Annotated in this window: 107 protein-coding genes, 1 pseudogene and 2 riboswitches (2 of these 110 cut by a window edge); of the genes and pseudogenes, 10 read left to right on the top strand and 98 right to left on the bottom strand. The window is 35.3% G+C overall.

Going from position 1 to position 115,343, the window contains the following annotated elements; all coding sequences use genetic code 11:
- Nucleotides 1-234, top strand: the 3' portion of a protein-coding gene (locus ACVWNY_RS06510; protein ID WP_218325289.1) for a DUF3923 family protein. Its footprint begins 3 nt before the window's first position; 234 of the gene's 237 nt are visible here — the last part of the coding sequence; the start codon falls outside the window, past its left edge; the stop codon is at nucleotides 232-234.
- 284 nt (nucleotides 235-518) lie between these two features.
- On the opposite strand, the gene ACVWNY_RS06505 is transcribed toward ACVWNY_RS06510, so the two are convergent.
- The 7 genes from ACVWNY_RS06505 to pbp4 form a co-directional block, all read right to left on the bottom strand.
- Nucleotides 519-1,070, bottom strand: coding sequence for a restriction endonuclease (locus ACVWNY_RS06505; protein ID WP_454071175.1), 552 nt, complete (start codon nucleotides 1,068-1,070; stop codon nucleotides 519-521).
- A 381-nt stretch (nucleotides 1,071-1,451) separates the two neighbouring features.
- Complete coding sequence (gene asnB / locus ACVWNY_RS06500; RefSeq protein WP_218325291.1) at nucleotides 1,452-3,332, bottom strand: asparagine synthase (glutamine-hydrolyzing); 1,881 nt, start codon at nucleotides 3,330-3,332, stop codon at nucleotides 1,452-1,454.
- A gap of 175 nt (nucleotides 3,333-3,507) precedes the next feature.
- On the bottom strand, nucleotides 3,508-4,695 hold the full coding sequence (locus ACVWNY_RS06495) for a hypothetical protein (protein WP_246601404.1): 1,188 nt from the start codon (nucleotides 4,693-4,695) through the stop codon (nucleotides 3,508-3,510).
- Nucleotide 4,696: 1 nt separating this feature from the next.
- On the bottom strand, nucleotides 4,697-5,536 hold the full coding sequence (locus tag ACVWNY_RS06490) for a hypothetical protein (RefSeq protein ID WP_246601405.1): 840 nt from the start codon (nucleotides 5,534-5,536) through the stop codon (nucleotides 4,697-4,699).
- Nucleotides 5,537-5,618: 82 nt separating this feature from the next.
- Nucleotides 5,619-6,662 (bottom strand): DUF1002 domain-containing protein, encoded by a 1,044-nt coding sequence (locus ACVWNY_RS06485; RefSeq protein ID WP_218325293.1) that lies wholly within the window; start codon nucleotides 6,660-6,662, stop codon nucleotides 5,619-5,621.
- A 199-nt stretch (nucleotides 6,663-6,861) separates the two neighbouring features.
- Nucleotides 6,862-7,044: a hypothetical protein gene (locus tag ACVWNY_RS06480; protein WP_218325294.1), complete on the bottom strand. Its 183-nt coding sequence runs from the start codon at nucleotides 7,042-7,044 to the stop codon at nucleotides 6,862-6,864.
- A 54-nt stretch (nucleotides 7,045-7,098) separates the two neighbouring features.
- Complete coding sequence (gene pbp4 / locus ACVWNY_RS06475) at nucleotides 7,099-9,099, bottom strand: penicillin-binding protein PBP4(5) (protein WP_218325295.1); 2,001 nt, start codon at nucleotides 9,097-9,099, stop codon at nucleotides 7,099-7,101.
- A gap of 64 nt (nucleotides 9,100-9,163) precedes the next feature.
- On the opposite strand from pbp4, the gene ACVWNY_RS06470 reads away from it, so the two are divergent.
- Nucleotides 9,164-9,706: a guanylate kinase gene (locus ACVWNY_RS06470; RefSeq protein WP_218325296.1), complete on the top strand. Its 543-nt coding sequence runs from the start codon at nucleotides 9,164-9,166 to the stop codon at nucleotides 9,704-9,706.
- On the opposite strand, the gene ACVWNY_RS06465 is transcribed toward ACVWNY_RS06470, so the two are convergent.
- The 6 genes from ACVWNY_RS06465 to ACVWNY_RS06440 form a co-directional block, all read right to left on the bottom strand.
- Entirely contained in the window at nucleotides 9,698-10,345 is a 648-nt protein-coding gene (locus ACVWNY_RS06465) for a GNAT family N-acetyltransferase (protein WP_218325297.1), read from the bottom strand. The genes ACVWNY_RS06470 and ACVWNY_RS06465 overlap by 9 nt on opposite strands.
- Nucleotides 10,329-11,243, bottom strand: a complete 915-nt coding sequence (locus tag ACVWNY_RS06460) for a sce7725 family protein (protein WP_454071842.1) — start codon at nucleotides 11,241-11,243, stop codon at nucleotides 10,329-10,331. The genes ACVWNY_RS06465 and ACVWNY_RS06460 overlap by 17 nt, the downstream gene beginning before the upstream one ends.
- 5 nt (nucleotides 11,244-11,248) lie before the next feature.
- Nucleotides 11,249-11,938, bottom strand: a complete 690-nt coding sequence (locus ACVWNY_RS06455; RefSeq protein ID WP_218325299.1) for a hypothetical protein — start codon at nucleotides 11,936-11,938, stop codon at nucleotides 11,249-11,251.
- A gap of 74 nt (nucleotides 11,939-12,012) precedes the next feature.
- Nucleotides 12,013-13,335, bottom strand: coding sequence for a dihydrolipoyl dehydrogenase family protein (locus tag ACVWNY_RS06450; RefSeq protein ID WP_218325300.1), 1,323 nt, complete (start codon nucleotides 13,333-13,335; stop codon nucleotides 12,013-12,015).
- Nucleotides 13,332-14,288 (bottom strand): ABC transporter ATP-binding protein, encoded by a 957-nt coding sequence (locus tag ACVWNY_RS06445; protein ID WP_218325301.1) that lies wholly within the window; start codon nucleotides 14,286-14,288, stop codon nucleotides 13,332-13,334. The genes ACVWNY_RS06450 and ACVWNY_RS06445 overlap by 4 nt, the downstream gene beginning before the upstream one ends.
- Nucleotides 14,289-15,824, bottom strand: coding sequence for an ABC transporter permease/substrate-binding protein (locus ACVWNY_RS06440; protein WP_218325302.1), 1,536 nt, complete (start codon nucleotides 15,822-15,824; stop codon nucleotides 14,289-14,291).
- A gap of 115 nt (nucleotides 15,825-15,939) precedes the next feature.
- Between ACVWNY_RS06440 and ACVWNY_RS06435 the strand changes: the two genes are divergently transcribed.
- Nucleotides 15,940-16,482 (top strand): hypothetical protein, encoded by a 543-nt coding sequence (locus ACVWNY_RS06435; protein WP_218325303.1) that lies wholly within the window; start codon nucleotides 15,940-15,942, stop codon nucleotides 16,480-16,482.
- Nucleotides 16,483-16,605: 123 nt separating this feature from the next.
- Here ACVWNY_RS06435 and ACVWNY_RS06430 read toward each other — a convergent pair whose 3' ends face one another.
- Together ACVWNY_RS06430 and ACVWNY_RS06425 are read right to left on the bottom strand one after the other, a co-directional pair.
- Complete coding sequence (locus ACVWNY_RS06430) at nucleotides 16,606-16,947, bottom strand: metal-sulfur cluster assembly factor (protein WP_218325304.1); 342 nt, start codon at nucleotides 16,945-16,947, stop codon at nucleotides 16,606-16,608.
- Between the two features lie 95 nt (nucleotides 16,948-17,042).
- Nucleotides 17,043-17,936, bottom strand: a complete 894-nt coding sequence (locus ACVWNY_RS06425) for a YitT family protein (RefSeq protein ID WP_218325305.1) — start codon at nucleotides 17,934-17,936, stop codon at nucleotides 17,043-17,045.
- Nucleotides 17,937-18,076: 140 nt separating this feature from the next.
- Between ACVWNY_RS06425 and ACVWNY_RS06420 the strand changes: the two genes are divergently transcribed.
- Nucleotides 18,077-18,568 carry a YajQ family cyclic di-GMP-binding protein gene (locus ACVWNY_RS06420; protein WP_218325306.1) on the top strand — a complete coding sequence of 164 codons (492 nt, stop codon included), beginning with the start codon at nucleotides 18,077-18,079 and terminating at the stop codon, nucleotides 18,566-18,568.
- Here ACVWNY_RS06420 and ACVWNY_RS06415 read toward each other — a convergent pair.
- Both ACVWNY_RS06415 and ACVWNY_RS06410 read right to left on the bottom strand, forming a co-directional pair.
- Nucleotides 18,555-20,927: an ATP-dependent DNA helicase gene (locus ACVWNY_RS06415; protein WP_218325307.1), complete on the bottom strand. Its 2,373-nt coding sequence runs from the start codon at nucleotides 20,925-20,927 to the stop codon at nucleotides 18,555-18,557. The two genes, ACVWNY_RS06420 and ACVWNY_RS06415, sit on opposite strands and share 14 nt — an antisense overlap.
- Nucleotides 20,928-20,982: 55 nt before the next feature.
- Nucleotides 20,983-21,309 (bottom strand): phage holin family protein, encoded by a 327-nt coding sequence (locus ACVWNY_RS06410; protein ID WP_218325308.1) that lies wholly within the window; start codon nucleotides 21,307-21,309, stop codon nucleotides 20,983-20,985.
- Nucleotides 21,310-21,441: 132 nt separating this feature from the next.
- Here ACVWNY_RS06410 and ACVWNY_RS06405 point away from each other — a divergent pair, with 132 nt between their 5' ends.
- The 5 genes from ACVWNY_RS06405 (at nucleotide 21,442) to rpsT (ending at nucleotide 26,171) form a co-directional block, all read left to right on the top strand.
- Complete coding sequence (locus ACVWNY_RS06405) at nucleotides 21,442-22,062, top strand: MBL fold metallo-hydrolase (protein WP_218325309.1); 621 nt, start codon at nucleotides 21,442-21,444, stop codon at nucleotides 22,060-22,062.
- A gap of 21 nt (nucleotides 22,063-22,083) precedes the next feature.
- Nucleotides 22,084-22,785 (top strand): histidine phosphatase family protein, encoded by a 702-nt coding sequence (locus ACVWNY_RS06400; RefSeq protein ID WP_218325310.1) that lies wholly within the window; start codon nucleotides 22,084-22,086, stop codon nucleotides 22,783-22,785.
- Nucleotides 22,786-22,924: 139 nt separating this feature from the next.
- Nucleotides 22,925-23,758 carry an undecaprenyl-diphosphate phosphatase gene (locus ACVWNY_RS06395; protein ID WP_218325311.1) on the top strand — a complete coding sequence of 278 codons (834 nt, stop codon included), beginning with the start codon at nucleotides 22,925-22,927 and terminating at the stop codon, nucleotides 23,756-23,758.
- A gap of 144 nt (nucleotides 23,759-23,902) precedes the next feature.
- Nucleotides 23,903-25,792 (top strand): heavy metal translocating P-type ATPase, encoded by a 1,890-nt coding sequence (locus ACVWNY_RS06390; RefSeq protein ID WP_218325312.1) that lies wholly within the window; start codon nucleotides 23,903-23,905, stop codon nucleotides 25,790-25,792.
- Between the two features lie 124 nt (nucleotides 25,793-25,916).
- Entirely contained in the window at nucleotides 25,917-26,171 is a 255-nt protein-coding gene (gene rpsT / locus ACVWNY_RS06385) for a 30S ribosomal protein S20 (protein WP_218325313.1), read from the top strand.
- A gap of 27 nt (nucleotides 26,172-26,198) precedes the next feature.
- On the opposite strand, the gene holA is transcribed toward rpsT, so the two are convergent.
- From holA to purC, 35 genes are all read right to left on the bottom strand, one after another.
- Nucleotides 26,199-27,236 (bottom strand): DNA polymerase III subunit delta, encoded by a 1,038-nt coding sequence (gene holA / locus ACVWNY_RS06380; RefSeq protein WP_454071841.1) that lies wholly within the window; start codon nucleotides 27,234-27,236, stop codon nucleotides 26,199-26,201.
- Nucleotides 27,237-27,263: 27 nt separating this feature from the next.
- Entirely contained in the window at nucleotides 27,264-29,492 is a 2,229-nt protein-coding gene (locus ACVWNY_RS06375; RefSeq protein ID WP_454071840.1) for a DNA internalization-related competence protein ComEC/Rec2, read from the bottom strand.
- Nucleotides 29,489-29,980, bottom strand: coding sequence for a ComE operon protein 2 (locus tag ACVWNY_RS06370; protein ID WP_218325316.1), 492 nt, complete (start codon nucleotides 29,978-29,980; stop codon nucleotides 29,489-29,491). Before ACVWNY_RS06370 ends, ACVWNY_RS06375 begins: the two co-directional genes overlap by 4 nt.
- A gap of 15 nt (nucleotides 29,981-29,995) precedes the next feature.
- Nucleotides 29,996-30,613 carry a helix-hairpin-helix domain-containing protein gene (locus ACVWNY_RS06365; RefSeq protein ID WP_454071839.1) on the bottom strand — a complete coding sequence of 206 codons (618 nt, stop codon included), beginning with the start codon at nucleotides 30,611-30,613 and terminating at the stop codon, nucleotides 29,996-29,998.
- Nucleotides 30,614-30,685: 72 nt separating this feature from the next.
- Nucleotides 30,686-31,729, bottom strand: coding sequence for a SepM family pheromone-processing serine protease (locus ACVWNY_RS06360; RefSeq protein WP_218325317.1), 1,044 nt, complete (start codon nucleotides 31,727-31,729; stop codon nucleotides 30,686-30,688).
- Entirely contained in the window at nucleotides 31,719-32,213 is a 495-nt protein-coding gene (gene coaD, locus ACVWNY_RS06355; protein WP_218325318.1) for a pantetheine-phosphate adenylyltransferase, read from the bottom strand. Before coaD ends, ACVWNY_RS06360 begins: the two co-directional genes overlap by 11 nt.
- A 1-nt stretch (nucleotide 32,214) precedes the next feature.
- Entirely contained in the window at nucleotides 32,215-32,769 is a 555-nt protein-coding gene (gene rsmD, locus ACVWNY_RS06350) for a 16S rRNA (guanine(966)-N(2))-methyltransferase RsmD (protein WP_218325454.1), read from the bottom strand.
- Between the two features lie 71 nt (nucleotides 32,770-32,840).
- Nucleotides 32,841-33,182, bottom strand: a complete 342-nt coding sequence (locus ACVWNY_RS06345; protein WP_218325319.1) for a YlbG family protein — start codon at nucleotides 33,180-33,182, stop codon at nucleotides 32,841-32,843.
- Nucleotides 33,175-33,600, bottom strand: coding sequence for a YlbF/YmcA family competence regulator (locus ACVWNY_RS06340; RefSeq protein ID WP_218325320.1), 426 nt, complete (start codon nucleotides 33,598-33,600; stop codon nucleotides 33,175-33,177). The genes ACVWNY_RS06345 and ACVWNY_RS06340 overlap by 8 nt, the downstream gene beginning before the upstream one ends.
- 1 nt (nucleotide 33,601) lies before the next feature.
- A complete protein-coding gene (locus ACVWNY_RS06335; protein WP_454071838.1) occupies nucleotides 33,602-34,702 on the bottom strand; it encodes a CAP-associated domain-containing protein in 1,101 nt (366 codons plus the stop codon).
- Between the two features lie 12 nt (nucleotides 34,703-34,714).
- Entirely contained in the window at nucleotides 34,715-38,140 is a 3,426-nt protein-coding gene (locus ACVWNY_RS06330; protein ID WP_218325322.1) for a pyruvate carboxylase, read from the bottom strand.
- A gap of 11 nt (nucleotides 38,141-38,151) precedes the next feature.
- Entirely contained in the window at nucleotides 38,152-39,333 is a 1,182-nt protein-coding gene (locus ACVWNY_RS06325) for an FtsW/RodA/SpoVE family cell cycle protein (protein ID WP_218325323.1), read from the bottom strand.
- 3 nt (nucleotides 39,334-39,336) lie between these two features.
- On the bottom strand, nucleotides 39,337-39,642 hold the full coding sequence (locus tag ACVWNY_RS06320; protein ID WP_218325324.1) for a DUF1507 family protein: 306 nt from the start codon (nucleotides 39,640-39,642) through the stop codon (nucleotides 39,337-39,339).
- A gap of 274 nt (nucleotides 39,643-39,916) precedes the next feature.
- Nucleotides 39,917-42,067, bottom strand: a complete 2,151-nt coding sequence (locus tag ACVWNY_RS06315) for a 5'-nucleotidase C-terminal domain-containing protein (protein ID WP_218325325.1) — start codon at nucleotides 42,065-42,067, stop codon at nucleotides 39,917-39,919.
- A 165-nt stretch (nucleotides 42,068-42,232) separates the two neighbouring features.
- Nucleotides 42,233-44,077, bottom strand: a complete 1,845-nt coding sequence (typA, locus tag ACVWNY_RS06310; protein ID WP_218325326.1) for a translational GTPase TypA — start codon at nucleotides 44,075-44,077, stop codon at nucleotides 42,233-42,235.
- 118 nt (nucleotides 44,078-44,195) lie between these two features.
- Entirely contained in the window at nucleotides 44,196-44,954 is a 759-nt protein-coding gene (locus tag ACVWNY_RS06305) for an inositol monophosphatase family protein (RefSeq protein WP_218325327.1), read from the bottom strand.
- Nucleotides 44,955-44,967: 13 nt separating this feature from the next.
- Nucleotides 44,968-45,237 (bottom strand): UPF0223 family protein, encoded by a 270-nt coding sequence (locus ACVWNY_RS06300; RefSeq protein ID WP_218325328.1) that lies wholly within the window; start codon nucleotides 45,235-45,237, stop codon nucleotides 44,968-44,970.
- 82 nt (nucleotides 45,238-45,319) lie between these two features.
- Nucleotides 45,320-46,726 (bottom strand): dihydrolipoyl dehydrogenase, encoded by a 1,407-nt coding sequence (gene lpdA / locus ACVWNY_RS06295; protein ID WP_218325329.1) that lies wholly within the window; start codon nucleotides 46,724-46,726, stop codon nucleotides 45,320-45,322.
- A 7-nt stretch (nucleotides 46,727-46,733) separates the two neighbouring features.
- Complete coding sequence (locus ACVWNY_RS06290) at nucleotides 46,734-48,383, bottom strand: dihydrolipoyllysine-residue acetyltransferase (RefSeq protein WP_454071837.1); 1,650 nt, start codon at nucleotides 48,381-48,383, stop codon at nucleotides 46,734-46,736.
- A 19-nt stretch (nucleotides 48,384-48,402) separates the two neighbouring features.
- The gene (locus tag ACVWNY_RS06285) at nucleotides 48,403-49,380 is read right to left on the bottom strand and encodes an alpha-ketoacid dehydrogenase subunit beta (protein WP_218325331.1); all 978 of its coding nucleotides are present in this window, start codon (nucleotides 49,378-49,380) and stop codon (nucleotides 48,403-48,405) included.
- Between the two features lie 2 nt (nucleotides 49,381-49,382).
- Nucleotides 49,383-50,492, bottom strand: coding sequence for a pyruvate dehydrogenase (acetyl-transferring) E1 component subunit alpha (gene pdhA, locus ACVWNY_RS06280; RefSeq protein ID WP_218325332.1), 1,110 nt, complete (start codon nucleotides 50,490-50,492; stop codon nucleotides 49,383-49,385).
- Nucleotides 50,493-50,867: 375 nt separating this feature from the next.
- Nucleotides 50,868-53,474, bottom strand: coding sequence for a magnesium-translocating P-type ATPase (gene mgtA / locus ACVWNY_RS06275; protein WP_218325455.1), 2,607 nt, complete (start codon nucleotides 53,472-53,474; stop codon nucleotides 50,868-50,870).
- A gap of 125 nt (nucleotides 53,475-53,599) precedes the next feature.
- A riboswitch (M-box (ykoK) riboswitch) is annotated at nucleotides 53,600-53,766 on the bottom strand.
- Nucleotides 53,767-53,821: 55 nt separating this feature from the next.
- The gene (locus ACVWNY_RS06270) at nucleotides 53,822-54,550 is read right to left on the bottom strand and encodes a nitroreductase family protein (RefSeq protein WP_218325333.1); all 729 of its coding nucleotides are present in this window, start codon (nucleotides 54,548-54,550) and stop codon (nucleotides 53,822-53,824) included.
- A gap of 11 nt (nucleotides 54,551-54,561) precedes the next feature.
- Nucleotides 54,562-55,983 (bottom strand): aminotransferase-like domain-containing protein, encoded by a 1,422-nt coding sequence (locus ACVWNY_RS06265; protein ID WP_218325334.1) that lies wholly within the window; start codon nucleotides 55,981-55,983, stop codon nucleotides 54,562-54,564.
- Nucleotides 55,984-56,092: 109 nt separating this feature from the next.
- A complete protein-coding gene (guaC, locus tag ACVWNY_RS06260; RefSeq protein ID WP_218325335.1) occupies nucleotides 56,093-57,070 on the bottom strand; it encodes a GMP reductase in 978 nt (325 codons plus the stop codon).
- Nucleotides 57,071-57,197: 127 nt separating this feature from the next.
- Nucleotides 57,198-57,629, bottom strand: a complete 432-nt coding sequence (locus ACVWNY_RS06255; RefSeq protein WP_218325336.1) for a DUF3788 family protein — start codon at nucleotides 57,627-57,629, stop codon at nucleotides 57,198-57,200.
- Nucleotides 57,630-57,993: 364 nt separating this feature from the next.
- A complete protein-coding gene (purD, locus tag ACVWNY_RS06250; RefSeq protein ID WP_454071836.1) occupies nucleotides 57,994-59,247 on the bottom strand; it encodes a phosphoribosylamine--glycine ligase in 1,254 nt (417 codons plus the stop codon).
- 11 nt (nucleotides 59,248-59,258) lie between these two features.
- A complete protein-coding gene (gene purH, locus ACVWNY_RS06245) occupies nucleotides 59,259-60,791 on the bottom strand; it encodes a bifunctional phosphoribosylaminoimidazolecarboxamide formyltransferase/IMP cyclohydrolase (RefSeq protein ID WP_454071835.1) in 1,533 nt (510 codons plus the stop codon).
- The gene (gene purN, locus ACVWNY_RS06240; RefSeq protein WP_454071834.1) at nucleotides 60,772-61,359 is read right to left on the bottom strand and encodes a phosphoribosylglycinamide formyltransferase; all 588 of its coding nucleotides are present in this window, start codon (nucleotides 61,357-61,359) and stop codon (nucleotides 60,772-60,774) included. Before purN ends, purH begins: the two co-directional genes overlap by 20 nt.
- The gene (gene purM / locus ACVWNY_RS06235; RefSeq protein ID WP_218325340.1) at nucleotides 61,360-62,403 is read right to left on the bottom strand and encodes a phosphoribosylformylglycinamidine cyclo-ligase; all 1,044 of its coding nucleotides are present in this window, start codon (nucleotides 62,401-62,403) and stop codon (nucleotides 61,360-61,362) included. It lies immediately after the preceding gene.
- Between the two features lie 12 nt (nucleotides 62,404-62,415).
- On the bottom strand, nucleotides 62,416-63,855 hold the full coding sequence (gene purF / locus ACVWNY_RS06230; RefSeq protein WP_454071833.1) for an amidophosphoribosyltransferase: 1,440 nt from the start codon (nucleotides 63,853-63,855) through the stop codon (nucleotides 62,416-62,418).
- The gene (gene purL / locus ACVWNY_RS06225) at nucleotides 63,840-66,056 is read right to left on the bottom strand and encodes a phosphoribosylformylglycinamidine synthase subunit PurL (RefSeq protein ID WP_218325342.1); all 2,217 of its coding nucleotides are present in this window, start codon (nucleotides 66,054-66,056) and stop codon (nucleotides 63,840-63,842) included. Before purL ends, purF begins: the two co-directional genes overlap by 16 nt.
- Nucleotides 66,056-66,736, bottom strand: coding sequence for a phosphoribosylformylglycinamidine synthase subunit PurQ (gene purQ, locus ACVWNY_RS06220; RefSeq protein ID WP_454071832.1), 681 nt, complete (start codon nucleotides 66,734-66,736; stop codon nucleotides 66,056-66,058). Before purQ ends, purL begins: the two co-directional genes overlap by 1 nt.
- A complete protein-coding gene (gene purS / locus ACVWNY_RS06215) occupies nucleotides 66,737-66,991 on the bottom strand; it encodes a phosphoribosylformylglycinamidine synthase subunit PurS (RefSeq protein ID WP_438720082.1) in 255 nt (84 codons plus the stop codon).
- A gap of 5 nt (nucleotides 66,992-66,996) precedes the next feature.
- Nucleotides 66,997-67,707, bottom strand: a complete 711-nt coding sequence (gene purC, locus ACVWNY_RS06210; RefSeq protein WP_454071831.1) for a phosphoribosylaminoimidazolesuccinocarboxamide synthase — start codon at nucleotides 67,705-67,707, stop codon at nucleotides 66,997-66,999.
- A gap of 245 nt (nucleotides 67,708-67,952) precedes the next feature.
- Here purC and ACVWNY_RS06205 point away from each other — a divergent pair, with 245 nt between their 5' ends.
- A complete protein-coding gene (locus ACVWNY_RS06205; RefSeq protein ID WP_218325345.1) occupies nucleotides 67,953-68,309 on the top strand; it encodes a hypothetical protein in 357 nt (118 codons plus the stop codon).
- A gap of 130 nt (nucleotides 68,310-68,439) precedes the next feature.
- Here the strand turns inward: ACVWNY_RS06205 and ACVWNY_RS06200 are convergent.
- The 46 genes and pseudogenes from ACVWNY_RS06200 to pcrA form a co-directional block, all read right to left on the bottom strand.
- Nucleotides 68,440-69,861: pseudogene (locus tag ACVWNY_RS06200) on the bottom strand (alanine/glycine:cation symporter family protein); the annotation flags it as partial.
- A gap of 124 nt (nucleotides 69,862-69,985) precedes the next feature.
- The gene (gene purB / locus ACVWNY_RS06195) at nucleotides 69,986-71,281 is read right to left on the bottom strand and encodes an adenylosuccinate lyase (RefSeq protein WP_454071830.1); all 1,296 of its coding nucleotides are present in this window, start codon (nucleotides 71,279-71,281) and stop codon (nucleotides 69,986-69,988) included.
- A 13-nt stretch (nucleotides 71,282-71,294) separates the two neighbouring features.
- Complete coding sequence (purK, locus tag ACVWNY_RS06190) at nucleotides 71,295-72,416, bottom strand: 5-(carboxyamino)imidazole ribonucleotide synthase (protein WP_454071829.1); 1,122 nt, start codon at nucleotides 72,414-72,416, stop codon at nucleotides 71,295-71,297.
- Nucleotides 72,409-72,897 carry a 5-(carboxyamino)imidazole ribonucleotide mutase gene (purE, locus tag ACVWNY_RS06185; protein WP_454071828.1) on the bottom strand — a complete coding sequence of 163 codons (489 nt, stop codon included), beginning with the start codon at nucleotides 72,895-72,897 and terminating at the stop codon, nucleotides 72,409-72,411. Before purE ends, purK begins: the two co-directional genes overlap by 8 nt.
- Nucleotides 72,898-73,052: 155 nt before the next feature.
- Entirely contained in the window at nucleotides 73,053-73,634 is a 582-nt protein-coding gene (locus ACVWNY_RS06180) for a xanthine phosphoribosyltransferase (RefSeq protein WP_218325456.1), read from the bottom strand.
- Nucleotides 73,635-73,784: 150 nt separating this feature from the next.
- On the bottom strand, nucleotides 73,785-74,939 hold the full coding sequence (gene grdD, locus ACVWNY_RS06175) for a glycine/sarcosine/betaine reductase complex component C subunit alpha (RefSeq protein ID WP_454071827.1): 1,155 nt from the start codon (nucleotides 74,937-74,939) through the stop codon (nucleotides 73,785-73,787).
- A 10-nt stretch (nucleotides 74,940-74,949) separates the two neighbouring features.
- Nucleotides 74,950-76,488 carry a glycine/sarcosine/betaine reductase complex component C subunit beta gene (gene grdC / locus ACVWNY_RS06170; protein ID WP_454071826.1) on the bottom strand — a complete coding sequence of 513 codons (1,539 nt, stop codon included), beginning with the start codon at nucleotides 76,486-76,488 and terminating at the stop codon, nucleotides 74,950-74,952.
- Between the two features lie 18 nt (nucleotides 76,489-76,506).
- Nucleotides 76,507-76,827 carry a thioredoxin TrxA gene (gene trxA / locus ACVWNY_RS06165; RefSeq protein ID WP_218325352.1) on the bottom strand — a complete coding sequence of 107 codons (321 nt, stop codon included), beginning with the start codon at nucleotides 76,825-76,827 and terminating at the stop codon, nucleotides 76,507-76,509.
- 1 nt (nucleotide 76,828) lies between these two features.
- Nucleotides 76,829-77,794 carry an NAD(P)/FAD-dependent oxidoreductase gene (locus tag ACVWNY_RS06160; protein WP_218325353.1) on the bottom strand — a complete coding sequence of 322 codons (966 nt, stop codon included), beginning with the start codon at nucleotides 77,792-77,794 and terminating at the stop codon, nucleotides 76,829-76,831.
- Nucleotides 77,795-77,876: 82 nt separating this feature from the next.
- Nucleotides 77,877-79,181 (bottom strand): glycine reductase complex selenoprotein B, encoded by a 1,305-nt coding sequence (gene grdB / locus ACVWNY_RS06155; protein WP_246601407.1) that lies wholly within the window; start codon nucleotides 79,179-79,181, stop codon nucleotides 77,877-77,879.
- Between the two features lie 35 nt (nucleotides 79,182-79,216).
- On the bottom strand, nucleotides 79,217-79,690 hold the full coding sequence (gene grdA, locus ACVWNY_RS06150; protein WP_246601408.1) for a glycine/sarcosine/betaine reductase complex selenoprotein A: 474 nt from the start codon (nucleotides 79,688-79,690) through the stop codon (nucleotides 79,217-79,219).
- A 29-nt stretch (nucleotides 79,691-79,719) separates the two neighbouring features.
- Nucleotides 79,720-81,006, bottom strand: coding sequence for a glycine/sarcosine/betaine reductase component B subunit (locus tag ACVWNY_RS06145; RefSeq protein ID WP_218325358.1), 1,287 nt, complete (start codon nucleotides 81,004-81,006; stop codon nucleotides 79,720-79,722).
- Between the two features lie 48 nt (nucleotides 81,007-81,054).
- A complete protein-coding gene (locus ACVWNY_RS06140) occupies nucleotides 81,055-81,438 on the bottom strand; it encodes a GrdX family protein (protein WP_218325359.1) in 384 nt (127 codons plus the stop codon).
- A 221-nt stretch (nucleotides 81,439-81,659) separates the two neighbouring features.
- Nucleotides 81,660-81,763: riboswitch (glycine riboswitch) on the bottom strand.
- Nucleotides 81,764-81,945: 182 nt separating this feature from the next.
- Nucleotides 81,946-84,552: an ATP-dependent chaperone ClpB gene (clpB, locus tag ACVWNY_RS06135; RefSeq protein ID WP_454071825.1), complete on the bottom strand. Its 2,607-nt coding sequence runs from the start codon at nucleotides 84,550-84,552 to the stop codon at nucleotides 81,946-81,948.
- Between the two features lie 363 nt (nucleotides 84,553-84,915).
- The gene (locus ACVWNY_RS06130) at nucleotides 84,916-85,089 is read right to left on the bottom strand and encodes a hypothetical protein (RefSeq protein WP_218325361.1); all 174 of its coding nucleotides are present in this window, start codon (nucleotides 85,087-85,089) and stop codon (nucleotides 84,916-84,918) included.
- 123 nt (nucleotides 85,090-85,212) lie between these two features.
- Nucleotides 85,213-86,253: a lysylphosphatidylglycerol synthase transmembrane domain-containing protein gene (locus ACVWNY_RS06125; RefSeq protein ID WP_218325362.1), complete on the bottom strand. Its 1,041-nt coding sequence runs from the start codon at nucleotides 86,251-86,253 to the stop codon at nucleotides 85,213-85,215.
- Between the two features lie 127 nt (nucleotides 86,254-86,380).
- Nucleotides 86,381-87,610, bottom strand: a complete 1,230-nt coding sequence (gene pepT / locus ACVWNY_RS06120) for a peptidase T (protein WP_218325363.1) — start codon at nucleotides 87,608-87,610, stop codon at nucleotides 86,381-86,383.
- Between the two features lie 28 nt (nucleotides 87,611-87,638).
- A complete protein-coding gene (locus ACVWNY_RS06115; RefSeq protein ID WP_454071824.1) occupies nucleotides 87,639-88,754 on the bottom strand; it encodes a Nif3-like dinuclear metal center hexameric protein in 1,116 nt (371 codons plus the stop codon).
- A complete protein-coding gene (locus tag ACVWNY_RS06110) occupies nucleotides 88,741-89,442 on the bottom strand; it encodes a tRNA (adenine(22)-N(1))-methyltransferase (protein WP_218325365.1) in 702 nt (233 codons plus the stop codon). The genes ACVWNY_RS06115 and ACVWNY_RS06110 overlap by 14 nt, the downstream gene beginning before the upstream one ends.
- A gap of 116 nt (nucleotides 89,443-89,558) precedes the next feature.
- Nucleotides 89,559-90,485 carry a primosomal protein DnaI gene (gene dnaI, locus ACVWNY_RS06105; protein WP_218325366.1) on the bottom strand — a complete coding sequence of 309 codons (927 nt, stop codon included), beginning with the start codon at nucleotides 90,483-90,485 and terminating at the stop codon, nucleotides 89,559-89,561.
- A complete protein-coding gene (locus tag ACVWNY_RS06100) occupies nucleotides 90,485-91,783 on the bottom strand; it encodes a DnaD domain protein (RefSeq protein ID WP_454071823.1) in 1,299 nt (432 codons plus the stop codon). Before ACVWNY_RS06100 ends, dnaI begins: the two co-directional genes overlap by 1 nt.
- 11 nt (nucleotides 91,784-91,794) lie before the next feature.
- Nucleotides 91,795-92,271 carry a transcriptional regulator NrdR gene (gene nrdR / locus ACVWNY_RS06095; protein WP_218325368.1) on the bottom strand — a complete coding sequence of 159 codons (477 nt, stop codon included), beginning with the start codon at nucleotides 92,269-92,271 and terminating at the stop codon, nucleotides 91,795-91,797.
- A gap of 90 nt (nucleotides 92,272-92,361) precedes the next feature.
- Nucleotides 92,362-92,961, bottom strand: a complete 600-nt coding sequence (coaE, locus tag ACVWNY_RS06090) for a dephospho-CoA kinase (protein ID WP_218325369.1) — start codon at nucleotides 92,959-92,961, stop codon at nucleotides 92,362-92,364.
- Nucleotides 92,958-93,797: a DNA-formamidopyrimidine glycosylase gene (mutM, locus tag ACVWNY_RS06085; RefSeq protein WP_454071822.1), complete on the bottom strand. Its 840-nt coding sequence runs from the start codon at nucleotides 93,795-93,797 to the stop codon at nucleotides 92,958-92,960. The genes coaE and mutM overlap by 4 nt, the downstream gene beginning before the upstream one ends.
- 181 nt (nucleotides 93,798-93,978) lie before the next feature.
- Nucleotides 93,979-96,621 carry a DNA polymerase I gene (polA, locus tag ACVWNY_RS06080; RefSeq protein ID WP_218325371.1) on the bottom strand — a complete coding sequence of 881 codons (2,643 nt, stop codon included), beginning with the start codon at nucleotides 96,619-96,621 and terminating at the stop codon, nucleotides 93,979-93,981.
- 101 nt (nucleotides 96,622-96,722) lie between these two features.
- On the bottom strand, nucleotides 96,723-97,406 hold the full coding sequence (locus tag ACVWNY_RS06075; protein ID WP_218325372.1) for a Bax inhibitor-1/YccA family protein: 684 nt from the start codon (nucleotides 97,404-97,406) through the stop codon (nucleotides 96,723-96,725).
- A complete protein-coding gene (locus tag ACVWNY_RS06070; RefSeq protein WP_218325457.1) occupies nucleotides 97,399-97,854 on the bottom strand; it encodes a MaoC family dehydratase in 456 nt (151 codons plus the stop codon). Before ACVWNY_RS06070 ends, ACVWNY_RS06075 begins: the two co-directional genes overlap by 8 nt.
- A 160-nt stretch (nucleotides 97,855-98,014) precedes the next feature.
- Nucleotides 98,015-99,349, bottom strand: coding sequence for a UDP-N-acetylmuramate--L-alanine ligase (gene murC / locus ACVWNY_RS06065; protein ID WP_218325373.1), 1,335 nt, complete (start codon nucleotides 99,347-99,349; stop codon nucleotides 98,015-98,017).
- A gap of 82 nt (nucleotides 99,350-99,431) precedes the next feature.
- Nucleotides 99,432-99,869 carry a SprT family protein gene (locus ACVWNY_RS06060; RefSeq protein WP_218325374.1) on the bottom strand — a complete coding sequence of 146 codons (438 nt, stop codon included), beginning with the start codon at nucleotides 99,867-99,869 and terminating at the stop codon, nucleotides 99,432-99,434.
- Nucleotides 99,859-102,039 carry a Tex family protein gene (locus ACVWNY_RS06055; protein ID WP_218325375.1) on the bottom strand — a complete coding sequence of 727 codons (2,181 nt, stop codon included), beginning with the start codon at nucleotides 102,037-102,039 and terminating at the stop codon, nucleotides 99,859-99,861. Before ACVWNY_RS06055 ends, ACVWNY_RS06060 begins: the two co-directional genes overlap by 11 nt.
- A 45-nt stretch (nucleotides 102,040-102,084) precedes the next feature.
- Nucleotides 102,085-102,984: a DMT family transporter gene (locus ACVWNY_RS06050; RefSeq protein ID WP_454071821.1), complete on the bottom strand. Its 900-nt coding sequence runs from the start codon at nucleotides 102,982-102,984 to the stop codon at nucleotides 102,085-102,087.
- Between the two features lie 62 nt (nucleotides 102,985-103,046).
- On the bottom strand, nucleotides 103,047-103,790 hold the full coding sequence (locus ACVWNY_RS06045; RefSeq protein WP_218325377.1) for a metallophosphoesterase family protein: 744 nt from the start codon (nucleotides 103,788-103,790) through the stop codon (nucleotides 103,047-103,049).
- Nucleotides 103,787-104,158: a VOC family protein gene (locus tag ACVWNY_RS06040; protein WP_218325378.1), complete on the bottom strand. Its 372-nt coding sequence runs from the start codon at nucleotides 104,156-104,158 to the stop codon at nucleotides 103,787-103,789. The genes ACVWNY_RS06045 and ACVWNY_RS06040 overlap by 4 nt, the downstream gene beginning before the upstream one ends.
- Before the next feature lie 91 nt (nucleotides 104,159-104,249).
- Nucleotides 104,250-104,633, bottom strand: a complete 384-nt coding sequence (locus tag ACVWNY_RS06035) for a DUF1149 family protein (RefSeq protein WP_218325379.1) — start codon at nucleotides 104,631-104,633, stop codon at nucleotides 104,250-104,252.
- Nucleotides 104,634-104,667: 34 nt separating this feature from the next.
- Nucleotides 104,668-105,273, bottom strand: a complete 606-nt coding sequence (locus ACVWNY_RS06030) for an HAD-IA family hydrolase (RefSeq protein ID WP_218325380.1) — start codon at nucleotides 105,271-105,273, stop codon at nucleotides 104,668-104,670.
- 17 nt (nucleotides 105,274-105,290) lie between these two features.
- Complete coding sequence (locus ACVWNY_RS06025) at nucleotides 105,291-105,959, bottom strand: 2,3-bisphosphoglycerate-dependent phosphoglycerate mutase (RefSeq protein ID WP_218325381.1); 669 nt, start codon at nucleotides 105,957-105,959, stop codon at nucleotides 105,291-105,293.
- Nucleotides 105,960-105,972: 13 nt separating this feature from the next.
- Nucleotides 105,973-106,371 (bottom strand): hypothetical protein, encoded by a 399-nt coding sequence (locus ACVWNY_RS06020; protein ID WP_218325382.1) that lies wholly within the window; start codon nucleotides 106,369-106,371, stop codon nucleotides 105,973-105,975.
- Nucleotides 106,372-106,505: 134 nt separating this feature from the next.
- Nucleotides 106,506-106,634 (bottom strand): hypothetical protein, encoded by a 129-nt coding sequence (locus ACVWNY_RS06015; RefSeq protein WP_281419010.1) that lies wholly within the window; start codon nucleotides 106,632-106,634, stop codon nucleotides 106,506-106,508.
- Between the two features lie 110 nt (nucleotides 106,635-106,744).
- Entirely contained in the window at nucleotides 106,745-107,209 is a 465-nt protein-coding gene (locus ACVWNY_RS06010; RefSeq protein WP_218325383.1) for a hypothetical protein, read from the bottom strand.
- A gap of 172 nt (nucleotides 107,210-107,381) precedes the next feature.
- On the bottom strand, nucleotides 107,382-108,743 hold the full coding sequence (rlmD, locus tag ACVWNY_RS06005; RefSeq protein WP_343214710.1) for a 23S rRNA (uracil(1939)-C(5))-methyltransferase RlmD: 1,362 nt from the start codon (nucleotides 108,741-108,743) through the stop codon (nucleotides 107,382-107,384).
- A gap of 98 nt (nucleotides 108,744-108,841) precedes the next feature.
- Nucleotides 108,842-109,870 carry a diacylglycerol kinase gene (locus ACVWNY_RS06000; protein WP_218325384.1) on the bottom strand — a complete coding sequence of 343 codons (1,029 nt, stop codon included), beginning with the start codon at nucleotides 109,868-109,870 and terminating at the stop codon, nucleotides 108,842-108,844.
- Nucleotides 109,871-109,883: 13 nt separating this feature from the next.
- Nucleotides 109,884-111,314 (bottom strand): Asp-tRNA(Asn)/Glu-tRNA(Gln) amidotransferase subunit GatB, encoded by a 1,431-nt coding sequence (gene gatB, locus ACVWNY_RS05995; protein WP_218325385.1) that lies wholly within the window; start codon nucleotides 111,312-111,314, stop codon nucleotides 109,884-109,886.
- Nucleotides 111,314-112,783 carry an Asp-tRNA(Asn)/Glu-tRNA(Gln) amidotransferase subunit GatA gene (gene gatA / locus ACVWNY_RS05990; RefSeq protein ID WP_218325386.1) on the bottom strand — a complete coding sequence of 490 codons (1,470 nt, stop codon included), beginning with the start codon at nucleotides 112,781-112,783 and terminating at the stop codon, nucleotides 111,314-111,316. Before gatA ends, gatB begins: the two co-directional genes overlap by 1 nt.
- Entirely contained in the window at nucleotides 112,783-113,088 is a 306-nt protein-coding gene (gene gatC, locus ACVWNY_RS05985; protein WP_218325387.1) for an Asp-tRNA(Asn)/Glu-tRNA(Gln) amidotransferase subunit GatC, read from the bottom strand. Before gatC ends, gatA begins: the two co-directional genes overlap by 1 nt.
- Before the next feature lie 159 nt (nucleotides 113,089-113,247).
- Nucleotides 113,248-115,272, bottom strand: coding sequence for an NAD-dependent DNA ligase LigA (gene ligA / locus ACVWNY_RS05980; RefSeq protein ID WP_218325388.1), 2,025 nt, complete (start codon nucleotides 115,270-115,272; stop codon nucleotides 113,248-113,250).
- Nucleotides 115,273-115,320: 48 nt separating this feature from the next.
- A protein-coding gene (gene pcrA, locus ACVWNY_RS05975; protein ID WP_218325389.1) for a DNA helicase PcrA crosses the window boundary here: on the bottom strand, nucleotides 115,321-115,343 show its 3' portion. It continues 2,212 nt past the right edge of the window; the window shows 23 of its 2,235 coding nt (coding positions 2,213-2,235); its start codon lies off the right edge, out of view; it ends in the stop codon at nucleotides 115,321-115,323.

The raw sequence follows: 115,343 nt of genomic DNA, 5'->3' as shown, positions 1-115,343 counted from the left end.
AAAATTTGGTGGTGTTTAAATGTTGTTTGGTTGCTACTATTTGGATATGGTGCTTATTGGTTTTTGACCCAAAAAAATGACTGGACAGGGACGCCACAGACATTGGAAAGCCGAATTTTATCAATTATCGCCTTAGTTGTTGTTTTCTTAGTTATATTATTAATTCAATTGATTATTGGTTTTTTTATTGCAAAGCATAAAAACAAAAAAGGACAGCAAACAAATCAAGTTTAAGCAAAGTCATCAATTAATCTGATGACTTTTTTATATGGAACAAAACTAGCTTTTTCAGAAGGGCACGTTGGATAAACGACCTGAAGGGGTCCAGCTACGAACGGAGTTCTGGTATTAGAAACAAGATTCCGGATTCCGTCGTGTCTAATTGAGGCGTCGCAGCAGGCCTAATAACGATCCTAGAGTGTAAAAAAAGGTATTATGTAGCAATTAAATGCCAAGTTCAAATTTTTATAAAAAATCATAAATTATCCAGTATGATAAAGATACACGGCAAATATTTTTTACTTAGCTGCAGACTGTTCTAATGAGACTTTTTCTATCATTCTAGTTATTGTGTTTCTATCCCAAAGTTCAACGTTAATTCTTTTTGCTAATTCTTGTGCAGGTTTTGTAAAATAATTGTTAGTTATAACCACGGCAATATCCAATGAATAATATCCAATTCCAGCATGAACTTCCTGAATTGCTTTATTACCAACTTTTTTCTTCCAGCGCTTGCATTGAAATCCATATTTAATCCCATTTTTTGTAGCTATGATGTCAATTCCTTGGTCATATTTAGGTGTTAATTTTATGTTTTGAAACTCGTTTTTCTTTAAAAGATAAGAAATGTATTCTTCAAAATCATAGCCGGTCATTACGTCAATTGACTCTAATTGAGCGCGAGAAAAACGTTTTTTCTTACTAATTATAGGGTAAAAAGTTGTAAAAAGAGCAACTAGAATTATTATAATTGCCAGATAGAAAATATATGGTGATAATGTGCCTAAATGAAAATATAAGACAATAAGCGCAATTCCCAAAATAATCCCTGAAAAAGAGTCTGATTTCATAAAAAAATCCTTTCTTTCTTGTTAAATTAGGGACAGTATATCATATTTTAAATAGTTATTAATGATAATAATAGGAATATTTTTTTGTTCTTACTTTTGATTCTTCAAGGCGTTTTAGAGTAAGCTTCGGATAGAAAGATTTTTATAAAGGTGAAATAGTTAGTAATTAGATTATTAACTAGATTCATAGATTATTAAAGTCTGGCTGGATATTGCTGATTTACCAGATAAGTTTTAAATATAGCTTTGTATAATGTATATTATGTAAACTAAGTAGTAAAAAAGCGAATATCTTTTTATAAAGTGCAACAAATTATTGCCATTTTTTTTAATCATTTAAAAAAAAGCCTCAGATTTATTCGTTATCTGAGGCTTTCTAAACTATGCTATTTGTTCAACAACTGGTTTTTCTCCATCATTTATGAAGTAAACTTGATACCAAGTTAAAAAGGTATAAATCGTCCAAATTTTACGACGTTCATTATTTTTTTCTTTATAATTGTCATCTAATAGTTGAATGATTTTGTCTTGATCGAAAAATTCTTTTACAAAATCTTGTTGGAAAACGTCTCGTACAAGTTTGTAGTATTTTTCTTCACGTAACCAATCTTTAATTGGTACTGGGAAACCTAATTTTTCACGATTATACCACTCTTCGGGTAAATGACGTGCGGCCGCTTGACGGAAAGCAAATTTAGTATTTTCCGGTGTAATTAAATATTTTGTTGGCACGTTTTGAGCGACTTTCATCATTTCTTTGTCTAACAACGGAACGCGTACTTCTAAGGAATTTGCCATAGCTAGTTTATCAGCTTTAAGCAATATATCCTTTGGCATCCATTGATGTAAATCTAAGTATTGCATTTTCTTCACTTCTGATAAGTCTTGTGCTTTAGCGTAAACTGGCGCCACAATTTCTTGAACAGATTTGCTGTCTTGATATTTTGTTTGTAAATAATCATCTGCTTCACTTTCTTCAAAAACACGTGCTTGGCCAATGAAAAATTCTTCCGCCGGAGCTAAATTTGTATATAAATGTAGCGCACCTTTAAAAGTTTTTCCCTTCAAGCTTCTTGCGATCGAATAACGCATTTTCTTAGGTAATTTTTTCAATCCTTCAGCAACAACTTTCACTGTTTTAGAACGAGTATTTACACCATAAGCTTGATAACCAGCAAATAGCTCATCTGCCCCTTCCCCGCTTAACGCAACTCGTACGTCACGACTTGCTAATTCAGTTAGAAAATAAAGTGGAACACATGACGGATTTGAATCCGGTTCATCTAAATGATATTGAATTAATGGGAAATATTCAAAAGCTTCTTCCCCAGTGACAACTCGAGAAACATTTTTTAAATCAATTAAATCAGTTAATTTTTTAGCTTCAACTGATTCATTATAGGTTTTGTCACCAAAGCCAATTGAATACGAATGTTCAGGTCTTAAAACGGCTGTTACATAACTTGAGTCAACACCTGAAGATAAGAAAGATCCGACTTCTACATCAGCAATTCGATGTGCCTCAACTGATTCGACGACGGTTTTATCGATTAAGTCAATTGTTTCTTCAAGGTTCATATTGCTTTCACCTTCAGAGACATCCCAGTATTCTTGAATATCTAATTTACCATCTTTGTAAGTAAAATAATGACCTTCTTTAATGCGATAAACATTTTTGAAGAAAGTTTCATCTAAGGCAGAGTATTGGAAAGTTAAATATGGTTTTAAGGCTTCTTCATTTAATTCTTTCACAAAATTTGGATGCTTCAAAAAGCTTTTAATTTCTGACCCGTACATGAAAGTACCATTCATTTCTGTATAATAAAGCGGCTTAATACCAAAATGATCTCTTGCACCAAATAATTCTTGTTTTTCAGTATCCCAGATGACAAAAGCAAACATCCCGCGGATAATTTGTAATAGATCTACACCATATTCTTCATATCCATGTAACAACACTTCTGTATCGCTATGGGTTGTAAAAATGTGCCCTTTTTTTATTAAGTCTTCACGAATACTTTGGTAATTATATATTTCACCATTAAAAGTAATGATTTTTGTTTTATCTTCATTATAGATTGGTTGAGTTCCACCTTCTAAGTCAATAATACTTAGTCGTCTGAAACCTAGCGCCACGCCTTTATCAATAAATTGTCCAGAGCTATTAGGGCCTCGATGAACAATCGTATCCATCATTGCTTTGATGTTTTTTTCTTTATCCGTAACTGCGCTGCGGTCTACAAAGCCGACAATCCCACACATATCTTAAAACCCTCTTCCAATTTTTTTTCACAGTACTTAAAATACACTATTTGGATCACAAATGAAATACTTTTGTGTCAACTCAGGTATTATACCATAGGAGTTTTAAACTTTTTAAAAGGTTTGACTAAAATAAATGACAAAAGCAGCGGACTTATCATCCACTGCTTTCCTCTTATTGAGTCATTGCTAAATCAACTAAATATTGATACGTACCAAAGAACTCAATTAATGATTTATTTGTGTAACCAGAATTGATTTTAAGCGTTGCAGCATCCTCTTCTACTTGTTGCTTAATGGTTACAGTCTGTTCGTTTTCTAGAGCAACTAGGTATTCATCCTCAGCTAATTTTTGGAAATCGTGTCTTTCGTTATTCATAGCAGTTATAAAAATATCATCCAATACTTCTTCTGAAATAGTATGAGGTAACTGGTAGTCTAAGTTTAACGGTTTGCTATTGTCTAACAAATTATCTTCAATTTCAAAGCCTAATTGTTTCATGTTTGCTAAGACTGTATTGATTTCAAAGCTGAAGAACGAAATTTGACCACTTGTAAAAATATGATGACTAAAGCAGCCTGTTAAGATTTCCAAAACGGCCTCGTCAGAAACGATCACTTTTTGATTACCAGGGAAAACATCCATCAGTGGAATGTATTGATTCAATAAACGATCATCACTTCTTGGTAAAATTAGTTCAAATGAAATCATTTCATTATCGATCAATTGATAGCTTAACTCAAAATGCTTGGTTTCCCAAACAGAATATTGATGATCAGACAAACGCAAATCATGTTTTTCTAACGGTTTTAACAATTCATACGTGAAATATTCCAACAATGCATCTTCAGCAATTGCAGAAATTGGTAAGGTTTTAATAATGAAAACTTGATTGAAGAAGCTCATTAGTTCGTTGAAATCTGATTCCATCAATTGTTTGCGGAATTTTAAATCAGCTAATTCTCTTTCAGCTTCATCAATTAAGCTCAGCAGATCTCCATAAGTCGTTTGTCTAAGATCTTGATAGGTTGGCAATGAATATGTCTGCTCTTTTGGAATTTCTTCTAATTCAGTTGTTTCTTCCTCTTCAATTAACTCAAGATCTTCATTAATTTCGGCTAGTTCTTCTGGTTCTTCTATTTCGTTCACTTCTTCGGCTTCAATTACTTCCTCAGACAGTGTTTCAGTAACGTTTGCTTCATCTAATTCAGGTGTCTCTAGTGCGTCAGCTTCAGCATTTTTTTGCTCAAAATCAGCTTCTCGTTCTTCAGCCGCTTGTAAAACATCAACTGGAATGGTCACACGATCTTCTTCAACTAGTGAATCATAAATTTTATTGAATCTATTTTTTTCTTCGCTCATTCTATTCGCCTCCAATCTTCAAAAAGTTTTGATTGAATGTTTGGAGCTGTTCTTCCATGTTTTTGACATCATTAAAATATTTTTTGATTAGACGTAACTCTTTGATGGCAATCGCTTGTTCCAGCATTAGAGCTTTAATTTGCTGATTTAATTCGTTGGTTGGATTGACCGAATGGTTTTCATTGGTCAAATATGGCTGCCATTTTTTTATTTCCGCTTGCAGGTCGTCATATTTATCATCTAAATCAAGTAAATCCTCTTCGATCTTTTTGCGATTACGGAAGGTTTTACTGGCTTCCAGCTCTTCTTTTTCATCATTAATTTGATCAATTAAATTCTCTAATTTTTTTATTTCAGTCGTTGCAAGAATTTTTTTAGCTTCAAAATCATCTTCTTTATTTTGGAGACGTTTGATTTCATTCTCATAAAAACCAGTTTCAACTTGTTCCCACTGCTGTTTAATTTCAGGTAAAACAGTAATTTCTGGTTGCGTCGCATCAATTTCAATGACTGTTCGGTCATGGTAGTAGGAGCTGATTTGGTAATCCATTAGGACTGGTGATACTTTTTTTCGTAGAATCATAAAAGGAAAAGTCTTAATGAATTCACGATCAATTTTACTGGTCAAGAAATTGTCAATTTCATGGTTTGCATTACTTGATTGTTGGATTGATACAGGTAACTCTTGCCAATAGATTTGATACACAGCACCCATGTCTTCTTCATCCATCGCTTTTTCTAGTCGTTGAATTTTCGACATTAATCCGCCTAAAACATCTGAAGCTGATTCCTTTACGGTATCAAAAGAACTGTCGGGTTGTAAATTATCATTTTGAGTCAATGTTGACCCTCCTAACTTCTTCATTTGTTTAATAGTATCATTTTTTCAGCGAATTGGTTATTGAAAACGCCAATAATTTTGATTAATTTGTTAAGTTAGTAAAGAAATTCTTAATCGTATTCCATAAATTAGTGAAAAATCCTTGATTATCTTCAATTGTACCCTTTAATTGATCACCAAAACTACCTAATTTATCAGTGATTTTATTAAGATTATCTTTGAAATCACTACTGATTTTATCCAACTGCGCAATTGATTCTGCGTCTAGCACACCATCAGTGGTTTGATATCTTTCCGCTAATGAAACAAGTTTATCAATGTCAGCTTGTGATATATATTGGGTTAAATTATTATTTTGAATAGCATTATTTACAATTGTAGTAATTTGAGTAGTCGAAGCATTCGACCCATTTTGCTCTTTTAAATCAGCTAATTCTTGTTTAATTTCAACTAATGTTTGATTTAATTGAGATTTGTATGCTTCATCAGCTTGTTCTTGTTCACTACTTGATAAAGTAGAGTCATTTGAACTATTGGCACTATCGATAATATTTTGTGAAACATCAGAAGTTGTATCTAATTCATCTTGTGCAAGTTGTGCTCGATTAGTATCAATGGTCTCACCATTTGCTTCAAAAGCTTTATAAACACCTGTCAAAGCACTTTCTCCGGTTACTTTCACAACACTAGCAACTTTGACTGAAGCATCAGTAATCCCAGCGGTTACAAGCGGATTTTTATATTGATCTGCTGAAATTTGAGTAATGTTTGCTGGTGTTAAGATATCAACCGTAATCCCTGAGCCACTATCGGTACGATTTACGACAACAGAGCTGAGCATCACGCTATCATCTCCACTACCAGAGCCTAAATACTTAATTAAATCAGCACCAGTTGCTGTTTGTTGATTCACTTCACTTGAGGTAATGCCTAACACATTCATTGTTTCTGTTAGTTGACTATTGCTGAGGCCAGCACCTGCTACAAAAGTTGGTTTACCCCAGCGTTCATCAATAACCGTGCCATTATTTGTAGTAGAAGCTTCTACTTTTTGATTAGTGGCAATAATACCTGCTCCTAAGGACATAGTTAAACTTGCTAAAAGAATATATTTATGAAATTTCAATTTATGTTTCCTCCTAAATATTGATAATTCTATTTTACATGAAGCCAATTACCTGTATAGCTAGATCGACTTTCTTTAAGTAATTATTTAGCAAGATTAGGTTTATTTAAGAAAATTTTCAAACTAAAGTCGGATGTTTTTTCTTTAAAAATAAAAAAACCATTTTAGCTTCTGTTTCCTCACTAAAATGGTCTCATATTTATTTTTCCTTTGTAAGAAAGTGAATGACACCTTCATCGTCACGGGTTAAAAATGTCGTTTCTTTTAAATAGGAAAATTGCAATTCTTGAATGGTCTTGTCAGTAATCATTTTTTCATATCCTGCAAAAATTTCCCGAATATATTTTTTATAAGTTTGTTTTTTTCTCTGTCTCTTGTTCATCTTGCACCATCCTTCAGATGTTATAGTATCAATCTTAACGCTTATGCTCAAGTATTATTGATAATTTTCTGAAAGATAGGTTAATAAATCTCCTGATCTACCTACTGCACTATCCCCATCTTGAGCATTCTCCAAGAAATTCAAAACAGAGTACGCTTGATTACTGGTATCGAAAGCGTATAAGAAACTATTTTCTTGTCCTTTTGTATCTTGTTCGGTTTTAATTTCAGCAGTCCCTGTCTTAGCGGCAATTGGTAAACCTAAGCTATTCAATATATACGCTGTTCCATTAGGATCAGTCACAACAGCCTGCATATCAGTTGTAACTGTTGTTGCCGAACTTTCTTTAATAGCAGCTTTTTTAGTCTTTGTCTCTTTTGAAGCTAATAGTTTTGGATATACAAGTGTTCCCTTATTAGGAAGTACAGAATAAGTTGTGATTTGTTGAATTGGGTTTAATAACAATTGTCCTTGTCCATATCCAGTATCTGCTAATAAAATGTCTGAAGAAAATGTACCGTCATTAGAAATTTGTGCTGGATTCATAGAAATAGGCAAATCTAATTTTTCGCCAAAAATAAATTTATCCAAACCTGCTAAAAAGGTTTTGCTACCCATTTTTAATGTTTGTTGGGCCATATAAATATTATCTGAATAAACCAATGCCGTCTCTAAATCAACTGGTGAAACTTCACTAACTCTGGTAATTTGATAACCGCCCCAAGTACTATCTCCTTGCCATTTTAAACCATCAATCGCTATTTCTTCACTGGGATTCAGTGTACCCGCATCTAAACCGATTGAAGCAGTAATTGTTTTAAAGGTTGAACCTGGCGCATAACCAGTTGAAAATCGGTTTGAAAATGGTAAGTTGGCATCGTTATTATAGGCATCATAATCAGTTTGGCTGATCCCATTTGTCATTAAGTTGGGATCGAAACTCGGTGAGCTAGCTAGAACTAACAATTCACCTGACTTTGGTGCCATTGCGACACTTGATCCAGGTTGCCCACCTAATGATTGATAGGCTACTTGCTGTGCCTGACTGTCAATTGTTAATTTAATATTTTTCCCATCTTTTTTATTCACCTTTTGTAAAACTTTTTTCTGATCACCGTTTTTATCGTTAATTACTAAAGTACCACCATCAGTTCCTCGCAATTGTTTATCATAGGATAGTTCTAAACCGGCACGGCCAATCACAGAACCTGATACCAAAGCATTATTTTTTTCGATATCTTCTGCTGTTGCTTTACCCACGTAACCAGTTAATTGTGCTGCAGCCTCACCTAGTGGATAATTTCGCCCCGTTGCCTCCTGATAATCCAATTCTTCTGGTAAATCTTCAGGAAGGCTGTTAACAGTTGCCAATGGGACGAAAGAATCATCCTCTACCCAACCTTGATCCAATGCAGTATTGATTTCATCCGTGGTCAAACCAGTATAGGTAGCAATTTCTTCAATGGCTGTATTTTTCCCACTGCCTGAACCTAATTTAACCGGGGTCACACCTAATCTGTATACTGTTCCATTGGCAGCAATTGGAGCATCATTACGATCTAAAATCTCACCACGAACAGCCGGATCATTTTGGTAACTGACGGTATCTTTACCTGACATCGTCGGAAAAATTAGATCTGGTTTCCAATTGATTTTTTTATTTTGATCAGAAAAAGTACCACTGTAATTATTCTTTAGACTTCCTAATCCAGTACTAAAACTTAATTCATAGGAAAAGTCGTCACCTTTGATTTTTATGTCTGAAATTTTTACATTGTTTGCACCAATTCCTGTAAAAACAGCTTGGTATTTTTCATTCACTGCTTTTTTCGAATAGTTTTTCTGCGTTTTAGCATCGATTGTAATGTAATTAGAAAGCTGGTCGTAATTTTGGTTTTTTAATGCCTTAGTAAAGGCAGTGATGGTCTCTTCACCAGTCTTTTTTGCCGTTCTAGCTTGGAAAGTAGTATAACCTAGAAAGCCAGCAGCACCGATAGCGATGGCAGCCAATCCTATTATCATGATTTTTTTATTGTTTTTTTCATTTTTTTTCATTTTTAAATTCCTTCCTAGCAAATACTCACATCTTTCATTATACTAAAAGAAAGGAAGTGAAGGAATGCATTATTGCTATTTATTTATGGGACCTAGTGGCTCAGGAAAAACTACTTTAGCCGAAAAAAGTTTTTCCTCTCAACAAAAGATCGTGTCTTATACCACCAGAATACCACGTTCTTCCGAAAAAGATGGTTTAGATTATCATTTTGTTTCAAAAAAACAGTTCAAGCAGATGGTTATTGACGACCAATTTGCCGAATTTGATGTTTATGATGAAAACTATTATGGTATTGCCTTAACCAGCATAAAAAAAGCCCTGGAGATTTCAGATTGCTATGATCCGATTACTCCATTAGGCTTTTTAAATCTATATAAAAATTTTGGTCAACAAATGGTTCCAGTCTGGATCCATATTTCCAAAGAAACTTTAGCTCAACGCTTAGCTCATCGAGCAAGTCCAGCTGAAATTAAAAGAAGAATTGCTTTATATGAAAAAGATTTGGCTTATTTACCTGAACTTAAAAAAATCGAAACATTAATTGAAATTGACGGCGAACAATCCGTTGCTGACATGGTGGCACAATTTAGAAAAGCTTTAAATTAATTGAAAAGCTTTTCTTTCACCATTGATAAAATCAAATTCAATCATGCCTTGATAAGTAAAACCAACTTTATCAATTAAATGAAGCATTGGTCCGTTTGTAGGATAAGTATCAATTCGAATATCTTGATAGCCCAATGATTGGGCTTTTTTTATTGCTTCTTCTAATAATTTTTGCCCTAAACCCAGGCCTCGATAATTTGAACTAACTGCAACACGATGGATAGCAATATAAGTATCAGTGCCCAGGTCTTTCCAAGCACCATCAATTGCTTCATAGGCCGAATCTTTTTCAGCTATTAAGGCGCACAGACCTACGGCTTCATGATTCAAAGAGAGTACATAACTAACATCATTTTTTATATCATTTTGAATTGTTTCTTCAGTAGGTGCTTGATTATTTTGCCATTGTGGTGAACCTTGCTCTTTTAAATATGCTGTTGCATCTTGAATCAATAACATAATTGCCGGAACATCCGTTGGAACAGTCTTACGAAATAGTATTTCATCGGATTTTTTTTGTCCTTGTTCTGCCTCCACCATCATAATTTCGTCAGCAGCTTCTTGACCTAAAATGTTTCCCAGCGCTTCTCCCATTTGTTTTGCCTGTCTTAAAATAAAATCTTCATCCTTGTATCCCATATTTTTTCCATCCCTTCAAATAATGGTTTCCTTCATTTAAATAGGCACCTAATAACTCCAAATGATGCGCTAAGGACCATTTTTTTATTGTTCCCAATCCTGGAAACTTTTTAGTTTTTAAATAATTAATTAATTCGGTCATACCTAAAGTCAGCAGTAACTGATCTTGATTTCGATCATACCATTCCAACATTTTTTCAGCAGCTTCAAAAAATTTTAAAGCTTGATCTTTGGTACTATCATTAGTATCAGAGACAAAATGCTTCACCCGTAAATTTAAATAGGCATCAAAATAAGTAATATGAATGGCGATTGCTCGACTTGGTCCGCCCTTATCAAAATATCTACTGCTTTCAATCGTATAATCACTGAAGCCAGCAAACCCATCCGTCTGATAATACAGATGTTGATCGCTAAAGAAATCATCGTCATGATTTCCATAGGTTTCAATTTTTTTTCTAGCAATAAAGGCATCATCTAAAATAATTTTTTTCTGAAAAGGCAAGATCCGAAACCGTCCTTGATTCGGCAATAATGCGAACTGATTAGAATTCAACAGATTTTGATCTCGAGTAGATTGTTCATTGAAAATCGCTAAGCTTGTTTGATCTAGTTTTTGATTAGTTATAATTTCTGCTGAGTAAATGCTGGTATCTGCTTTTAATTGCCACGGATGTTGCTTTGCTTCAAAAAATTTAAAACGGCCAACTTGCGGGTTTTCAATGATATATAATTGTAGTTTTTCCTTTTGAAATAATTCGATAGTTTTTTTTAAGGTGGCAGAGTCTCTAACTGGTTCGATAATTGGAATAATTTTTTTAGACCAGCGTTGTTCTTTAACTAAAGTAGACAACGCTAACAGGTCAAACTGTTTTCCCCTGAAATAAGGGTAGTACATTTTTCTCACTCCAATCTTTCTGTTGGACGTCGTTTAACTTTTCTCTGGCTTTTTAAAAATTGATAATCTTGTTCTAGAGCCGTCAGTTCTTCTTCTAAACTTTTAATACGCGCGTTTTCAACATCTGAAAAAAAGCGATCGTGGAAGTTTTCTGAGTGTAAATGATCCTTTTCTTGTCCACGCTTTTTCAACTCTTTATATAAAGCTTCAGTTGGGAAAAAACTGGTTCCATAAGACATTTGTTTCGCTTTGCGAACTTCCCGAAATAATGAAAACATAAAACGTTCTAGCAATAAATCTTCTGGCACTTTTAAAGACTGCTTTTGTGGTTTTTTGGCTAAGATAAAAGTACCCGGAGCCATCTGTTCCTCTTGAAATTGATCATAGCGACGATAAACCAACACGCCAATCTCTGCAGGAATTAACCCTTGAACTTTTTCATAAAGCTCAGTTGGTAAGACAAAATAATTATAATCTCCTACGAAAGAAAGCTTTGCAGCTGACATAAAGTCCGCTTTACTTACCTTTAATTCATAGCAACGCCATTCCATTTTGTTTTCTTTAAAAAAACAAGCTAAAGTGTCTACAATACCATGTTCTTCCGGCATGGTAACTTCTTCTACGACAATCCCACCTAATTCCATACAATAAAAATAAAGTGATTTTTCCATTTCTAATGTTAAGTCTGTTTTCATTTTTTCTCCTGATACGTATTTGTTTTAAAACCTTAGCATAAAATCGATAAAAAAAACAGAGGTTCCCCTCTGTTTTAAATAAGATATTCTAAATCCGATGCTGGTGTGGGATAGCCAAAAATAAAATTACTAACTTCTTCTTTAGAAATTTTATTTTCTAGCACAAAATAAAGATCATTGATAACTTCATCTGCCAAAGACGACAATAGACTGATTTTTACAATCTTATCAGAGGAATCATAAACAACCTTTGCTTTCGCACCCTTTTCATTTATTCGGCGATAAGTGTACCAGTCACTTAAATCAATTGTTTGGCTATGGTATTCATTAGCATTATCCATTAACTCTTTTTGACTTAAACCAATTGTTGCCAAGCGTTTATCACCGAATACAATGGTTGGAATCAAAGGATAGTTAATTGGTTTTTGATTGCCATTCATGGCAGATACAGCATAATTTGCTTCAAAACCAGAAACTGGTGTTAATTTAGGTTGTTTTTTGGCAATGACGTCACCAACCGCATAAATATGAGGAAGATTCGTTTGTAAATATTGATTCACAACTATTCCTTGTTTTGTATATTGTAAACCAATTTTATCTAAGTTTAACGCTTCGATATTCGGAATTCGACCAGTTGCACCAAAAACTACATCAGTGACCATCTCAAAATCTTCGCCCGATAATTTGAAATGTGGATTGATACTTTCGATTTTCTTAATATCAACATTAAAATGAAACTGAATGCCTTCTTCAGTCAAATGTTGTACTAAATCAGCGACTAAATCAGGATCAAATTCTTTTAACGGTTGATCATTGTGATGAATGATATGAACTTCACTACCAGCTGCATTCGCAATTGTTGCTAATTCAATCGCAATGTAACCAGCACCTAGGAAAACCATTTTCTCTGGTAAATGACTCATTTCTAGAAAGTCACGACTTGATTGCAAATAATCTTGTCCTTCTACTGAAAGCAAACGAGAACGTTGTCCGGTAGCTATTAAAAATTGTTCAGCTGTTAAGATCTCTCCACCGACCATTAATTCATGAGGTCCAGAAAACTCTGCCTGACCCTCAAAATAATCAATGCCAGCATCAGCAAAACCAGCTACTGTGTTTTTGGGAACAAAGTCTGTATAGTCTTTTTTGTGTTGCATTAGATCTTCCCAATTAATTGTTGGAACTGTTTCTAAACCTTTTTCGATTAGATTTTTTACTTTATATTTTGCTTCAACAGCGCTCATTAAGATTTTTTTTGGGTCGCAACCATAGTTAGGACAAGTCCCGCCCCATAATTCTGATTCAATGACAGCAACTTTCTTACCACTTTCCTGAAGACCATAGGCTGCTGCACCACCTGCTGGACCGCTACCGATAACTATTGCATCATATTTCATTTTTTATCCTCCCGACTTAAATAGCAAAACATTGATTGTCTAGTAATTTTACCAAAAGAACCGGTTTTTAAGCGAATAAAAAGCAAGTCTTGTTTCGCTAAAACTTCGTAAGCTTCATTAAGAGTCGTATCTAATGAATAAATGGTTTGATTTTCTGGTACAGTTGTTTGTTCATAATTATCAGTACTTACCAAGTCTGCTAATGTTTTTACATTATTTTCATCTTGAGTTTCGTCAAAAAATTCTAAAACAAACTCATCGGCTGGGTTATTTTGAATTTCTTCAGGTGTCGCGCATTGAATCACTTTTCCATCTCTCATCACAGCGATACGATCACCTAACTTCATGGCTTCCTTCATATTGTGGGTCACAAAGACAATCGTGTTATTCAGCTTTTCATGCAATTCCAAGACCAAATCCTGTAAACTATTTCTAGAAATCGGATCTAGGGCACTGAATGGTTCATCCATTAAAATCAAGTCTGGTTCAGCCGCCAAGGCGCGAATAATCCCAATTCGCTGACCTTGTCCACCAGATAATTCTGCTGGCATACGATCACGATAAGTCTCTGGATCTAAATCTACCTCAGACATTAACTCGTTGACTCTGCGACTACGGGCATCCTTGGTCCAGCCTAGCATTTCAGGAATTACTTCGATATTTTCTTTTACAGTCATAGTTGGAAATAACGCAATTTGTTGTAAAACATAACCAATTTGAAAACGTAGTTTTTGAATGTTATATTCTTTAATTCGCTTGTTTTTGAAATATACATCACCATCGGTTGGTTCAACCAAACCATTAATCATTTTTAACGAAGTGGTTTTTCCGCTACCAGAAGGGCCGACTAAAACAAATATTTCTCCTTGATTGATTTTCAAATTAATATCATTTAAGACTTTTCCCTCATCAAACTGTTTGCTAACATCTTTAAATTCAATCATTGTTTCCATCTACTTGTCCCCCTTAATGATTTTTTCTTTAACTAAAAAGTCATGAGCGACATCTGCTGGATCTTTTTTCTCAACATTCACTTGATAGTTCATATCCACCATCTGATCTTCAGTAATTTTTCCTGCTAACTTATTCAAGGCTTTAACAACTTCAGGATGATCTTTGGCAAAGCTTTCTTTCAATAATGCAGCTCCTTGATAATAAGGGAATAAATGTTGGTCATCCTCTAAAGGAACCAAATCATATTGTTTAATCTCACTATCGGTTGAATAAGCATCAACTATATCAACATCACCATTATTAATTGCTTGATAACGTAAGGCCGGTTCCATGCTTTGCACTGAGTTAAAGTTTACATTGTATTTTTCTTGAATCCCTCGATAACCATCTTGCCGATCGATAAACTCTAAGGTAAAACCTGCTTTTAAAGTACCTTCATAATTTCTCAAATCAGAAATTGTTTTAATTCCTAATTCATCTGCTTGAGATTTACGCATCGCTAAAGCATAAGTATTTTGATAAGCCATCGGTTTTAATAATTCCATCTTAAATTGGTTCTGCAACAATTTATTGGCTTCTTGATACGTGCCATTTTCATCTAAGTCAGTTGGACTATTTTCTGGTACTTTAACCAAACTTTCCAAGACGGTACCAGTAAATTCAGGATAAATATCGATTTGATTATTTTCTAATGCACTGAATAAAAAACTAGTCTTGCCAAAGTTAGTCTTCAATTCGACATTTACATCTGAATCATTATCTTCAATCACATCTTTATACATGTTAATTAAAATATCTGGTTCTGAGCCAAGTTTCCCAGCAATTGTGATGGTTTCTTGACTGCTACCGGTATTTTGAGCAACAAAAATACCACCAATCCCCAAAATAAGAATCACAAATGTAATCAAGCTGGTTTTCATTGAACGGTTTTGTAAGAAACGGATCAGTCCGCTAAAGATAATCGCTAATAAAGCAGCGCTCACTGCACCAATCAAAGTTAGTGTTGGATCGTTACGGTCAATTCCAAGCAAAATAAATGTCCCTAAACCACCAGCCCCGATTAACGCTGCCAGTGTTGCTGTTCCAATAATTAAAACCAAAGCAGTACGAATACCAGAAATGATAACTGGCATAGCAATCGGTAATTCTACCTTAAATAATTTTCGCATACGACTCATTCCAAAAGCATCCGCTGCTTCTTCTAAGGAAGGATCAATTTCTGACAAGCCAATATAAGTATTTTGAAAAATTGGTAATAGAGCATAAACCACCAGAGCAATCAATGCTGGAACAGTTCCTATTCCTACAAAAGGAATCAATAATCCCAACAAAGCTAATGACGGAATCGTCTGTAAAATACTGGTAATTTGTAATGCTACTTCTGCAATTTTTTTATGTTGACTTAATAAAATTGCCAATGGAATTGCGATAATAATAGCAATCATCAAGGCACTTAATGATATTGCCAAGTGTTCAAAAATCGCGCTTAGTAGTTCCCCTTTTCGTTCGCTAAACGTTTGTATCAATTCATTCATTTATAATAATCCTCTCACTTCTGATTTCATTTCAGTATAACCGAAGTTTTTTTTAGCACAAAGAATTTAACTTTTTGACTATTCAAAGTATACTTAGAAAAATGGAGGAATTAATATGACTGAAAAAGAGCTTACTTTTGAAAAAAACCATAAAATTTACAAATATTCCCACTCTCATTACTACAATTGGTACAAAGCTTTAACCCTGAATTTGCTTGAGAGTGAAAACTTTACTGCTTTTTTTGTAAAATTAAAAACCCACGATAAAGTCGCAGTTGAAACAGTTAAAAATGACTTGCTTAAAATGAGTCAGCTCAGTTTTACTGAACAATTAGATGATCTTGATACTTTTATTTTGTTGACTTTCGCTTGGGCACAAGGCTTTAATACTGAGCAACTATCTTCTACCCAAAGGCTGCATCATTTCTTAACAAACTACACTATTCAAAAAAACGATTTAATTGGTATTAATCAAATGAATGCTGATTTAAATCAAGCTTTGCTGCAGCATTTCCCTAAAGTCAGACAACAAGATTTAAAACTTATTTATCGACTATTATCTTTACAAAACAGTTCAGACCCTGAAATTGCCAGTGAACTAACCAAACTTAATCAAAGAGCCGCAGACCGCACCAGGAAACTACTTTCTTTAATCTAACTTTCAGCTTTTTTTGATCTAAACAAATTTTGATTGGTTAAATTTTGATTGGTTAAATTTTGATACAAAAAAACTCTCACCCATATTTCTTTGAGTGAGAGTTGCTTTTTTTTAATAAAAATATTAACGAATTCCTAGAGCAATTCGTGCATAACGAGACATTTTGTCAGTGGTCCAGGCTGGATACCAAACAAGTTTTACTTCCACATTAGATACTTCAGGAATCTCATGTAAAGCTGCTTGAATTGAGTCTGTTAAAATATCTGCCAACGGACAACCCATCGTAGTTAAAGTCATTTTAATTACGGTGTTTCCGTCTTGTGCAAAGTCAACATCATAAATTAAACCAAGATTCACAATATCAATACCTAATTCTGGATCGATGACAGATTCTAAAGCTGTCAAGATTCGTTCTTTAATCTCTTCCATTTCTTCAGCTGTGCGATACTCTTTGTTTTCTTCCATGTTATGTCCACTCCCTTTCGAAGTTTCGTTATTATTTTACTTCATATAAAGTGTTTTGTAAATGAGAATTAAAGCAATTCTTTCTCAATTAGCACTTACTTATTAGATTTTGCTTGTTTTTGTTGTTCTTGGCTCCAGAAGCTACCAACGACTGATTCGGTGGCAACGATATTTGTAAATGATTTTGGATCAACTTCAGCAACAATTTGTTTTAAAGCGTAAAGCTCGTAACGAGTCACAACAATCATGATTACATCAAGGGGTGTGTCACTGAATCCACCTTTAGCAGTCATGGCGCTCATTCCCCGTACCAAATTTTCACTTAAAGCCATTCGCATTTCTTTGCCATGAGCAGTAGAAATGAAAGCAGTCATTTTTTGATGGCTAGTATGGATAGCATCTACGACTGTACTCATAGTAAAAATAGTAATAATTGTATATAAAGCACTTTCCCAATTAAAGAAGAAACCGGCAACTACTACGATGACACCATTTAAAGCCATCATATAATTCCCAACGGTTCGCCCTGTAGTTTTTGATAAAAGCAATGAAACAATATCTAAACCACCAGTTGTAAAGCCAAGTTTCAATGAAAAGCCAGCCCCTACTCCGAGTAGTACGCCACCAGTAATCGCATTCATAAGTACGTTATGAGTAATTTCACCGACAGGAACCAACGTCGTAAAAACCGACATAGAAATAACATTTGCGAAACTCAAAATCATGGCAGATTTTCCAAGCTTAATAAAACCTAAGATAAAAACTGGAACATTCAGTAGAAAAATTAAAATCCCTGTATCAACTGAAACGCCAAATATTTGTTGGAAAAAGGCGCCAATAATCTGAGCAATCCCTGTCATTCCAGCAGAAAAAACATTTGCCGGAATCAAAAAATAATTCAAACCAACTGCGCCAGACAAACCAGTTAATAAGATTACAACCACCTTTTTAGTCAAATCATTCGTGGTGTAATTAATCACTTTTTGCAAAACAATCCCTCCTATGTATATTATCCATTATTTATTTAATCTATTATTCAATAAAATAGCAATATTTTTTAAGACTTATGGGAGAAAGATTATGGCTTTCTTATCGTTTTTTGATAAACTAAAGAAAAAGGAGGGAAATTATGGCGAAAGATGCAAGTTTTGACATTGTTTCAGAGGTAAACAAAGAAGAAGTCAAAAACGGGATTCAAATTGCTTTAAAAGAATTGAATAATCGTTTTGACTTCAAGGGTGATAATTTTGATATTCAGTTAGAAGGAAATCAACTGGTTGTTAGCGGTCCGGATGATTACAAGATTGAACAAATTAAAGATGTATTATTTAGCAAATTAATTAAACGCGGTGTTCCTTTAAAGAACCTTCATTTTGGTCAATCAGAGCATGCTCTTGGCAGTACGGCTCGACAAAAAGCTGATTTAATTAGTGGCATTGACCGTGATGTGGCCAAAAAAATTAATACAGCCATCAAAAATAGTAAGATTAAAGTTAAGTCTCAAGTGCAAGAAGACCAATTACGGGTAACCGGCAAAAATCGTGATGACTTGCAACAAGTTATTGCATTAGTAAAAGATTTAGATTTACCAATTGATGTGCAATTTACTAATTATCGCTAGCTGATGTATCAGCTAGCTTTTTTTGCCAAAATTTCTCTACTTCTATAGATATTTCCGTTGTTCGATGAATAATCTTGCGGTCATACCAGCTTGGTGGTAATAACTTTTGGTAGCTAGCTTGATTGAAACGCTGGTCTAATAATAAAATAACTCCACGGTCATTCATTTGTCTAATTACCCGACCCGCTGCTTGAATAACTTTATTGATTCCCGGTAGTTGATAAGCATAACTAAATCCTTGATTGTTTTTCTCATCAAAATAATCTTTTATCAAATTTTGCTCATGGTTAATCTGAGGCAATCCTACTCCAACAACAACAACGCCGATGAGTTTATCACCAGTTAAATCAATTCCTTCTGAAAATATTCCTCCTAAAACAGCAAAAGCAACCAGGGTCTCTTTATTATTCCCATCAAAGTTTGCTAAAAACTGTTCCCGCTCTGATTCGCTCATCTGACTTGCTTGAATTAAGGAGTTATATTCTGGGAATGTTCGTTTAAACTCCTCAGCCACTTCATCTAAATATTGAAATGACGGGAAAAAGACCAAATAGTTACCTTTTTTTACTTTTACTAATGCCTCGATCGATTTTACAACTTCTGGCAAACTTTGTTGTCTTTTCTGATAAGTTGTTTGGATATTGTTATGAACTAATAATAATCTATTTTCATTTGGGAATGGATTTGGCAATCGATAAGTTAAGCTTTCCGTATTTTCAGATAGCACTTCCTGATAATATGGTAAAGGAGAGAAACTAGCTGAAAATAAAACAGTACTTCCGACAAGATTCATTGATTGTTGTAAAAATAGAGACGGATCAATACAGTAGATTTTAACAATTAAATCATATTGCTTTTTCTCAACAGTAGTTTCATAGTGATCATCATAAAATTCACTTAGTCGTGTAAAGCGTAAAATATCAAAATATAGATTCAACATTTTCTCTTGATTATCATCTTCTGGATGCTCAGCGAGCCATTCCTTCATTAGGTCTTGTAATGAGTATAAACGATTGACTAAACTTTCAGCGGCGGCTTTTTGATGATGGTAATTTGTGTTCTTTTCTTCGAGAACTTTATGAATTAGTTCAAACTCATTGTCTACTTGATTGAATGCTTTACGTAGTTTTCTAAAGGATTTTTTTGTAGCTTGACCCACTGTATAGATTTTTTCTCTAGAAATTTCAGCAGAATACATTTCCTTGGAACGGTTTACCAAGTTATGGGCTTCATCAACCAGTACAATATTGTTTGGGTTTTCTTCTTCGAAAAATCGTTGCAAATGAACAACTGGATCAAATAAATAATTGTAATCACCAATGACCACGTCACAAAATAAACTAACATCTAAAGATAGTTCAAAGGGACATAATTGATGTTTTTTTGCATATTGCTCAATTACTGGTCGCGTAAACTGATCTTCTTCTTGCAACATATCCCATAATCCATCGTTGACGCGATCATAGTATCCAGCGGCAAATGGGCAGTGCTCGGGCGTACAGTTACGCTCTGATAAAAAACAAATTTTATCTTTTGCTGTCAATGTAACACTTTTTACCCGTCCATTTTTTTTCGCTAATTTATCAATTGTTTCCTCTGCAACTGTCCGTGTAATAGTCTTGGCAGTTAAGTAAAAAATTCTTTCTCCGACGCCTTCTCCCAACGCTTTAAAAGCGGGAAAAAGAGTCGAGAGTGTCTTGCCTGTACCTGTTGGCGCTTCAACAAATAGTTGCTGTTGATGATAGATTGTTTTATAGACCGCTGCAGCTAATTCTCTTTGACCAGTACGATATTGTGGAAAAGGAAAAGGCAATTCCTTTAATGATTGATTTCTGATTTGATGCCAATTAGTTTCAAAAACTAACCAACCTTCATAGCGACTCATTAAGTCTGAAAAGAAACTGACAAGCTCATCGAAAGAATATTTTCTAGTAGTAGTAGTTATTTTCTTTTCAATGGTTTGAAAATAACGAACTTGGACATTGATTTCTGACAGTTCTTGACTTTCAGCATATATATAAGCGTAAACCATGCCTTGATAAAAGAATAAATTTACTAATCCTTCAGTTAAATCTTCAAAGGGAGTTTCAGAAGTTTTTATTTCATCGATTGTTATGCCTGTTTCTGAGGTGATAATTCCATCGGCTCGACCTTCAACTTGAATGGTTTCATCAGCTAATGTCAATTGCTTTTTTAACCAAACCTCTTTTTCATAACCAGTACCAGCCTGCTTTTGTAGTGAGCGATGAATTTTAGCACCTTCTTGAGCAGTATGTTGACTATTTTTCCCTTCATCAATACTACCCGTACGCATTATAAACTCAACTAATTTTCGAACAGCAATCTTTTTAACTGTCATCCACTCACCTCTTTCACAAGTGCCACAATAAGCGAATTTCATTTATTCGTCAAGTTCATTTCTTCTTTAATTGTTCTAGTAATTTCTTAAACTGATCAATCTGAATACCCATTTTTTGATAGTTTTCCAAAATTGATACAACCTCCATCCACAAAAAACTTAAGTAGAAAGTATAAAGCAATGCTTGCCCTGCGTGAAAGGGAATAATTTTAGCTACAGGCCACAAAAATAAAAGTAACATTAAGCTAGCAATTTTTCTCAAAATACCATTGATTCCGACTTTTGATGAAATAGATTTAGTGATTCTTGCACTAATTATTCCTGTTAATAAATCTAAAACCATCGCAATTGAAATTAAAGATAAGATTTCTAATTCTTTCATTTCTTTCACCTCCCCTTATATCCTTTAACTTTAATAACGAAAGTTTTTAATGAAAAGTTCAATTGAACTAATGCTTTTTCTATTTTTTTAAATTTAAGGTATAATATAGTGGAATTGTTTGGAGGGAATCATATGCAGATTGAAGCAATAACTAATCAAGTTGCGGGAGAAAATACTTACTTTATTTATAATAAAGAAAATCTATTAATTATTGATCCAGGATCAGATGTGGAAAAAATTATTGACGCTATTCAGCGAATCAATCGAAAACCTGTGGCAATTTTGCTAACACACACTCATTATGATCATATTGTGGGCTTGGAATTGATTCGAAAAAAATATGAAATACCAGTTTATGTGAGTCCATTAGAACAAGAATGGTTAACTAATCCTCAGCACAATGGCTCTTTAAATAATCCTTTCGTGCCGGATATTTATGCCAAACCAGCGGAATTCGAATTTGAATTAAGGGATTATGAATTAGGCGGAATGACATTTTCGGTTGTGGCAACACCAGGTCATTCGATTGGCAGTTTAAGTTTTGTTTTTGAAGACTTTGTGGTTGTTGGGGACGCCTTATTTAAGGGAAGTATCGGGAGAACTGATTTATATAGTGGTGATTTAGGACAATTACTGGCAAGTATCACAGAAAATTTATTTAGTTTGCCACGAGAATTACCTGCTTATCCAGGCCATGGCGAAGCAACAACGATTGGTCATGAAATCGATACAAATCCGTTTTTTAATAATTAAAACTATTTTGGAGGTTTTTAAATGAAAGAGACAAATTTATATTTGGTACGTCACGGAAAGACAATGTTCAACACATTAGCAAGAGTTCAGGGATGGTGTGATACGCCTTTGACTAAACCGGGTCGTGAAGGAATTACTGCTGTTGGTTTAGGTTTAAGAGATACAGCGTTTGAAGAAGCTTATTCAAGTGATTCAGGTAGAGCAATTGAAACAGCTCGCTTAATTTTAAGAGAACATCCCCACCAAGATGTAATCCCATATAAAACAGATCCACGTGTACGGGAATGGTGTTTTGGCTCTTTAGAGGGCGGTTACGACGCAGAAATGTGGGGAGTTCTTCCACGCGTTCTGAATTTCAAAACTGAAGATGAATTATTCTCAACAGATGTCACTTTTGAAGAGATTGCTAATGCAATTGTTGGCGCAGATACTGCAAACTGGGCTGAACCGTATGAAGTTTTAAAAAATCGTGTATGGCAAGGTTTTGAAGATATGGCGAAGTATCGTGAAGAACGTGGCGGCGGAAATGTCTTAGTAGTCTCTCATGGATTAACAATTGCTTTTATGTTAAGTCTAATTGATGACAAGCAACCTGTTCGAGCGAACTTAGAAAATGGTAGTATCAATCGTCTACGTTATGAAGATGGAAAATTTTCAATTCGTTCAATTAATGATATCTCTTATCAGGAACGTGGTCGTTTAATTATGGCCGAAGAAAAATAAATATTTATGGACTGGGAAGAATAAAAAATCTCCCCAGTTTTTTTATTCTTAAAAAAAGCTTAGCCTTTTTAAGATAGTCAAATATTTTTCTAAAAGGTATACTAGTGATTGTTATGAATTTGAAGGGATGGATTTTTTAATGTTTGTTGCAAATATAATTAAAGCAATTATTTTAGGTATTATTGAAGGAATCACGGAATGGCTACCAATTTCTTCAACTGGACATTTAATTTTAGCTGATGAATTTATTAAGATGAATGTGTCATCGGCTTTTACCGAAATGTTCAACGTAGTGATTCAATTAGGTGCAATCCTTGCCGTTGTTCATCTTTTTTTCGCAAAGCTGAATCCTTTTTCAAGTACGAAAAACTCAGTTGAAAAACGTGATACTTGGACTCTTTGGACAAAAGTTATCATCGCTTGTTTCCCGGCTGCGATTATCGGCTTACCTTTAGATGATTGGTTAGATGCACATTTCCATAAATTTTTACCGGTTGCTATTATGTTGATTGTCTATGGTGTTGCCTTCATTGTTGTTGAAAAAAGAAATAAAACCAAAACTCCAAGATGGACAACTTTAAATGATTTTACTTATCAAGCGGCTCTTATTGTTGGTATGTTTCAAGTCTTGTCTTTAATCCCTGGGACTTCTCGCTCTGGAGCCACAATTTTAGGAGCTATTTTAATTGGCGCGTCTCGTTACGTTGCAACTGAGTTTTCTTTCTTCTTGGGAATTCCAGTAATGTTTGGTGCCAGTGGATTGAAAATTGTTAAATTTCTAGCTAACGGTAATTCGTTTGATGCTCAACAAATAATTATTCTATTAATCGGGATGATTACCGCGTATGTTGTCTCGATCATTGCCATTAAATTCTTATTGGATTATATTAAGAAAAATGATTTTACAGTTTTTGGCTGGTATCGGATTGTCTTAGGTATTATCTTAATTGCTTATTGGATTATTGCTATGTAATTATAATTATTATAAAAAGACTCTTGCGAGAGTCTTTTTATTTTGCTCTTTTCTAAATGATAATCACTTTCATTCTCAATTACGCGATTTAATTATCAATTAGTTTTTTTCTATGCTATCATGATTATGAAAGGAGGAATTGTGATGAGTAAAGAAGAAAGACAAGCTTTTCTCTCAACAATTTTCTGTTTGGGATTCTTGATTTTTGGTAGAGTGATAATGTATTTTAGCTTATCCTACGCACCGCTCCTATTTATTTTAGCTATTATTAGTGGCGGTTGGAAACAAACATACGAAGGCATAAAGGAATTAATCCAAGACAAAACATTAAACGTGGATTTATTAATGGCTTTAGCAGCAATCGGTGCATGTATTATTGGTAATTGGTTTGAAGGGGCGATGTTGACTTTCATCTTCTGTTTGAGTGGTGCTTTAGAAGAATATGCAACCAATAAAAGCACGAAAGAAATCACTGCTTTAATGAATTTAAGTCCAACAACTGCTTTAAAAGTTTTAGCGGATGGAACAAATCAAGAAATTGGGGTTGAAGATTTAAAAATTGCAGATACTGTCTTTGTACCAAAAGGCAGCAATATCCCAATTGACGGAATAGTTTTAGATCAAGCCAGTACAATTGATGAATCTAGCATCACAGGTGAATCTGTCCCAGTGGAAAAAAATGTTGGTGATGATATCTTTGGTGGGACGATTAATACAGGTAATGCTTTCAAAATGACGGTTACTAAAAGTGCGGAAGATACTTTATTTGCGCAAATCATTAAACTAGTTGAAAATGCGCAAAATGAGAAAGGCGAAACTGCCAGTTTTATCGATAAAATTGAAAATGTTTATGTCAAGATTGTATTGTTAGCTGTTCCACTATTTATTGCCTTTACTCACTTTGGCTTGAATTGGGCCTTTAATGAAAGCTTTTATCGCGGAATGGTTTTATTAGTTGTCGCCTCCCCTTGCGCTCTGGTAGCATCAGCAACACCGGCAACTTTAGCAGCTATTTCAAATGGTGCAAAGAAAGGTATTTTGTTTAAATCTGGTAAAGATCTTGAAAAATTAGCAGAGTTAAAGGCGATTGCCTTTGATAAAACTGGTACTTTAACTAGAGGAAAACCTCGTGTAACAAATTTCAAAGTATTCGATGCTGATCCTTTGATTCCAGCAATCTTATTTTCGATGGAGCATGCGTCTAGTCATCCTTTAGCCAATGCGATTACTCAGTTTTTCCATGAAGAAAATATGTTGGAATTAACCGTCGAAGAAAAAGCAGGTTTTGGACTAGAAAGTTTTTACCAACAACATCATTGGATTTTAGGTAAAACAGGAATGTCAACAACTCATGATGACTTAGCTGAAACTTGGCGATCTCAAGGAAAGACAGTTATTTTTCTGTCACGAGATGAAGAAGTAGTTGCTTTACTAGGACTACTAGACTTACCTAAAGCAAATGCTAGTGAAGTCATTCAGTACTTTAAAGATAATCAAGTTCATACAGCTATGTTTACAGGAGATAATGAAGGAGCTGCCCACACTGTTGCAAAATCAGTCGGAATTGACGAATACAGAGCCAATTGTTTACCGGCTGAAAAAACGAAATTAATTACTACAGAGAAAGAAAAATATGGTGTTAATGCTATGGTTGGCGACGGAATAAATGATGCACCGGCTTTAGCAACTGCAACAATTGGTGTGGCTATGGGCGAAGGTACTGATGTTGCGATGGATGTATCCGATATGGTGCTTATGAAAAATGATTTAAGTAAACTAAGTTATGCTCATCGTCTTGCTAAAAAGATGCGTCGCATTATTAAACAAAACATTGTATTTTCCTTATTAGTTATTGCCATTTTAATCGCTAGTAATTTTCTACAATTTCTAAATTTACCTTTAGGAGTTATTGGGCACGAAGGTAGTACAATTTTAGTCATTTTTAATGGGTTACGATTACTCATTCCTTTAAAAGAAGACTTGCTAAACAATCAGATGGATTGCAGTGATTGTCCATTGCAGCATTTAGAATAATAATTGTGTTAAGGAAAAAAACTTGTCACGAATTCATTGCATTGGATTGCGCCTTTATGTATAATGAGTAATGTTGAATTGTACGGACTTTCCGTATAAGATCTGAAATCGGAGGTGAAAATCCATGCCAAACATTGAATCTGCAATTAAACGTGTTCGCACAAACGAAGCTGCAAATATCAGAAATGCTTCTCAAGCTAGCTCAATGCGTACAGCTGTTAAGAAATTCGAAGAAGCTGTAGCTGCCGGTGCTGATAACGCAAATGAATTATACCAAGCTGCTGTTAAAGCAATTGATATGGCTGAATCAAAAGGTTTGATTCACAAAAATAAAGCTGCTCGTGACAAATCACGTCTTGCTAAAAAATTAGCGAAATAATAAAAACCGATCGCAGGATCGGTTTTTTTATTTGGCTAATTTTATTTTTTCTGCCGTTTTTAAAACAAATAATTGAAAACTTAATTCTTTGTCGGCTTGCCCACTCTTGACTAAGAAATCATTCTCGACAAGTTGATCAAATAAATCAATCAGTAATTTCTCAGAAATTCCTTTAACTTGTTGCATTGCCATCTTTACCCGATAAGGATGGACACTCAGTGTTTCTGCAATGTTAGCTTGTTGATAGCCTATTTTCATCAAAATCTTGGTCTGTAGCAATAGTCGTATTTGACTGATTAAAATCGCGTTTAATCGAATTGTTTCTTCTCCTTGAAGGAGTAAATCTTGATATATTTGAATCGTTTTTCCAGAATTACCTTTCAACAATTCCTCTGTTATTTCAAACACATTATGCTCCAGTGTTTTAGGCACAAGATTACGAACTTCAGCAATCGTAATTCCAACCGATGGATCAGCTGCTAGAATCAATTTTTCCAGTTCATTCATGATTTTTGATAAGTCAAAATCAGTCAGGCGCAATAACAAGTCAAAAGCCTCGGCTGAGATCGTAACATTCTCTTTTTTTAAATATTGTTGCACATAACTTTTCAAAGGGGCTTCAGCTAAGGGTGCAACTTCAATTGTTTCGGCAGCTTTTTTTAATGCTTTAGTTATTTTTTTACGGGCATCCAATTTTTCATAATTGGCCCAAAAAACTAGGACAGTTGATTCCAATGGCCTTTTTAAATAAGTAATCATTTCCTCAATCGCGGCTTCCTGGTCAGCTATTTTCTTTTCACCAGTCAAAAAGCTGGGGTTCTCAACAAAAACTAAGCGATAATCTCCAAAAAAAGGCAGACTCTCTGCTTCCGCCACGACACTAGCAAGATTCCCTTCACTACTATCGAAATTCATAAAATTTAATTCTTCTAAATTGTCCCTTTTCATCCGTGTGAAAAAAGCGTTGCGAATCACTTGTTGTAAATAACCCTCTGTTCCAAGAATAAGATAGACAGGTTTTAAGGGATCATTAGTGATTTCTTTTAATGCTTGTTGTACGTTCATAAACTCCTCCTGTCTGTTATGCTATCACTAATTTACCGGAAAATCTATCAAGCATTTTCGTTTTAAATCAGAAAATTGATACCATTGATAATAAATCATTCCCTGTTGATCCGTTCTTAAGATTATTTGCTGATAATCAGCCAAAGTTTTTAACACTTCACCTGTCGGATGTCCATAACGATTATTCTGCCCTACTGAAATAATCGCTTCTTGACTTTTTAATTGTGCTAAAAAAGCTGGTGACGTAGAAGAATTGCTACCGTGATGGCCAATTTTTAAGACATCTATTTTTAGCTTAGGATAGTCTTCCATTAATTTTTCTTCACCAGCAATTTCCAAATCGCCTGTAATTAAAAATCGTTTCTTTTTTATTTTAAAAAAAGTAACCACTGAATCATTGTTTTCACCTTTGCCATTTTCAGGTGCCAATATGTGTAGTTTTAAGTATTTTCCAACTGTATCGCCTTTTCTAATTTGGTGCAATTTAGTATGGATAGGTAATTTTCCGATTGCTTCAGCAAATCCTTTTTTTGCACCCGTTCCAATATAAATATTTTTGACTCTTATTTTAGTTAATAAATGATTCACTTCCCCTAAATGATCAGCATCATTGTGGGTTAATATTAAATGGTCAATTTTTTTGATGTTACTTCCCTTTAGTACTGGTAATAAATTATATTCCGAAGCAGCTTTTCGTTGATATCTTTGCCATTCTTCCTTTTCGAAATTTAGACGACCGCCTGTATCAATTAAAAAAGTTTCTTTTTTAAAAGGCAATTTGATTAATAAACTATCCCCTTGTCCCACGTCAATAAAAGCCACCATTCCAGGCGTAAATAAACTAAAACTAGCAATTATCACAACGCCAACTACAGCAGTAAGAATAAATTTTTGTCGGTATTTTATTTGATGAACCAAAAGCATTAAACCTAGCAATAGTAAAATAGCTAAAAAGAAGAAAGGTTTACCGAACTGTAATGGTTTCATTGTTACTAAGGACAATATAAAGTTAATGCCTGTCATGAGCTGCTCACAGACTGTTAGAATAAATGCTGGAGTGACACTTCCAAACATTGTTAAAAAGCCACAGAGAGGCAAAATGAACCATTTGAAAATTGGGACCATTAAAAAGGTCAGTACACCTCCTAAAAGTGGCCACTCACCAAATTCAATCACTAAAATTGGCATAATTAAGAATGAAAACAGTAAATTTTGTTGCCATTCTTTTAAATTAAAACTAGGAATATAAAGCAACAGAAATGCCATAAAAATGCTCAAGCGACCGCCAGTTGACCAAAGTACAAGTGGAAAACACAAAGTTAAAATTAAACACATCAAACTCCACTGATCTAATTTTGAAAGGGATAAATTAAAAGTTAAACAAACAAAGGCAATCATAAAACTTAAGACACCGCGAATAACACTAAAATTCCCACCTGTCATGATGATCACGAAAATTCCTGCCACAGAGAGCAGTATTAGTCTTGGCCGTCTTAAAATGGCTAATCGCTTCAGCAGAAGATGAAAACTACCTAAATATATAGTGATGTGCATCCCAGATAACGCAAAAAGATGTAACAATCCATTAACTTGATACACTTCTGTCAACTGATTGAAGTTTTCATCTCTAAAACCAAAAATCAAAGCATTCGTGTAGGTCGCTAAATTTTGTGGTAAATTCTGTTCTAATTTTCGCCTAATTTGATACCTAAAACTGGCTAATTGAGTTTTTCTGCCTATCCCTTCGAATTCATCGACTGAAATAACACCATGAATCCCTTGGCTTTGATGATATTTTTTTTGATCAAAGCCATGTAAATTTCTTTTTGGCTCAGACGCACTTAGACTGCCATTTATTTTAATTTGATTAGGAACATGGGCTTTTTGCCAAAAAAATTTTTCTGACTCTTCTTTTAAACGATAATACAATTGATATTTTTTATTATTCATTTCAACAATAGCTTGTAACTGATCACCGTTTATTTTGATGGTATCTTCTTTTAATATAACCACCTCATCAATTTTTTCAGCTAAAGGTGTTTGCAACCCATTTACATATGTAGTTGTTCGAATACAAGCAAATAAGCTGCATAAGAAAACCAAGACAAATAAGCCTAGTTTTTTCATGCAGCAAATTCGAAAGAATAAAAGCAAGCTAAAAATCAGCCAGACAAGTTTCTTTTCATAAAAACTTGTCGCGACTAATAAACCACAGGCAATTGGCAGAAATAAATAATTTCGGCATTCTTTGATCATTCACTAGGAGATGTGGCAGCATCTTCTCCTAATTGTAATTTGGTAAAATATTTACTTTCTAAAAAGACTTGATTTGCACTAGCTCCCACCTGTTTAATTAAGTCCACCGCATAGTCATCATTACGATAATCTTTCAGATAATTAATTTTTTTTATTCCAGCTTGTAGTAACGCTTTGGTACACGCTAAGCAAGGAAAATGTGTGACATAAATTTCTGCATCATTGGTAGGAATACCCAATTTTGCACATTGTAGTAGGGCGTTCATTTCTGCATGAATCGTCCGGATACAATGACCGTCCACAACATAACAGTCCTCATCTATACAATGAACGTCGCCCGACACAGAGCCATTATAGCCACCCGCGATGATTCTTTTATCTCGTACAATTGTTGCACCAACTTCTAGCCGTGTGCAGGTACTTCTTAAAGATAACAATACAGCTTGTGCCATAAAATATTGATCCCAAGGTATTCTTTCAGTCGTCACAGTATTTCTCCTTTTTTAGTTAATTGTAATAAAATCTCGTAAATTTTCAAGCGTCTTTTCGCCAATCCCAGAAACATTTAATAAATCTTCTAATTTTTGAAAACTGCCATTTTCCTCTCGATAATTTAAAATGTCCTGGGCCTTTTTTTCACCTATGCCTGATAAGGTTTGTAACTCTGTTGAATCTGCTGTATTTATATTTACTTTTCCAGTTTCATCAGAAGAAGAATCACCTGATATAATTGTCTTTCCTGATTGAATTGTGGGAGGAGTTTCACCAATTTTTGGAATGAAAATAACTTCTTGATCAGTTAATAGTTTAGAAAAATTAACCTGGTTCCGGTCAGCCTCTTCCAAAAATCCACCTGCTTGGTCAACAGCATCCATTAAACGTGTACCCTCTTTTACTTTGTACATACCTGGTGCTTTTACTGCACCTTTTACATCCACATACCAATCTGTATTAACTTTAGCAGTACTTTCGATTGTCTTTTGCTCGGAACTTGAAAAAGTGGTCACTTCAGCGTATTCTTCTGGTTCCTTAAATAAGTTAAACAAAACTAAAAAAAGAATGGAAAAAAAACCAAATCCTGCCAAAATGAACCAACTATACTTTTCCCAAATTTTTTTCAAATAAATACCTCCTTTATTTAAAAGGTACGCAAAAAAGCAAGAATTAATGTCCTCATTAATTCTTGCTTTCTTTTATTTATTTTCAGCTAAATAATCTAATGCATCTTTGACTGTCTTAACTGGAACAATTTTCATGTCTGTTCCCAGTTTTTTTGCTGCGGCTTTAGCCTCTTGATAATTGGTTTTAATCGTTGGATCAGCTTTTTTCATTGCCTTAGTGATTTTATCATCTGGAGCAAAGAATATTTTTGCACCATCAGCTGATGCACTGGCAACTTTCTTATCTATACCACCAATTCGGCCAACTGTTCCCTCTGAATCAATCGTGCCAGTTCCAGCAATTTTTTGACCGTTTCGTAAGTTTTCACCGGAAATTTGTTCGTAAATTTCTAAAGTAAACATCAACCCAGCCGATGGACCACCGATATTTTCCGTTTCGAATTGAACATCATAATCGGAAGTTATCTCAGTATGATCTGTCAAAGTAATACCAATCCCAGCTTTTTTATCGCTAGGTAACTCAATTAATTTTTCTTTAACTGTTTTAGATTTTCCATCGTGCGTATACGTGATAGTCATTTCTTGTCCGACTTTTTGGCTTTTTACGTAATCCATAAAGTCTTCTGTATTTTCAAAGGTTTGGCCATCCGCTTCAGTGATTGTATCTCCAACAGCTATTTTCCCATAAAAATTTGAGCTCTTTTCAATATTTAAAACATAAACACCTTTATATTCTAACTGGTACTCTTTACCTGCTAAGGACAAGGCTTGTTGAATTGCAGCATTTTGTGAAGATTCCATATAGTATTGTTGTACTTGATTGTATTCCTCGTCGCTAGAGCCACCAGTTAATTCTCTGGCAGAAATCACTTCTTCAAAAGGACGAAATTGGGCAATCGCTGCTAATAAAACTGTGGCCCTCCTAACACCAACTGAGGTCAAACTAAATGAACCATCCTGTTTATCAGCTTGATTATCCACCTTAATCAATTCTTTTAGATTAATTGTAGCTCCAGGTGACTCGACATAATAAGGAATCGGAAAAACGACGCAGGCTAAAATAAGAACGGCAATAACTGCAGCGATAATTCGTTTAATCATTTTTTTATTTTTCAAATAGATCACGCTTCTTTTCTAAAGCAGTATAAACTGCAGTTGGTAAATAATCTTGAATGTCCCCGTTAAATTTCCAAATTTCTTTTAAAATAGAAGAACTCACATGATTATATTTAGGTGAAGCCATCAATATGACCGTTTCAATATTTTTATCTAAATGAGCATTCATTGTAGCAATATCTTTTTCATATTCATAGTCTTTTACATTTCGAACGCCACGCAATAAAAATTTTGCCCCTAATTGATTTGCCACATCAACAGTTAATTTTTCTTCTTGCGCAATTACCTTTACATTTTCAATATGTGCTACTGACTCTTTAACGGTGACTAATTTTTCATCATGAGTAAAAAAACTATTTTTATTAGTATTTACAAAAACGCCAATAATCAGTTCATCAAATAACTTAGCTCCCCGTTCAATTGTGTCTAAATGCCCCATTGTTAATGGGTCAAAACTTCCAGGAAAAAGTGCAATTCGTTTCATTCTAGTCCTCCCAATCATAAATAGTCACTGCAGAAATGCCATAGACTTGGCGTTTTCTAAATTTTAAATTTAGTATATCTGCTGCCAATTCAACATTTTTATCAGTTTCGCAAACAATTGTTGCTTTGTCACTTAATAACCCTTCTGTGACTAAGAATTTTAATTGCTCTTCAATTTCTTGTTGCGCATAAGGTGGATCTAGTAGAACTAAATCAAATTTAATTTGATCAGTCTTGAATTGTTCCAACGCTAATTTAGCTGGCATTTTTAATAGCTTAAAAGCAGAATCAGCTTTAGTCATGGCAACATTTTCTTTAACAATTGACATTGCCTTACCATTTTTTTCAACCAAATAAGCTTTTTCCATGCCACGAGAAACGGCTTCAATTCCTAACGAACCACTGCCTGAAAATAAATCCAGTGCTTTTCCTCCATCAAAATATGGGCCAATCATGTTAAAAATTGCTCCCTTGACTTTATCTGTCGTGGGTCTAGTTTGACTACCACTTAAAGTTTTCAATTTTCGACCGCCAAATTCTCCGGCAACTACTCGCATTTCAGACATCCTTTCCAATAAAAAAAGTGAAAAATGAATGATTATATCACACACTTTTCACCCTACTTTTCTTAAACAGTTTCAGCTAAACGAATTTGTGTATTGGCTTCTACAACATCCAGTTCTTCTTCTTCTTTTACCTGATAAGCAGCTTTTGTTCCAATGCGATCAGCAAAGTTCATCTCCACATCGGGACGATAGGATGGTTCAACGCCACGAACAAAATGTAAAGCATTAAGTTTTGCTTCAACTTCAGCTACCATTTCTTCATTTACATATAGGACAACATATTTCATTTTTTTTGAAACATAATGTACTAAGCCAAAACGCTTTAACGTTTTTAATTGTTTCAAAGAATAGACCCACACAATAATGCCTCTTCTTTTTTGTATTTCAAACTCTGGTTTATCCATGACAATTCCCCTTACAACCAATTTTTCCAGTTTCAAAAAACGGATTTCCCGCATCAACTTTGATTTCATTGGAGATTGCGGCCGCTAAACGTTGACTTATTTCATCTAACAATGCTTGAAAATCATTCTCAGCCAAGCGGTATTCAGCAACCTGTTGGTTTAAGTCTAACGTACGTTTACTCTTTCGTAAAGTCCGTTGTTGTTCTTTATAATCAGGCGCATACTTTCCATATGCGGAAATTTGCTCAAGTTTATCTTTTTCTTTGTTAAAGCTGCTTCTTAAATTTTCTACTTCAGGTGATTGATCCATAGATTCTTTGCAGGAAAAGTAGTTTTGATAAGTTGAGCTATTTAATATCGCATCAATTAAAGCTTCATTAGAATCTTCCAGAGCAAATAAACTATCATTTATAATCATGTTATTGACTATCCTCCGTACTAGGTTGTTGAATTAAGATTAGCACACTTTCTTGAGAAAAGGCAATATTCAATTTCCCCGGATCAGCTTGATCAAATAAATGCGTTAAATGGGTTTGGCTCAACCAATAGAGTAAAGTAAAAGTTGGATCAATCTCAGGTGAGTAATACAGTGCTCTTTCAAAATCTGTTTTTTGATCTTCCGCTAACTCTTTTAATTCTTTTTCAGTCAATTCAAAATGAAGATTACCAATATAGGCACTTTGTTCGATATCCCAAGCCTCTTGTCTTGCCGTACTCAAATAATTTTGTGGCTGATTTAAAAAAGCAACTATCATCCTTTGACTATTTTCATTATTGCCATTAGTATAAACTGGTTGATCAATTAAAAGACGATAAGCATTAACTGACTGTATAGTTCGTTGTTGTCTCTGCTGATTGATCATACTCCAGTCAAGATTTGACTCTTGCATTCTACTGGATAAAGGATTTCCGCTATTTATTTTGTAGGGCATAAACCTCAAAAGTGTTTCCTTGTCCATATAAACGGTTCCTATCAATTTTTCTGAAGTACCATTGAAGAAGACCATAGCAAAAGAATCATTATTAAATGCAATCAAAGGTCGGTGACGCATATCATCTTCACTTAATTCTAGCATGACAGGTTCTTCATCAAAATCTAAAGAAAAGTCGGCAGACAAATTGTACTGACTAGCTAGTTTTCGAATCGTTTTCCCAAAAGAAAAATCACCACTGTCAATTTGATTTCCCAAAACCTTAATTGCAGTAATTTTATTTTCTTCAATATTTACTTCTAAAATACCAGACTCTACCGAATAGGTTCGAATTTCAAAGAAAAATCCACTGTTTTCCACCGAATTTGGTAAACCATAAACCGCTTCAAAACTTTCTAAGCTACCGCCAATATAATTAGCGAAGCCATCAGACTCCACTACGGTATGTTTTAGAGGTTGATGACTCACGCTACTTTCCGTTGGTTGAACCGGTATATTTACCGAGGATCTTGGAAAGAGAATTGGTTGCACATAATAGCCAATAATAACTAGCAAAAAAATTGCGACAAAACCAATTACTCTTTTCAAGTTCTAATCCTCCTATTTTTCTTTTACTTCTATTAACAGATCACCAGAAGCAATACTTTCACCTTCAGTGACGTATAAATGACTGATTTCTCCATCAAAACGTGCATCGATTGAGGTCTCCATCTTCATCGCTTCAGTTACTAAAAGTGGTTGCCCTTTTTTAACTAAATCACCTTTTTTAACTAATACATTTAAGACCGACCCAGACATTGTAGCACCAATATGTTCTCGATTGGTTGGTTCAGCTTTTCTCTTAGCTTGTACAGCACTTTTGATTGATTGATCTTTGATTACAATTTCTCTTCTTTGACCATTTAAATTAAAGAACAGGGTCCGGTTACCTTCGATATCAGGTTCACCAATCGAGTCAAGTCGAATAATCAAGGTTTTACCTTTTTCAATTTGGACATTAACCGTTTCACCAATTCTCATACCATTAAAGAACGTTGGAGTATCCAATAGGGTCACATCACCAAAATTAGCATAAGACTTTTGGTAATCTAAATATACTTGAGGATACATTAAATAACTCAGTATATCTCGGTGATTTGGTTCGAAACCAACCAGTTCTTGTAATTCTGCTTTGACTTTTTCAAAATTAATCGGTTCAGCTAAAGATCCTGGACGAACAGACAGCGCTGGGCGACCTTGTAAAATCACTTTTTGTAATTTTTCTGGGAATCCACCGACAGGTTGACCTAATTCTCCTTGGAAGAAGCTAATAACAGAATCAGGGAAGCTTAGTTCGTCCCCTTTTTCATAAATATCTTCTTCTGATAAATTATTTTGCACCATGAATAATGCCATATCTCCAACAACTTTTGAAGAAGGAGTTACTTTGACAATGTCTCCAAACATTAGATTTACTTTACGATAGACTTCTTTAATTTCATCCCATTGCTCACCTAAACCAACTGCTTTGGCTTGCTGCTGTAAGTTAGAATATTGTCCACCAGGCATTTCATGCATATAGACTTCAGTTTGCGCTGCTTTTATCCCATTTTCAAAACTTTCGTAATAAGGGCGCACATCTTCCCAATAATGATCCAATTGTGCGACATTATTGATGCTAATTTCTGGTGCACGATCACCATTTTGTAAAGCATAAAATAAACTACTAATGCTTGGTTGACTGGTTGCACCACTCATGGCACTAGCTGCAACATCCACAATATCTGCCCCAGCTTTGGTTGCTGCAGATAAGGTAATAATCCCATTTCCAGCAGTATCATGCGTATGCAGATGGATTGGCAAATCAACTGCCGCTTTTAGTTCGGAAACCAAGCGATAAGCTGCTTGCGGTTTTAGTAAGCCAGCCATATCCTTAATCGCAATAATATGAGCACCCAGCTTTTCTAGTTCTTTCGCCATGTTTGTATAATATTCAACATTATATTTTGCACGGTTGTCATCTAAAATATCACCTGTATAGCAAATAGCTGTTTCAGCAATTTTTCCAGTATCTCTTACTGCTTGAATACTTTTTTCCATTTGTGGAATCCAGTTTAAGCTATCAAAAATTCTAAATACATCAATACCTCGTTCAGCTGCTTCTTTAATAAATCCTTCAATGACATTATCGGGATAATTAGAATAACCCACGGCATTTGATCCACGGAAAAGCATTTGTAATAGAGTGTTAGGCATCGCTTTACGTAATAATTTTAGACGTTTCCAAGGATCTTCACTTAAGAAGCGATAGGCAACGTCAAAAGTCGCTCCGCCCCACATTTCACTAGAAAATAGTTCTGGAATTGCTTCACTAGTTTTTTCAGCAATTTTAAAAATATCAGTCGTGCGCACACGAGTTGCTAATAAACTTTGATGAGCATCACGGAACGTAGTATCAGTTAACAAGACATTGTTTTGTTGTTTAATCCAATCATTAACTGCATCGGCACCTCTTGTATCTAAAATATTTTTTGCAGTAATAATTTCACGTTTTTCTAAATGTTTAGGTAAACGTGGTTTTTCATAAAATCGTTTTTCTTGTTTTTCAATTCCAGGAAATCCATTGACAGTAATCTGAGAGATGTAGCGCATCGTTTTGTTCCCACGATCACGAATCCTAGAAAATTCAAATAGTTCTGGTGTGTTATCAATAAATGTTGTTTTAGCATTGCCACTTTGGAAAACCGGATGACTAATAACATTTTGCATAAATGAAATATTAGTTTTTACACCACGAATCCTAAACTCTCGTAAGCATCGTTGCATTTTTTGAATGGTTTGATCAAAAGTTAATGCATGTGTACAAACTTTAACTAATAATGAGTCAAAATATGGTGAAACTTCTGCACCCGCATAGGCATTACCGACATCCAAACGTACACCAAAACCACCTGGTGAACGATAAGTATCAATCTTACCTGTATCCGGCATAAAGTCATTCAATGGGTCTTCAGTTGTAATCCGGCACTGAATCGCTGAACCACTGAAAGTAATATTTTCTTGTGTAGGAATCCCAATTTCTTGATGGATATCCTTTCCTTGAGCAATCATTAATTGTGAAGTTACAATGTCAATACCAGTAATTAACTCGGTAATTGTATGTTCTACTTGAACGCGTGGATTCACTTCGATGAAATAAAAATTATCTCCCTCAACTAAGAATTCAACTGTTCCTGCATTCACATAGCCAACGTGCTTCATTAATTGTACAGCAGCCTGACAGATTTTTTCTCTTTGCATATCTGAAAGGGACATACATGGGGCTACCTCTACAACTTTCTGATGACGTCGTTGCACTGAACAGTCACGTTCAAATAAATGAACAACATTGCCATGTCTGTCTCCTAAAATTTGCACTTCGATATGTTTAGGATTTGCAACATATTTTTCCACGTAGACTTCATCGCTACCAAAAGCAGCTTTAGCTTCACTTTTTGCACGGTCATAGCCTTCTCTTGCCTCTTTTTCATCATGAGCCACACGCATTCCACGACCGCCGCCGCCTAATGCTGCTTTTATCATAATTGGATACCCATTTGTTTCAGCAAATAACAAGACATCTTCTACCGTATTAATCGGCCCATCAGAACCAGGAATTGACGGAATTCCTGCTTCTACTGCTGCCGTTTTAGCTTTAATTTTATCTCCGAATATATCTAAATGATGTGTCGAAGGTCCCACAAAAATGATTCCTTCTTCCTCACAACGTTGTGCAAAGGTTAAATTCTCTGATAAAAAACCATATCCCGGATGAATGGCATCAGCTTTGGCTTCTTTAGCGACACGAATAATATCTTCAATGTCTAAATAGGCATCAATTGGTTTTTTTCCTTTACCAACTAAGAAGGCTTCATCTGCTTTAAAACGATGAACAGAATAAGCATCCTCTTCAGCAAAGATCCCAATTGTTTTAATATTTAGTTCGCTACAAGCACGAAATACCCGAGTAGCGATTTCACCTCTATTTGCCACCAAAACTTTTTTCATTAACTTCACTCCTAACTTTTTAAATAATCATATTCGATTGCTAACTGCGTACGCCGTTCATCTGCACTAATGTTTAATGCAAAGCCGACCCCTACAGATAAGACAAGCAAACTATTTCCACCTTGACTTAAAAAAGGAAATGTAATACCAGTCAAAGGAATAATACCCAAAATCCCACCAAGATTAATAAAGACTTGGATTATAAATAAACTGCCAATCCCAATACAAATTAATGAATTGAATGGCTTTTTTGAGCGAATTCCAACCAACAAAATTCGCACAATCATAAAAAGAAGCAAACCTAAAATAATTAGGCCACCAATTAATCCAACTTCTTCTACCACAATAGAAAAAATGAAATCAGTATGAGCTTCACTTAAAAAACCTCTTTTTTCAATACTATTACCTAATCCTCGGCCAAACCAACCACCATTAAACATGGCGTAATAACCATTGACCAATTGGTGACCGTCTCCTAGTTCATCCACAAAAGGGTTTCTAAAGACTTCAAACCGACTACCAATATATTGAATACGTTCAGGCAAAATAGTTTTTCCGAAGCGGCTTAAAAACTCAATTACAGCAACACTACCAATTACGGTTACACCACCAAAAATTGCTGTGTAAAACCAATTAATACCACTTGCTAGTAATAAAATGATAGCTAACAGTGTAATGATTGCTGCATTACCAACATCTGGTTGAATCGCTACAAGAAAAACCATTAAAGCAACTAAAACCATCGGCTGACGCATATCAATAAAAAAGTTTTGTTGAATGCTTTCTTGTCGTTTAGACAATATATAAGCCAAATACCAAATAACTAATATTTTTAAGTATTCAGCTGGTTGCATATTAAAAGGACCAATGCTAATCCATCCTTTGGCCCCATTTACTTCTTGTCCAACGAACAAGACTATAATCAAAAGGCCGAAGATAACCAGAGTTAAGGTAATAATTAGATTCTGATTTTTTATCACATCGGTCTTCATCTTATACATTAAGCTGATGATGATTAAACTAAATACCCAAAATGCACCTTGGTTAATCACTGAACTAGCAGGATTTAAATTATCGGTAATTAAGTTATAAGATGTTGAACTATAAACAAAAATCAGTCCAATAATACTAAGGACTAAGTAAGGAATTAAAATACTATAATCTAAAAAATGACGCTTTCGTAACTTTGGCAAAGATTAAGCCTCCCAGCTAGATTCAAGACTATCTTGACTGCGATTTTCATACAAATCTGTATACAATTGATTGAGGTCAGCTTCGAGAGCGCTTAACATTTTCTGACCTTCACCACGTTTTAATACGCCAATTTTTTCAGCATACAAAACCTGTCTGGAGAAGCCATACATTTGAGTATCCACGACTTCTTCAAAAGCTTTACACTGTGAAATACATAAACTATTGTGTTGATTGCGAATCAGTAATTTGATGCGATTAGCATCCTCTAAAAGCAATTCAACCGCATATTTAGAAGAAATTTGTTCCATTTTGCTTCCCTCCTATCTTAGTTTTATTATTATAGCATAGAAAAAATTTAAAAGGAGGAAAAAAAGTTTAAGGAATCTTTTTTTCTCTCTAAATGTTCGGCTTTAAGTTTTACACAAGTTAGATTTTTTTAGAAATAGAGAATTTAAAAAAATTGTTATTAAATCAGTTTTTAATTGTGAAACAATCTCAAATATGAAACATTAGTTATAGTTATTAATGAAAATTTTGCTTTTACTATAAAAAAAGAGCTGATAAAAAATCAGCTCCTTACTCTTAATATCCGTTAAAACCAATACCTTCTGCTTTCCAACCAGCAGTTACTAACCAATCATTTTCTGCTTGGCTTAAAGTATAATGATGGGCTCCAGCAACAGCATTTTTATTGTACAAACGATAAATTGATTTTTGTCCACCAGATCGGAAACTTACACCTTCATTAACCCAACCTTGTTTAACTAAATAATCTCTTTCACCAGCATCTTTAGTGTAATGATGATCACCAGCATTTGGATTATAGACACGATAAACTTCGTCTCCTTGTTGCGGCGCTTGCCAACCAGTACCTTCATCAGTCCAGCCAGCTTGAACTAGACCATTTTTCTCGCCTTCACTAAGAGTGTAAAAATGTTCGCCAGAATTTGGATTATAAACACGATAAACGTCTTGATTTTGCAAATCCCCGTAAGTTTTTCTACCTTCAATGGCAGCAGCGATAGTTTGCCCGTTTGCTGTCAAATCTTCAATATAACCAATGAAAGTTTCAGTATCAGGATCAATTGCGCTAATTAATTTTGCATTGGTAAATTCTGTAAATCCATCACCACCACCATATAAGAAATCATTGATAATTAATTTGTAAGTTGTATTATCTTCAATTGGTGTCCCATCTGTTTTGGTTAGACTATTAACCACATAAGGATATTCAGTTTTTGTTGCTGCATCTTGGTTGTCTGAGAAAGTATATTTCAAACCAGAACCTTGCAAGAAGTAGCCAGAATATTGCTGCGTTTCTTTGTTATAGCTAAAAGTTTGTTGATTTAACACTGTTCTTATTTGCGCACCGGTCATTTCAACCACCTGCATAATATTACCAAAAGGTTGAACGGCTTGTGCGGCTCCCCAAGTAATTGTGCCATCATCTTGAACTTTTAAATCGTCACGAATTCCACCATTATTTGTTAAAGCAAAATCAGCATCAATATTAGCTTTTTTAGCCATATAAACCTGACCATCGGTAATTAAATTACCAACTGCTGATTCACCAAACTCATTCACCGTTCGGGAAATGTCATCTCCGTTGTTTGCTTTACCAATAGATGTATCAGTTACCGCTTTGACTCTTTCAGAAGCATCATCCACAATTTTTTGAACTTCAGCATCAGCAGTTGCACCACCAGGAGCTACCGCTTTTACTTCAGCATCCGGTGTAGCAATAAAATCCATTTTTTCAGTATCATAAGTCCCATTTAAATTAATAAAACCTTTGCCTTGTGATGTTGATTGAACCACACGAGTTTTACCGACCACACCGTTTGTGTACACATGGTTATGACCTGCAAAGTAGGCATCCACACTATTAGTTGGATCCAATTGATTAACTGTGTTAATAATATTAGCAGTTTCACCAGTTGCTGTACTTCCATCTTGAACTGAAGGAGTGTGTCCTAATACAACAATCGCATTGACGCCCTGATCACGTAATTTTTTAGAACTATTGACGATCGCTTCCGCTGGATCAGTAAAATTATAATCTTTATGATGAGCAGCCAATACTAAATTAGGAATTTCAGTCGTTACTACACCAATAAAACCAACTTTTACTGTTTCACCGCCAACTTGCTTTTCTTCAATCACATAGTCTTCCCAGCCAAATGGGTTAGCTCCTGTCATTTTATCTTTTACATTAGCAATAGCTAAATCAAAATTCCCCTTCAACGCTTCTTGACCAATTTCAGAATTATATTTATCAACGATATCGTAAAAATGATCATCTTTTCCCGGAGGATTTCCTAATAAAATTCGATTAAATTCTGCTAAGCCTTCATCAAATTCATGATTTCCTAAAGTACCCACATCAAATTTCATTTGATTTAATACACGCATTGTTGGTTGATCTTGCAGCAAACCTGAATTAGCTGGGCTAGCGCCAACCATGTCACCGGCTTGAACACGATAAACCGCAGCATCTGATTTAGTCGCTTCATTAAAATATCCTGCTAAAAGTGAAGCTGTTCCTGCACCGCTAACTTTTTCATTGGGACCATAATAACTTCCTGTAGTGCTTAATGCTCCGTGAAAGTCATTGATACCCAACATCTGGACTGGAACCTCAGCTCCTTCACTTACTTGAGAGAGACCAGCAATCCCAAATCCAAAAACTGCTGAAAAAGTAAAGAGACTTTTAAATAGTTTACTTTTTTTCATAAACATCCTACTTTCTTTAAATTTTTGAAACGCTTACAGGTAAAGGATAATATTTAAACGATAATTATTCAAATAGTTTTCATGATTTCTTCACATTCTCTAATAATAAATAATTTCACAAAAAAAACCAAAATCTCAAGGATTTTGGTTTTCAACATTTACATATTAAACAGCTTCAAGATTCTTTTTCTTTTTAGCGGCTTTCTCCCGTTCAGCTTTGTTTAGAATTTGTTTTCTCAAACGAATACTTTCAGGAGTTACTTCACAATATTCATCATCGCCTAAAAATTCTAATGATTCTTCTAAAGTAAGAATTTTTGGACGTTTAATTACTGATGTTTGATCTTTGTTAGCAGATCGTACGTTAGTCATTTGTTTTGCTTTAATAATATTTACGCCTAAATCTTTGTCACGACTATTTTCGCCGACAATCATGCCTTCATAAACATCTGTACCAGGTTCAACAAAGACCGTTCCACGTTCTTCAACACTCATAATTGAATAAGTTGTCGCTTTACCAGTATCAACCGAAACCAAAGCACCATTACGACGTCCGCCGATGATAGCTTGAATCATTGGTAAATATTGATCGAACGTATGAGACATAATACCATAACCACGTGTCATTGATAAGAATTCTGTTGTAAATCCTAATAATCCACGAGCTGGAGCTAAGAAAATTAAACGCACTTGACCATTTCCTGAGTGAATCATGTCTTGCATTTCAGCTTTACGTTGACCTAAAGCTTCAATAACTGAACCCATGTATTCTTCAGGCGTATCAATTTGAACCCGTTCAAATGGTTCGCATTTTACACCATCAATCATTTTTTCAATTACTTCGGGACGAGAAACTTGTAATTCATAGCCTTCGCGACGCATGTTTTCAATTAAAATTGACAAATGCAATTCGCCACGACCAGAAACCGTCCAAGCATCTGGTGAATCCGTTTGTTCCACTTTTAATGAAACATCGGTGTGAAGTTCTGACATTAGACGTTCTTCAATTTTACGAGAAGTCACAAATTTACCTTCACGGCCAGCAAAAGGAGAATTATTTACTAAGAATGTCATTTGTAATGTTGGTTCATCAATGTGTAAGATCGGTAAAGCATCTTGTTGATCAACGGGTGTAACAGTTTCACCAACGAAAATATCTTCCATTCCAGAAACAGCAATTAAATCGCCAGCTTTTGCTTCATCCACTTCTAAACGTTGTAAACCGAAGAAACCAAAGATTTTCGTTACACGAAAGTTTTTAACTGAACCATCAAGTTTCAATACAGATACTTGATCGCCGACTTTAATTTTCCCACGGAAAATCCGTCCGATTCCGATACGTCCAACATAATCATTATAATCAAGTAAAGATACTTGGAATTGTAAAGGTTCATCGGAATTATCAACGGGTGCTGGAATTTTTTCTACAATTGTGTCAAAAATAGGTTTCATTGTATGCTCTTGTTCAGCAGGATCATCAGATAGGCTAGATGTTCCATTGATAGCAGAAGCATAAATTACTGGGAATTCTAATTGGTCTTCATCTGCGCCTAATTCGATAAATAATTCTAACACTTCATCGACAACTTCTGCTGGACGAGCTGAAGGTTTGTCAATTTTATTTACTACTACGATTGGAATCAAATGTTGTTCCAACGCTTTTTTCAACACAAAACGAGTTTGAGGCATTGTTCCTTCATAAGCATCCACTACTAAGACAACACCATCAACCATTTTCATGATTCGCTCAACTTCGCCACCGAAGTCCGCGTGTCCAGGTGTGTCCATAATATTGATTTTATAATCTTGGTAGTTTACTGCAGTATTTTTAGCTAAAATAGTAATGCCGCGTTCTTGTTCCAACGCATTAGAATCCATTGCACGTTCTTGTAAGCGGACATGACTATCTAAAGTATCGGATTGTTTTAACATTTCATCAACTAGGGTTGTTTTACCATGGTCAACGTGGGCAATAATTGCTACGTTGCGGATATCATTTCTGTATTTCAATTTTTTTGCTCCTTTTCTCATAACACAAGACTTGCACAGTTGTTGATTATAGCAGATAAGCAGTTAAAATGTTAGTAAAAGATTTTCATTTTTTCAGAAAATATCTTTTACTTAAGTTTTAAATATCATATTCTGTTATTTCTGACATCACTGCCTGTGTGCCGCCTTTAAAAAATTCTCGACCGTTAAAGCTTAATGGTTGATCCTGGAACCCACTAAACGCCATATCAAACTGTTGCATCATGACGATTCCAGCCGCGTAATCCCAGGGACTTAAACGACTAATATAGCCGTTTTGAGTGCCTTTTAAGATTGCAATAAAATCTAAGCCCGCACAGCCTAAGATTCTCACACCCATTGCTTCTCGGCCGATTTCTTTCGTATGGAATTTATTTTCACCTGTTACTAGAGATACGCCCATACCGATTAGTCCATCTGCTAATTTTGTATTAGCCGGTTTAGGCAATTCTTTTCGGTTATGGAAAACTTTACCGAGCTTAGGACCACCCCAAAACAAATCATCTCGCATTACATCATAAATAAATCCTAATTGCCCGATGCCCTCTTCAAAAACCGCAATCATAATACAAAAATTCTCTTTTTGTAAAACAAAGTTCATCGTTCCATCAATCGGGTCAATCACAAAAACACGACCATTAGAAATATCGGTCTGATCTTGACCGTTCTCTTCACCTAAGATATGTGCATCAGGATCATAGGTTCTTATTTTATCTACCAAAAAATCTTGGGTTTCTTTATCGACATTTGTCACTAAGTCAGTGCGTCCATTTTTTTCATCAATTACTAATTCATCATTTAAAGCCGCTTTAATCTTTTCTGCTGCTTGATAAATCCACTGAATAATTTCATTTTCCATACAAACTTCTCCTCTACATTTTAAATCGCTTTTGCTGTGTATTTTTAGCTGTTTTAACTGATTGGTACAAAGAATAGCCACTTGTTTGTTCAAAGCTTCGACCGATTCGTTTTTCTTCACCAATACTTTTTACAACAGTTTTGAAGTCCTTGTAGCCAGCTAGAAACGTGTCAGTTTGGATTCCTTCTTCATATGCTTTTTCAACTAAATTTAAAAATTGGACAACTGTCACCATTTCTTCAGTACTCCAGTCATCATCTAAGGGATAGCTATAATTATCCATTGATCTCCCTCCATTCTTAATTAGTTTAACAGTATCAAAAAAAAAGTCGAGTGTCTCCACCCGACTTTTCACTGATTAAAAATTAAATATGGATTGGTAAACCTAGAGCAAGTTCAGCAGCATCCATGGTAATTTCTCCTAAAGAAGGATGAGGATGAATTGTTAAAGCAATGTCTTCAGCATTCATTCCTGATTCTATCGCTAGGGCTAATTCCGAAACCATGTCACTTGCACCTACACCAGCAATTTGTGCACCGACAATCACATTATCTTCGACTGTCGTAACTAAACGAATAAATCCTTCAGTTTTAGCTAAAGATAATGCACGACCGTTACCAGAAAATGGGAATTTATAGCTTTTAGCTTCAATACCGGCAGCTTTCGCTTCTTTAATTGTTAAACCAACAGAAGCAAGTTCTGGATCAGTAAATGCAACAGCTGGCATAGCTTTATAATCAATCGCTACTTTTTTACCAGAAATTGCCTCTGCAACAATTTTAGCTTCATAACTTGCTTTGTGAGCTAAAGCTGCTCCTGGTGTAATATCACCAATAGCATAAATATTAGGTACATTTGTACGTCCTTGATTATCGACTTCAATCAAGCCACGATCAGCAATCTCAACACCTGCTTGTTCTAAGCCCATATCATTTGTATTGGCACGACGTCCAACAGTCACCATTACGTAGTCTGCTTCGATCGTTTCTTCTTTACCGTCTACTTCATAACGAACACTAACGCTATCGCCATTATCAATAGCTTCACGAGCCATTGCAGAAGTAATAACTTTTACCCCTTTTTTGGCAAAATCATCTTCTACCAATTTCACCATATCTTTTTCATAAGTTGGTAAAATTTGAGGTGTTCCTTCAAGGATTGTTACTTCAGCACCAAGGTTTGCATATGCGCCACCTAGTTCAGCACCGATAACACCGCCACCGATGATGATGAATTTTTTCGGTACTTCTGGCAAGTTCAATCCACCAGTTGAATCTAAAATTCTACCGCCAAATTTAAATCCTGGAATCTCAATTGGACGTGAACCGGTCGCAACAATCGCATTGTTAAACGAATAAGTTTGCGCAGAATCGGGATGAATCACTCGCAAAGTATGATCATCAACAAAAAAAGCTTCTCCTTCAATGATTTCAACTTTGTGTTTTTTCAATAAGAATTTGACGCCTGAAGTTAATTTGTTAACGACACCATTTTCTTTCCAATCTTGTGTTTTTGCAAAATCTAATTTTACATTTTCACTAGTTACACCAAACAAACTAGAATCCAATGAATCTTGATAATGATGTCCAGCAGAAATTAACGCTTTTGATGGGATACAGCCGACGTTTAAACAAACGCCGCCGATAAATTCTCGTTCAATAATTGCAACGGTTTGACCCATTTCTGCTGCACGAATTGCAGCAACATATCCTCCAGGTCCTGAACCAATTACAACTGTGTCTAATTCAATGGCAAAATCTCCAACTACCATGTTTCTATCATCCTTCCATTAAAAGTAATTCTGGGTCAGCCAATAGACGTTTAATATTGTTCATGGCTTTTTGAGCAGTAGCGCCATCGACGATTCGGTGGTCAAAACTTAATGACAATTTCATCACGCGACCGACAGCTAATTCACCATCAGCATTTACAATCGGTTCTTGTGTAATCGTTCCAACACCTAAAATCGCAACTTCAGGATAATTGATAACTGGTGTGAACCAGCCGCCACCAACAGAACCAATATTGGAAATAGTAATTGTTCCATTGCGCATATCTTCAGCTGCTAATTTACCTTCAATTGCTTCAGCAGCTTTATTATTGATCTCATCAGCAATTTGGAACATCCCTTTTGTATCAGCATTTTTTACGTTTGGTACATATAAACCATGATCAGTATCGGTAGCGATGCCGATATTATAATAATTTTTGTAAACAATTTCTTGGGCTGCATCATCAATTGACGCATTCAAGATTGGGAATTTTTTAACTGTTGCAGTTAAAGCTTTCACCACATAAGGTAAGAAAGTTAATTTTGTACCATTGTCTAAAGCGACTTGTTTAAATTTCTTACGGTGATCCCAAAGTTTAGATACTTCTACATCATCATGCAAAGTAACATGTGGTGCAGTATGTTTGCTATTCACCATCGCCTTAGCAATTGCTTTACGAGTTGGTGTCATTTTTTCTCTTGTTTCTGCTTCGCCCATATTTGAAACGAACGGTTTAGCTGGCGCTGCTGGTGCACTTGGCTGTGCAGGAGTAGTACCAGTAGGTGTTGATTCAGTAGCTGGAGTTGGTGTATTTGCTACTGGCGCTGCATTTCCACCTGCTAGGAAGGCATCAATATCAGCTTTTGTTGTACGACCACCTTTACCAGTTGCCGCAACAACTGTGATATCTACATCTTTTTCACGGGCATATTGACGAACAGATGGCATTGCCAAAACATTTTTATTTGGGTCACTTGCTGCAACAACACCAGTTGATTTTGGTGCTTCTGCTGCAACGGGAGCTGCCGGAGTTTCAGCTGCAGCTGGCGCTGCTGATGCACTATCGTTATGACCTGGTGCATCGATTTCGACTAAAACATCGCCTACATTTGCCACTGTTCCTTCAGGTACGATGACATTTTTAACCGTTCCAGTAACTGGAGACGGAATTTCTTCAACTGATTTATCATTTTGTACTTCTAATAAAGTATCATCTTCGTTAATTGTATCGCCGGCTTTGACAAACCACTTAACGATTTCGCCTTCAGCAATACCTTCGCCGATATCAGGTAATTTAAATTGGAAAACACCGCCGCCAGATGAACTTGAACCTGATTCTACTACCGGTTCAGCTGCAGGACTTTCTGGTGTTTGTTCTGTAGCAACAACACCACTATCACCTTCGTTATCTTCGTGACCAGGTGCGTCGATTTCAACTAGAACATCGCCTACATTAGCCACTGTTCCTTCTGAAACTAAAATATTTTTCACCGTACCTGTCACTGGTGATGGAATTTCTTCAACTGATTTATCATTTTGAACTTCTAACAAAGTATCATCTTCATTAATTGTGTCACCTGGTTTTACAAACCATTTAACGATTTCGCCTTCTGCGATTCCCTCGCCAATATCAGGCAGTTTAAATTGAAAAGCCATGCTTATCTCGCTCCTTTAATTAAAATTCTACGATTTCTTTTACTTTTGCTTCAATATCGCTAGCATTTGGTAACCAGATACCTTCCGCTTGACCAAATGGGAAAATTGTATCTGGGGCAGAAACACGTCCAATCGGAGCTTCTAGGGATAATACAGCTCTTTCAGAAATTTCAGAAACTACTTGTGCACCGACACCGGCTTGTTTTTGTGCTTCTTGTACAACAACCACTCGACCAGTTTTTTCAACTGATTTGATAATTGTTTCAACATCTAGAGGAGCAACTGTTCTAAGATCAATAATTTCAACGTTGATATTTTCTTTTGCTAAATTATCGGCTGCTTTTATAGCTTCACGAACCATTGCGCCATAAGTAATAATTGAAACATCACTACCTTCACGAGTTACAGCAGCTTTATCTAAAGGTACTTCATAAATTCCTTCTGGCACTTCTTCACGGAACGAACGATACAATTTCATATGTTCTAGATAAACAACTGGATCATTGTTACGAATTGAAGAAATCAATAATCCTTTTGCATCATATGGATTTGATGGGATAACTACTCGCAAACCGGGAGATTGAGCCATCAAGCCTTCTAAATTATCAGAGTGAAGTTCAGGTGTATGCACACCACCACCAAAAGGTGAACGAATAGTGACTGGTAAATGACGTGTACCACCCATACGGTAACGAGTGCGAGCCATTTGACCTACTACTTCATCCATCGTTTCAAAAACGAAACCAAAGAATTGAATTTCTGGAACAGCGCGAAAACCTTCTAAAGCCAAACCAAACGCTAAACCACCAATTCCTGACTCAGCTAAAGGTGTATCAAAAACGCGTTCTTCTCCATGTTTTGCTTGTAATCCTTCAGTCGCACGGAATACACCACCGTTTTTACCAACATCTTCACCGAAAACTAATACATTTTCGTCTTTTTCTAGCATTAAATCAAGAGCATCAGTGATGGCTTGAATCATTGTTTTTTGGGCCATGATTATTTCGACTCCTTCGCTTCATAGAATTCAATTTGTTCTTTAATACTTTGCGGTTGTACTTCATACATATTTTTTAAGAAGTCTGAAACTTTTTGTTTAGGTACACGATCAGCTTCAGAAATTGCTTCCTTGATTTCTTCTTTTGTTTGTTCAATGATTGCTTCTTCTTTTTCTTCAGACCAAAGACCTTTTTCCGTTAAATAATTTCGGAAACGAACCAATGGATCTTTCTTTTGCCATTCGTCATCCATTTCTTTAGAACGGTAACGAGTTGGATCATCACCTGATAAAGTATGAGGACCATAACGGTAGGTCAAAGTTTCAATTAAAACTGGACCGTTGCCATTTGCTGCCCATTCACGAGCCATCTTTGATACATAATAAACAGCCAATGGATCCATACCATCAACTTGGATACCTGGGATTCCAGCAGCAACAGCTTTTTGAGCTAAAGTAGCTGCCGCAGATTGTTGTTCTCGCGGAGTTGAAATTGCGAAGCCATTGTTTTGAATGTAAAAAACGGCATTAGCATGGTAAGCTCCAGCAAAGTTAATCGCTTCATAAAAGTCCCCTTGAGATGAACCACCATCACCAGTATATGTGAAGGCAACATTTTTCTTATTACGTTTCTTAAGACCTAATGCTACACCAGCTGCTTGGACATATTGCGCTCCAATAATAATTTGTGGTGGTAATGCTTGTAAATCGTCAGCATAATGATTTCCGGCAACATGACCGCGCGACCATAAGAATGCTTCTGCTAAAGGTAACCCATGTTGAACCAATTGAGGCACATCACGATAACCTGGTAATAAAACATCTTCTTTTTCAAATGCAAATTGACTAGCTAGTTGGCTAGCTTCTTGGCCAGCAGTTGGCGCGTAAAATCCTAAACGACCTTGACGATTCAATGCAGTTGAACGCTGATCTAACACCCGTGACCAAACCATTTTAGTCATTAATTCGACCAATTCCTCATCTGATAAATCTGGGATTAATGCTTCGTTTACTACTTTTCCATCTTCATCAATTGCTTGATAAACAGGGAAATCAGCATTAATATCGGCTAATAACGCTTTAAAGTCGATCGTTTTCTTTTTTTCTGCCATGTTGTCACACTTTCCTCTCTTTTTCTCAGTCACTGATAAAACAGGAACTGAATCTGTACTACTGATTTCTCAGCTTCATCATTAAAGTATCATTTTTAACATGAGAAGACAAACAATATGCAACGCTACCATAAAAGTTTTAGCTAGAAATTTCTTATTTTTTTGTGAAAAAATGACCAAACTAAAGTGGTTTAACAAATAAAACTAACAAGAGACTGAAACCTCTTTCTTCCGCTATGATTGCCAGTCATAAATCAACTCGTGATCTAACAATTTAAAAATTACAATTTTTAATTGTGAAAAAATCCACTTGTGGAAATATACTTGCTATAAAAAAAGAAACAGAGCAACTATAAAAGTCACTCTGTTATAATTTTAAACCCATTCACCAGCAATTTTGATATATATTTTTTTCCCAATCTGCACTGCAATTAAATAGCCAACAACAATTAAGAAATACCATACCCAATAGGCATTAGGTAATGCTACAAAATCAAATTGCGCTCTTATTGGCGTGATCACAATAATAATACCAACCACTACTGCAGCCAGTAGACTAGCCAAAACTTGTGGTGCCGGACGACTTTGAATAAATGGAATTTTTCTAGTTCTTACCATTAAAACTACTAAGGCTTGCGTCGTTAAACCTACAACAAACCAACCTGTTTGAAATAGATTTTGATTTCCTATTGTATTTGCGCCAAAAACATACCACATTAAGACAAAAGTTAAGATATCAAAAATCGAACTGATTGGACCAATACAAACCGTAAATTTCAACAAACCTTTTGTTTCCCACTTTGTTGGTTTAACTAATTCTTCTTCATCCACATTATCCCAAGGAATTGTTAGCTGAGCAATGTCATAAATTAAGTTTTGCAATAAAAGTTGCATGGACAACATTGGTAAAAATGGTAGGAAGGCACTAGCAACTAAAATTGAAAAGACATTCCCAAAATTTGAACTAATCGTAATTTTAATATATTTCATCATATTACTAAATACTCGCCGGCCTTCTAACACACCGCTTTCTAAAACGGTTAAGCTTTTTTCCAACAAAATAATCGAGCTGGCATCTTTGGTAATATCAGCAGCTGTATCAACCGATATCCCCACATCGGCTTTTCTTAAAGCTGGTGCATCATTAATTCCATCTCCCATAAAACCAACCGTGTGGCCTTTTGTTTGTAAATTTTCAATAATCCGAGCTTTTTGCATTGGATTTAATTTTGCAAATAAATTAGTTGTATCACCAGCAATCTGTAATTCTTGATCACTCATTCGGTCAACTTCAGTACCTAAAACATATTTACTGGCATCAATACCTACGTCATTACAAACTTTTTGGGCTACTATTTCATTGTCACCTGTTAAAACTTTGACGTTTACTCCATGTTGATGCAAAGAATCAATTGCAGTCTTAGCAGATTCTTTTGCTGGGTCTAAAAATCCCATAAAACCGATTAAAGTCATATTTTTTTCATCACTGCTACTATAAATTGCATCACTATGGACATCTTTTTTGATTGCCACCGTGATTACTCGCATACCTTGACGATTCATTTTTTGGTTTACTTCTTGCAATTTTTCTTTTAATTCATCAGTTAAGGGTAAGATTTCTCCATTAATCTCTACTTTATCGCAGACAGTCGCCATCTCTTCAACCGCACCTTTTGTGATCATTAATTGATGATCATCTGCTTTAATCACAACTGTCAAACGACGACGTGAAAAATCAAAGGGTATTTCATCGATTTTTTGGACTGTTTGATAAGGTAATTGCTGTTTTTGTTCTTCATAGTAATTAATCACTGCAATATCCATTAAGTTTTTCCAACCAGTTTGATAAGTTGAGTTTAAAAAAGTTAGATCTAAAACTTGGCGATTTTCTTCCCCTAAAGGGTTCAAATGTTCAACTAATACCACACGATCTTCTGTAATCGTACCGGTTTTATCAGTACACAAAATATCCATGCCACCTAAATTTTGAATCGCAGCTAGTTCTTTCACAATCACTTTTTGTTTAGACAATGTCAAAGCACCTTTGGCCAGATTTGAACTAACAATCATTGGAAGCATTTCTGGCGTTAAACCAACTGCTACGGCAATTGCAAAGAAGAAAGCACTGCTCCAATCTCCTTTAGTAACACCATTAATTAGTAAAACTAAAGGGAATAAAACCATAATCATCCGTAATAGCAATTTACTAACTTTCGTCAAACCAATGTCAAAACTTGTCTTCCCACGTTTGGCTGTTGCATTTTTAGCAATGTCTCCAAAAAATGTTTGCTGCCCGGTTTTTAAAATAATAGCTTTGCCTTGACCACTCAAGACATCTGTTCCCATAAAAACTAAATTTGATAAATCTAGGGCAGTTTCCTCACTTATTTTGTTGTGGGCACTATTAATAAATTTTTCAATCGGCATTGATTCACCCGTTAACGAAGATTGATTAACGAACAAATCTTTGGTCCAAATCAAAACTGCATCAGCAGGAATCATATCACCCGTTGCTAAAGTTAGGATATCTCCAGGAACAATTTCATCCATTGGTATTTCCGCTGTTTCGCCATTTCTTGTAATGGCAGAGGTATTTTCAATCAATTCTTTTAATTCAATACTGGCTTTTTGGGAACGGTATTCTTGAATAAAAGTGATTAAAACACTCGCTAAAATCATAATAACCATTACAATTGCCGCTTGAAAATCTTTAGTGGCAATTGAAACAATCACTAACAATGCTAAAACATAAACAAAAGGATCGTTAAAGGCTTGTAAAAACAATAACCAAGCAGGCGTCGGTTTTTGTGCAGATACTTCGTTGGGCCCATATTCTTCCAAACGCGTTTTTGCATCTTGATTTGACAAACCTTTTTCAGAAGTCCTTAAGTTTAAAAATAAATCCCGATCAGTTAATTGTGCTAATTTTTTTAGTTCTTGGTCCTTGCTGATATTTTTGGCAAGGAGATTTTTCTTGCTCATCATAATAATTCCTCCAATTTCTTATTCTCTTACTCGGATGTTCGTCAAGATCCATCTTCCTCACCACCTTTCATTGTCAGACACAAAAAAACGCACACTCAACAACAAGCATGCGGAAATAACCTCAATCATGTCATCGTTGAGCTTTAGCACTATAGGGCGTAGACAAAATTTGTCAGCTACGTTAAACGTCACCTTCACGATGGCATCTGTTAGACCAACTCGGAGTCTCTCGATTCCTTTGCGGCAGTAGCTTATGTCCATATAGGAGCCTCACCTAACAATATTTATATTATTTAATAAAATAACTATAAATTGAAAATCTGTTTCTGTCAAATCATCTAAAGTTATTTTTGAATTTTTTTATCTTTAAGAAATTGATCAACTGCAGTATTTGGTTTTTGTGAAAAATAATCAGCAAATTTTTGACTCCAGATTTTTGTTTCTCTGGCTTCTGCAAATTTGTCCATCGTTTCATCATATTTTTCAATCACTTGATAGTCATAATCTTTAAAAGTGTCATAAAATACAATAGCTTCTTCGGGTAAACGTGGTTTTACTTTCATTTCAACAGTTGGTTTACCAATGCTCATTCCAGCTACTGGAAACATATAATCGGGTAGATTTAATAATTGGCTAATTGCATCAATGTCTTTGCGAATACTTCCTACAATAACACTACCCAACCCGAGGGATTCAGCGGCTAATGTTGCGCTATTCATGGCTAAGGCTGTATCAGTCACCGCAGTCAATAATGGATCAATTCCTTCAATTATCGGGAAATCAACCTCATATTTATCAGCGACTTTTTTTGAACGATTTAAATCAGCAACAAAAATTAAAAAAACAGAGCTTTTTAGCATGTGGGGATTACCTGGATTCATTGCAACTAATTTTTCTCGAATTGAGGAATCTTTTACCACAAAAATACTGTAGAATTGTCCATTCATCCAAGTTGGCGCCTGTCTTGCAGCTGATAAAATCACCTGTAATTCTTCTTCCGATAGTTGATAATTCTCATCGAAATCACGGTACGTACGACGGGTTTGTAATAGATCTAGCATTTGATTATTCATATTGACCTCCTTCATTTTTGTTTCAATTGATCGGTGATTTGTTGAAATTTATTAAAAAACACTGCCAAATTTTCTTGATTTAGACGAGTGTAATTAATCCTAAGGGACATCGTATCATTACTAAATAAAAACGCCGGAGCTACCAATAATTGTTCATCTAAAAAAAGTTCCCAATCTTTTCTCGTTAATTTTTTATTTTTCCAGGTTAAATAAGCATACAACCCACCTTCAATCGGTTCAAACTGCCAATCATTTGATAAAAGCTTTAATTCTTTTTCAAAATCACGAGCGCTTTGTTTTAAGGTGTCTACTAAATTCTGCTGCTTTTGATTAAAATAAGGATCCTTTAATGCAGTGCTGGCAACAACCTGTGGAAAAACGCTTAAAGAAAAATCAACCATTTGACGTGCTTCGGCTAAACGCACAATCAAATCACGATTTGCAACAATCCAACCAATTTTCAAAGATGAACCAAATATTTTTGACAAGGAACCTAAGTGAATGACTTCATCTGGTGCAAGTTCTTTCAAGGACGGCGGTAAATCTACGAAGGCCAATTCGCTAAACACATCGTCTTCTACAATGGGAATTTGATATTTTCGACTTAAATCAATTAATTCTTTTCTTCTTTGTAAAGACATAGTCCTGCCAGTTGGATTTTGAAAGGTCGGATTGACTAATATCATTTTGATTTTTTTGGTTAAAATCAATTGTTCTAACTGATCCACTCGCATTCCTTGGCTATCTAATTCAACACCGTACAATCGAATGCCCGCAGTAGCAAAAATTGGCAAAGAGTACAAAAATGATGGATCTTCAATCGCGACACTATCGCCATTTTGTAACATCACTTGAAGCAATAAAAACATGGCTTGTTTGGCTCCTGATGTAATTAGCACTTCATTAGAAGAAACATCGATTTTTTGTTCTTTTTTTATCCGCTGAACAATTAATTCCTGTAATGGTAAATAACCCAATGGGCTTTGCTTTTGTTCTTCCAGTAGCAATGTCTCCCATTTGAAAGAAGGTAAACGAAAACTGGGAATTAAATTCAGTGGTAATTCTCCAGTATATAGATCCAAACTTTGGACTGATTTCAATTGCTGTTGCAGTTTAACTAAATACGCTTCTTGTTGAAAATGATTGTCGGCTAATCGCCTTCGCCAATCAATCCGAGGATTAGCTGTTCTGCCCCAGTTTCCCTCGTTAACAAGCGTTCCGCTACCACGTTTTCGTACAATCCAGCCCAAAGCAACTAATTCATCCAACGCATGAACTACTGTTGAACGATTCACATGATAAGTCTCAGCCAATTTTCGCTCCGGTGGCAAACGATCTCCCGGCAGTAATTGGCCATTTTGAATATATTCGATTAACTGTTCCATAATTTGTTGATAGACTGGAATATTTTTTTGGTTATTTAACTGCCACATCAGTCGACTCACTTCCCTTAGTATTAAAATTACTGGAGGAAAGGGCCACTGTCAATCAAAAAAAGTGATAGAGGATGATCAATTTGATCTTCCTCTATCACTTTTAAATTTAAATTGTATCACCATTGAAAATTGAATTTTTAACTATTACGTAGTCAACTTTTTGGATAGATTCCAAATCGCGACCACCTGCATAAGAAATTGAAGACTGTAAATCTTGTTGCATTTCCACTAAAGTATCTTTCAAATGACCTTTAAACGGAATCCAGATTTTTTTACCTTCCACATTTTTCTTTTCACCTTTTTGAAATTCAGAAGCACTACCAAAATATTCTTTTAAAACGACACCATTTTCAACTTTGGTTTCACCTGGAGACTCTTCATGGCCAGCAAAAAGTGAGCCAATCATTACCATTGTCGCTCCAAAACGAACAGATTTAGCAATATCACCATGGGTACGAATTCCACCATCGGCAATAATAGGTTTTCGGGCAGCTTTTGCACACCAACTTAATGCTGCTAATTGCCAACCGCCAGTTCCAAAACCAGTTTTAATTTTAGTAATACATACTTTACCGGGTCCAATGCCGACTTTTGTCGCGTCTGCACCAGCATTTTCTAGTTCCCGAACCGCTTCAGGAGTTCCAACATTACCAGCAATCAAAAATGCATCCGGCAATAATTTTTTAATATGCTTAATCATATTAATCACTGGATCAGAATGACCATGGGCAATATCAATTGTGATATAATCTGGTACTAAATTTTGATCGGCCAACGATTGCACGAAATCATATTCATTCGCTTTTACACCAACACTGATTGATGTAAACAAACATCTTTTTTGCATCTTTTTAATAAACGGAATCCGCTCTTCTTCGTAAAAACGATGCATTATGTAAAAGTAACCATTTTCTGCTAAAAATTCTGCGATTGATTCATCGACAATTGTTTGCATATTAGCGGGAACCACTGGCATTTTAAAGCTGAATTTACCTAATTTAACACTTGTGTCACATTCTGAACGAGAGTTCACGATACACTTGTTGGGAATTAGTTGGATATCTTCATAATCAAATACTTTCATAAAATCCTCCATTTGTTTACACAATAAAAAACATAGGACATTTCGCCCTATGTAATTTACAATAAAAATGAGAAAAAAGCAAGAATAATTTTTATTATTCTTGCTAAAACACGAACATTAAACCTTTTTAATGTTTTTCTCTTAAGTTTTTAGCTTGAAGACTGACTAGAAAAACGACATCTTCCATTTCAGCTTCATTCGTTACATCCATTTCGATCATCTTTGTTGATGGAGATATTTGTGCAAACTTTTCTTTAAACTCATCAGACATTACTTGAATCATTGGCGTTAAATAGCGAATCCCAAAATCAGGTAGTGGGGTTTTTACTGAAAAATAGTCGTCATGAATGATGATTGAACACAATAAACCTTGATATTGTACGACTTCAATGTGCCATCCAAGCTTTTTTTGAAATATTATTTTAATTTGTGGCTCATAGTGACGAGTGAGTTGTGCCAGCAAAATTTTTAAATACTGAGAGTTTGGTAAAAAATCCATGATTGCTTCCATATTGGGTTTTTCAGCTTCCAATTGAGACGATAGCCATTTATCATCCATCAAACTTCCTCTTTTCTTATCAATTGATATATACGTACAAGAATGAACAACATAAAATTTAAAATATTGGGATAACAATATTCATAAAAACTTATTTTTTCAATTCTAATCTCATTATTTTTTCATAATTTTATTTTAACATGATATACCGCGCATGTCATTGTTTTCCTCTTTATTATCTTCACTTATCTGTTTCTACTTATTAATATTAATGCTTTTATTCTTCACAACGGTCTTGATTTTACTAAAAAAAGAGCCTTATTGCAAGCTGCAATAAAGCTCTTTTTTATTTTATTCAATTATTTTTTTCTAGCAAATTTTTTATCTTACTAAAAACTAAGAAAATTAAAAACAAATAAATTGATTATTTATTACGACCTTTATCACCAATATCTTTTCTGAAAAAATAACCATCTGTATTTGTTTTTTCTAATGCTTTGTAAACTTTTTGCTGTGCATCAGAAATATTTTCACCATTTGCTTCCACAACTAAAACCCGGCCTCCATTTGCCTTTAGACCATCTGAATCAGAAACTCCGGCATAAAAAATGTTGACATTTTCATCATCAAAGGTTGGAACCGGCATACCTTTTTGATAATCTCCAGGATAGCCATCAGCAGCTATAACAACACCAACACTAGCAAAATCATACCAGTTTATTTTTGGTTCTTTTTCATGCAACAGATCGTCAATAACTTCAGCCAAATCACTAGCTAAACGCGGCAAAACAACCTGAGTCTCTGGATCACCGAAACGGGCATTAAATTCAATAACCTTTGGTCCATCTGAAGTTGCAATTAAGCCGGCATATAATATGCCAGAAAAAGGTGTACCATTTTGAACCATACCATTTACAGCAGGTTTGACAACATTTTCGACTGCTTTATTAATAATTGATTCGGAAATTTGTGGTACGGGAGAATAGGCACCCATTCCACCAGTATTAGGCCCTTTGTTTCCTTCAAAAGCTGGCTTATGGTCTTGAGCAATAACCATTGGATAAACATCATTATTTCTAACAAAAGATAATAGCGAAAACTCTTCACCAGCTAGAAACTCCTCAATCACCACTTTAGCACCACTTTCACCAAAACGGTTTTGATTGAGCATTTCATCTAGTGCTGATAAAGCTTCTTGTTCATCCTGTGCCACTACTACCCCTTTGCCTGCAGCTAAACCGTCTGCTTTGATTACAATTGGCGTGCCTATTTTTTTTATATAGGCCTGCGCTTGATCAAAATCAGTAAATACTTCGTAGGCTGCAGTTGGAATTTGATTTTCTAGCATAATTTGTTTAGCAAACTCTTTTGAACCTTCGATCATTGCAGCTGCTTTATTAGGTCCAAATATTTTTAGATCAGCAGCTTGAAAATCGTCGACAATCCCATTCAACAATGGTACTTCAGGTCCGACAAATGTCCATTCGATTTGATTTTCTTTAGCAAATTCGATCAAAGCCGGATGATTATCTTCTTCAATAGCTAAAGTTTGAATGCCGTCATTTAGCATACCAGGATTTCCTTTTGCGCAAAATACCTCTGTCACCTTTGGACTAGCTAATATTTTTTTAGCAATGGCGTGTTCACGACCACCAGAGCCGATAATTAGAATTTTCATCAGGTCACCTCTTAATGTCTGAAGTGACGGCCACCAGTAAAGACCATCGCTACACCATATTTATTTGCCATCGCTATTGAATCTTTATCTCGAATACTACCACCAGGTTGGACAATCGCTTTAATGCCGTGTTCAGCTGCATATTCTACTGAATCATCCATTGGAAAATAAGCGTCACTAGCTAAAACAGCGCCAGCCATTTTATCAGTAGCTTGTTCTAGCGCAATTTTTACAGAACCCACACGATTCATTTGGCCGGCACCAATACCAACTGTTTGATGCTGGTTAGCAACGACGATCGCATTTGATTTCACGTGTTTGACAGCTTTCCAAGCAAATTCTAACGCTTTTAATTCCTCTTTGGTTGGCTGGCGATCCGTGACGACTTCGTACCCTTCTGCTTTTTCAGTCAAGATATCTTGGTCTTGAACTAATAAACCACCTAGTACAGATACTATTTCTACTTGTTCAGAACTTGAATTACTAAAGTCTAGTATTAATAATCGCAAATTCTTTTTCTTCGACAATAATTCAAATGCTTCAGCAGAAAAAGATGGTGCAATAATAATTTCTAGAAATAATTCATGCATCTTCTCAGCTGTTGCCAAATCAACTTCTCGGTTAGCAACAATAATACCGCCAAAAATGGAAACGGGATCGGCTTCGTATGCATAATTATAAGCTTCAAAAATTGTTTTCCCAGTTCCAATACCACAAGGATTCATATGTTTCAACGCCACAACAGTTGGTTCAGAAAATTCACGGGCAATCCTTAAAGCAGCATCAGCATCTTTAATATTATTGTACGATAATTCTTTGCCGTGTAATTGTTTCCCGCTAGCAATTGAATAAGAAACAGGAATAGCATCTTGATAAAAAGCTGCTTTTTGATGACTATTTTCACCGTATCGTAAAGTTTGTTTTAAATCATAAGTTAAAGTTAATTTTTCTGGTTCAGCAACTTCAACTGCTGCTGTTAAATATTCAGCAATCAGGGCGTCATAAGCAGCCGTGTGACGAAAAACTTTTGCCGCTAATTTTTTTCGCGTAGCTAAACTAGTTTCGTTGTTTTCAGCAAATTCTTGTAAAACTGTTTCATAATCTAGCGGATCTACCACTACAGTAACAGCCGCGAAATTTTTCGCCGCTGAACGAAGCATACTTGGACCACCGATATCGATATTTTCAATCGCATCCGCTTCCGTAACCTCTTTTTTCAAGATAGTTTCTTTAAAGGGATATAAATTCACGCAAACCAAATCTATTGGTTGAATGTCATGAGCGTCCATTGCTTCCATATGGCTAATTAAGTCTCTTCGTCCTAACAAACCACCATGGATTTTCGGGTGCAGTGTTTTCACTCTTCCGTCCATCATTTCTGGAAAACCAGTGACTTCATCAATACTGATTGTTTTTACACCGGCCTCATCTAAAACTTTTTTAGTTCCACCAGTAGAAATAATTTCAAATCCGTTTTCGATTAATTTTTCAGAAAACGAAACAATTCCATTTTTATCAGATACACTAATCAGCGCACGTTTCATGACCAAACTCCTTTATGATTTTCGCAATGACTGCGGGATAAAGTCCATGCTCAACTGCATGAATTTTTTCTTCTAAAGTTTCTAAAGTATCATTTTTATCAATAATCACTTTTTCTTGCGCAATAACTGGTCCAGTATCCACACCACTATCTACATAGTGAACAGTGACACCTGTTTCAGCTACTCCAGCTTCAAAAGCATCTTTAATACCGTGTAATCCCGGGAAACTAGGCAATAATGCCGGATGAATATTAATAATTCTTTTCGGGAATGCTTGCAAAAGTTTTTCACCGACAATTCGCATATAACCTGCCAAAATAACTAAATCAATCTGATTTTTCTTCAGTAAATTCAATAATGCATCTTCATAAGCAGCTTTATTTTCAAACTCTTTCAATTCAAAGCTTTCACTGGGAATTTGAAATTTTTCCGCTCTCTTTAAGACATACGCATCCTGGTGATCAGAAAAAAGTAAATCAATTTTTGCAGGAATCTCTCCATTTCGAACAGCATTAGCTAAAGCTTCAAAATTAGAACCATTCCCAGAAGCTAAGACAGCAATTTTCATTTATTTTGCTCCCTTAAATGAAATCGACTCATTAACTTTGTCAGTTACTTTTCCAATAATATAAGAAGCTTCATCATTTTTTTGCAACAGCTCTTGAACCGCTGCAACTTTTTCTGGTGCAACCGCTAATACCATACCAATACCCATATTGAAAATTTCGTACATTTCCATGGTAGGAATTTGACCATATTTCTCCATAGTTGAAAAAATTGGTAAGATTGGCCAGGTTCCTAATTCAATCTCACAAGCAAGTTGATCAGGTAGCATTCTTGGTAAGTTTTCAACAAATCCGCCACCAGTTATGTGAGCTACACCATGGAGTAATTCATCTTTAACCAAAGGTAAAATTGCCTTGGCATAAATCCGAGTTGGTTTTAATAATTCATCAGCTAACGATGCCCAATCAAGTTCTGGCAATTTATCCGAAATCGTAAAATCATTATCTTCAAAGAAAATTTTACGAACCAAAGAATAGCCATTGGAATGAATTCCTGATGAAGGCAACCCAATCAAAACATCGCTAGCTTGAATTTTTTCCCCAGTTACAATTTTACTTTTTTCGGCAATCCCCACAGCAAAGCCAGCTAAATCATAATCCTTATCACCGTACATACCTGGCATTTCAGCTGTTTCGCCACCAATTAAAGCTGCCCCAGCTTGCACACAACCATCAACTACACCGGCAACAACTTGTTCTAAACGTTCTGGAACATTTTTTCCAGTAGCAATATAATCTAAAAAATATAATGGTTCAGCGCCCTGCGCAATAATGTCGTTGACACACATTGCTACACAGTCAATCCCTATTGTATCGTGACGATCTGCCTGAATAGCGACCATCAATTTTGTTCCCACACCATCAGTACCAGAAATCAAGACGGGTTCTTTGACGTTTAATTGACTTAAATCAAAATTGCCGCCAAAGCCACCAATTGCGCCCATCACGCCTAATCTTTCAGTTTTCTTGACATGTTTTTTAATTCTTTCTACCACTTCATAACCCGCTTCTACATCGACACCAGCTTTTTGATATGCGTTAGCCATTATTTCTCTCCTTTAGAAAAATGAAATTTTTTCACGTAATGATTCTTGATATTTTTCTTCATAATCGTACAATGGCGTAGGATAATCCCCATTAAAATAAGCCATACATAAACCAGAATAAGGTGCATCAAACTTCAAGCCAATCGCGTCAATTAATCCTTCTTCACTTAAAAAGGCCAAAGAATCAGCACCGATTTCTGAACGAATTTCTTCAATTGAATGATTTGCTGCGATTAATTCTTTTCTTGTTTGAATATCTATTCCATAAAAACAAGGGTAGCGTAGAGGTGGTGAAGCAATTCGTACATGAACTTCTTTTGCACCGGCTTCTTTTAATAATTCCACTATCCGACGACTGGTTGTCCCACGCACAATCGAATCATCTACCATGATGACTTTTTTGCCTTCAACAACACCTCGAACTGCTGACAACTTCATCCGAACACCTTGTTCTCTTAATTCTTGGGTAGGCTGGATAAAAGTTCTTGCGATGTACTGATTTTTTACTAAACCCATTTCATAAGGAATGCCAGTTGCTTCTGCATAACCACTAGCAGCTGATAATGATGAATTTGGCACACCGACTACCATATCCGCTTCAATCGGTGCTTCAGATGATAAAATTCGACCCATATTTTTTCTAGCACTATGAACGTTTACCCCTGCAATATTTGAATCAGGTCTAGCAAAATAAATGTATTCCATTGAGCAAATTGCATGTTGTGTCTCATCAGTAAATTTTTCAACTGTCAAACCTTGGTCGTTAATAGTAATTACTTCACCAGGATTTACGTCTTGTAAAAACTCGGCACCAACTACTTCTAAGGCACAAGTTTCTGAAGCAACCACATATGCACCATTCACCATTTGTCCGATTGATAATGGTCTGAAGCCATTGGCATCTAAAGCGGCTACCATAGAATCTTCCGTCATCATTAAATAAGCAAAACCACCTTTAACAGTGTTCAAGGCTTCTTTTAATTGACTAGAAAAATCTGGTTTGGCGCTTTTACGGATTAAGTGCATTAAGATTTCTGTATCTGAATTAGAGTGAAAAATTGCGCCTTCTTCCTCTAAATCTTTTCTTAAAGTTTTAGCATTAGTTAAATTACCATTATGCGCTAGTGCAAAATCGCCATCATAAAACTTAAACAAAAACGGTTGAATGTTATCCACACTACCATTTCCGGCAGTCGCGTATCGCACATGACCAATGGCTGCTTGTCCAGTTAATTGATCTAACTGTCGTTCATCTTTAAAAACTTCAGACAATAAACCTAAATCACGGTATCCTTTTAATTTACCTTCATCATTTGATACAATACCGGCGCCTTCTTGTCCTCGATGCTGTAAACTATGGAGACCAAAATAAGTGACGCGTGCAGCATCTGGATGACCCCAGATGCCGAACACACCACATTCTTCATTTAAACTTCTTACTTCATAAGACATGGAATAGCTTCCTCCCAAAGTTCTTTGGCTGTCTTGACTGCAACATTAATTTTTCCATCATTCGCTTCAATTGTTAATTGACCATCGGCAGTTACTTCACCAATAAATTGCGCTTTTTTAACACTACTTTCAAAAGCTGCTTGATTTTCTTTTTTCACAGAAAGGATAAAACGAGATTGTGTTTCACTGAATAATTCTGCTGCTTTCAAATCAACCTTCACTGAAATCCCTAATTCATTCGCGAAAGTAGCTTCAGCTAAAGCCGTTGCTAGACCGCCTTCAGACAAATCATGAGCACTAGATACTAAACCAGCTTTAATTGCTGATAAAACCAACTCTTGGTTTTCTTTTTCAGTAGCTAAATCAAAATTCATTAGTTTCCCTTCAATTAAACCCTTTTGCATTTTTTGAATTTCAGAACCATTAAAATCGGCTTTGGTTTCACCAATCACATAGACTAAATCACCAACATTTTTAAATTGTTGAGTTGTTACATGGTTTAAGTCTTCGATTAAGCCAACCATACCAATCATTGGAGTTGGATAAATCGCTTTTCCGTCTGTTTCATTATATAAAGAGACATTCCCAGAAATGACTGGTGTGTTTAAAACGGTACAAGCTTCAGAAATACCATCAGCAGATGTCCATAATTCCCAGAATCCTTCAGGTTTTTCAGGAGAACCATAATTTAAGCAGTCAGTAATCGCTAAAGGCTGTCCACCAGATGCAACAATATTTCGCGCAGCTTCTGCAACTGCAATTTGTCCGCCAACCTCAGGATTTAGATATAAATAACGGGCGTTGCAATCTGTTGTCATTGCCAATGCTTTATTCGTGCCACGTACTCTAAGAACAGCGGCATCACTACCCGGGCCTACCACTGTATTAGTCCGAACTCTAGAATCGTAAGTTTCAAAAATTGTTTTTTTAGAAGCAATAGTCGGTTGTTTTAACAAATCTAAAAGGGTTGCTGTTGCATCTTGGATTGTTGGTACAAAATCAGCCATTTCCGCAAATTCTTTAATACGAGCAGGTTCTTTCTTTTCATTCTGATAAACCGGCGCATCTTCTGCTAAAGCATCCACAGGCAAATTCGCAACTTCTACATCATGATGATATAAACGATATAAACCATCGTCAGTTACTTCACCAATTGTTACAGCATCTAAATCATATTTTTTAAATAATTCGACCACTTGATCTTCTGCCCCTAATTCAACACAGATTAACATCCGTTCTTGAGATTCTGACAACATCATTTCATAAGGGGACATTCCTGTTTCCCGTTGAGGTACATCATCTAAATAAAGTTTCAAACCAGATCCAGCTTTTGAAGCCATTTCTGCACTAGAAGATACTAAACCAGCTGCACCCATATCTTGAATGCCAACTAAAATTTCAGAATGGTCTAAAATCAATTCCAGACAAGCTTCCAATAATAATTTTTCCATGAATGGATCACCAACTTGCACAGCCGAACGTTGTTGTTCTTCCCCTTCAACAAATTCTTCTGAAGCAAAAGTAGCGCCATGAATACCATCGCGACCAGTTTTAGCCCCTACATACATGATTTTATTGCCGACACCTTTGGCCTGCCCTTTTTGAATATCTTTATGATCAATTAAACCAACACACATTGCATTAACTAATGGATTTCCTTCATAGCTCGCATCAAAAGCTACTTCGCCTCCGACAGTTGGAATTCCAATACAGTTACCATAACCAGAAATTCCAGCGACAACTTCTTCTAATAAATATTTTGTTCGGGAATTATCTAATTCACCAAAACGTAAAGAATCTAAGATAGCAATCGGTCTTGCACCCATACTAAAAATATCACGAATAATTCCGCCAACACCGGTTGCGGCCCCTTCATAAGGTTCAACAGCTGAAGGATGGTTATGACTTTCTGCTTTAAATACAACTGCTTGATTATCACCAATGTCAACAATCCCGGCACCTTCACCAGGCCCTTGTAATACTTGCTTACCAGTTGTTGGAAATTTTCTTAAAACCGGTTTTGAATTTTTATATGAACAATGCTCACTCCACATGACTGAAAAAAGTCCTGTCTCAGTATAATTAGGCATCCGACCTAAAATATCCTCTGAAATCATTCGATATTCTTCGTCAGTTAGCCCCCATTCAGCGTAGATTCTTTGCTCTTTAATCTCTTGAGCTGTCGGTTCTGTTTTAATCATTATTTAGCCGCTACCTTTCCGAAGTTATTAATCATTGATGCGAAAAATTTCAAGCCATCATCTGACCCTAATAATTTCTCTACCGCTCTTTCAGGGTGAGGCATCATTCCTAAAACGTTACCTTTTTCATTGACGATACCAGCAATTTTCTCAACACTACCGTTAATATTATCTTCTGCATAAGAAAAGACAATTTGATTGTTGGCTTTTAATTGATCCAATGTCGCTTCATCGCAGTAATAGTTTCCTTCACCATGGGCAACGGGGATTTGAATAATTTCTCCTTCCGCATATTCGGTCGTAAAGTTTGTTTGATTATTTTCAACTTTTAAAGGTGTAATTTTACTGATGAATTTTAAGCTGTCATTTCTTCTTAAAGCCCCCGGTAAAAGACCTGCCTCAGTTAAAATTTGAAAGCCATTGCAAGTACCAAAGACTGGCTTGCCTTCTTCGGCCATACGGACAACTTCTGCCATAATATTTGCAAAACGAGCAATTGCACCACAGCGCAGATAATCGCCATAAGAAAATCCGCCTGGCAATAAGACGCCATCAAAACCAGCCAAACTATCTGCATCAAAGCGAACATATTCACAATCAACATCCATAATTTCTTTGATTGCCCAATACATATCCATATCACAATTTGAACCTGGAAAAACGATGACTGCAAATTTCATTTAAACTTCCTCCATCGTACTAATTTCATAGCGGTAAGTTTCCATATTAACGTTAGCTAATAATTTGTCACAGATTTCTTCAATCATTTCTTCGATGGGACGATCACTTTTAGCTACTTTGATTTCAAAATATTTACCAATTCGAACATCTTCAATCGTGTCATAGCCTAAACGATGAACGGCACCTTTGACTGCTTCACCTTGAGGGTCCAATACTGAATCTTTGTAAGTTACATATACTTTTACGAAATACATTTTTTTTACTCTCCTTTTAATCGATTTAAGACTTCTTGATAAACAGGGATTAAATCCCCTAAATTTCTACGGTAGATATCTTTATCTAAATGTTCATTTGTGGACTTATCCCATAAACGGCAAGTGTCAGGTGATATTTCATCAGCCAATAAAATTGAACCATCTCTTGTTCGGCCAAACTCTAATTTAAAATCTACTAAGAGAATGCCAATTTCATCAAACAGTTCACTTAACGCTTCATCAACTGCTAAAGCCATTGTTTTTAACGTTGTAATTTCTTCATCAGTAGCAATATCTAAGACCTTAATATGGTCTTCAATAATCATTGGATCATCTAATTCGTCATTTTTAAAATAAAATTCAACAATCGGAAATTTCACCTGTGTACCTTCAGGAATTGCTAAACGCTTTGAAAAGCTTCCGGCAGCGATATTCCGAACGACAACTTCCAACGGGATAATATCAACTGCTTGGATAATTTGTTCTGTTTCTGAAATTTGTTCTACGAAATGACTACGAATTTCTTTTTCATCTAAACGTTGAAAAATTAAACTAGTGATTTGATTATTAAGCTCACCTTTGCCTTTAATTTGGTCTTTTTTAGCGCCGTTTAAAGCCGTTGCTTGATTCAAATACTCAACCCAAATCAAATCTGGTTGATCCGTTTGAAATAGTTCTTTTGCTTTGCCTTGATAAAGTAATTGGCCTTTTTCCACTTGCGTTACCCCTTCTTAATTGTGAATGATTTATTGTTATCGAACAATTATCATTCGTATTTTATTCAATTATAGTGTAACAACTCACAAAATCCGGGTCAATTATTTATCGGATATTTATACTTTTTTAATCCTTAATGTTCGTTTTTTGCTAAATTTTGTATTTCAGGTCAAAGAAAGATAGCGTTTACATATTAAAAATTAGGTGCTATAGTTTATTTGACAATAATATCGGAGGAATGAACATGTTACAGACAGGATTAATTGCTCAAGAATTTCTACATCATATGAATGAAGCAGATAAGCACCAGTTGTTTAACTATTTACTTGGCTTGAATGTCACCCATAAAGAAAATGTAAATACCTCTTTTTATACATATAAAAATCTGAAAAAATGGCTGAAGCCTAAGCAACAGCCTATTCAGACTTTTTCATTTATAAACGATCATAATGATGAATTGATTATTAGCCAGCTTAAATATCAAAAACTATTTAAACAAGGTTATCAAATAAAAGTATTCTATAATTTAAACGAATATGACTATCATTTAGTAGATGATCTCTTGGTTGAGTTAAAAGGAGAATTATTATCATATGCCTAAAAAAAGAGTTTTCCAAAGCGGAAAACTCTCTTTTTTAATCATCTTCTTGTTTGATTGCTTGAATCAGATCATTTTCTTTATTTACATCAATATCAGGTTCTTCTTGATATTGATCAATCGACACAGCCAGATCACTCACTGGTAATTGCTCGTCCAACTGTCCAGCTGCCATTCGACTAAAGTATGATTTGGTTTCTCGAATAACTACTGGGCTCAATAAAATCAACGCAACAATATTTGGAAAGGCCATTAATCCGTTGAATATATCTGCGATTGTCCAAACCATTGTGACAGTCAAATAAGGACCAATAAATACTGCTAAAATATATAATACTCGAAAAGCTGACGAAAACTTTGTATTTCCACCAGTTAAATAGCTAAGACATCTTTCAGAATAATAATTCCAACCTAAGATAGTTGTAAAAGCAAAGAATGTCAGACAAAGCATTAATAAAAAAGAAGCTAGTGTTTGAGAGATTGGTAATGCCTGTGTAAATGCAAAAATTGTAACAGCTGATCCTTCCAGCCCTTGATCCCAAGCACCAGTTAAAATAATTGCCATACCGGTCATATTACAAACCACTAATGTATCGATAAATGTTCCAGTCATTGAAACTAAACCTTGTCTTACAGGTTCTTTTGATTGCGCTGCAGCAGCAGCGATCGGTGCGCTACCTAAACCAGACTCATTTGAAAAAATACCTCGTGCAATCCCTCGCTGCATTGCGATCATCATCGCACCCAGCGCACCACCTGATACTGCCCGTAAACCAAAGGCACTTTGGATGATTTCAACAATCACTGCTGGTAACCGTCCAATATTAAAAATAATCATAAATAAACACAAACCGACATATAAAACAATCATTGCCGGTACAACAATTTCAGAAACTTTGGCAATTCGAGTGACCCCACCAACTAAAACGATCGATACCAAAACGGTCACAATAGCACCGGAAATAACGACAGCCAAAGAATAATCATTGCCTAATAAACTAATTGTATGAGCATTATTCGGATCAAAAAATACTTGTGCAGAAGAAGTAATACCATTAATTTGTGTAATTGTTCCAATCCCAATAATACCAGCAATTGCTCCGAAGAAAGCAAACATTTTTGCTAGCCAACGCCAGTTCATTCCTAAACCTTTTTCGATATAGTAAAACGGACCGCCCAACGCCTTACCTTGATCATCAAAAGTTCGATATTTAACTGCCAGTAATCCTTCAGCATATTTTGTTGCCATTCCCAATAAACCAGCGATTTCTAGCCAAAATAATGCGCCTGGCCCACCTGACACAATCGCCGTAGCTACCCCAACTATATTTCCCGTACCGATTGTTGCAGAAAGAGCTGTAGTTAATGCTTGGAAACTCGTTACGTCTCCTTCACCACCATCTTCGTTTTTTACCATATATTTTAAAGCTAAAGGTAATTTTCGAATCTGAATCCCTCGTGAACCAATAGTTAAGATAATCCCAACACCTAATATTAGTAAAATCATCGGTGCTCCCCAAATTAAAGAATTGATTCTTGTTAAAAATGCATCCATAAAACCATCCTATCTTTCATTTTTTTAGTACTTCCTGACCTAAGCCTCCTCCTCTGATTTGAAAACGCTTTCAAAAATATTTATCGAAAGTAACCAAGATTTCTCCTAGTTACTTATAATCAGTTTACTCAATACCAACTCTTTTAAAGATTTCATCGACATTTCTTAAGTGATAATTATAATCGAAGGCATCATCTAAATCAATAGCTGATAAAACATTCGTTATATTTTCATCTTCCTCTAATAATGGACGGAAGGCAACTTGGTTATCCCAAGCATACGCAGTTTTCGGTTGCACCAAATCGTAGGCTACTTCTCGTGACATCCCATGATCAATTAGCTTTAACATTACTCTTTGACTATAAATTAAACCAAAAGTTGCTTCCATATTACGTTTCATATTTTCTGGGAAGACAGTTAAATTTTTTACTATTTTGCTAAAACGATTTAACATATAATCAACTAAAATTGTTGTATCTGGTGTGATGATTCTTTCAGCAGAAGAGTGAGAAATGTCTCTTTCATGCCATAAAGCAACATCTTCAAAAGCTGTAATTAAATGGCCGCGAACTACTCGTGCCAATCCAGTCATATTTTCTGAACCAATTGGATTACGTTTATGAGGCATTGCTGAAGAACCCTTTTGACCTTTTGCAAAAAATTCTTCAACTTCACGGGTCTCAGATTTTTGTAAACCACGGATTTCAGTGGCAAATCTTTCAATTGAAGTAGCAATTAATGCCAAGCTTGAAAAGTATTCAGCATGTAAATCTCTTGGTAAAACTTGCGTAGAAATTTCTTGCGGACGAATTCCTAGATGTTCGCAAACATATTCTTCAACAAATGGTGGAATGTTAGCAAAAGTTCCTACTGCTCCAGAAATTTTGCCTGCTTCAACTCCTTTTGCTGCATGATCAAAACGTTCGATATTTCGCTTCATTTCAGAATACCACGTAGCCAATTTTAAACCAAAAGAAGTAGGTTCCGCATGAACACCATGAGTACGTCCCATCATCACAACATTTTTGTTGGCTTTAGCTTTTTCTCCAATAATATCTAAAAATTCTGCTAAATCTTTACGAATTAAATCATTGGCTTGTTTATATAGATAACCATATGCTGTATCCACAACATCAGTACTTGTCAAACCATAATGTACCCATTTTCGTTCTTCACCTAACGTCTCAGAGACTGCTCTTGTAAAAGCAACGACATCATGCCTAGTAGATTCTTCAATCTCTAAAATACGATCAATATCAAAATCAGCATTGGCACGGATTTTTTCAACATCTGCTTTAGGAATCTCACCTAATTCTGCCCAAGCCTCGTCAGCCAAAATTTCAACTTCCAACCAAGCACGGTAACGATTTTCGTCACTCCAAATGTCGCCCATTTCTTTGCGTGTATAACGTGGTATCATGTTTTGCTCCTTTTTAGTCCCAAATTTTTGTATTTTTTACTTCTTCTAAAGTTTGATCAACATCTTCAGTTAAAATGGTAATATGACCCATTTTACGTCCTTTTTTAGCAGGTGATTTGCCATAATAATGGAACTGCCAATCGGGTTTTTCACCAATTAATTGATAAGTATGCAATAAACGTTCACCCAAAATATTTACCATCACAGCTGGTGATAATAATTTGGGTTGACTTAACGGCCAACCGCAAACGCCACGAATATGTGCATCGAATTGGCTGATTGAACAAGCTTCAATCGTATAATGTCCTGAATTATGTGGTCGTGGAGCTAATTCATTTACATAAAGTGTTCCCGCCTCAGTAAGAAATAATTCGATGCATAAAGTACCTACCAGACTGACACTTTTAGCAATGACTTTAGCAATACGACTAATTTCATCTGCTACATCTTGTTCAATTCTTGCAGGTGCAATCGTTTCATGTAAAATGTTATTGCAATGAATATTTTCTACTACCGGAAAAGTCACATACTCCCCTTGCAGATTACCACTTACAATAACCGATAACTCTTTTTCAAAGGGAATCCATGATTCTAAGACACATGTTCCTTGACGTAATAAATTCATAGAAGGCGCTAAATCAGCTGAACTTTTTAAAACATATTGCCCATGACCATCATACCCACCTCGCGTTGTTTTCAAGACACAAGGAAAACCAATCCCATCAATCGCTTCTTGAATATCCGTTGGAGAAATGATAGTGGCATAAGGCGCTATCACAATATTATTATTCTCCAAAAAATTTTTTTCCATCAGACGATCTTGAGTGATCGCCAACAAATCCGTCCCTTGCGGAACATTGGCTTTTTGAACGATTTGATTCAGTGTTGCCACGTCAACATTTTCAAACTCATAAGTAATCACATCACTGCGGCGAGCTAATTCTTCTAAAGCTAATTGATCATTGTAGTTCGCCATAATATGCCAATCTGAAACTTGAGCTGCTGGACAATCTTCAACAGGGTCGACGATTCCAGTTCGAAAGCCCATTTCTTTAGCACTAATTGCCATCATTCTACCTAATTGACCGCCGCCGACAATTCCAATTGTTGCGCCCGGTTGCAATGCTTTAACCAAGTTGTTCACTACTTTCTATTACAGTTTCTTTCATTTGTACTCTTTTATCTGCCAATCTTTCAGCAATTTTTTCATCTTCAATTGATAGAATCTGACCTGCTAACAATCCTGCGTTGGTTGCACCGGCTTTTCCAATTGCTGTTGTTGCAACTGGAACGCCACCTGGCATCTGAACAATTGATAATAAGGAGTCTAAACCATTTAGTGTTCTTGATTGTACTGGTACACCTATCACTGGTAAAGTTGTTTTAGCTGCCACCATTCCAGGTAAATGAGCTGCACCCCCAGCACCGGCAATAATTACTTTGATTCCTCGATTTCTTGCGTTTTCGGCAAATTCGAACATCAAATCCGGTGTTCGATGAGCAGAAACAACTTTCTTCTCATAATTAATTTCTAATTCATCTAAACTCTCACAAGCGTACTTCATTGTTTCCCAATCAGAAGTACTACCCATAATTACAGCCACTGTTGCTACCATATTGTGCCCCTTTCTATGTCGTCTTTATTTTAGCAAGTGAGATTAAGCAAGTCAAAAAGAAACTGAATGATATTTCAAATAATTAGTAAAACGTTCGGAAAAAAAGATCACCTTTGTTTTTTTTACAAAGAATGACCCTTTTATAAACTTATATTTTACGCATCAGCCTTAGCAAATTCGATCTCACCATTTTTCAATGAAGCAATCCGAGCTAGAGAAACTACCGGAATATCCATATCTTCCAAAAGCTTTCTACCATCTTGGAAAGATTTTTCGATAATGATACCAACACCCTCGACATGTGCTCCTGCCTGACGACACAATTCAATTAATCCTTTGGCTGCTTGTCCATTCGCCAAGAAGTCATCCACAATAAGGACATTATCCTCAGCAGATAAAAACTTACGTGAGATAGAAATAGTACTAGTCACTTGTTTCGTAAATGAATAAACTGATGACGTCAACAATTCTTCGTTCATAGTTAAGCTTTTTGATTTACGAGCGAAAATCATTGGTACGCCCAAAGTTTGAGCAGCAAAAATTGCTGGAGCAATACCAGAAGTTTCTAAAGTAACAACTTTAGTAATTTTTTTATCAGCAAATACTTCCGCCAATCGATCTCCCATTAAATTCATTAAAACAGGATCGACTTGGTGCGTCACAAATTCGTCAACTTTTAAGACATTCTCACCTAAAACACGGCCTCTTGCTGCAATTCGTTCTTCTAATTCCTGCATAAAATCTTCCCTTCTTTTCATGTGCTATCTCTATTAAAACAAAAAATCAGAAATATCTAAAGTGATTTTTGTCTTCAATTGAATTTTTAATCAAAATAACCAGTTAATCACAAAAAAAGTCCAAGAAAAAACTCTCGAACTTTTTATGTCTTATAAATATTTTTCTGTTTTTAATAGCTCTCCTGCAATTGCTTCATTTTTTTCATTTACAAGTAAAACCGGACCAGTACAACCCATGCCACTTTCAGCGTAAATATTTCCTTTCCATAAAGCTTGGACAGCTTCTTCTAATTCCATCACGTCGATGCCGCCAATTTCCGCTGTTACAATTTCTTTTTCGGGGGCAACAACTTTCTCACTTGTTTCAGTCTTAACTTGTAAACTTTCACGAATTGCATTTAATTGAGCACTTAAAGCCTTGTCATATTCTTCCTTACTTACATCAGCAATTTTTCCTTTTGCTAATTCGTAAGCATAGGTTAATGCATTTGCAATTACTGGCGCGCCACTTGCCCGTGAGATGATACAGATGTTGTCGCGATAATTTAATCCTACACCAGGGCCATAACCAAAACCAGCTACTTCATATTGGCCGCCGCTATTATAAGCAGAAAATAGCTTCATTAAAACATTACCTGTCAAGCTATCACAAACAACAACATCACAAGTTCCCGTTAATAAATCGTTCCCTCGCAAAACGATACCGCCATCCGCTCTAGCACTTTCGCCGAAGTTTAGTCCATAACCATTTTCTTTTAATGAAACCAAAGCCCGTTCAACTGTCTTTGCACCATCGACATTCAAAATACCCACGGTTGGATCTTTATGTCCTAATGTTTTTGCAACTGCTACACCATTGATGGCATTTAGCAACATTGCTTCATTTCTTTGCGTACTTGCCGTTCCTGTGGTAGTAGCGATAATCATTTCACGACCAAAAGCTGGCGTAATTACTCGACCAACTGTTGCTACTCCGATTGGAAAATTATAATGTAAAGTTACACAACCATCAATTTTTCCATCATGCAATAATTCTTCCATCATTTCGTAAGCATCTTTTTGACAATCGGTGGTAGATACATGCTCAAAATCACTGGCCCATTCTACATCACTGCCGATCAAGACAACATCAAACAAATTATTCTGTTTAATTGTCTCAGCTGCCTGACGCATGACATCAAGACCTAATTCGCTACCATCAATCGTTAAACCAATTTTTATTCTTGGTTCAATATGACCAGTTTCTAACGCATCTGCAAGTTGATTAAAAACTTTTGAAACTGCTTGATTTACTTGATTAGACATGAAATCACCCCTAATCTTCCGACAAACTGGCGGCAAATTTTTTCAACGCTTTTGCAACTTCTTGTTTCACTAATGCTTCTACATCGCCACTAGGTTCGTCGACTTTACCATCATTTCGTTCGATCATAATGGATACACCATCAAATAAATTAGTCATTCTTCCTAAGAAAAGCGATCCTTTACCGACAATCATCGCACGACTTTTATCACCAGAAGTTAAATCCTTAGTAGCAAAACCTAAATATGGTACGCCACTTGGAATATGTCCCTGTGTTGGTGCCCAACCTACTAAAGCTTTCTCGTTTACAAATTTCATTAAATCAGGTTTAGCAATATCTCCCCGCAACACACCGATTGCACCAATCATTTTTAGATTTGATAGTGGTACATCTCCTGCTCCGGCTGGTTTAGTAATATCTGGATTTTGCATTTCAACGGAATAAACGTCTACATCTTCAATTGATAAATTGGCTTTTGTTAAAGCATCACCAATCAAAGCCGTTGTTACTGCTTGTGGACTAGAACCACTAGAGACTTTGTGCATCCCTGTTAAATCATGACGAATTACTGGATGTTTACCGTCATTTTCAGAAATTACCGCCGCGAATCCACCTAGAACATCTTCCAATATAGGGAATCCTTTACCCACGTGAGATTTTCCATTCATTCCAAGTTTTGCTGAGGCACCACCGGCTACAACAACTACATTTTTATGCGTTCCAGCCGCAACTAATGAAGCAGCATTGATTAAAGCGTGAGTTGGGCCCGCGCAAAAACTTCTGATATCACTACCTGTTGCATTCACACAGCCACACAATTCAGCAATTGATTTGGCAAAGTTACCTCCACCGCGTTGATTCATATCACCACAGGCTTCTTCACTACATTCAATCACATAGTCAACTTTTGCAGGGTCAATTTTTTGATCAGCAAATAAATGTCGTAACGCTAGAATTCCGCTGGCTTTAACAACTAAATTTTCCAACATAACATGAGCATTCAAATTTACATCAATTTGATGGGCTCTTGATACACAACCAACTAATTGGCGATTATAATACAAACCTTCCGCAGCATTTTCAGCAATTTCTTCTTCCAACCAAGCCAAAGGTTTTTCATGTTTAATTTTTTCAACGTCATCTTTAAATAATGGATGATTGCTCAAAGCTGTTCGGACTTCTTCAGCAAAGTTTTCTTCTAAATGAACCAGTTCAAATACGTCAGCAATTTGTAACAAACCATAAAAATCAAGCTCTGGCATAATTTCACCAAATTCACCAAACCGTTTTCCTTTTGGTGGATTTTCTTGATTCACCCATGGTTGAGGAATTTCTTTTAATTGGTCATAATCCATGTTTCCAATAAAAGTTTGATTGGGTGCATAATCTACTATTTGATCATAGGTTCTTATATTGTCATACAATGATTTTAAATAATCACTGTCAGGTGTAGTAATCTTTTCAGTCATTACTGTAGTACCGTTATGTTCAATCATGTCAGGCGTGTGTACTAAGACGTAACTTGCGCCTTGTAAAGTTGAGTATTTCATCGATTAACTTCCTTCCGCCTAAATATATTTTTGAATCATAGCCTCAACATTTTCACGGGTAACATCATCTTTAGCTACTTCATCGACTTTTTCACCGTTTTTATAAATTGAAACAACTGGTAAGCCTAAAACTTTATGTTGAATACAGAATCGACGGACTTTCTTTTGCGATGTATTAAACTTAGTAAAAGGAATTTTTTCACCGTATTCATTTGCTAAATCTTCAATCGCTGGCATCATAGCTAAGCAATTTTCACAGCTTTCGCCCCACCAGTCGACTAAAACTAAATCTTTATTTGTTACTTCATTCTCAAAATTATCAACAGTTAATTCAATCATTTTAAACAACCTCCATGCTTTTGATTTTTTCGATATATTTTTGTGCGGAGAATGCTGCGGTTGCTCCATCTCCAGCTGCAGTAATTACTTGTCTTAATACTTTAGGTCTGACATCACCACAGGCAAATACGCCTGGTACATCTGTCTTCATTGCGTCATCAGTGACAACATAGCCATATTCATTCAAGTTCAATACGCCTTGATAAATATCTGAGTTTGGTACATTACCAATAAAGATAAATATACCAAATGTTCCATCTTCTTCATCTGCTTCGAAACGAGTTAATTCACCAGTTTCAGTATTTTTAATCGTCATGGCTTCAACAATGCCATCTCCTTCAATACTATCAACGACTGAATTAAAAATATAAGAAATCTTATCATTTGATTTGGCCTGCTCGATTGCTATTGCATCTGCTGTTAAAAATGCTAAGTTTTGAATTAATGTAACTTTACGCGCAAAAGTTGTAATAAACATAGCTTCTTCAACGGCAGAGTTTCCACCACCAATAACAAAAACTTCGAGATCTTCAAAGAAAGCGCCATCACATGTAGCACAATAAGAGACACCTTTACCACTTAGTTCTCGTTCACCTGGACAACCAATTCCTCTTGGGTGCGCTCCATTTGCACAAATAACTGCATATGCTTCAAGGATCGTTCCATCTTGACAGGTAATTTTTTTTACTGTATCAGAAAGATCCAGATCAACTACTTTTTTACCGATTTCAATCTCTGCACCAAATTCTTTAGCTTGTTCAGTCATTCTTTGAATTAACTCTGGTCCACTGGTTTCTCCATCATTTTGTTTAATTGAACCAGGGAAATTGGCTATTTCATGAGTAGACACAATTTGTCCGCCTAATTTTGTTTGTTCTAAGATTAAAACTTTTAGTCGTGCTCTAGCATTATAGATTGCTGCTGTTAAACCTGCTGGGCCACCACCAATAATAATCACATCATACATTTACAGTCTTCCTTTCTCATTTAAAAGTGGCTAGCACAAAGATTGCGCTAGCCACTTCATAAGCGCATTCTATCGCTTCAAATTATTCAAAAACAGTTTGTGCATCTACAGGTGTTGTTAAAGCATTGAAAGCTTTATCAACTAATTGTTTTCTTAATTTATACTCTTCCTCTGGTGCCAAGCTTGGGTTTCCTAGCGGATGAGGAATCGCAACAGTTGGAACAATTCGGTTTGCTCCTACTGTTAATGAGATTGGTACGACTGTACACATGTGAACTACAGGGATACCAGTTTTTTCAATTTCTTTAACCATCGTTGCACCGCAACGAGTACAGGTTCCTCAGGTGGAAGTTAAGATAACTGCTTCGACACCATCTGCTAATAATTTTTTAGCAATTTCTGCTGCATATTTTTTAGCATTAGCAACGGCAGTTCCATTTCCCACAGTTGTATAGAAATAAGGATGAAGACTACCGATTTTTCCGTCTTTTTCCGCTTGGCGAACAACATCAAGTGGTAACACTCGATTAGGATCTTCATTCGCATAAATTGGATCATAGCCACCATGTGCTGTCTCATAGTTTTCTGAAGTCAAACGATCCACACCAGAAATATCATAGGTACCAAATTTTGAAGCTGAGCTAGATTCAATATGGTCAGGATTTCCTTTTGGAACAATCCCACCAGAAGTCACTAAACCAATTCGTGTTTTAGATAAATCTTTGATTGCTTCGGCTGGTGCGACATTATCAAATTCAGGCATTGGATATTCAGTTACGAAATCTTCACCCTTTATTTTTTTCACCAGCATATCAACCGCTCTTGCTGACCCGCGTTCTTTCAATTGAACATTTTTTCGATGTCTTACATAGTAATTATCAGTTTCGGGATCAACTGCTTCTTTATTTAATAATTTAGTAATTAGTTTTGCCATTACTGGAACGACTTTACGCATTCCGGCAGCACTATTTTTTGTTGGCACAATGTAAGAATCCTTGCGGTATAAATCTAACCCGGGATTTTCTTCATACATCCCAGTAACCGCAGGAATATTTAATTCTTCCATTACTGCCTTACTTACAGCACCACAAGCCATCCCATAACGTCCCGCATTAAATGCAGGGCCCGCAACGACTATGTCTGGTTTGAATTCCTTAATTAAATTAAGCACTTCCGATTTTGCAGAGTCCAAGTTTTCATTGAAATAACTGTCTCCGCAAACCACCGTTCCTACGATTTCAACGTTATCACCTAGCGATTGTTGAAAAGCTAGGCCTGGACCAATTACTTCAGCTTTACTAAAGGGAGTGATATCGGCTTTTTCTTCGCCGCCAATCCCAGCATAAAACTGATTAATATAATGGACCAGTCTGAATTTTTCAGTCATAATACGCCTCCTTGTTCAAATGATTTGCTAAAAAATTAGTATTTGGAGAATTCATCTCTTATGGTGGAGACTTCATCTACAATATCGTCAACATCGAGAATCATTTCCATCATACCAATTTGATCTTCATAGACAGCATCATCTGCAAGTGCTTTGAATTCAGGTTCTACAGCGTGGTAAACAGCTAGACCTAGCTGTTGGTTAGTCAATGGACCAGCGTAAGTAGGATCTCCATTAGTTACAGTTTCGGCAGCAAGACCTGCTGCTTCTCCTTCTGCTGCACCTAGGATTACTACTGTGTTTTCAGGGCCGTAATTTTCAGCCGCTTCTTTCACTCTACGTTGATTTTCTAAGTCCATTGCACCAGCGGCCGTTCAGACGAAGCATTCGGTAGAAGAAAAAATTACTTCTGCTCCAGTATCCGCGATACAAGCTTCAATTGCTTGACCTGGAATACCATCACGGTCACCAATCACTAAGACTTTTTTATCTTTTAAATCTAAAGTCATGATTGTTTCCTCCTTATTTTTTCTATTTATTAAACGCCTTTAGCAGACATTTTATTGAAACCAAGTTCATTTGTTGCTCCAGTAATTGCTTGAATTTCGACTTCGATGGTCCCGTCTTCTCTCAGACTACCATCAAATCCGCCAGCGATTACATCAGTATAGTCAAGTTGTCCAATTACGTTTTCCATTTTCGGTAAAATAATTGTTTCATTGGCATTTCCGCCAGTTACGACAGCTGTTGCTAATTTATCCGCATCGGCTAAGCTTTGGCTAGCGCCGTCGCGGCCTGCATATTCATCAGTTACTATAACTGTCTTAATATTTTTCTCTTCGACTTTTTTACAGTTCATGATTAAATCGGTATCTGGGTTACCAAATCCTTCTTGTGAAATAATTACACCATCAAGACCAAGATACTCAGTAAGTTTTGCCACAAAGTCACTAGAACGAACCTTATCTTGTAAGTAAACCGTTTCATTTGTGATGATTACACCAACAAAATTGATTTCTTTTCCGTGTTTATCATATAAATCATGAATGACAGGATTATTTAAATGATGATAAGTTGTATTCTTATCACAAGCAGAAACACAGTTACCACTGATAATTGCACCATCCATAATTTCCGTCGGATACATAATTGTCGGTACAATATGTTTTGCATCTGCACCATAAACATACGTATCATGCAATAAACCTTGTGTTTGCAACATATAAACGTAACCAACTTTTGGTAAATCAGGATATTGCTGAATTTGCTCCAATAATGGTAGTGTTTCATAGGTTAAAATTTCATCAGGTTCAACAGCTTCACCAAAATGACCAATATACTCACCAACTTTTAAACCAGCATAACGTGCTGCTTCTTCATACTGATGTGTTGGTAAATCTTCTTTAGGTGATAATACAAGGCAAATTTCAATTATTTTTGAAAATGGTGTTAATTCAGCACCGGGACCCTGCATATCAACAATTCCTTCTTGGAACCCAATAATTTTCCCGACAGTCATCACGCCGCAGCCTTTTAATACATGCGTACGACCGGAACCAACAATGTTTACTTTGTTAATCACACCAGGAAAAACGCCTCCAGCAAAATCAACTTTTGTTCTTGGTTCAATTACGTCTTTGACAGGTGTAATTCGAATACTGTCACCTGGTTTGGCAAGTTCAATTTGACAATCATTTAGACGATCATCTGACAATACCAGTTCACGAATTTTTTCCGGATTAATAGTTAAGACACCATCAACGATTTTTTCTTCGGTACCCAAGACTATTTCACGAATTTGAATGTTTCCTACTTCAAGTTTCATTTGTTCACCTCAATTCTTATTTTGGAAAAAACTAAATTGTCCCCCCTTTTATTTCTGGAAGTTGTACCCGATGCGTTCGAAAGTACTTTGGGCAATGAAATAATCAACAGTCGCAAAATCCGCCAATACACTGGCAACCCAAGTTGGACGTTGCTTTGATTTGATAAATTTGTTGTATACTTCAATTGCTTCTTCCATATATTCCAAACTTTCCAGATCAATCTCAGGAAAGTGGGTTTCATTTAGAAAAATAGTACGGTAATAAGTTTCATTCGGTTTTAAGCTACTACTCAAAGGATGTGTCAGTAATCTTAAATGATCATCGATTATTAGACGTTTCACTTCAATTAAAACATCTTCGTAGCTTCCAGCAATAAACTTAACATTCTCAAAATTCTCATTCACTTTTGGATTATTTGAAACGATAATCATTTCTCTGACTCCTTATATATATTTTCACAAATTCAAATAAAATATTTTAGAAAAATAAGATAATTACCATTTTGTAGAATTGTTTGATTTGTGATTTATTGAACAAAAATACTAAAAAAAAGAGCACACTAAACAAATTTGCAGTGTCCTCTGTTGTTTGACCTGAGAGTTTCTTTTGATTAAAAATTGCTCCTTCGGTGACTATGCTTTCCAGATTTTGTCAATGATAAACGGTATTTTTACCTGAGATCTTCAAAATATCCTTTGCTTAGATATTCCTTATTCCTTCGGTAGTAGTCCAGCTACGTTCTCCCGCATATCAAATATTTAATTGTTATCGCTTACAAGCTCATCCTAACAAAGGACCTCTCTCTTTTCAACCATAAAATCATAATAAAACAATGAGTTTTTTATACAATTTAAATAATTTATCTTTAAATATGATTATTTTATAACAAAAAAGAACCATAACAATTATTTTAATCGTTACGGCTCCATTACGATTTTCTAAATCGTTGACTCAGATTTTACAACCTCGAACTGTAATTTTTCATTTATTAACTGAATAGTTACAGTTGTTTTTGGCATTACATGTCCTGCTATTATCTCTTTTGCTAGTGGAGTCTCCACTTCTCGTGTAATAAATCGCTTCAATGGTCGCGCACCAAATTGTGGCTCATAAGCACTTTCAGCAATCCAAATTTTTGCTTCATTACTAATGTCAAGCGTAATTTCTTGTCCTTCAAGGCGGTCAGCAAGTTGTTGAATTAATTTTTCTACAATGACTTTAACATTTTCAAGACTAAGTGGTGTGAACAAAATTGTATCATCAATTCGATTTAAAAATTCTGGCTTGAAATGACCCCGCAATAAGTTTAGCACTTGTTCTTTTATATTTTCAGGTATGTCGCCCTCAGAACTAACACCATCTAATAAAATTTGTGAACCGATGTTGCTGGTCATAATTAGCACCGTATTTTTGAAATCGACCACTCGACCTTTTGAATCAGTTAAGCGACCGTCATCTAACACTTGCAACAATAAATTAAAAACATCAGGATGGGCTTTTTCAATTTCGTCCAGCAAAATAATTGTATAGGGATTTCGTCGCACAGATTCTGTTAATTGTCCGCCCTCTTCATAACCGACATAGCCTGGAGGTGCACCTACTAAACGAGAGACTGCATGTTTTTCCATGTATTCACTCATATCTATTCTTACCATATGGTCTTCAGAATCAAATAAGTTTTCTGCTAAGGCTTTAGCTAATTCCGTTTTACCAACTCCAGTTGGTCCTAAGAATAAAAATGAGCCTAATGGACGGTTAGGATCTTGTAATCCTGCACGTGAACGCAACACCGCGTCTGAAACAGCATCAACTGCTTCATCTTGACCAATCACTCTTGTGTGTAAAGTACTGTTTAAATGCAAAAGTTTTTCTCTTTCACCTTCCACCAGTTTCGTTACCGGAATGCCAGTTAACCGTCCGACAACTTCTGCAATTTCATTTTCAGTTACTGCTTCTTGAACCATTTTCAAATCATTAGCCTTATTTTTTTCTTCTAATTCAGCCAACTCTTTTTCAAGTTTTGGAATTGTACCGTGGCGTAAAACGGCTGCTCGTTCTAAATCGTAATTATTTTCAGCATCTTCTAATTCGTGTCGAGCCTGATCAATTTCACTACGTTTTGAAGAAACAGCATTAACTTCCTCTTTTTCGGTCTCCCATTGTAGTTTCATATTATTAGCATCTTCTCGTAAATCAGCCAGCTCTTCTTGCAAATTGTTTAAACGTTTTTTACTTGCATCATCCGATTCTTTTTTCAAAGCGGCTTCTTCAATTTCTAATTGCATCAAACGACGAGAAATTTGATCCAGTTCTGTCGGCATTGAATTCATTTCCATTCGAATACTAGCGGAAGCTTCATCAACCAAATCAATCGCTTTATCTGGTAAAAAGCGGTCTGTAATATAGCGATCTGATAATGTCGCAGCTGCAACCAATGCATTGTCATGAATGTTCACGCTATGATGGATTTCAAACCGTTCTTTTAATCCTCGCAAAATGCTAATCGTATCTTCCAAAGTTGGTTCTTTTACTAATACCTTTTGGAAACGACGTTCTAAGGCTTTATCTTTTTCCATATATTGACGGTATTCATCTAAAGTCGTAGCACCAATCAAATGTAATTCACCACGAGCCAACATTGGTTTTAGCAAATTACCGGCATCCATGCTTCCCTCAGTTTTTCCAGCACCAACAATATTATGAATTTCATCTATGAATAGAATAATTCGACCATCAGATTTTTTGACTTCTTTTAAGACGCCTTTTAATCTTTCTTCAAATTCTCCCCTAAATTTCGCACCAGCAATTAAAGCACCCATGTCCAGTGAAAAAATTGTTTTATCTTTCAAGTTTTCTGGTACATCTTTTCGAACGATTCTTTGCGCTAAGCCTTCAACGATTGCTGTCTTACCAACGCCGGGTTCACCAATTAAAACCGGATTGTTTTTAGTTTTTCGACTTAAAATTCGAATCACATCACGAATTTCCTCATCTCGACCAATCACGGGATCTTGTTTTCCACTTTTAACCTGTTGTACCAAGTCAACACCATATTTTTCTAGTGCTTTATAAGTTTCTTCTTGGTTCTGACTTGTAACTCTTTCTCCTTGACGGATTTCCTCAATGTTTTTCCGAACTTCTTTTTCGTTTAAACCTTGTGAGTTTAAATATTTGGTTAATCGATAGTTTGGTAATTTCATCAAAGCTAAAATTACGACCTCTGTTGATAAAAATTCATCTTGGAATTGATTACGCAATTGATCAGCTTCAGAAAATAAGTGAAATAAATTTTGGCTAAAACCTTGACCATATTGGACATTGCCACTAACACTTGGATATTCATCTAAAGCTTGGTCAATTTCATTTTCAAATTGGTCGACATTTATGCCAGCATCTGTATAAAAATTACGACCAAAATGATTTGGCTGTAAGAAAATTTTCCATAAATGCACAATATCAATTTCTTGATGTTTACGAGTCATCGCAACTTGTTGCGCTTCTGCAATAGCAGATTGAAGGGTTGTTGTCATTTTTTCAATATTCATTATTTATCCTCCTTTTTTAGTACAAACTAATTATAGCTCCATTGGTCAGTTAAGGTCAAATAAAAACTAAATATTTAAGTTATTTTAAAAAAAGCATCGACAATTTAGGAAGTGCAAATATTTTTTGAAACAAAATGAAAAAGCAGCTCAATCTGTTAGTTGAATGCGTTCTTCAATTGAAGTGAGCACAAAAAATCTTGATTTCTGTTATGATAATAGCTACTTCTTGAAATGCCGAATAACTTTGTCAGTCGAGTAGTTGATAATTTATCGATGTGTTTATTAATGAATAATACTTTCTAATGTCACCACCTTTTCTGAGAAAAAAATTTTCAGGAGTTCCAGCTCTTTGTTTTTATCTTTTTATTCTTTTTCTAGTATTTTTTCTGCTTTCCAAAGTCGACCAGAAGATGATTTAAGTCTAGTCAAATCATGCGCAGCATACCATTTTTTCCAGATATAGATTGTTCTGTTACTAGGAATGTTAAATTCCTTTTCTAGTGAGGTAACTGATTCACCAACTAATAGACGTTTCACAATTTGAATTTTTAATTCTCGGAATAATAATTATGTTTTGCCATAACAAAAATACCTCCAAATTTATTTTACTAAATTTGAGGTATTTTTTTAGTTATATCTTATTATATTGTCAATGCCCATTTAATCATCAACTCTTTTTTTCATTTTATTCTCTTTAAGTTCTAAATTAATTTCTCTTTGTTTATTTATCAACACGTATACCATACCAATTAGGAAAGGCATCAAATAAGTAGCGTAACGATATAATAATAAAGAAGATACCGCTTCGACTCGTCCAACTACTGAACTAAATAATAAAACATAGACAAACTCAAATCCACCGATTCCACCAGGAGCAGGTAAAATCCCCCCGAGAATAACGGTAAAACTGATTAGTGCAACTATTAATAACAAGTTTAGATCTTTACTTTCACTAGATAAAATAAAATATGGGATAGTATACCAAACACCTAATTTCACCAAAGTTGAGAGAAAAACCTTTATGACCGTTTCCTTATGATTAAAAAAAGTTTGAATCGTATCTCGTAAAGAATAAAATTGCATATTAACTTTATCAATCAGATCCCGCAGTTTTTGTCGTTTAAATAAGCGATTGGTAATGATGACAAATAATACTTGGGCATTAATACTCAAGCTAAATAATAACAAGACGCCTACAATCGCTAAAGTAACGACTAATCCAATCACCACATAAATAATCCCATGATTGATTTGTTGACTTAATTCGTTTCCCTTTAAAAATAGAAAAACTACAGCTACAGCAGATAACGCAACTTTATAAACAACCATTCTCAAAGCAACCACACCGGTTCCTTGAGAAAATTTCAAATCCTTTTTATGGTAAAAAAGAACTTCAGAAACAATCGTTCCAGTACCAAATGTAATCACACGATAAAAACTCATATAGGCAGAAGAGAAAAAGCCATCACACAAGGTAAATTCTGGATTATATTCCGCTACAATATTTTTTACTGTAAAGCCTTCAACTAATAAACTTAAAAATCCTAGTAACGTTACTCCCGCTAATACTGGCAAAGAAGTGTCAGCCAATTCTAAAAATATATCACTTAATGAATCTCGCACGACAAAAATAATCACGCCTATAATTGCTGCAAACAAACTAACATTTAATATCAATTTACTTTTTCCGGTTTTTTGCATTTTTATTTCCCTCTTAAATCTGAATTATCTCAAGCCTAACACAAAAACTGAAAATTTCAAAAAATCATGAAAGCTTTCTCTTAAATAAAAAAACGCGGAGTACTATACTCCGCGTTAATCAAACATTTTATTTTGCATTGTTTTCTGCAATTTTAGCAATTACATCCACAGCTTTTTCCATTGTTTGTAATGATACATATTCGAAGCGACCATGCATATTTTCTGCACCACCAAAAATATTTGGTGTAGGAATACCCATGAATGAAATCTTAGAACCATCAGTACCACCACGAACAGGTTCGATAATTGGTTCGATCCCGACTTCTTTCATGGCACCTTCAGCTAAATCAATAATACTCATGTCTTTTTCAATAATTTCACCCATATTGTAATATTGGTCAAACATATCAATAACAACACGTTCTTGATCAAATTGTTCATTTAATTTTGCTTGAATATCTAAAACTTTTTGTTTACGTTCTTCAAAAATCTTACGGTCATGATCACGAATAATGTAAGTCATTTTGGCTTCTTCAACATTTCCATCAAAAGCTAATAAATGATAGAAACCTTCGCGACCTTCTGTATTTTCAGGACGTTCGTTTTCAGGCAATAGATTATGGAAATCAATTCCTAATTGTAATGCATTGATCATTGTATTTTTTGCAGTACCTGGATGAACATTTTTACCAAGTAAAGTAATTTCAGCTTGAGCTGCACTGAAAGTTTCAAATTCTAATTCTCCCAAAGGACCACCGTCCATTGTGTAAGCAAAATCAGTATTAAATTCTTTCACGTCAAATTTATCAGCGCCAATTCCGATTTCCTCGTCTGGACCAAAACCAACGCGAATTTCTCCGTGTTTGATTTCAGGATTTTTAATCAAATATTCCATTGCTGTCATAATTTCAGCAATTCCTGATTTATCATCAGCCCCTAATAAAGTTGAACCATCTGTTGTGATCAATGTTTCACCTTTATATTTTTTCAAACTTGGAAAGTCCTTTGTATTTAATGTATATTTTCCTTCTTTATCTAGTTTAATAGTTGATTCACCATCATAATTTTCAATGATTTGCGGATTAACATTTTCAGCATTGAAGTCAGCAGTATCCATGTGTGCGATAAATCCAATTTTTCTAACTTCTTTGTCTACATTGCTAGGTAGAGTTGCAATGACATAACCATTTTTGTCATTGTAAGAAATATCTTTCATACCAATTTCTTCAAGTTCCTTCATCAACTCTTTGGCAAAAGCCACTTGTGTTTGAGTAGACGGTGTTGTTGTGCTAGTTGCATCTGAACGAGTTTCTGTTTTTACATAACGTAAAAACCGTGGTAATAAATTTTCGTACATATAACTCTCTCCTTTATAATATGACTATTTATTTAAACGAAAAAGGATTGGTAGAAGTCTCTGAAACGTAAAAATCGACTTGCCAAGCTTCTTCATTTTTCCATTGATTAAATTGTTCCACCATTTTTACTTTACAAAGTTCTTCAATGTAATGACCAGGATCAATCACTAACATTTCAGTTTCTTGCATATCATGACCAATATGATAAGTTACATCACCAGTAATATAAACATCGGCAGCATGTTTTACTGCATCAAGGAAAAAGTTTTGACCACTTCCCCCGCAAATCGCTACTTTTTTAATTGCTTTGCAGCCTTTTCTTGGATAGATGACGCGTAATCCTGTTAAATGGAAAACCTCTTTAACTTTTTGAATAAATTCTTCTGGTTCCATGGCTTTTTCCAACTCTCCGATACGACCGATGCCATAGTTTTCAGTAAAATTATCTAAAGTATATAGATCATAAGCTGGTTCCTCATAAGAATGAGTCGTCAACATGGCAGCTATCACTTGTTTTTCGATTGTTTCTGGAAAAATTACTTCAACTTTACTTTCTTGAACTATTTCAGCCTGATCGATTTTTCCAATTGTCGGATTTGCTTCTCCAACTGGTGTAAACCTTCCCTCTCCATTCATAGTGTATGAAGCAGCTTCATAATCACCGATTTTACCTGCGCCTGCTTTAGCTAATGCTTCCCGCATTTTTGGTGCTTCTGCAATAGGAACAAAGACGGCCAATTTTTTCATTTTTATTGTATGGGTATGAACTAGATATGTTGTATTTTTTACCTCTAGTAATTCACAAAACCAATCATTTAAACCATTCGGAATAATATCCATATTAGTGTGTGCGGCATAAACAGCGATATCATGTTTAATTAATTCCGCATACATATTTACTTGTACATCATCAGTTATTAATCGATTAATCGGTCTAAAAATTGGTGGATGTTTAACGACTAATAAATCAATATTTTTTTCAATCGCTTCAGCTACCACTGCAGGACGGACATCAAGGCTCATCATAATTTTTTGAACCTCTTTATTCAACGTACCTATATGCAGACCTACTGGATCGCCTTCTTCAGCCAGACTTTCTGGACAATATTGATTAAAACGTTCGATAAAATCAATTGCTTTCATCTGCCAACACCTCCTGAATCCAAGCGATTTCTGTTTCTAATCGGTGAATTTTTTGATCTGTTGCCTGTCCCTGTTTTAAATTAGTTAAGATGCTTTTGCTTTTTTCTAATTTATGATTCCATTTTTGAATAAAAATTGGATTTTTTTCTTCTATTAAAAGAGGACCGAAAAATAAATCTTTATCAGAATAGCTAACAGCATTCCCTTTTTCAGCAACGATGATTTCATAAGTTTTATGGTTTTCTCTGATAATTGCTTCATCAATTATTTCATACTTGTTTTCAACTAACCAAGTTCTTAATTGTCGTTCAGCCACATTGGGTTGCAAAATAAGTCGTTCATCACCTGATAAAACATCTTTACCAGACTGCAAAATATCACGAATCAATACGCCACCCATGCCGCAAATTGTTACTGCTGATATATTATCAGATTCTTTGACGGCTGCTAATCCATCAGCTAAACGTACAATGATTTTTTCTTCTAAATTATTTTCTGCAACTTGTTTTTTAGCTGCTTCAAAAGGGCCTGGCACGACTTCCCCAGCAATTGCAAAATTTATTTTATTCTGTAAAGTCAAAGCGACAGGCAAATACGCATGATCTGATCCAATATCTGCTAATCGTGCATCCTTTGGAACATATTCAGCAACCTTTTGTAAGCGCTTCGATAATTGGTTTACCTTCATTTATTCACTTCCTAAATTTAATTATAACACTACACAAAAAAACAGCCCCAAAAAAAGCAATTAAAAAAGCTAATTTTAACGGGGCATTTTGTTTTTTCTTAGAATATTCTCTTCATTTATCCATTTCGACGGTTATTTCCAATAACCATTATCTCTCGACTCAAGTAACGAATTCGTTCCATAATTCTTTTTGCTTTTAATGGCTCTTGATCTCCACGTTGTGTGACACTCAAATGTGTTTCTAATTCGTTCATATTGAAATTAGAAGAAAAGAAGGTCGGCAGTTGTTCTTGCATTCGATATTGTAAAATCACACCTAAAATATCATCTCGAATCCATGCACTCATAGAATCTGCACCAATATCATCAATCATTAAGATTGGGGCCTTTTTTACTGAATCTAGTTTGTCGCCGACACTATCACTGGAGATGGCTTGTTTCATTTCTCCGGCAAAGGAAGGAAAATGCAACAAAGTAGTTTCAAAACCTTGAACCGCTAATTCATGAGCAATTGCGCCAAGCAAATAAGTTTTTCCAACACCAAATGTACCTACTAAAAACAAGGCTTTGTGAAAATTTTTTGGATTTTCAACATATCCATTGATAAAATCTAAGGCCGCTTCGAGGGCCTCGCTTCGGCCAGCTGTAACTTCAAAATTACGAATCGAAGCTTCTCGAATATCTTTTGGCATATCTAAAGAATTAACCCGATTGCGGATTTCTGCTTCCTTTTGAATCCGAACTAATTCATCTGTTGGAACATAAGTGACATCAATGAAATGGAAATTTAAATTTAAGCGTGGTTCATAACCTGGTGCAATCATTGTAGGATCATTAGTTAGAAATTTCTTTTTTTCTTGCACGAATTCGTAAAGTTTTGCAAAAGATTTTTCAATATCTGCTTGCGTTAGTTTTTGTTTATGGGTTTCAATAAATGCTCTTACATCAGGATCCTGTAAAACTTCTTGCATCATTTCTTGATAACGACCAGCTACCCCACGGCTTCTAATAATTTGTGTCAGTTCTTTTCCTACATCTTCCATTAATTATCACCCTCTTTATTTAAAAATTGTGCTAATTTTCGATTTAATTCAGCCGTCTTCTCCTCACTTAAGGAACTTTCAACTGGCGGTTGCTTAATATGCTCCGGTAATGCCTCTGTCCGTGTTTGGAAATTTTTCCGTTGTGAAAAGTTATTAGAAGTTTTTTTCTTAACAAACTTTTGATTATTATTTTTCAAACGGGAGATGGCCTTTTCAGGGGTATCAATGCCTTGAGCTGACCAGTCCTGAGCAATTTTAGTAATATAATTTTCATTTAAATAGCTTTGTTTTTGGACGACTAGCGCATAATTAATTAAAATATTAACTACGCCAGAAGTCAATTTTTGTTGGGTCAGCATTTTTTCAATTAATTTTAATTCATTATTTTGCGTACTGACCCCTTTTTGTTTTTTGATTGCCTTAAAATACTGAACCGGTGGAAATTTTTTACTTTCCTCCAACAATCTTGCTTCACCTTTTGTAAAAGACTCAGGCTTTACTTTTACTGGTTTTTCTTCTAAGGGCTTATCTTGTTTACCTAACAATTGTCTTAAATAGTTTAAATCTAGATGTTGCGTTTCACCGACTGAAGCTTTACCGACAAAATCGGCCATTTCAATCTCGTTAACTGCATACATAATATGCAAGCTTTCAATCGCTTTTTTTGTTTGATCATTCAAGTGAATTTTAAATTTTTGAATCAAGTGGTTAAATGTTTCCCAATCAAATCCTTTATCCAAGGTCTCTTCTACAAACATATCTTGCGTTTGCTTTAATACTTCAGCATTTGCTTCAAAGTTAGATTCTTGAATATTATAGATTTCTCGAAAGGTTTTCGCAATATTTTTTAAACCCTTTTTATTAAAATTGGCGGGTTTAAAGCGATCAACCAATCTTTGATAGCGGCGTTCACCTATTTTGTTAAGTAATAAATAACTCATAATTGGATCTTGAAAAAAAGTTTCTGGTTTCATGGGGGTATGCAATTGATACACTAACTGTAAGCCTAATTCAGTATCTTTTTTTTCAAAACTTTCCAATAAACCTAAGCCTTCTAATTTTTCACGAGCTTTAATCATGTTTGGTAAACCTAGATCAATTGCTGACAACAAATCAGTGTGCATTATTTCCTGACTTTTTCCAGTTAAAGTAATATCAGCATTTAAATTCAAATAGAGAGCCAGTGCTTGACTACCAATGATTGGTTGATAAAGATATAGTAATGCTTGTTGATTACTTTGATCTAATTGTGGCACCCCATAAACTGTATAAAAAGTTGTGGGTTTGATTTCTTCCACTTAAATTTCTCCTATTCTTCTGGCTTAGAAGATTTCGCTTTATCGACAATTTCTTGTAATTCTCGCAAAAAGACTGACATGTCTTTAAACTGACGATAAACACTGGCAAAACGAATATAAGCGATTTCGTCTACTTCCATTAAATCTTCCATCACAAAATCACCAATCAAACTCGTTGAAACTTCATTTTCTCCCATGCTTCGGACACGATTTTCTACGTGATCGACGATTTGTTCCATTTGTTCCATCGCCACTGGTCTTTTCTCGGCTGAACGGATTAAACCGCGTAAAATTTTATCTCGACTAAATTCCTCACGATCACCATTACGCTTCACAACTAATAGCGGTGCGGCTTCAATTCTTTCAAAAGTGGTGAAACGAAACCCACAATTTTCACACTCTCGGCGACGACGAATGGCACGATTGTCATCTGTTTGACGGCTATCTATCACACGTGAACTATTATGATTACATCTTGGACAACGCATTTACTCACCTCTTATTTTATCTGAAGATTTAACTAAAGTTTACCATAACAAAATTATGAAAAAAAGCGTTTAAAGATCTAATAATACGCATTAACTGATAAAGTTTTGTTTTTTTAACCAATCTTCAACTTGCTGTTTCGTTTCTTCTATCGTACCACGATTGTCAAATACGATATCTGCTTTTTGTTTTTTTTCATCAATTGACCATTGGCTGTTGATTCGATTAAAGGCTTCATTTTCGGTATAGTTATTTCTTTTCATCAAACGTTCCAACTGAATTCTAGGACTAACATAAACTACAGCAACCGCGTCCAATTCTTTTTCATAGTGAGCTTCATAAAGTAAAGGAATATCTGCAATAACTAAAGGGGATTTCTTCTTTAGCTCTTCAATTTGACGTAAAATTTCTTTTCTAATAAATGGTTTGATGGTTTCATTTAATTTTAGCCTTTCATCTGGCTGACTAAAAACTAAATCACCTAATTTTTTTCGATCCAAACCACCTTCAGCTAATAAAATATCTTCACCAAATTTTTCGACAACTGCCGCTAATCCCTCGGTACCAGGCTCCACTACTTCTCTAGCCACTACGTCACCATCAACAACAGGAATTTGATGATTCTTAAATACATTTACGACTGTTGATTTTCCAGTAGCAATACTACCAGTCACACCTAATACAAAACTCATATCTTCACCTGCTTTAATTTTTGACAATGGGGACAAAGATGTGTGCCTCTTTGAGCGACTTTAATTTTAATAATCGGTGTTTGACACCTTTTGCAAGGCAGTCCGGTTTGGCCATATACATTCAACTTTTGTTGGAAATGACCTGCTTCGCCTAAAGCATTCAAATAGGTACGAATAGTTGTTCCACCAGCTTTTTTTGCTTCTGAGATAACAGTAATAATTGCCTGATGCAGTTTCTTTGCGGCCTGCTTTGAAATTGATTTTGCTGGCTGCATAGGATGGATTTTGGCTAACCATAATACTTCATCAACATAAATATTGCCTAAACCAGCAACAATTTTTTGATTGAGCAATAATGGCTTAATCATGGTGGTTGATTTTTGTAATTTTTGATAGAAAGGCGCGAAGGCAAATTCTTCAGTTGTTGGTTCTGGACCTAATTGAAGGATTCCTTTATAGTTTTCACCTTGTCCTTTCGGTAGTAAAGCCATTCGTCCAAATTTTCTTACATCGTGATAAATTAATTCAGAACCATCAGTGAAAATAAAACGCACGTGACTATGTTTATCCAAAACAGTCTCTTCAGGAAAATATTCATACTTTCCTTCCATTCTTAAATGAGAGACCATATCAAAATCATCAAATTCAAAAATTAAATATTTTCCACGTCTTTTAACATCTTGGATTGTTTCACCAATTAATTCGATTGCAAATTGTTCAACTTCTGGTGATTCAATAATTCTAGGCCATAAAACTTCTACTTTTTGAATTGTTTTATTTTTTACTAATGCTTCCAAACCAATTCTGACGGTCTCAACTTCCGGTAGTTCTGGCATTTCAACACTTCCTAGTTAAAAAAGACTGCGACAACAATCTGAACAGTTTTTAAACATCTGAATCAAAATCAGTAAAGCTACTAAAGATTGTCATTCTTTGAAAATGACTTATTAGATCGCAAAACCAACACTATAATGCTCGGATTTCGTCTGTAAAATTTATTGTCACAGTGTTTTTATTTTATTTTGCTTCGTACCAAGTTTTTCCCCAGCTACTATCTGTTAATAATGGGACATTTAATGATACAGTATTTTCCATGACTTCTTTGACTAATTCATCTAGCGTTTCGACTTCATTTTCTGGTACTTCAAAAACCAATTCATCATGCACTTGCAATAACATGGTTGCTTTTAGATCTGTTTTGGCTAATCGTTTAGACAGTTCAATCATTGCTAACTTAAGAATATCAGCGGCACTTCCTTGAATTGGAGTATTGATCGCTGTCCGCTCTGCGAATGAACGAATATTGAAATTTCTTGAGTTAATATCTGGTAAGTAACGGCGACGATTATAAAGTGTTTTTGCATAGCCTTGATCTTTTGCCTCTCGAACGCTTTCTTCCATATATCTTTTTACATCAGGATAGTTTTCGAAATAAGTGTCAATATATTCTTGTGCTGCTTTTCTAGTAATTCCCAAATTTTGTGACAAGCCATAATCAGAAATTCCATAAACAATCCCAAAGTTCACCGCTTTAGCGTTACGACGCATGTTTGGTGTTACATCTTCTTCTTTTACACCAAATACCCGCATTGCCGTACTTGTGTGAATATCCATGCCATCCTTAAATGCTTGAATCAAATGCTTGTCGCCAGAAATGTGAGCCAATACCCGCAATTCAATTTGTGAATAATCTGAAGAATAAATCAGCCAATCTTTTTCCCGGGGAACAAAAGCTTGACGAATTTTACGACCTTCTTCTAAGCGAATCGGAATATTTTGTAAATTTGGATCAACTGAACTTAAGCGACCAGTTTGAGTCAAAGTCTGAATATAGCGAGTGTGAATCTTATTATCTGATTGAATCACCTTCAATAAGCCTTCAACATATGTGGATTGAATTTTAGCAATTTGACGATAGTTCAAAATATCGTCAACTATTGGTGCTTGTTCTCTCAATTGTTCTAAAACATCAACAGCGGTTGAATAACCGGTTTTTGTTTTTTTAATAACTGGTAACTGCATTTTTTCAAATAAGATCACACCTAATTGTTTTGGTGAATTGATATTGAAGGTTTCACCAGCTTCTTCATAGATTTTTTGCTCAATTTCTTGTAGTCTCTTTGAAAATTCGCCTCGCATATTTTGTAAAGTTTGGGCATTAACAGTGATCCCAGTAATCTCCATTTCGGCTAAAATCCGAGATAATGGCAATTCCATCTCATAAAATAAACGATCTTGTTGTTTTTCTTCCAATTCACTTTCAAGTTTTTGACTCAAAAATTTAATGGCTTGAATTTTTCGTGCCAAATGATTAAAGAAAACTTCTTGATCTTCCGGCAAGCCTTTTTTGGCTCCTTTACCATAAATCTGTTCATCTGATTGAATTTCAGTAAAACCATAATGTTGAGCCACACCAGCGATATCATTACTGTTATCATTTGTATCTAGCAGATAGGCTGCCAATAAAACATCAAAATTAATACCTTCAGTTTTCGTGACAAAACGATTCAAAGCAACATATGTCCGCTTTGCATCGTAAACTTTTTTTCCATTTGCTGACTCTAACCAACTTTTAAATACCGGTGATTCAAATAAATCCAAATGATTATTCGTAACGTAAATCTTATTTTGGTTGCTCCAAGACACGCCAACAACGTCAGCAGTATGATAATTATCTTGTAACATTTCTACATGGAGGCACGCATCTGGTCCAAATTGACTTTCATCAAAAGTATCCACCACATCATAATGGATATCTTCAAGTTCTACCGGATCTTCTTCAATATTTAGCTTACTTAAAAACTGTTTAAAATCCATCTCTTTGTAAAATTCGACTAGTCTTTCGATATCTTTGCCATGATAACTTAATTCATCTAACTCAATAGCTACTGGGGCTTTTTTATCAATAGTTGCTAGTTCTTTTGATAAGAAGGCTTGATCTTTATCATTAATCAGATTTTCCTTCATCTTGCTTTTTTTCATTTCATCAATGTTTTGATAGACACCTTCAACGCTGCCATATTCTTTAATTAATTTAATCGCCGTTTTTTCACCGACTTTTGTTACACCAGGATAATTATCTGATGTATCGCCTGCTAATCCTTTTAAATCAATAATTTGATTTGGAGTCAAGCCATCATATTTTTCAGCAACATGGGCTGGTGTATATGATTCGATATCACTGACTCCTTTTACTGTGATATCGACAGTAATTTTATCACTTGCTAACTGAGTTAAATCTCGGTCGCCTGTTAAAACCACTACTTCAAAATCATTTTGGCTACCTTGCTCAGCTAAAGTACCAATAATATCATCGGCTTCATAGTTATCAAGTTCATAATGTTTAACCCCTAAAGCTTCAATTAATTCTCTAATATAGGGCATTTGCTCACGAAACTCACCTGGTGTTTTCGAACGTCCACCTTTGTAGTCACTATACATTTCTGTTCTGAAGGTAGTTTTTCCGGCATCAAAGGCCACTAAGACATGAGTAGGTTGAACACTTTTCATTACATTCTCAAACATATTATTGAAGGCATAGATTGCATTCGTATGTAAGCCATTTTTATTTTTAAATTTTTCAAGTGAATTGTGCATCGCAAAAAAAGCTCGAAATGCGACACTATTCCCATCTACTAATAATAATTTTTTTTCAGTCATAATTTCTCTCCTTTAACCTTCATTTTAACAAAGGCATCACCAATTTGAAAATGAAAAAAGACTTTGATAAACTTTCGCTCATCAAAGTCTCAATTTGATAATTAGTTATTGTTTCCAAAAATTCTTAAGAACGCCAAGAACATATTAACAAAGTCTAAGTATAATTGTAATGCCAAGAATACCGCAACCCCATTTCCAGCTTGGCCATTCGTTCCAGCATAAATTTTGCGGATGTTTTGATTGTCATAAGCTGTTAAACCGGACATGATGATAACCATTAAGATAGAAATCAATAATTCTACAGCTGAACTTTGTAAGATAAAGACATTCAAGAACATCGCAATAATAATCCCAATTAAACTACTTAGTGCCGCACGACCAACACCTGACAAATCTCGTTTAGTGGTAACTCCTACAACAGCCATCACCATAAACATCACCATCGTTGAAATAAATGCCTGTGTGACTGTTCCAATATCATAAATGGCTAAAGTAACTGCTAAAGTAATTCCATTTAAAACAGAGTAAGCAATGAATCCTGAAATTGCGATCGTTGGATTTTTTTGAGCTTTTACCCCTAAAATAATGACTAAAGCAATTTCCAAAATCCAAAGACCAATAAAACCTAATGGAAAATGTTGAATCAAATTAATTGCTTGCGCGCTCATTGGTCCTAATGTTAAGTAAGAAACAAAAGCGCTAATTCCAATTCCTAAGGCTAAAAATCCGTAAATCTTTGCAAAAAAACGATTTAAGCCAACTGCTTGTGTTTGTTGATTATTCATTTATATCCTCTCCTAACTTGACAGTAGGTGGTTTCACCATCACCACAGCATCTAATATTCTTTTATCTTCGCTGTTGGTAGCTTCAACTGAGATTGTGACAACATCTTTCATTTTGTCGACTTTAATAACTTCAAACTCAAAAGTTAAGGTTTCATAATGATAAACTGGATCAATAAAATTAATTGAAAAATTCACTATATGTGAACCTGGACCTGGCAAATGCTTTGAAATCGCACTAGTAATCAATCCCATAATCATCACTGATGGCACAAGTGGTTTATCATATTCACTTGCTTTTGCATATTCATGTTGAATATATAATGGATTCGCATCATTGGTTAATCCCAAATACAACAATAATTGATTGTCCTCAATCGATTCTGTTAAGGATAACGAGTCCCCTTCCTCAATTTCATCGATCATTTTCCCGACTTTTCGAGTTTTCATATTATACAAAGCTTTTTCCCTCCGTTGATTAATCTAAATATATTTTAGCGAAGTTCTTATTAAAAAACAAGCGAACTCTTTCACTAACGACTGAATCAATTTAATTTAAATTTTTCCTTAATAAAAAATCAGCTACCCAAAAAGAATAGCTGAAATCATTTTATAATACATTTCTTGTAGTAGTGCTTAATAGATTTTCATAGGCCTGCTCAAAACGTTGCACATCACCAGCACCCATGAAAATGACGACACCATTTTCGTAATCCAATAATGGAGACATGTTATCTTCAGAAATAACTTGTCCGCCTTTTTGAATTTTTGCGCCTAAATCTTCAATCTTAACTTCACCAGCTGTTTCTCTAGCGCTAGAAAAAATATCTAATAAATAAACGTGATCTGCCTTATCTAAAGCTTCTGCAAAATCGTCTAGCAAAGCAATTGTCCGAGAAAAAGTATGAGGTTGGAAAACCGCAATAAGTTCTTTTTCGGGATATTTTTGGCGGGCTGCATCAATAGTAGCTTTAATTTCAGCAGGATGATGCGCATAATCATCAACGACTATCATATCTGCAACTTGTTTTTCAGTAAAACGGCGTTTGACACCAGAAAAAGTCAACATTTCAGCTTTTACTTTATCCATGTCTAATTTTTCAAAATAGCTGACAGCAATAACTGCTAATGCGTTTAAAATATTGTGTTTACCAAATGATGGTACTGAAAAACGACCGATAAATTGATCTTGATGATAGACATCAAAAGCAGAACCATTTGTTGTGCGGACAATATTTCTAGCTTGAATATCATCATCTTCTGTTAAACCATAATAATAAATCGGTACATCTGCCTTTAATTTACGTAAGTATTCATCATCGCCATAAGCAAAAATTCCTTTTTTTACTTGATTGGTTAAAGTTTGGAATGCTTCAAAAACGTCATCAATGCTTTTGAAATAGTCTGGATGATCAAAATCTATGTTGGTCATAATCGCATAATCAGGCGCATAAGCCAAAAAATGACGCTGGTATTCACAAGCTTCAAATGAAAAGAATTTTGCATCTGGTTCACCATGACCAGTACCGTCACCAATTAAATAGCTAGTTGGCGCAATTCCACTTAACACATGTGAAAGTAAACCAGTCGTACTTGTTTTACCATGAGATCCCGTTACCGCCACACTTGTATAAGGTTGGATAAACTTCCCAATAAAATCATGGTAGCGAATAATTTCTAAGCCTAACTCTTTGGCTTTAGCAATTTCTTCATGGGTATCAGGAAAAGCGTTCCCTTGAATAATCGTCATCCCAGCCTTAATGTTATCCGCGCTGAAAGGTAAAATTTTAATATGGGCTTTTTCTAAATCTCGTTGGGTAAAGAAATATTTCTCTACATCTGATCCTTGCACTTGATAGCCTTTTTCATGAAGAACCAAAGCTAAAGAGCTCATTCCAGAACCTTTAATACCAACAAAATGATATAGCGTTTCTTTATTATTCATTATTTCTCATCCTTATGTACTTTTTAATTGCGATTCACATTATCATATATATTCAAAAAAATAGCAAATGATTATTCATTTTCTAAGCTATTAAGCGAAGTTTCCCATTACATTTGCCGCAAACAAAGCGATTTGTGTCAATTTTTCTTTGGCGGCTGATTTTTTGGCCGCATTTTTTGCAAAGATAAGTTTTTTCTTTACCTGTGCTAACAGTCGGTGCAAAACGGCTGCCATCAACTTTTTTAAGTAATTGCTTAAAGTCTTGATCTTGATGCTTATAACCTCGCTTGGTTAAATGCAAGTGATAATGACAAAGTTCATGTTTAATTACTTTAATAAATTCTGCCAGTCCATGTTGTTCCACAATCAGAGGATTGAAATCTAAATGGTGATCCTTCAAATGATAACGACCACCGGTAGATTTTAAACGCCGATTAAAAATTGCCTGGTGTTTAAAAGGTAAGTGGAAAGAAGTCAACGAGACTTCTTCCACTAATTTTTGCAACTCATTATTTGTCATTTTTCTTAAGCGGAATCATTGATAAACTGATTCGCCCTTTCTGTACATCTACACCATCAACCCAGACGGTTACCACATCACCAACTGAAACAATATCGGTTGGATGTTTAACAAACTTAGTACTTAGTTTCGAAATATGAACCAAACCATCTTGTTTTACACCAATATCTACAAAGGCACCAAAATCGATTACGTTTCGAACGGTTCCTTGTAGTTCCATGCCGGCTTTTAAATCTTCCATCGATAAAACATCTTGACGAAGTAAAGGTGCTGGCATTTCATCTCGCATATCTCGCCCTGGTTGAATTAGTGCTTCCAAAATATCTTGTACCGTTTCTTTACCAATGCCTAATTCTCGACCTAATTCATTTATAGACAAAGCCTTTATTTTTTTCGTTGCTTCTTCGCTACCTAAATCGGTTAAGGATACATCCGCAATTGTTAAAATGCTCTTTGCAGCTTCGTAACTTTCCGGGTGAATACTAGTATTATCTAATACATTCTTTCCTTCAGGAATTCGTAAAAATCCAACTGCTTGTTCAAAAGCTTTTGGTCCTAAGCGAGGTACTTTTTTTAATTGGTTACGAGCAGTATAAGCACCATTTTCATCGCGATAATTCACAACATTTTGAGCTGTAGTTTTATTTAGACCAGACGCATATTGTAACAATTGCGGGCTTGCTGTATTTACATTAACGCCTACTTGGTTAACTGCCGTTTCAACAACGAAATCTAATTGCTCAGACAAGCGTTTTTGACTAACATCATGTTGATATTGTCCAACACCAACTGCCTTCGGGTCAATTTTAACTAATTCAGCTAAAGGATCTTGTAATCTACGAGCAATACTGACTGCACTTCGTTCTTCTACTTGTAAATCAGGAAATTCTGTTCTTGCCACATCACTGGCAGAATAAACTGAGGCACCAGCTTCATTAACAATCACATAAAAAACTTGTTCTTTGACTTCTTTTAATTGCTCAGAGACAAATAATTCAGACTCACGACTAGCCGTTCCGTTACCAATCGCTACCATCTCAACTTTGAATTTTTCAATTAATTTTCTAAAAGCTGGTGCTGCTTCTGCTCTTTTTGCTTGTGAAGCTGGCTTATGAGGATAAATGACTTCGATTGCTAAAACTTTTCCAGTTCCATCAACTACTGCTAGCTTACAACCTGTTCGATAAGCTGGATCAAAACCTAAAACAACTTTATTTTTTAACGGTGATTGTAACAATAAGTTACGTAAATTCTCGCCAAAAATATTGATTGCTTGTTCATCCGCCTGCTCGGTTAATTCATTACGAATTTCTCGTTCGATTGCTGGGCCAATAAATCTTTTATAGCTATCTTGATAAGCATCTTTTAAATAAGTTGCGGTAATTGATTGAAGATTCATTTTTAATTGCTTGTCAAAATATTCAAAAATAAATTGTTCATCAACAACTATACTGACTTTTAAAATTTCTTCTTTCTCGCCACGATTTGAAGCTAATACACGATGTGAAACCATTTTACTAATCGGCTCGGAAAAATCGTAATACATCTCATAGACACTTTTTTCGTCTTTGTCAGCATCTTTGACTTTACTTTCATAAAATCCTCTATTTTTAGTATAATCACGAATCCAAGTGCGATAATCCGGATGATCACTAATTTGTTCTGCTAATATTTCGTGAGCACCTTGCAAAGCTGCTTCTGCTGTTTCAATCTTTTCGTTGATATATTTATTTGCTTCTGCAAATACATCACCTTCTAACGGCATTGACCATAAATATTCAGCTAATGGTTCTAAACCATTTTCTTTAGCAATCGTCGCCTTTGTCCGTCGTTTTTGTTTATAAGGACGATATAAATCCTCTACTTTTTGCATCTTAACAGCTGCTTTGATTTCTGCAGCTAAATCATCGGTTAACTTACCTTGTTCTTCAATGATGCGAAGAACTTCACCTTTTCGTTTTTCCAAGTTTTCTAAATAAGTAAAACGTTCTTCAATCTCACGGATTTGAACTTCGTCTAGACTTCCGGTCCGCTCTTTTCTATAACGAGCAATAAAGGGGACGGTATTCCCTTCTTGTAACATAGTTAAAACTGTCTCAATCTGACCCTTTCGATAAGGTAATTCCTTATCAACTAATTGGACAATTGCTTGATTTAAATTTTCTGACATATTTGTACTCCATTCTTCCAAAATCTTTTCTATTTTATCACATTTTTATTCCTTTTGGCGCATTTGTCTTGAAGCTGAAATATTGGGCCATTCGGAAAGGAATAATCCTAGTAAAGTCAGACAAATACCAAAAAAGGTTTTCAATGATAAAGGTTCATGTAAAATAATGACCGATGAGATAGTTGTTAACATAGGAATTGAGTAGATATAAATAGATGAACGTACAGGACCCAACATCTTAACTGAAAAATTCCAAGTAACAAAACAAGTAGCTGAGGCACCTAGCCCTAAGAAAATAAGATTCCAAAAATTTTCACCATTGGCTAAGCGCGAAAAATCAAAGTGATCGATTGATAGCAATAAAACAGGCAGCATAGTAATTAATCCGTAAAAGAATATTTTCTTGGTCATACCAATCGTACTATAACCGAAGCTACTGATTTTTTTAACAAACAAAGAATAAATTGCCCAAAAGAAAATCGCGATAAAAGCTAAACCATCTCCAATTGGATTAACTTGGATAGCGCCATTCAAACTGATTAATGAAATTCCTATTAATGAAAAAATAAACCCCATAATGAACATCTTGTACAGCTTACCTTGCTTTAGTACAAATCGACTCAACAAAGCAGTCATAAATGGGCTTAATGAACCAATAATCCCAACGTTCATAGCAAAAGTATAAGTCAAAGCTACATTTTCTAAGTAATAATAAAGAAAGACCCCAGAAATTCCTGCACAAATAAAATAAAATTCTTCTTTCCAATTTTTAAAAGGAATGATTTTAGGTGAAACAATCGCTAAAGCAATAAAACCTAATAGAAAGCGAATAAACAATATTTCAATTGGTAAAAAGCTTTTTAGTAAAACTTTAGTCGAAACAAAAGTTGTCGCCCAGATAATGACTGTTACGCCTGCAGCTATATGTCCTTTATATTTTTCCACACCATCACTCCTTATTAAAACTTAAAGACACTAGTAGTTTTCTATAAAACTCACCAGCGCCTTTAAATACTCGGTTGCCAGCCATGACCGGCATTTGAAATTTCAAAATCCTTTACTATTTTTTCTTGATTGAACACAACGCCATGTAGTGAACCGCCAAAAACAGCACCACCATCAATCCCAATTTTCCCATCACTTTGCCATAAATCCGTCGTAGTCATATCCTCATAAAGCATTGGTGTAACCGTATGACCAAAAACAATTGTTTTGCCCGTTTGATTTTTTCCTTTAATAAAAGGTTCTCTTATCCATAAAAAATCATGAGGCGAACTTTTTTTCCAATCTTTTTGTACTAAATCCACTCCTGCGTGAACAAAAATATATTTTTCCCACTCAAAATAAAATGGACGCTCTTGTAAAAAAGTAATCAATTCTCCGTAACGACTTTTAATCATCATAGCCATTTCAGTAGGTGAATATTCTTCAATTGCACCAGGGTGTAATAGGCTTTCCATCGTTTCCTTGCCACCATTATGAAAATAATTGGGGCCCCAATCCTCTGGTGCTGCTAAAAATTCTAGAAAATATGCTTCATGGTTTCCCATTAAATAGATAGCATTTTGTTCCTCCACTAATTTTTTTCCTAGTAACCAACAATCCTTGCTTTTCTTTCCGCGATCATTCAAATCGCCGATTAATATAAGCTGTTGCTGAGTTTGATAGTTTTGTAACATCTCTTGAAAAAGGTGATATTCGCCGTGAATATCACCGATAGCAAACACTTCAGTTGGATTGTTTAATTTCATTTTCCAGATACCACAAAATAATTGCCTTCAATATCAACAAAATTAAAGACATATTCTCCACCAATTTGTGTTAAATCTCCAAGCTGAACTGCTTTTTCTTGTAAATCTTTATAAAGTCCCATCACATCATCACTACTGAAAATTAATGCTGGGCTTGGTTCGCTTACCTCATCAGAATTGTTTTCAATAAATGTCCGATCATAAATCATAAAGTGGACAGCACCATTTGGTACCACAGCAATTTCTGCAACTGGTGAACCATCAATTTCATTTTGACTGATAATGACAAAACCAAGCTTCTCCCAAAATGCTGCATATTTTGCTACATCGTTAGCATATAAAATAATCGTTACTTGTTCATTAAACATATTTTCACCTCGCCTCAGTTTAACAAAAATACATCAGGTATGCATCAAAAAAACCAGTGGTTCATCTGATAAAAATCAGACAATTCACTGGTTATTGTTCGTTTGGCGCAAAATTAATTTTTAATCCTGGTCGATCTAAAGCAATTTCAGTTACTTCATAAATCAAACGTTCAATAATTTTAAAAACTGGAATAGCAATTTCGTTGGCTTCTTTTTTTGATAAATCAGACGGCTTCTTAATTTCCCGATTCATGATGTGGATGACTTGAGAGACACTCCCACCAACAATGAATTCTTCAAAAGGAAAAGTAAAGAAAACTCTGACACCAACAATGCTATTTTCTTGTGGGTAGCTCGGATCAGTTGTATTAAGAATATCAAAATTAACATCTAATTTTTGTTCCACCTCTTGGCCCACTGGTGGTATTCCATAATTAAATGATTCGACTGTTTCTGGCTCACGTTGTAATTCCATGACGCACCTCCTCCATAAAATTATAATCAATAATCTAGAAGATGGAAACTAGTTTTCGTAAATTATTTACAACAAAATTTGCTGGAACCTCTTCAAACTGATCTAAATCAAAAAATACTGTGGCAATATCGGCATTTTTTCCGGCTAAAATATCGAGTTTTCGATCACCAATCATAACCGTTTCGTGTCGATCTAGATGAAATTCTTCAATCAATTGATTAATCGCTGTTGGATCTGGTTTACGCGGAAAACCTGATTCAGAGCCAATTATTGCCTCGACATAGTCCGCTAAACCATCACGTTTTAGCAAATCCCAAGTATCATCACTACGTCGATGTGTCAAAATAAAATGTCTGCCGCCTCGTTGTTTTAATTGCTGTAAAGTTTCTCTCGTATCTTCAAAAGGGATGGCTTGATTTAAATAAGATTTTTCTAATCGATGAAAATCTTTGTCAAAATTTGTATTCGTTAACTCTTCTTCTTGTATCAACTGATGGATTGATTCTTTTTTAATGCGACGATAGACTGTCTCTTTTGATAAATCTTTATGGAAAGCAGTTAATGTTTCCATCAAAGCTTGCATCATCACTGGATAACTATCATAAAGTGTACCATCAAAATCCCAAATATAATTTTTCATAAAAGTCCTCACAAAGTTTACATAATTTTTTTATGGGTAATCTTCATTTGCTGATCAAAATCATAAATCATCGCTGTCGCATTAGGAATATCAATTTGGTTCACCTCTAGCGGTGGTACTTCTTCAATATAACGAATCAATGACCGCAAACTATTTCCATGACCAACAACTAAAACTGTTTTTCCAGCTTTTAATTCCGGTACAATTTCATCTTGCCATAGAGGGATGACGCGCTGCTCAGTCTGGTGCAAACTTTCTCCTTTTGGAATCAGGCGGGGATCGAGATTATTGTAACGCCGATCAAAATGATTTATTTTGACTTGTGGAGGCACTTCATCATAGCCTCTTCGCCATTTTTCCACTTGCTCAGCCCCATACTCAGCGGTCATTTTAGCTTTGTTTTTTCCAACTAAGTCACCATAATGACGTTCGTTAAGCCGCCAAGTTTTAAATTCTGGTACCGCACTAGCATTATTTTGTTCTAAAATGAGTTCTGCTGTCAAAATGGATCTTTTCAAAACTGATTCAAATGCAAGATCAATTTGATAACCTGCCTCAGAAATTTTCTTCCCAGCAAGCATTGCTTGTTCTCGTCCTTTTTCAGTTAAATTAACATCTAACCAACCGGTCCAATAATTTGCAAAGTTTGCTTCACTTTCACCATGACGTATTAAAATTAATGGCATAAAATAACCCTCTTTAAACTTTTTTGATAAATTGATTTTGACAATTTTTACATGTCACTTTAATTTTCCCTTTGCCCCGAGGTGCGCGCATTTCTTGTTTACAATTTGGACATTTAAAATACTTAAATTGGCGCTGACTTTTTAACTTTCTCCACCATTTAATCAATTTCTGATTTTCATTACTCCGAGGATAGATTTTTTTGGAAAAGAAACGATAGAAAATGATCCCTAAAATAAATAATCCTAGTAAATCACCTAAATAAAATGGTATCCAGCGTTTAAAAAGTGATAGTATCAGCCAAATGATTAACAAAGTTTTATTGAGTTGATCAAATCGACCATAGCGTCCTCGCATCATCTGTTGATATTTTTGATTTATTTTCATTGATCTTTGTAGCCAAATATTTTTCATAATTGTCCATCCTTATATTTTTCTTCCAGCATAAATCCTTTCAATGAACTCAAAATGAAATATTTCATGAAAATTAGCTTTTTTTATAAATAAAAAAAACGCCAAACATCTTTATGATTTAGCGTATCTCTTCTTTATTTGTTATATATTTTTGGTCCTTTACGCATATTTTTGCGATCATTTTTTGGTGCCGCCATGTCTTTAGATCTTCCGCCACCTTGTTTCTTTTTGATTAATTCTAACATCTTTTCTTTTTGATTCATTTTTTACACCGCCTTTAAAGGTAGAACTACTATATCATAAAAAACCTAATTAGTTTTAAAAAAAATTTAATCTTAATAATTAAAAAAGACTGCAGCAGCAGCCTTAATTGCTATTTTTCATTTTTGGGGCCCACCAACATTAAGATACCACTAATAATATTGACAAATAATAATGTACATACACCTAACGCTGTTGTGTTTGGACGAACACCTTTATATGCGCGCCAACTCGTAATAGTCATTGGTATCATCCAAGCTAGAGGAATAAGCAACCAAGCACAACCAATCGTCGTTAAAATATTAAAAATAAATGCAATTAACAACATGGTGTCTCCCTCTTGATCAGGATAATTTACTCCTAAAATATCAGAGAATATCTCTTCGTCTTCTGGTTCAGTATAAACTGGTTTTTTTTCAGATAATGTGATGACGGCCCCCTCACCTTCACCGTAAATCTCAACCTCTTCTCCAACGATTGGAACAAAACTAAATTGATGACGCTTAAATTCCATGATGCTTTGATCATCTAACCCGATAAAAATTTTATCCTCTTCAATTTTTATAATTTTTGCCACTTTTTCTTCCTCCTACCAAAAAAATATCTGATACCTAATTATTAATAAATTAAATTCCCAAAAAAAATTTATTTAAAATAAGTATCTTTATATATGTAATTGTGACACAGTAAACCATCATCTTCAAGTTAGTTTTAAAAAAAGCAGCTAAATATATTAGCTGCCAGAAAAATTATTTTATTTTTTTTAATAATGTCACAGATTCCACATGGTTTGTTTGTGGAAATAAGTCCACTGGTTGGATACTGGACGCTTTATAACCTAATGTTGCATAATGTTTCAAATCTCTAGCTAACGTTGCAGGATTACAAGAAATATAAACAATTTTTGCAGGGTTTATTTCAGCTGTTGCATCAATAAAACTTTCAGTCAAACCTTTTCTTGGTGGATCAACGAAAATAACATCTGGTCGGATGCCTTTTTCTACCCATTTATGCATGATATCTTCAGCTTTACCTGTTCGAAAAGTGACATTTTCAAGCTCATTTTTTAGGGCATTGAATTTTGCATCATTAATTGCTTGCTTAACAACTTCTACACCGTAAACATGATGTACCCGATCAGCAAAAGATAAACCAATTGTTCCAATACCACAATAAGCATCAATCACAGTATCTGTTGGCTGTAAATCAGCTAAATCAATGGCTAATTGATATAATTTTTCTGCTTGCTCCGTGTTGACTTGATAAAATGATTGAGCCGAAATGCGATATGTTTTTCCTAATAAATTATCAAAAATATATTCTCGGCCTAGCAATAAGTTTTCTTGACGACCTAAAATGACATTGGTTTTCTCCGTGTTTACATTTTGAACCACCGACACAACCTCTGGCAAAGCTTTTTGGATTTCAGTTGCTATTTCAACACCTTTAAAGAATTTTTCTTTTCGGGTAACTAAGACAACCATCATTTCATGGGAATAATGTCCTCGTCTAATAACGATATGACGCAAAAATCCAGTGTTCTCCTCTTCATTATAAGGTTTTACATTAAATCGACGTAATATATCTCGGACGACCAAAATAGCTTCATCGATTTTTGGATCTTGAATAAAGTAATCTTCAATTGGCAATAACTCATGGGAATTTTTACGATAAAAACCAGTTGTTAGCTCGCCATTGATATTTCTGACAGGAATTTGTGCTTTATTACGATAAGCATAAGGTTTTTCCATGCCAATTGATTCTTTTACTTCAACTTCTGGTAAGTGAGCAATTTTGTCCATCACATGTTTAATTTGATTTTGTTTAAATACCAATTGACTCTCATATTTCATATGGCTCAATGGTGCAATTCCGCTGCGTAATAAATCATGGTTTTCTACAGGGACACGTTCTGGACTTTCTGACAGGCGATTAATTACTTTTCCATAGCCAAATTTTTTACCAGTTTTTACTACTAATAATTCAACTTCTTCACCAGGTAGTGCATTTTCTACAAACAATGCAAAACCGTCAATATGGGCCACACCCATTCCTTCATAAGTTAAATCATCAATCACTATTGTGTAGGTTTCATTTTTTTTAATCAATATTTTTCTCCTTCGTTGTTGAATGCTTCAATCATTTTAATGAATCTGCCGTCAAATTGCAAGATGAAAAAACGACTCTGTCCAAACAGAGCCGCTAATTGTTATTTTTGATCATCTGGAGTATCTTTATCTTCTTCTTGTAACTTTTCAAACTCTTTAACTAATTCTTGACCTGCCTCTTGCTCTTCAAGTTCATCTTCTCCTTGAATAGCAGCATCAGAAATTTCATCAGTGTTAGCAAAAAATTCAATATGTTGATGTAAATTTTCAAAACGCATCGGCGCGTCACCACCATACTCGCCATCTAAATTAATCATCATTCGTTTATTTTCATCTTCAACAGATGCTTCTAAAAAACTAGTTTTAACGTAAAGAACTTTCGGATCATTCACATGTTTCCCACCATTAATTACTAAAGTAATCAAACGGACAATTTCAAATAAATTAGCTGTTTTTACGACAATCAAAGAAAACTTTCCATCATCTAACATTGCATCTGGTGCAATTGTTTCAAAACCACCAATAGAATTTGTCAGTCCCAAGAAAAACATTGAAACATCACCCTGATATTCGCCGCCCTCATATTTCAAATCCACTTTAATGGGTTTGATTCGGGGTAACATTTCCGCACCTTTAGCAATGTAAGCTAAATAACCAAAAATACTTTTTAGCTCTGAAGGCACTTCGTAAGTTAACTCGGTTAAGTAACCAGCAGCTGCAATATTTATAAAGTAAGTATCATTCGCCTTACCGATATCCATTTTGACAGTCTGTTCTTTTTGGATCACTTCAGCTGCGGCTTTTACATTGTTGCGGGGAACTTTTAAAGCTCTAGCATAATCATTGGTTGTACCGGCTGGTATGATCGCAATTTTAGGACGTTTTTCCAAACCTGCGATACCATTGACAACTTCATTGATTGTGCCATCTCCACCTGCAGCAACAATTAAACTAAATCCTGCTTTGGCAGCTCGAGTCGCTTCATTTTTGGCTGAATCAGGCTCTGCTGTCGTGGCAAAGGCGCTGGTTTCATAACCGGCTTGTTCGATTGCTACTAAAATATCGGCAAGGTTATTCCGTAAAATTTCTTTACCGGATACTGGATTATAAATTAATCGTGCTTTTTTCACAGTTGGGCTCCTTCTAGCGTTTGGCTAATTCTTCTTGCAACAATTTGTTTACCACACCTGGGTTGGCTTTTCCTTTAGTAGCTTTCATGATTTGCCCAACCAAGAAACCAACAGCACGATCTTTACCATTTTTAAAATCATCGACTGATTGTTGGTTGTTATCTAAAACTTCATTAATCATTGGCAACAATTGTGCAGGATCTGAAAGTTGAACTAAGCCTTTCTGTTCAACAACTGTTTTTGCATCGCCGCCGTTTTCTATTAATTCCCGGAAAACTTTTTTAGCAATTTTAGAACTGATCGTGCCATCATTGATTAAAGTAATCATACCAGCCAAATTATTTGGTGTTAATTTTGTTTGATTTAATTCTATTTTTTCGCTGTTTAAATAAGCGGAGACTTCGCCCATTAACCAGTTAGAGGCTAATTTAGCATCTGCACCTTCTGTTAAAGTACTTTCGAAGAAATCAGACATTTCTTTACTTTGGGTAAGTACCATTGCATCGTATTCTGGTAATTCTAATTCTTCTATATAGCGAACACGACGAGAAGCTGGCATTTCAGGTAATTCTTCCCCTACTTTTTGAATCCATTCATCATCAATGACAAATTTAGGAATATCTGGTTCAGGGAAATAACGGTAATCACTAGAACCTTCTTTAACCCGCATTAAAACAGTTTTGTTGGTTCCTTCATCATAACGGCGTGTTTCTTGTTGAATGGTACCACCAGATAATAAAACTTTGGTTTGACGTTGTACTTCAAAAACCAAACCTTTTTTTACAAAGCTAATTGAGTTTAAATTTTTCAATTCTGTTTTTGTTCCAAATTCTTCTTGTCCATAGGGACGTAAAGAAATATTGGCGTCACAGCGCATTGAGCCTTCTTCCATTTTAACATCAGAAACACCAGTAAATTGAATGATTGAGCGTAAAGCATCTAAATAAGCATACGCTTCTTCTGGCGAACGCATATCGGCTTCAGATACAATTTCAATTAATGGTGTGCCTTGACGGTTCAAATCGACATAAGAATATCCACCGATACCATGCATATTTTTACCAGCATCTTCTTCTAAATGAACTCGTTCGATCCGGATTTTCTTCTTTTTACCATTTACATCAATTTCAATCCAACCATCATGACCGATTGGTTCATCAAATTGAGAAATTTGGTAAGCTTTGGGATTATCGGGATAAAAATAGTTTTTACGGTCAAAATGCATATGTTTTGAAATTTGGCAGTTTAAAGCTAAGGCTGCTTTCATACCAAATTCAATCGCTGCCTTATTCATTACTGGTAAAACGCCAGGATAACCCCAGTCAATAATATCAGTATTTGTATTTGGCTCTGCACCGAAATGAGCTGGTGCTGGAGAAAAGATTTTAGAGTTTGTTTTTAATTCTACATGGACTTCAAGCCCGATGACTGTTTCTAAATTCATTAATCGTTACCCCCTAAAATCACAGGTTTTTGTTTATGGAAATCTGTTGCTTGTTCAAAAGCGTAAGCCGCTTTATACATCGTGTTTTCGTCAAAATGTTTACCAATTAATTGTAACCCAACTGGTAGACCTTCAGAAAATCCTGCTGGAATTGACATTCCTGGTAAACCTGCTAAATTGACTGGAATAGTTAATATATCGTTCATGTACATAGTAATTGGATCATTAATATTTTCGCCGATTCCAAAGGCAACAGTTGGTGCAGTTGGCCCAATGATTAAGTCATAATCTGCAAAAACTTTATTAAAATCTTCTTTTATCAAAGTACGAACTTGACCAGCCTTTTTGAAGTATGCATCGTAATAACCAGCAGATAGTGAGAAAGTCCCTAGCATAATCCGACGTTTCACCTCTTCACCAAAGCCTTCACTCCGTGAATTGACATATACATCTTCTAAATCTTCTACTTTTTCTGAACGGAAACCGTAACGAATACCATCAAACCGTTGTAAGTTTGAACTTGCTTCGGATGAAGCAATAATATAGTACACTTGTACGCCATATTTTGAATGAGGTAAACTAACTTCTTCAACTGTGGCACCCAATGCTTTAAAAGTTTCAACGGCTTTTTGAATTGATTCTCTGACACCCGCATCAATTCCTTCACCTAAATATTCTTTCGGTAAAGCAATTTTCATTCCTTTAATGTCACCAGTTAAACCAGCTGCAAAATCTGGGACAGAAGCACCAGATGATGTACCATCTTTTTCGTCATAGCCAGAAATAGCATTTAAAACTAACGCATTGTCTTTAACATTACGTGTAAATGGTCCAATTTGATCTAATGATGAAGCAAAAGCAATTAAACCAAAACGAGAAACCCGGCCATAAGTTGGTTTCATGCCGACAATGCCGTTAAATGATGCCGGTTGGCGAATTGAACCACCAGTATCACTACCAAGAGAAGCAGGTACTTGTCCCGCAGCAACAGCAGCTGCTGAACCACCAGAAGAACCACCAGGAACTTTAGAATGATCCCAAGCATTTTTCGTTTTTTTGAAATAAGAGGTCTCAGTTGAACCACCCATCGCAAATTCATCCATATTTAATTTTCCAACTGGGATCAAATCATTTGCATAGATTTTTTCCATTACTGTTGCATCATAAATTGGGTTGAAGTTAGACAATATTTTTGACGCAGCAGTTGTTAAAATATCCTTGGTTACGATATTATCTTTGATTCCAATCGGAATTCCTGCTAATACATTATCTTCGGAAATACCTTTCAGGTCGATAGCTTTCGCTTCTTCCAATGCTTTGTCTTCATTTAAAGTAATAAAAGCTTCAACTTTTTCTTCAGTTGCCTTAATCCGATCAAAGGTTTCTTTTGTCAAATCAGTAGCTGTAATTTCTTTTGAAACTAGCAGGCTGTGTAATTCTTCAATTGATTTATCAAATAATTTTTCCATTATGCGCCTGCCCCTCCATCATCAATAATTGCTGGTACTTTAATGAATCCATCTTCAGATTCTGGTACGTTTTTCATTAGTTCTTTTCGCGACCAACCATCATGGGCCACATCTTCTCTCATTACATTTACTGTTTCGACAACATTTGAAGTTATTTCGACACCTTCAGTATCTACTTCACTTAGTTGTTCTACCATATCAATAATTTTTCCTAATTGATCAGTAAATCCAGTTAATTCATCAGCGGAAAAAGAAAGTTTTGCTAATTTCGCAACATGCTGGACTTGTTCTTCGTTAATTGCCATAATATCCCTACTTTCAATGTGTTTGCTAATATTGACTCATTTTATCATATCTTTTTAAGAATGCGCACTTTTTCTCGTCGAAAAAACGATAGCGAGTCTATGATACTCAATAGTTCTTGCTATCGTCAACTGTCTTTCTGAAAAAAATATGAGTTTTTGTTAAGTTTGTGCATCCTTTAATGCATCAACCAGCTGTGACTCATTCCAAACAGTCACACCTAAATTTTGCGCTTTGGTTAATTTACTACCCGCGTCTTCACCTGCTACAACAACATCAGTTTTCTTCGACACACTCCCAGTGACATTACCACCTAATTGTTCGATTTGTTCTTTTGCTTCTTCTCGAGTAAACTCAGTCAATTTACCAGTTAAAACGATTGTTTTTCCTTTAAATACTGAATCGACTTCTTCTAAATCAGATTGACGAACACCTAGATAAGTTAAATTCACCCCGTATTTTTCTAATTCCGCCATTAATTCATGGACTTCTTGATTTTCAAAATAAGTAATTAAACTATCCGCAATTGTCTCACCTAAAGTATTTAAGGTGATGACTTCTTCCTTACTAGCTTTTGCAATATGAGCTAAATCGCCAAAATGTTCTGCTAAAATACCAGCTGCCTTTGCACCTACATGACGAATACCTAAGCCAAACAATAATCGTTCAACTGAATTATTTTTACTTGCCTCGATGGCGTTTAAAATATTTTCAGCAGATTTATCTTTGATCTTATCTAGTGTCAGGAGCCGCTCTTTATCTAAGTTATATAAACCAGCTACATCAGTAACTAAGCCCTTGTCAAACATTTGTGCTAACACTCTTGGTCCCAAGCCATCAATATTCATTGCATTTCGAGAAACAAAATGACTCAAACCTTCTTTAATTTGCGCTGGACACTTTGGGTTAATACAACGTAGAGCAACTTCTTCATCTAAATGAACCAATTCGCTGTTGCAAACCGGACAATGGGTTGGAATCTCATAAGGTTGACTATCATCTGGTCGTTTATCTAAAATCACTTGTGCAACTTCAGGAATAATATCTCCCGCTTTATAAATACGCACCACATCATTGATCCGAATATCTTTTGCTTTAATATAATCACTATTATGAAGACTTGCTCTGGCGACTGTTGTTCCAGCTAAGCGAACCGGCGTCATGATTGCAGTCGGTGTTACTACACCTGTTCGACCAATTGTCCATTCAATATCATTTAAAGTTGTTTCAGCTTCTTCTGGTGGGAATTTATAAGCTGCTGCCCAACGAGGCGCTTTGACGGTAAAGCCTAATTGATCTTGCAAAGAGAATTCATTCACTTTTATTACAATCCCATCAATGTCATAAGCTAAATCAGCTCTTTTCTCATGGTAACTTTCAATATAAGCCCAAACTTCATCAATCGTGTTATAAACTTGATGCTCTGGATTGACTTTGAAACCCAAACGACTCATTTCATTCAAAGCATCATCTTGAGTTGTAGCAGCCAGCGGACCAAAATCAGCTAAAGTGTAAAGAAAAGTACTTAAATTTCTACTGGCGGCTACTCGAGTATCTAATTGACGTAAGCTTCCAGCTGCCGCATTTCGTGGATTGGCAAAAACTTCCTTGCCTTCCTCTTCTCTTTTCTGATTCAATTTAACAAAAGAAGCTTTCGGCATGTAACATTCTCCACGAACTTCGATTGACAAAGCCTCAGGTAAAGTTAATGGAATAGATTTTACAGTCTTCAAATTCTCAGTAATATTTTCTCCAACAGTACCGTCTCCTCTAGTTGCCCCTTGGACAAAACGGCCATTTTCATATTTTAAAGAAATGGATAAACCGTCAATTTTTAATTCACAACAATAACTAACTGGATGCCCCACTGCTTTTTGAACTCGTTCATCAAATGCCACCAATTCTTCTTTATTAAAAACATCGTTCAAACTATAAAGTGGCGTCTCATGAACAACTTTTTCAAATCCAGCTAAGATCACACCGCCTACTCGTTGCGTGGGTGAATCCTCGGTAATTAAGTCAGGATATTGAGTCTCTAAATCTACCAATTCTTGATATTTTTGATCATAAACATAGTCTTCCACTGAAGGTTTATCTTCTACATAGTATTCATGCGCATATTGATTTAATTCTTCTCGCAATACTTTACTTTTTTCTTCGGCTTGTTGGAAAGTCATTTCAGCCATAGTAACCTCCTGTTATTTTGCTTAAGTAATTTATTGACACATTTTTAATTAAATTTTTTCAATTGGAGCAA

The sequence above is a fragment of the Enterococcus sp. JNUCC 77 genome (assembly GCF_054819945.1).
This window is presented reverse-complemented; position numbering and strand designations above follow the sequence as displayed.

Coding starts and splice junctions, on each gene's coding strand:
- ACVWNY_RS06505 (WP_454071175.1), bottom strand. CDS start 1,070: ATGAAATCAGACTCTTTTTCAGGGATTATTTTGGGAATTGCGCTTATT.
- asnB (WP_218325291.1), bottom strand. CDS start 3,332: ATGTGTGGGATTGTCGGCTTTGTAGACCGCAGCGCAGTTACGGATAAA.
- ACVWNY_RS06495 (WP_246601404.1), bottom strand. CDS start 4,695: ATGAGCGAAGAAAAAAATAGATTCAATAAAATTTATGATTCACTAGTT.
- ACVWNY_RS06480 (WP_218325294.1), bottom strand. CDS start 7,044: ATGAACAAGAGACAGAGAAAAAAACAAACTTATAAAAAATATATTCGG.
- pbp4 (WP_218325295.1), bottom strand. CDS start 9,099: ATGAAAAAAAATGAAAAAAACAATAAAAAAATCATGATAATAGGATTG.
- ACVWNY_RS06470 (WP_218325296.1), top strand. CDS start 9,164: ATGCATTATTGCTATTTATTTATGGGACCTAGTGGCTCAGGAAAAACT.
- ACVWNY_RS06465 (WP_218325297.1), bottom strand. CDS start 10,345: ATGGGATACAAGGATGAAGATTTTATTTTAAGACAGGCAAAACAAATG.
- ACVWNY_RS06460 (WP_454071842.1), bottom strand. CDS start 11,243: ATGTACTACCCTTATTTCAGGGGAAAACAGTTTGACCTGTTAGCGTTG.
- ACVWNY_RS06455 (WP_218325299.1), bottom strand. CDS start 11,938: ATGAAAACAGACTTAACATTAGAAATGGAAAAATCACTTTATTTTTAT.
- ACVWNY_RS06450 (WP_218325300.1), bottom strand. CDS start 13,335: ATGAAATATGATGCAATAGTTATCGGTAGCGGTCCAGCAGGTGGTGCA.
- ACVWNY_RS06445 (WP_218325301.1), bottom strand. CDS start 14,288: ATGGAAACAATGATTGAATTTAAAGATGTTAGCAAACAGTTTGATGAG.
- ACVWNY_RS06440 (WP_218325302.1), bottom strand. CDS start 15,824: ATGAATGAATTGATACAAACGTTTAGCGAACGAAAAGGGGAACTACTA.
- ACVWNY_RS06435 (WP_218325303.1), top strand. CDS start 15,940: ATGACTGAAAAAGAGCTTACTTTTGAAAAAAACCATAAAATTTACAAA.
- ACVWNY_RS06430 (WP_218325304.1), bottom strand. CDS start 16,947: ATGGAAGAAAACAAAGAGTATCGCACAGCTGAAGAAATGGAAGAGATT.
- ACVWNY_RS06420 (WP_218325306.1), top strand. CDS start 18,077: ATGGCGAAAGATGCAAGTTTTGACATTGTTTCAGAGGTAAACAAAGAA.
- ACVWNY_RS06415 (WP_218325307.1), bottom strand. CDS start 20,927: ATGACAGTTAAAAAGATTGCTGTTCGAAAATTAGTTGAGTTTATAATG.
- ACVWNY_RS06410 (WP_218325308.1), bottom strand. CDS start 21,309: ATGAAAGAATTAGAAATCTTATCTTTAATTTCAATTGCGATGGTTTTA.
- ACVWNY_RS06405 (WP_218325309.1), top strand. CDS start 21,442: ATGCAGATTGAAGCAATAACTAATCAAGTTGCGGGAGAAAATACTTAC.
- ACVWNY_RS06400 (WP_218325310.1), top strand. CDS start 22,084: ATGAAAGAGACAAATTTATATTTGGTACGTCACGGAAAGACAATGTTC.
- ACVWNY_RS06395 (WP_218325311.1), top strand. CDS start 22,925: ATGTTTGTTGCAAATATAATTAAAGCAATTATTTTAGGTATTATTGAA.
- ACVWNY_RS06390 (WP_218325312.1), top strand. CDS start 23,903: ATGAGTAAAGAAGAAAGACAAGCTTTTCTCTCAACAATTTTCTGTTTG.
- rpsT (WP_218325313.1), top strand. CDS start 25,917: ATGCCAAACATTGAATCTGCAATTAAACGTGTTCGCACAAACGAAGCT.
- holA (WP_454071841.1), bottom strand. CDS start 27,236: ATGAACGTACAACAAGCATTAAAAGAAATCACTAATGATCCCTTAAAA.
- ACVWNY_RS06375 (WP_454071840.1), bottom strand. CDS start 29,492: ATGATCAAAGAATGCCGAAATTATTTATTTCTGCCAATTGCCTGTGGT.
- coaD (WP_218325318.1), bottom strand. CDS start 32,213: ATGAAACGAATTGCACTTTTTCCTGGAAGTTTTGACCCATTAACAATG.
- rsmD (WP_218325454.1), bottom strand. CDS start 32,769: ATGCGAGTAGTTGCCGGAGAATTTGGCGGTCGAAAATTGAAAACTTTA.
- ACVWNY_RS06345 (WP_218325319.1), bottom strand. CDS start 33,182: ATGGATAAACCAGAGTTTGAAATACAAAAAAGAAGAGGCATTATTGTG.
- ACVWNY_RS06340 (WP_218325320.1), bottom strand. CDS start 33,600: ATGATTATAAATGATAGTTTATTTGCTCTGGAAGATTCTAATGAAGCT.
- ACVWNY_RS06330 (WP_218325322.1), bottom strand. CDS start 38,140: ATGAAAAAAGTTTTGGTGGCAAATAGAGGTGAAATCGCTACTCGGGTA.
- ACVWNY_RS06320 (WP_218325324.1), bottom strand. CDS start 39,642: ATGGAACAAATTTCTTCTAAATATGCGGTTGAATTGCTTTTAGAGGAT.
- ACVWNY_RS06315 (WP_218325325.1), bottom strand. CDS start 42,067: ATGAAAAAAAGTAAACTATTTAAAAGTCTCTTTACTTTTTCAGCAGTT.
- ACVWNY_RS06305 (WP_218325327.1), bottom strand. CDS start 44,954: ATGGAAAATGAAATTATTCAGTGGATTTATCAAGCAGCAGAAAAGATT.
- ACVWNY_RS06300 (WP_218325328.1), bottom strand. CDS start 45,237: ATGGATAATTATAGCTATCCCTTAGATGATGACTGGAGTACTGAAGAA.
- lpdA (WP_218325329.1), bottom strand. CDS start 46,726: ATGGTAGTTGGAGATTTTGCCATTGAATTAGACACAGTTGTAATTGGT.
- ACVWNY_RS06290 (WP_454071837.1), bottom strand. CDS start 48,383: ATGGCTTTTCAATTTAAACTGCCTGATATTGGCGAGGGAATCGCAGAA.
- ACVWNY_RS06285 (WP_218325331.1), bottom strand. CDS start 49,380: ATGGCCCAAAAAACAATGATTCAAGCCATCACTGATGCTCTTGATTTA.
- pdhA (WP_218325332.1), bottom strand. CDS start 50,492: ATGGCAGAAAAAAAGAAAACGATCGACTTTAAAGCGTTATTAGCCGAT.
- mgtA (WP_218325455.1), bottom strand. CDS start 53,474: ATGAGCAAGAAAAATCTCCTTGCCAAAAATATCAGCAAGGACCAAGAA.
- ACVWNY_RS06270 (WP_218325333.1), bottom strand. CDS start 54,550: ATGAATAATCAAATGCTAGATCTATTACAAACCCGTCGTACGTACCGT.
- ACVWNY_RS06265 (WP_218325334.1), bottom strand. CDS start 55,983: ATGTGGCAGTTAAATAACCAAAAAAATATTCCAGTCTATCAACAAATT.
- guaC (WP_218325335.1), bottom strand. CDS start 57,070: ATGAAAGTATTTGATTATGAAGATATCCAACTAATTCCCAACAAGTGT.
- ACVWNY_RS06255 (WP_218325336.1), bottom strand. CDS start 57,629: ATGGATGATAAATGGCTATCGTCTCAATTGGAAGCTGAAAAACCCAAT.
- purD (WP_454071836.1), bottom strand. CDS start 59,247: ATGAAAATTCTAATTATCGGCTCTGGTGGTCGTGAACACGCCATTGCT.
- purH (WP_454071835.1), bottom strand. CDS start 60,791: ATGAAACGTGCGCTGATTAGTGTATCTGATAAAAATGGAATTGTTTCG.
- purN (WP_454071834.1), bottom strand. CDS start 61,359: ATGAAAATTGCTGTCTTAGCTTCTGGGAATGGTTCTAATTTTGAAGCT.
- purM (WP_218325340.1), bottom strand. CDS start 62,403: ATGGCTAACGCATATCAAAAAGCTGGTGTCGATGTAGAAGCGGGTTAT.
- purF (WP_454071833.1), bottom strand. CDS start 63,855: ATGTCTTATGAAGTAAGAAGTTTAAATGAAGAATGTGGTGTGTTCGGC.
- purL (WP_218325342.1), bottom strand. CDS start 66,056: ATGATTAAAACAGAACCGACAGCTCAAGAGATTAAAGAGCAAAGAATC.
- purQ (WP_454071832.1), bottom strand. CDS start 66,736: ATGAAATTTGCAGTCATCGTTTTTCCAGGTTCAAATTGTGATATGGAT.
- purS (WP_438720082.1), bottom strand. CDS start 66,991: ATGTATTTCGTAAAAGTATATGTAACTTACAAAGATTCAGTATTGGAC.
- ACVWNY_RS06205 (WP_218325345.1), top strand. CDS start 67,953: ATGTTACAGACAGGATTAATTGCTCAAGAATTTCTACATCATATGAAT.
- purB (WP_454071830.1), bottom strand. CDS start 71,281: ATGATACCACGTTATACACGCAAAGAAATGGGCGACATTTGGAGTGAC.
- purE (WP_454071828.1), bottom strand. CDS start 72,897: ATGGTAGCAACAGTGGCTGTAATTATGGGTAGTACTTCTGATTGGGAA.
- ACVWNY_RS06180 (WP_218325456.1), bottom strand. CDS start 73,634: ATGCAGGAATTAGAAGAACGAATTGCAGCAAGAGGCCGTGTTTTAGGT.
- grdD (WP_454071827.1), bottom strand. CDS start 74,939: ATGTCTAATCAAGTAAATCAAGCAGTTTCAAAAGTTTTTAATCAACTT.
- grdC (WP_454071826.1), bottom strand. CDS start 76,488: ATGAAATACTCAACTTTACAAGGCGCAAGTTACGTCTTAGTACACACG.
- trxA (WP_218325352.1), bottom strand. CDS start 76,827: ATGATTGAATTAACTGTTGATAATTTTGAGAATGAAGTAACAAATAAA.
- ACVWNY_RS06160 (WP_218325353.1), bottom strand. CDS start 77,794: ATGTATGATGTGATTATTATTGGTGGTGGCCCAGCAGGTTTAACAGCA.
- ACVWNY_RS06145 (WP_218325358.1), bottom strand. CDS start 81,006: ATGAAACTTGAAGTAGGAAACATTCAAATTCGTGAAATAGTCTTGGGT.
- ACVWNY_RS06140 (WP_218325359.1), bottom strand. CDS start 81,438: ATGATTATCGTTTCAAATAATCCAAAAGTGAATGAGAATTTTGAGAAT.
- clpB (WP_454071825.1), bottom strand. CDS start 84,552: ATGAATATTGAAAAAATGACAACAACCCTTCAATCTGCTATTGCAGAA.
- ACVWNY_RS06125 (WP_218325362.1), bottom strand. CDS start 86,253: ATGCAAAAAACCGGAAAAAGTAAATTGATATTAAATGTTAGTTTGTTT.
- pepT (WP_218325363.1), bottom strand. CDS start 87,610: ATGTACGAAAATTTATTACCACGGTTTTTACGTTATGTAAAAACAGAA.
- ACVWNY_RS06115 (WP_454071824.1), bottom strand. CDS start 88,754: ATGAAAGCAATTGATTTTATCGAACGTTTTAATCAATATTGTCCAGAA.
- ACVWNY_RS06110 (WP_218325365.1), bottom strand. CDS start 89,442: ATGAAGGTAAACCAATTATCGAAGCGCTTACAAAAGGTTGCTGAATAT.
- dnaI (WP_218325366.1), bottom strand. CDS start 90,485: ATGGAAGATGTAGGAAAAGAACTGACACAAATTATTAGAAGCCGTGGG.
- nrdR (WP_218325368.1), bottom strand. CDS start 92,271: ATGCGTTGTCCAAGATGTAATCATAATAGTTCACGTGTGATAGATAGC.
- coaE (WP_218325369.1), bottom strand. CDS start 92,961: ATGAGTTTTGTATTAGGTGTGACTGGTAGTATTGCTACTGGAAAATCA.
- mutM (WP_454071822.1), bottom strand. CDS start 93,797: ATGCCAGAACTACCGGAAGTTGAGACCGTCAGAATTGGTTTGGAAGCA.
- polA (WP_218325371.1), bottom strand. CDS start 96,621: ATGACTGAAAAAAAATTATTATTAGTAGATGGGAATAGTGTCGCATTT.
- ACVWNY_RS06075 (WP_218325372.1), bottom strand. CDS start 97,406: ATGAATAATCAACAAACACAAGCAGTTGGCTTAAATCGTTTTTTTGCA.
- ACVWNY_RS06070 (WP_218325457.1), bottom strand. CDS start 97,854: ATGAAAACTCGAAAAGTCGGGAAAATGATCGATGAAATTGAGGAAGGG.
- murC (WP_218325373.1), bottom strand. CDS start 99,349: ATGAATAATAAAGAAACGCTATATCATTTTGTTGGTATTAAAGGTTCT.
- ACVWNY_RS06060 (WP_218325374.1), bottom strand. CDS start 99,869: ATGACAAATAATGAGTTGCAAAAATTAGTGGAAGAAGTCTCGTTGACT.
- ACVWNY_RS06055 (WP_218325375.1), bottom strand. CDS start 102,039: ATGTCAGAAAATTTAAATCAAGCAATTGTCCAATTAGTTGATAAGGAA.
- ACVWNY_RS06045 (WP_218325377.1), bottom strand. CDS start 103,790: ATGAAATTAAACAATCCAACTGAAGTGTTTGCTATCGGTGATATTCAC.
- ACVWNY_RS06040 (WP_218325378.1), bottom strand. CDS start 104,158: ATGTTTAATGAACAAGTAACGATTATTTTATATGCTAACGATGTAGCA.
- ACVWNY_RS06035 (WP_218325379.1), bottom strand. CDS start 104,633: ATGGAATTACAACGTGAGCCAGAAACAGTCGAATCATTTAATTATGGA.
- ACVWNY_RS06030 (WP_218325380.1), bottom strand. CDS start 105,273: ATGAAAAATTATATTTGGGATTTTGATGGTACACTTTATGATAGTTAT.
- ACVWNY_RS06025 (WP_218325381.1), bottom strand. CDS start 105,959: ATGCCATTAATTTTAATACGTCATGGTGAAAGTGAAGCAAACTTTGCA.
- ACVWNY_RS06020 (WP_218325382.1), bottom strand. CDS start 106,371: ATGAAAAATATTTGGCTACAAAGATCAATGAAAATAAATCAAAAATAT.
- ACVWNY_RS06015 (WP_281419010.1), bottom strand. CDS start 106,634: ATGAATCAAAAAGAAAAGATGTTAGAATTAATCAAAAAGAAACAAGGT.
- gatB (WP_218325385.1), bottom strand. CDS start 111,314: ATGAATTTAGAAACAGTCATCGGGCTTGAAGTCCATGTAGAATTAAAA.
- gatA (WP_218325386.1), bottom strand. CDS start 112,783: ATGGAAAAATTATTTGATAAATCAATTGAAGAATTACACAGCCTGCTA.
- gatC (WP_218325387.1), bottom strand. CDS start 113,088: ATGGCAATTAACGAAGAACAAGTCCAGCATGTTGCGAAATTAGCAAAA.
- ligA (WP_218325388.1), bottom strand. CDS start 115,272: ATGGCTGAAATGACTTTCCAACAAGCCGAAGAAAAAAGTAAAGTATTG.